The 115343-nt window shown below is 37.4% G+C and carries 98 protein-coding genes and 1 pseudogene (2 of these 99 running past the window's edge); 19 read left to right on the top strand and 80 right to left on the bottom strand.

Features of this window, described 5'->3' with window-relative positions; all coding sequences use genetic code 11:
• The 5 genes from ptsG to parE form a co-directional block, all read right to left on the bottom strand.
• Positions 1 to 1297, bottom strand: partial view of a glucose-specific PTS transporter subunit IIBC gene (gene ptsG, locus P3U61_RS06870; protein ID WP_014613971.1) — the 5' portion only. Its footprint begins 743 nt before the window's first position; 1297 of the gene's 2040 nt are visible here — the first part of the coding sequence; it begins with the start codon at positions 1295 to 1297; its stop codon lies beyond the left edge, outside the window.
• A 110-nt stretch (positions 1298 to 1407) separates the two neighbouring features.
• Positions 1408 to 2259, bottom strand: coding sequence for a glucose PTS transporter transcription antiterminator GlcT (gene glcT / locus P3U61_RS06875; RefSeq protein WP_014613972.1), 852 nt, complete (start codon positions 2257 to 2259; stop codon positions 1408 to 1410).
• 195 nt (positions 2260 to 2454) lie between these two features.
• Complete coding sequence (locus tag P3U61_RS06880) at positions 2455 to 3918, bottom strand: glutamine transporter AlsT (RefSeq protein WP_014613973.1); 1464 nt, start codon at positions 3916 to 3918, stop codon at positions 2455 to 2457.
• Positions 3919 to 4020: 102 nt separating this feature from the next.
• On the bottom strand, positions 4021 to 6432 hold the full coding sequence (gene parC, locus P3U61_RS06885) for a DNA topoisomerase IV subunit A (RefSeq protein ID WP_063279036.1): 2412 nt from the start codon (positions 6430 to 6432) through the stop codon (positions 4021 to 4023).
• The gene (parE, locus tag P3U61_RS06890) at positions 6432 to 8429 is read right to left on the bottom strand and encodes a DNA topoisomerase IV subunit B (RefSeq protein WP_015729091.1); all 1998 of its coding nucleotides are present in this window, start codon (positions 8427 to 8429) and stop codon (positions 6432 to 6434) included. Before parE ends, parC begins: the two co-directional genes overlap by 1 nt.
• Before the next feature lie 290 nt (positions 8430 to 8719).
• Here parE and plsY point away from each other — a divergent pair, with 290 nt between their 5' ends.
• Both plsY and P3U61_RS06900 read left to right on the top strand, forming a co-directional pair.
• Entirely contained in the window at positions 8720 to 9301 is a 582-nt protein-coding gene (plsY, locus tag P3U61_RS06895) for a glycerol-3-phosphate 1-O-acyltransferase PlsY (protein ID WP_014613976.1), read from the top strand.
• Between the two features lie 82 nt (positions 9302 to 9383).
• Positions 9384 to 9689, top strand: a complete 306-nt coding sequence (locus tag P3U61_RS06900) for a HesB/YadR/YfhF family protein (RefSeq protein WP_015729090.1) — start codon at positions 9384 to 9386, stop codon at positions 9687 to 9689.
• Between the two features lie 128 nt (positions 9690 to 9817).
• On the opposite strand, the gene menI is transcribed toward P3U61_RS06900, so the two are convergent.
• From menI to P3U61_RS06915, 3 genes are all read right to left on the bottom strand, one after another.
• Positions 9818 to 10282: a 1,4-dihydroxy-2-naphthoyl-CoA hydrolase MenI gene (gene menI, locus P3U61_RS06905; protein WP_015729089.1), complete on the bottom strand. Its 465-nt coding sequence runs from the start codon at positions 10280 to 10282 to the stop codon at positions 9818 to 9820.
• A gap of 364 nt (positions 10283 to 10646) precedes the next feature.
• Positions 10647 to 13352, bottom strand: a complete 2706-nt coding sequence (gene acnA / locus P3U61_RS06910; protein ID WP_014613979.1) for an aconitate hydratase AcnA — start codon at positions 13350 to 13352, stop codon at positions 10647 to 10649.
• Positions 13353 to 13650: 298 nt separating this feature from the next.
• The gene (locus P3U61_RS06915; RefSeq protein ID WP_014613980.1) at positions 13651 to 15285 is read right to left on the bottom strand and encodes a BCCT family transporter; all 1635 of its coding nucleotides are present in this window, start codon (positions 15283 to 15285) and stop codon (positions 13651 to 13653) included.
• Positions 15286 to 15524: 239 nt separating this feature from the next.
• Between P3U61_RS06915 and mscL the strand changes: the two genes are divergently transcribed.
• Positions 15525 to 15884 (top strand): large conductance mechanosensitive channel protein MscL, encoded by a 360-nt coding sequence (gene mscL, locus P3U61_RS06920; protein ID WP_014613981.1) that lies wholly within the window; start codon positions 15525 to 15527, stop codon positions 15882 to 15884.
• Positions 15885 to 16112: 228 nt separating this feature from the next.
• Here mscL and sbcC read toward each other — a convergent pair whose 3' ends face one another.
• The 7 genes from sbcC to sosA all read right to left on the bottom strand — a co-directional run bounded on the left by sbcC (position 16113) and on the right by sosA (position 24354).
• A complete protein-coding gene (gene sbcC / locus P3U61_RS06925) occupies positions 16113 to 19145 on the bottom strand; it encodes an exonuclease subunit SbcC (RefSeq protein WP_099991923.1) in 3033 nt (1010 codons plus the stop codon).
• 2 nt (positions 19146 to 19147) lie between these two features.
• Positions 19148 to 20269 carry an exonuclease subunit SbcD gene (gene sbcD, locus P3U61_RS06930; protein ID WP_014613983.1) on the bottom strand — a complete coding sequence of 374 codons (1122 nt, stop codon included), beginning with the start codon at positions 20267 to 20269 and terminating at the stop codon, positions 19148 to 19150.
• 158 nt (positions 20270 to 20427) lie between these two features.
• Complete coding sequence (locus tag P3U61_RS06935) at positions 20428 to 20895, bottom strand: CcdC family protein (protein ID WP_014613985.1); 468 nt, start codon at positions 20893 to 20895, stop codon at positions 20428 to 20430.
• A 247-nt stretch (positions 20896 to 21142) separates the two neighbouring features.
• Positions 21143 to 21370: a YneF family protein gene (locus tag P3U61_RS06940; protein ID WP_014613986.1), complete on the bottom strand. Its 228-nt coding sequence runs from the start codon at positions 21368 to 21370 to the stop codon at positions 21143 to 21145.
• A 157-nt stretch (positions 21371 to 21527) separates the two neighbouring features.
• The gene (gene tkt, locus P3U61_RS06945) at positions 21528 to 23513 is read right to left on the bottom strand and encodes a transketolase (RefSeq protein ID WP_014613987.1); all 1986 of its coding nucleotides are present in this window, start codon (positions 23511 to 23513) and stop codon (positions 21528 to 21530) included.
• A 104-nt stretch (positions 23514 to 23617) separates the two neighbouring features.
• Positions 23618 to 23854 carry a DUF896 domain-containing protein gene (locus P3U61_RS06950; RefSeq protein WP_014613988.1) on the bottom strand — a complete coding sequence of 79 codons (237 nt, stop codon included), beginning with the start codon at positions 23852 to 23854 and terminating at the stop codon, positions 23618 to 23620.
• 266 nt (positions 23855 to 24120) lie between these two features.
• Complete coding sequence (gene sosA, locus P3U61_RS06955; RefSeq protein ID WP_014613989.1) at positions 24121 to 24354, bottom strand: DNA damage-induced cell division inhibitor SosA; 234 nt, start codon at positions 24352 to 24354, stop codon at positions 24121 to 24123.
• A 144-nt stretch (positions 24355 to 24498) separates the two neighbouring features.
• Between sosA and lexA the strand changes: the two genes are divergently transcribed.
• The gene (gene lexA, locus P3U61_RS06960; protein ID WP_014613990.1) at positions 24499 to 25122 is read left to right on the top strand and encodes a transcriptional repressor LexA; all 624 of its coding nucleotides are present in this window, start codon (positions 24499 to 24501) and stop codon (positions 25120 to 25122) included.
• A gap of 212 nt (positions 25123 to 25334) precedes the next feature.
• Here lexA and P3U61_RS06965 read toward each other — a convergent pair whose 3' ends face one another.
• From P3U61_RS06965 to rpsN, 3 genes are all read right to left on the bottom strand, one after another.
• On the bottom strand, positions 25335 to 26351 hold the full coding sequence (locus P3U61_RS06965; protein ID WP_180292611.1) for a CAP domain-containing protein: 1017 nt from the start codon (positions 26349 to 26351) through the stop codon (positions 25335 to 25337).
• Between the two features lie 5 nt (positions 26352 to 26356).
• The gene (gene guaC / locus P3U61_RS06970) at positions 26357 to 27334 is read right to left on the bottom strand and encodes a GMP reductase (protein ID WP_014613992.1); all 978 of its coding nucleotides are present in this window, start codon (positions 27332 to 27334) and stop codon (positions 26357 to 26359) included.
• An 80-nt stretch (positions 27335 to 27414) separates the two neighbouring features.
• Entirely contained in the window at positions 27415 to 27684 is a 270-nt protein-coding gene (gene rpsN / locus P3U61_RS06975) for a 30S ribosomal protein S14 (RefSeq protein ID WP_014613993.1), read from the bottom strand.
• A gap of 171 nt (positions 27685 to 27855) precedes the next feature.
• On the opposite strand from rpsN, the gene rpmG reads away from it, so the two are divergent.
• From rpmG to P3U61_RS06990, 3 genes are all read left to right on the top strand, one after another.
• Positions 27856 to 28005 (top strand): 50S ribosomal protein L33, encoded by a 150-nt coding sequence (gene rpmG / locus P3U61_RS06980; protein ID WP_014613994.1) that lies wholly within the window; start codon positions 27856 to 27858, stop codon positions 28003 to 28005.
• A 353-nt stretch (positions 28006 to 28358) separates the two neighbouring features.
• Entirely contained in the window at positions 28359 to 29810 is a 1452-nt protein-coding gene (locus P3U61_RS06985) for an amino acid permease (RefSeq protein WP_014613995.1), read from the top strand.
• A 172-nt stretch (positions 29811 to 29982) separates the two neighbouring features.
• Positions 29983 to 30297 carry a hypothetical protein gene (locus tag P3U61_RS06990; RefSeq protein WP_070407762.1) on the top strand — a complete coding sequence of 105 codons (315 nt, stop codon included), beginning with the start codon at positions 29983 to 29985 and terminating at the stop codon, positions 30295 to 30297.
• Between the two features lie 153 nt (positions 30298 to 30450).
• On the opposite strand, the gene P3U61_RS06995 is transcribed toward P3U61_RS06990, so the two are convergent.
• The 4 genes from P3U61_RS06995 to P3U61_RS07010 form a co-directional block, all read right to left on the bottom strand.
• On the bottom strand, positions 30451 to 31254 hold the full coding sequence (locus P3U61_RS06995; RefSeq protein WP_014613997.1) for a Cof-type HAD-IIB family hydrolase: 804 nt from the start codon (positions 31252 to 31254) through the stop codon (positions 30451 to 30453).
• A 186-nt stretch (positions 31255 to 31440) separates the two neighbouring features.
• Entirely contained in the window at positions 31441 to 32358 is a 918-nt protein-coding gene (gene thrB / locus P3U61_RS07000; protein WP_172635631.1) for a homoserine kinase, read from the bottom strand.
• A complete protein-coding gene (gene thrC, locus P3U61_RS07005) occupies positions 32358 to 33422 on the bottom strand; it encodes a threonine synthase (protein WP_014613999.1) in 1065 nt (354 codons plus the stop codon). The genes thrB and thrC overlap by 1 nt, the downstream gene beginning before the upstream one ends.
• 5 nt (positions 33423 to 33427) lie before the next feature.
• On the bottom strand, positions 33428 to 34711 hold the full coding sequence (locus P3U61_RS07010) for a homoserine dehydrogenase (protein ID WP_015729079.1): 1284 nt from the start codon (positions 34709 to 34711) through the stop codon (positions 33428 to 33430).
• A 191-nt stretch (positions 34712 to 34902) separates the two neighbouring features.
• Here P3U61_RS07010 and P3U61_RS07015 point away from each other — a divergent pair, with 191 nt between their 5' ends.
• Positions 34903 to 36255 (top strand): aspartate kinase, encoded by a 1353-nt coding sequence (locus tag P3U61_RS07015; protein ID WP_014614001.1) that lies wholly within the window; start codon positions 34903 to 34905, stop codon positions 36253 to 36255.
• 43 nt (positions 36256 to 36298) lie between these two features.
• Here the strand turns inward: P3U61_RS07015 and P3U61_RS07020 are convergent, their stop codons facing one another.
• The gene (locus tag P3U61_RS07020) at positions 36299 to 36886 is read right to left on the bottom strand and encodes a hypothetical protein (RefSeq protein WP_015729077.1); all 588 of its coding nucleotides are present in this window, start codon (positions 36884 to 36886) and stop codon (positions 36299 to 36301) included.
• Between the two features lie 514 nt (positions 36887 to 37400).
• Here P3U61_RS07020 and P3U61_RS07025 point away from each other — a divergent pair.
• Together P3U61_RS07025 and P3U61_RS07030 are read left to right on the top strand one after the other, a co-directional pair.
• On the top strand, positions 37401 to 37763 hold the full coding sequence (locus P3U61_RS07025; protein ID WP_014614004.1) for a transcriptional regulator, SarA/Rot family: 363 nt from the start codon (positions 37401 to 37403) through the stop codon (positions 37761 to 37763).
• 428 nt (positions 37764 to 38191) lie between these two features.
• Positions 38192 to 39061: a hypothetical protein gene (locus P3U61_RS07030; protein WP_014614005.1), complete on the top strand. Its 870-nt coding sequence runs from the start codon at positions 38192 to 38194 to the stop codon at positions 39059 to 39061.
• Positions 39062 to 39124: 63 nt separating this feature from the next.
• On the opposite strand, the gene nucI is transcribed toward P3U61_RS07030, so the two are convergent.
• Complete coding sequence (gene nucI / locus P3U61_RS07035) at positions 39125 to 39631, bottom strand: thermonuclease NucI (RefSeq protein ID WP_015729076.1); 507 nt, start codon at positions 39629 to 39631, stop codon at positions 39125 to 39127.
• Positions 39632 to 39770: 139 nt separating this feature from the next.
• Here nucI and P3U61_RS07040 point away from each other — a divergent pair, with 139 nt between their 5' ends.
• Positions 39771 to 39968: a hypothetical protein gene (locus P3U61_RS07040; protein ID WP_014614007.1), complete on the top strand. Its 198-nt coding sequence runs from the start codon at positions 39771 to 39773 to the stop codon at positions 39966 to 39968.
• Positions 39969 to 40626: 658 nt separating this feature from the next.
• Positions 40627 to 41268: a thermonuclease family protein gene (locus P3U61_RS07045; RefSeq protein ID WP_063284352.1), complete on the top strand. Its 642-nt coding sequence runs from the start codon at positions 40627 to 40629 to the stop codon at positions 41266 to 41268.
• Between the two features lie 291 nt (positions 41269 to 41559).
• Here P3U61_RS07045 and P3U61_RS07050 read toward each other — a convergent pair whose 3' ends face one another.
• From P3U61_RS07050 to P3U61_RS12365, 6 genes and pseudogenes are all read right to left on the bottom strand, one after another.
• Positions 41560 to 42300 carry an HAD family hydrolase gene (locus tag P3U61_RS07050; protein WP_015729074.1) on the bottom strand — a complete coding sequence of 247 codons (741 nt, stop codon included), beginning with the start codon at positions 42298 to 42300 and terminating at the stop codon, positions 41560 to 41562.
• Positions 42301 to 42378: 78 nt separating this feature from the next.
• A complete protein-coding gene (locus P3U61_RS07055) occupies positions 42379 to 42621 on the bottom strand; it encodes a hypothetical protein (protein ID WP_015729073.1) in 243 nt (80 codons plus the stop codon).
• 157 nt (positions 42622 to 42778) lie between these two features.
• Positions 42779 to 44071, bottom strand: coding sequence for an MFS transporter (locus tag P3U61_RS07060; RefSeq protein ID WP_015729072.1), 1293 nt, complete (start codon positions 44069 to 44071; stop codon positions 42779 to 42781).
• Between the two features lie 30 nt (positions 44072 to 44101).
• Positions 44102 to 44848: a glycerophosphodiester phosphodiesterase family protein gene (locus P3U61_RS07065; protein WP_015729071.1), complete on the bottom strand. Its 747-nt coding sequence runs from the start codon at positions 44846 to 44848 to the stop codon at positions 44102 to 44104.
• Between the two features lie 650 nt (positions 44849 to 45498).
• Positions 45499 to 45684, bottom strand: coding sequence for a hypothetical protein (locus P3U61_RS07070; protein WP_014614016.1), 186 nt, complete (start codon positions 45682 to 45684; stop codon positions 45499 to 45501).
• Between the two features lie 65 nt (positions 45685 to 45749).
• Positions 45750 to 46869, bottom strand: a pseudogene (locus P3U61_RS12365) (IS3 family transposase).
• A gap of 362 nt (positions 46870 to 47231) precedes the next feature.
• Here P3U61_RS12365 and P3U61_RS07080 point away from each other — a divergent pair.
• Entirely contained in the window at positions 47232 to 47540 is a 309-nt protein-coding gene (locus P3U61_RS07080) for a DUF4870 domain-containing protein (protein ID WP_037543121.1), read from the top strand.
• On the opposite strand, the gene P3U61_RS07085 is transcribed toward P3U61_RS07080, so the two are convergent.
• On the bottom strand, positions 47524 to 47703 hold the full coding sequence (locus P3U61_RS07085; RefSeq protein ID WP_014614017.1) for a DUF1381 domain-containing protein: 180 nt from the start codon (positions 47701 to 47703) through the stop codon (positions 47524 to 47526). The two genes, P3U61_RS07080 and P3U61_RS07085, sit on opposite strands and share 17 nt — an antisense overlap.
• Positions 47704 to 48343: 640 nt before the next feature.
• On the opposite strand from P3U61_RS07085, the gene P3U61_RS07090 reads away from it, so the two are divergent.
• Positions 48344 to 48970 (top strand): tyrosine-type recombinase/integrase, encoded by a 627-nt coding sequence (locus P3U61_RS07090; RefSeq protein WP_233536002.1) that lies wholly within the window; start codon positions 48344 to 48346, stop codon positions 48968 to 48970.
• A 180-nt stretch (positions 48971 to 49150) separates the two neighbouring features.
• Here P3U61_RS07090 and glnA read toward each other — a convergent pair whose 3' ends face one another.
• The 4 genes from glnA to hflX all read right to left on the bottom strand — a co-directional run bounded on the left by glnA (position 49151) and on the right by hflX (position 53556).
• On the bottom strand, positions 49151 to 50491 hold the full coding sequence (glnA, locus tag P3U61_RS07095; protein WP_014614019.1) for a type I glutamate--ammonia ligase: 1341 nt from the start codon (positions 50489 to 50491) through the stop codon (positions 49151 to 49153).
• Between the two features lie 23 nt (positions 50492 to 50514).
• Complete coding sequence (locus P3U61_RS07100) at positions 50515 to 50883, bottom strand: MerR family transcriptional regulator (RefSeq protein ID WP_014614020.1); 369 nt, start codon at positions 50881 to 50883, stop codon at positions 50515 to 50517.
• A 175-nt stretch (positions 50884 to 51058) separates the two neighbouring features.
• Positions 51059 to 52306, bottom strand: coding sequence for a methionine gamma-lyase family protein (locus tag P3U61_RS07105; protein ID WP_063284350.1), 1248 nt, complete (start codon positions 52304 to 52306; stop codon positions 51059 to 51061).
• A gap of 17 nt (positions 52307 to 52323) precedes the next feature.
• On the bottom strand, positions 52324 to 53556 hold the full coding sequence (hflX, locus tag P3U61_RS07110; RefSeq protein ID WP_063284349.1) for a GTPase HflX: 1233 nt from the start codon (positions 53554 to 53556) through the stop codon (positions 52324 to 52326).
• A gap of 105 nt (positions 53557 to 53661) precedes the next feature.
• On the opposite strand from hflX, the gene P3U61_RS07115 reads away from it, so the two are divergent.
• From P3U61_RS07115 to hfq, 4 genes are all read left to right on the top strand, one after another.
• Complete coding sequence (locus P3U61_RS07115) at positions 53662 to 54135, top strand: glutathione peroxidase (RefSeq protein WP_014614023.1); 474 nt, start codon at positions 53662 to 53664, stop codon at positions 54133 to 54135.
• A 758-nt stretch (positions 54136 to 54893) separates the two neighbouring features.
• Positions 54894 to 55847: an alpha/beta hydrolase gene (locus tag P3U61_RS07120; protein ID WP_063284348.1), complete on the top strand. Its 954-nt coding sequence runs from the start codon at positions 54894 to 54896 to the stop codon at positions 55845 to 55847.
• Entirely contained in the window at positions 55834 to 56790 is a 957-nt protein-coding gene (gene miaA, locus P3U61_RS07125) for a tRNA (adenosine(37)-N6)-dimethylallyltransferase MiaA (protein WP_014614027.1), read from the top strand. The genes P3U61_RS07120 and miaA overlap by 14 nt, the downstream gene beginning before the upstream one ends.
• Positions 56783 to 56989 carry an RNA chaperone Hfq gene (gene hfq / locus P3U61_RS07130; RefSeq protein ID WP_014614028.1) on the top strand — a complete coding sequence of 69 codons (207 nt, stop codon included), beginning with the start codon at positions 56783 to 56785 and terminating at the stop codon, positions 56987 to 56989. Before miaA ends, hfq begins: the two co-directional genes overlap by 8 nt.
• Positions 56990 to 57281: 292 nt before the next feature.
• On the opposite strand, the gene P3U61_RS07135 is transcribed toward hfq, so the two are convergent.
• The 16 genes from P3U61_RS07135 to P3U61_RS07210 all read right to left on the bottom strand — a co-directional run bounded on the left by P3U61_RS07135 (position 57282) and on the right by P3U61_RS07210 (position 78337).
• Entirely contained in the window at positions 57282 to 58952 is a 1671-nt protein-coding gene (locus tag P3U61_RS07135; protein ID WP_015729065.1) for a glycerol-3-phosphate dehydrogenase/oxidase, read from the bottom strand.
• Between the two features lie 126 nt (positions 58953 to 59078).
• Complete coding sequence (glpK, locus tag P3U61_RS07140; RefSeq protein WP_014614030.1) at positions 59079 to 60581, bottom strand: glycerol kinase GlpK; 1503 nt, start codon at positions 60579 to 60581, stop codon at positions 59079 to 59081.
• Positions 60582 to 60876: 295 nt separating this feature from the next.
• Positions 60877 to 61692, bottom strand: a complete 816-nt coding sequence (locus P3U61_RS07145) for an MIP/aquaporin family protein (protein WP_014614031.1) — start codon at positions 61690 to 61692, stop codon at positions 60877 to 60879.
• A 238-nt stretch (positions 61693 to 61930) separates the two neighbouring features.
• On the bottom strand, positions 61931 to 62959 hold the full coding sequence (locus P3U61_RS07150) for a S66 family peptidase (RefSeq protein ID WP_063284346.1): 1029 nt from the start codon (positions 62957 to 62959) through the stop codon (positions 61931 to 61933).
• Positions 62960 to 62986: 27 nt separating this feature from the next.
• Complete coding sequence (locus P3U61_RS07155) at positions 62987 to 63520, bottom strand: glycerol-3-phosphate responsive antiterminator (RefSeq protein ID WP_063279110.1); 534 nt, start codon at positions 63518 to 63520, stop codon at positions 62987 to 62989.
• An 11-nt stretch (positions 63521 to 63531) separates the two neighbouring features.
• On the bottom strand, positions 63532 to 65472 hold the full coding sequence (gene mutL / locus P3U61_RS07160; RefSeq protein ID WP_100040094.1) for a DNA mismatch repair endonuclease MutL: 1941 nt from the start codon (positions 65470 to 65472) through the stop codon (positions 63532 to 63534).
• Between the two features lie 14 nt (positions 65473 to 65486).
• Positions 65487 to 68084: a DNA mismatch repair protein MutS gene (gene mutS, locus P3U61_RS07165; RefSeq protein WP_014614035.1), complete on the bottom strand. Its 2598-nt coding sequence runs from the start codon at positions 68082 to 68084 to the stop codon at positions 65487 to 65489.
• 655 nt (positions 68085 to 68739) lie between these two features.
• Positions 68740 to 69249: an energy coupling factor transporter S component ThiW gene (gene thiW / locus P3U61_RS07170; protein WP_014614036.1), complete on the bottom strand. Its 510-nt coding sequence runs from the start codon at positions 69247 to 69249 to the stop codon at positions 68740 to 68742.
• Positions 69250 to 69303: 54 nt separating this feature from the next.
• Entirely contained in the window at positions 69304 to 69681 is a 378-nt protein-coding gene (locus tag P3U61_RS07175; protein WP_014614037.1) for a YlbF family regulator, read from the bottom strand.
• Entirely contained in the window at positions 69682 to 71232 is a 1551-nt protein-coding gene (miaB, locus tag P3U61_RS07180) for a tRNA (N6-isopentenyl adenosine(37)-C2)-methylthiotransferase MiaB (protein ID WP_014614038.1), read from the bottom strand.
• Positions 71233 to 71335: 103 nt separating this feature from the next.
• Positions 71336 to 71635 (bottom strand): thiamine-binding protein, encoded by a 300-nt coding sequence (locus tag P3U61_RS07185; RefSeq protein ID WP_014614039.1) that lies wholly within the window; start codon positions 71633 to 71635, stop codon positions 71336 to 71338.
• 258 nt (positions 71636 to 71893) lie between these two features.
• Positions 71894 to 72760 carry a 2-oxoacid:ferredoxin oxidoreductase subunit beta gene (locus P3U61_RS07190; RefSeq protein WP_014614040.1) on the bottom strand — a complete coding sequence of 289 codons (867 nt, stop codon included), beginning with the start codon at positions 72758 to 72760 and terminating at the stop codon, positions 71894 to 71896.
• Positions 72761 to 74521, bottom strand: coding sequence for a 2-oxoacid:acceptor oxidoreductase subunit alpha (locus P3U61_RS07195; RefSeq protein WP_014614041.1), 1761 nt, complete (start codon positions 74519 to 74521; stop codon positions 72761 to 72763).
• Positions 74522 to 74673: 152 nt separating this feature from the next.
• Positions 74674 to 75468, bottom strand: a complete 795-nt coding sequence (locus P3U61_RS07200; RefSeq protein WP_101457676.1) for a TIGR00282 family metallophosphoesterase — start codon at positions 75466 to 75468, stop codon at positions 74674 to 74676.
• Positions 75469 to 75798: 330 nt separating this feature from the next.
• Positions 75799 to 77973 (bottom strand): heavy metal translocating P-type ATPase, encoded by a 2175-nt coding sequence (locus P3U61_RS07205; protein ID WP_101457677.1) that lies wholly within the window; start codon positions 77971 to 77973, stop codon positions 75799 to 75801.
• Positions 77957 to 78337 (bottom strand): ArsR/SmtB family transcription factor, encoded by a 381-nt coding sequence (locus tag P3U61_RS07210; RefSeq protein WP_014614045.1) that lies wholly within the window; start codon positions 78335 to 78337, stop codon positions 77957 to 77959. Before P3U61_RS07210 ends, P3U61_RS07205 begins: the two co-directional genes overlap by 17 nt.
• A gap of 197 nt (positions 78338 to 78534) precedes the next feature.
• On the opposite strand from P3U61_RS07210, the gene P3U61_RS07215 reads away from it, so the two are divergent.
• A complete protein-coding gene (locus tag P3U61_RS07215) occupies positions 78535 to 78753 on the top strand; it encodes a hypothetical protein (protein ID WP_014614046.1) in 219 nt (72 codons plus the stop codon).
• Between the two features lie 122 nt (positions 78754 to 78875).
• Here the strand turns inward: P3U61_RS07215 and rny are convergent, their stop codons facing one another.
• From rny to P3U61_RS07360, 29 genes are all read right to left on the bottom strand, one after another.
• Positions 78876 to 80435 (bottom strand): ribonuclease Y, encoded by a 1560-nt coding sequence (rny, locus tag P3U61_RS07220; RefSeq protein ID WP_014614047.1) that lies wholly within the window; start codon positions 80433 to 80435, stop codon positions 78876 to 78878.
• A gap of 226 nt (positions 80436 to 80661) precedes the next feature.
• Positions 80662 to 81705, bottom strand: coding sequence for a recombinase RecA (gene recA / locus P3U61_RS07225; RefSeq protein ID WP_014614049.1), 1044 nt, complete (start codon positions 81703 to 81705; stop codon positions 80662 to 80664).
• A 138-nt stretch (positions 81706 to 81843) separates the two neighbouring features.
• Complete coding sequence (locus P3U61_RS07230; protein WP_015729058.1) at positions 81844 to 83019, bottom strand: CinA family nicotinamide mononucleotide deamidase-related protein; 1176 nt, start codon at positions 83017 to 83019, stop codon at positions 81844 to 81846.
• 220 nt (positions 83020 to 83239) lie between these two features.
• Positions 83240 to 83824: a CDP-diacylglycerol--glycerol-3-phosphate 3-phosphatidyltransferase gene (gene pgsA, locus P3U61_RS07235; RefSeq protein WP_014614051.1), complete on the bottom strand. Its 585-nt coding sequence runs from the start codon at positions 83822 to 83824 to the stop codon at positions 83240 to 83242.
• Positions 83825 to 83865: 41 nt separating this feature from the next.
• Complete coding sequence (locus P3U61_RS07240; protein WP_014614052.1) at positions 83866 to 84261, bottom strand: helix-turn-helix domain-containing protein; 396 nt, start codon at positions 84259 to 84261, stop codon at positions 83866 to 83868.
• Positions 84262 to 84279: 18 nt separating this feature from the next.
• A complete protein-coding gene (locus P3U61_RS07245) occupies positions 84280 to 85125 on the bottom strand; it encodes a DUF3388 domain-containing protein (protein ID WP_014614053.1) in 846 nt (281 codons plus the stop codon).
• A gap of 56 nt (positions 85126 to 85181) precedes the next feature.
• Complete coding sequence (gene ymfI / locus P3U61_RS07250) at positions 85182 to 85886, bottom strand: elongation factor P 5-aminopentanone reductase (RefSeq protein WP_037543163.1); 705 nt, start codon at positions 85884 to 85886, stop codon at positions 85182 to 85184.
• A complete protein-coding gene (gene yfmH, locus P3U61_RS07255; RefSeq protein WP_063284344.1) occupies positions 85883 to 87172 on the bottom strand; it encodes an EF-P 5-aminopentanol modification-associated protein YfmH in 1290 nt (429 codons plus the stop codon). Before yfmH ends, ymfI begins: the two co-directional genes overlap by 4 nt.
• Positions 87165 to 88439: an EF-P 5-aminopentanol modification-associated protein YfmF gene (gene yfmF, locus P3U61_RS07260; protein WP_037543167.1), complete on the bottom strand. Its 1275-nt coding sequence runs from the start codon at positions 88437 to 88439 to the stop codon at positions 87165 to 87167. The genes yfmH and yfmF overlap by 8 nt, the downstream gene beginning before the upstream one ends.
• A 33-nt stretch (positions 88440 to 88472) precedes the next feature.
• Positions 88473 to 89189, bottom strand: a complete 717-nt coding sequence (locus tag P3U61_RS07265) for a GntR family transcriptional regulator (RefSeq protein ID WP_014614057.1) — start codon at positions 89187 to 89189, stop codon at positions 88473 to 88475.
• 5 nt (positions 89190 to 89194) lie between these two features.
• A complete protein-coding gene (locus P3U61_RS07270; protein ID WP_063284343.1) occupies positions 89195 to 91558 on the bottom strand; it encodes a DNA translocase FtsK in 2364 nt (787 codons plus the stop codon).
• A gap of 138 nt (positions 91559 to 91696) precedes the next feature.
• Positions 91697 to 93370, bottom strand: coding sequence for a ribonuclease J2 (rnjB, locus tag P3U61_RS07275; RefSeq protein WP_014614059.1), 1674 nt, complete (start codon positions 93368 to 93370; stop codon positions 91697 to 91699).
• A gap of 510 nt (positions 93371 to 93880) precedes the next feature.
• Positions 93881 to 95974, bottom strand: coding sequence for a polyribonucleotide nucleotidyltransferase (gene pnp / locus P3U61_RS07280; RefSeq protein ID WP_015729052.1), 2094 nt, complete (start codon positions 95972 to 95974; stop codon positions 93881 to 93883).
• Positions 95975 to 96132: 158 nt separating this feature from the next.
• The gene (rpsO, locus tag P3U61_RS07285; protein WP_014614062.1) at positions 96133 to 96402 is read right to left on the bottom strand and encodes a 30S ribosomal protein S15; all 270 of its coding nucleotides are present in this window, start codon (positions 96400 to 96402) and stop codon (positions 96133 to 96135) included.
• Positions 96403 to 96502: 100 nt separating this feature from the next.
• Positions 96503 to 97474, bottom strand: coding sequence for a bifunctional riboflavin kinase/FAD synthetase (locus P3U61_RS07290; protein ID WP_014614063.1), 972 nt, complete (start codon positions 97472 to 97474; stop codon positions 96503 to 96505).
• A gap of 14 nt (positions 97475 to 97488) precedes the next feature.
• A complete protein-coding gene (gene truB, locus P3U61_RS07295) occupies positions 97489 to 98406 on the bottom strand; it encodes a tRNA pseudouridine(55) synthase TruB (RefSeq protein ID WP_014614064.1) in 918 nt (305 codons plus the stop codon).
• Positions 98407 to 98490: 84 nt separating this feature from the next.
• A complete protein-coding gene (gene rbfA, locus P3U61_RS07300; protein WP_014614065.1) occupies positions 98491 to 98835 on the bottom strand; it encodes a 30S ribosome-binding factor RbfA in 345 nt (114 codons plus the stop codon).
• Between the two features lie 744 nt (positions 98836 to 99579).
• On the bottom strand, positions 99580 to 99819 hold the full coding sequence (locus tag P3U61_RS07305; protein ID WP_014614066.1) for a hypothetical protein: 240 nt from the start codon (positions 99817 to 99819) through the stop codon (positions 99580 to 99582).
• A 214-nt stretch (positions 99820 to 100033) separates the two neighbouring features.
• Complete coding sequence (gene infB / locus P3U61_RS07310) at positions 100034 to 102172, bottom strand: translation initiation factor IF-2 (protein WP_015729051.1); 2139 nt, start codon at positions 102170 to 102172, stop codon at positions 100034 to 100036.
• 16 nt (positions 102173 to 102188) lie between these two features.
• The gene (locus tag P3U61_RS07315; protein ID WP_099987064.1) at positions 102189 to 102494 is read right to left on the bottom strand and encodes a L7Ae/L30e/S12e/Gadd45 family ribosomal protein; all 306 of its coding nucleotides are present in this window, start codon (positions 102492 to 102494) and stop codon (positions 102189 to 102191) included.
• Positions 102491 to 102778 carry an RNase P modulator RnpM gene (gene rnpM, locus P3U61_RS07320; RefSeq protein WP_014614069.1) on the bottom strand — a complete coding sequence of 96 codons (288 nt, stop codon included), beginning with the start codon at positions 102776 to 102778 and terminating at the stop codon, positions 102491 to 102493. Before rnpM ends, P3U61_RS07315 begins: the two co-directional genes overlap by 4 nt.
• Before the next feature lie 11 nt (positions 102779 to 102789).
• Positions 102790 to 103968: a transcription termination factor NusA gene (nusA, locus tag P3U61_RS07325; protein ID WP_015729050.1), complete on the bottom strand. Its 1179-nt coding sequence runs from the start codon at positions 103966 to 103968 to the stop codon at positions 102790 to 102792.
• A gap of 20 nt (positions 103969 to 103988) precedes the next feature.
• The gene (rimP, locus tag P3U61_RS07330; RefSeq protein ID WP_014614071.1) at positions 103989 to 104456 is read right to left on the bottom strand and encodes a ribosome maturation factor RimP; all 468 of its coding nucleotides are present in this window, start codon (positions 104454 to 104456) and stop codon (positions 103989 to 103991) included.
• Between the two features lie 124 nt (positions 104457 to 104580).
• Positions 104581 to 108837, bottom strand: coding sequence for a PolC-type DNA polymerase III (locus tag P3U61_RS07335; RefSeq protein WP_410254254.1), 4257 nt, complete (start codon positions 108835 to 108837; stop codon positions 104581 to 104583).
• A gap of 967 nt (positions 108838 to 109804) precedes the next feature.
• Positions 109805 to 111508, bottom strand: a complete 1704-nt coding sequence (locus tag P3U61_RS07340) for a proline--tRNA ligase (protein WP_063284341.1) — start codon at positions 111506 to 111508, stop codon at positions 109805 to 109807.
• A 24-nt stretch (positions 111509 to 111532) separates the two neighbouring features.
• Complete coding sequence (gene rseP / locus P3U61_RS07345; RefSeq protein WP_015729046.1) at positions 111533 to 112813, bottom strand: RIP metalloprotease RseP; 1281 nt, start codon at positions 112811 to 112813, stop codon at positions 111533 to 111535.
• A 6-nt stretch (positions 112814 to 112819) separates the two neighbouring features.
• A complete protein-coding gene (locus P3U61_RS07350) occupies positions 112820 to 113950 on the bottom strand; it encodes a 1-deoxy-D-xylulose-5-phosphate reductoisomerase (protein WP_014614076.1) in 1131 nt (376 codons plus the stop codon).
• A 16-nt stretch (positions 113951 to 113966) separates the two neighbouring features.
• Positions 113967 to 114749 (bottom strand): phosphatidate cytidylyltransferase, encoded by a 783-nt coding sequence (locus P3U61_RS07355; RefSeq protein WP_014614077.1) that lies wholly within the window; start codon positions 114747 to 114749, stop codon positions 113967 to 113969.
• 14 nt (positions 114750 to 114763) lie between these two features.
• Positions 114764 to 115343, bottom strand: partial view of an undecaprenyl pyrophosphate synthase gene (locus P3U61_RS07360; RefSeq protein ID WP_063278811.1) — the 3' portion only. Its footprint extends 182 nt past the window's final position; the window shows 580 of its 762 coding nt (coding positions 183–762); its start codon lies off the right edge, out of view; the stop codon is at positions 114764 to 114766.

Below are 115343 nucleotides of genomic sequence, written 5' to 3' on the forward strand. Positions count from 1 at the left end.
GTAATACAGCATAAGGCAATTCGCTTGCAGTCGTTTTCGTCGTTTCAGTTTGTTTATCCTCACGTCCTGGCGTTTTGTAATTCATCTTCGTAATTAAGAAGCGGAAGATTGAATAGTAAATAACACCATACACAAGTCCGACTGGAATCACGAGCCACCAATGCGTTTTATTTGGCAAGATACCGAGTAATACAAAGTCGATAAAGCCACCAGAGAATGTGTAACCTAAATGTAAATCAAGCAAGTATAAAATTAAGAAACTTAAACCGTCTAATATAGCATGAATAAAGAATAATAATGGTGCTACAAATAAAAATGAAAACTCTAATGGTTCTGTAATACCTGTTAAGAATGATGTTAATGCTGCTGAACCCATCAAACCGGCAACTACTTTTTTGTTTTCAGGTTTTGCAGTATGATAAATCGCTAATGCTGCAGCTGGTAAACCGAACATCATTACTGGGAATTCACCTTGCATGAATTTACCTGCTGTTAAGTTTGTACCTTCACGAATTTGTTCGATAAAGATACGTTGGTCACCACGAATAATTTCACCCGCCATATTTGTATATGAACCAAATTCAAACCAGAATGGCGCATGGAAAATATGGTGTAAACCGAATGGAATTAATAAACGCTTAATAAAACCAAATAAAAAGACTGCTAAACCCGTGTTGGAATCTAATAACCCTTCACTGAATGCGTTTAAACCATTTTGAATCACTGGCCAAACGAGTGCCATTGGGAATGCAAGTAAAAATGATGTTGTCGCCATCACAATTGGTACAAATCGTTTTCCTGCAAAGAAGCCAAGATATGACGGTAACGAAATGTTATAAAACTTGTTGTAACACCATGCCGCGAGAGCACCGATAATGATACCCCCGAACACCCCTGTTTGTAATGTCGGAATACCTAAGACGCTCGCATAACCTTTCGCAGCGTCACCCACGTTGTCAGGAGTAACCCCTAAAAATTCACCCATCGTTTTGTTCAAAATGATAAAACCAACGAAAGCTGCAATGGCTGCAACCCCGTCACCGCCTGCTAAACCAATCGCAACACCCATAGCAAAAATAATTGGCAAGTTTTCAAAAATGATACTACCGGCTGCTGCCATCATTTCTGCGACGTTTTGTACCCCATCAGCTTGAATGAATGGTAAATACGATTGCAGTTGTTCCCCTTGTAATGCTGCACCGAATGCGAGTAACAAACCGGCAGCTGGTAAAATAGCAACAGGTAACATTAATGCTTTACCGATACGTTGCAATTGTCCAAATAGTTTTTTCCTCACTGTAAGCCCTCCTATTTTGTTGACACAACACAAAAAATGCATGAGTAAAAAGCTGCGAGCGTTTTGCCCACAATTTTCAACTCATGCCTAATCTCACTTAGTAACACGTTTTATGATTGATTTTGAGATGCCAGTGACAGTTGCTGAATGTGCATCGTTAAATATGCGACTTCGGCTTCGTCCACTCGTACATCAATTTGTGATTGTATCATTTTAACTATTTTAACAGCTACATTATAGCATAACGGATATTGTGCCTTCAATAGGTTTTCAAAACTCAGTTCAATTGTCGTACGTTCGCCTTTTTTCAACCGTTGTAACAGAAAATGAATATGTCTCACAAACCGTTGATACTGAATGGATGCAACTGGAATTTGTATTTTCATATCATTTTCAATCATTCGAATCGCATTGTTAATCAACTTCGGTACATATTGCATTTCACTCAAATCAATATCATCTGTTTGAGAGGCAATATGCAGCGCAATAAAACCAACTTCATCTTCTGGAAAGTCTGTGTTCAATTGCAAGTTAATACGCGCCACTACTTTTTTCGCGATTTTATACGCTTCTGGATAACTGTATTTCGTCTCACTTAAAAATGGATTTTTAATTAACTGTCCCTTTTCCAAGCGTTTCAATGCAAAAATTAAGTGATCGGTTAAGGAGACGATAAATGATTCTTCATGATGCAGTTCAAAATGCGTCATTATAATTTGTACAGAATCAATGACCGCACGTAAGACACGTTCATCGGTATGTGCCACTAACATCTTGTAATGGTCTTGTTCATTTTTATTTTCTAGTTTAAACACTTTTTCAATCGTATCAAGATCATTGATTTTCATCCCTGGCTTTTTGTTAAATCCAAGACCTTTACCAATGATAACGACTTCTGATTGTTGATATTCGCAAATGAGCACGTTATTGTTGAGGACTTTTTTTATCGTATATTGATTCACTTTTATGTCACCTCTTCAAAGTACAATTCAAATCATATAACGAAATGACTATAATTGAAAGCACTAATTTTCGAAGTTGAAATTTGTACGACACTTTTTATTTATTAATATATAGTATTGTTCGCTTCATCATAGTAGAAAACGTCTATAAAATAAAAGGGCTACAGGCAAAATGCTGCCCCAGCCCTCTACAAATTAATCTTCTTTTTTATTTTTATGGATGGCGTTACCCCAAGATTCGATACCAAATAAATTGATTTCTAAATTTTCTGGTCTGAAAATCGGACGCTTGCCTTCTTTACGTTGACGTTGATAGTCTCGCATGACTGCAAAAGCAATATTGGACAGGCCGATAATGGCGATAATGTTAACGATAGCCATTAATCCCATAAATACGTCAGCAGTATTCCAAACTGTTTCAGTCTTTACAACAGCGCCTACGAATACGAGAATAACGACAAAACAACGGAAAATAAATAGCACAACCTTATTAGTAGATAAAAATTCAATATTAGATTGTCCATAGTAATAGTTACCTATAACGGATGAGAATGCAAATAATGCAACAGCTATAGATAAGAATACGCCACCTGCACTACCTAAGTGTTCGTTTAACGCAGATTGTGTTACGGCAACACCTTGTGCTTCACCTTCACCAAATTTCAAGCCTGAATATAATAAAATCATAATCGCTGTCGCTGTACAAACTAAAATCGTATCAAAGAAGACACCTAATGATTGAATTAAACCTTGCTTGACAGGGTGTGATACTGCGGCAGTTGCAGCTGCGTTCGGTGCAGAACCCATCCCTGCTTCATTTGAGAAAAGACCACGTTTCACACCTTGTAGTACAGCGAAACCAACTGCACCACCTGTCGCCTGGTCAATACCGAAAGCACTTTTAATGATTGTAGAAATCATCGGGAAAATTTGATCGATGTTCATCACTAAAATGACTAACACGATTAAAATATAAATAATCGCCATCACTGGTACAATCACTGATGATAATGTTGCAATACTTCGCACACCACCGAAAATAACAATCGCTGTAATAACTGCTAAAATGATCCCTGTCACCAACGGACTAATGTGATATTGCGTATTTAATGACTCAGCAATCGTGTTTGATTGTACTGTGTTAAATACAAACGCGAATGTCACAGTGATCAATATCGCAAATAAAACACCTAACCAACGTTGATTCAGCCCTTTTGTGATGTAGTATGCAGGACCACCGCGGAAGCCCCCTTCTTTATCAGGTACTTTATAAACTTGTGCTAACGTTGCTTCGATAAAGGCACTCGCTGCACCAATGATTGCAATAATCCACATCCAAAATACCGCACCAGGACCGCCAAGTACAATCGCAGTTGCCACACCTGCAATATTCCCTGTACCTACACGTGAGCCGGCACTAATAGCGAAAGCTTGGAATGACGAAATCCCCTTCTTACCACTTTCAAGAGTTTCGGATTTATCGGTTAATGCACGAAACATCTCAGGAAGCCATCGAATTTGGACGAATTTTGAACTAATCGAGAAAAACAAGCCTACTGTCAACAGTAACCCGATTAAGTATTGTGACCAAATCAAGTCGTTTCCTATTTGAATAAATGCTTTAAACCAATCCGGAATTAAACTATCAAAATCTCTCACTCGAACCCCTCTTTACTCTTCAGTTTAAATGTCAGTGTCATTTTAAAATAACTAGTCTCATTTTATCATCATTGTGCAAAAGTGACTATCTATTTTTTAATACTAGTCCACATATAGGTCTTCAATTTCACCGAATGTACTCGTATCAACCACAAAACTACCATTTGTGTACTGTTCTGACAAGTGAATGTCTTTAATCAATCCTGTTGTCTCATCTTGTTGAGATACAAGTCGATATTGTGACTGCTCAGGGCGACATACTCGTGCTGCAACGACGCGGTGTGGTTGCTTTTTCAACTCTTTTAATAACGTAATACCACGTTGTGCACGTTTCGCTTGTTGTAACACTTTAAAACCAATGCGCTTCAATGCACCGCGTTGTGTCGCAATTAAAATCGTGTCTTCTGTTTGAATGTGATCAGCTAGGACGACATGATCTTCGTCTTTTAGGTTAATTGCTTTAATCCCTGTTGCACGTAATCCAGTATCTGGCAGTTCAGACATCGGATAAGTCAGTGACATGCCTCGGTGTGTTAACAATGTAATGAGTTGCGACGACGCATCTGCTGGCACAAGCATCACTGAAATGAGCGCATCGCTTTCTTTCACTTTCATCGCTACGAGCGGCTTTGTTGTCCGTGTTGACTTAAAGCCAGACAATAAACTTTTCTTAATCATACCTTGACGTGTCGCTGTAATGATTGCGCGCTCATCATTGAATTCAGACACAGTGTAACAATCTACCACACGTTCATCTTCTTCAATGGGCACGATTTGAGATACATGTTGACCCAAATCTTTCCATTTCACGTCAGGCAATTTATGCACAGGTATGAGCAAGTAACGTCCTTTATTCGTAAAGACCATCGCGTAATCTTGTGTATTGGTTTCAATGATTTTCAACACTCCATCACGCTCTTTTAAGCCAATTTCTTCTTTACCACTCGCATTGAAACTTCTTAGCGATGTCCGTTTAATATACCCTTCTTGTGTCAGACTTAACATGACTGTTTCACTTGGAACAATCACTTCTTTATCGATTTTAATTTCAGAAATTTTCTCTTCAATGACCGAAAGGCGTGGTTGTTTAAATTGCTTTTTGATTTCAGATAACTCTTCTTTAATCACATCGAGTAACGCATCGTGATTTTCTAAAATATGTTTCAATGCCGCAATTTTTTGTTTGAGTGCATCATACTCTTCTTGCAGTGCCACAATGTCGGTATTCGTTAAACGATAAAGTTGTAACATCACAATGGCTTCTGCTTGCGCTTCTGTAAAGTCATACGTTTTAACTAAATTCTCTTTCGCATCACGCTTATTTTTTGAATTTCGAATTAATGCGATGACTTCATCTAGAATAGAAAGAGCCTTCATTAGCCCTTCAACAATATGCATGCGCTCTTCTGTATGTTTTAAATCAAAGCTTGTACGACGTGTAACAACCTCAATTTGGTGGTTGAGATAACTACTAATAATCGGCTTGATTCCCATTAATTTCGGGCGTCCTTCCGTAATCGCAACCATGTTGAAGTTGTACGCCACTTGTAGATCAGTATTTTTGTATAAGAAGTTTAAAATTGATGTCGCATTAACATCTTTTTTCAATTCAACAGCGACACGTAAACCACTTCGATCCGTTTCATCACGCACTTCGACAATCCCTTCCACCTTTTTGTCCGCACGTAACTCATCAATCTTTTTCACGAGACTACTTTTATTCACTTCGTATGGAATTTCTGTCACGATAATTTGACTACGGCCATTACGCAACGTTTCAATGTCAGCTTTAGCACGTACAACGACTTTCCCTTTACCTGTTTCATAAGCTTTTTTAATGCCATCGATGCCTTGAACAATACCACCTGTCGGAAAATCAGGCCCCTTAATATATTTCATGAGCTGTTTCACTGTCAGATCAGGATTGTCGATATATTTCAACGTCGCCGTAATGACTTCCGCTAAGTTGTGCGGTGGAATATCCGTCGCGTAACCCGCTGAAATCCCTGTCGAACCATTCACCAATAAATTTGGAAAGCGTGCCGGTAAGACCATAGGCTCCATTTCGGTATCATCATAGTTCGGCACAAAATCGACAGTATCTTTATTAATATCACGTAAAATTTGTTCAGATAACTGACTTAATTTCGCTTCAGTGTAACGCATCGCAGCAGGAGGGTCATTATCGATACTCCCGTTATTTCCGTGCATTTCAACGAGCACGTGACGTAATTTCCAGTCTTGACTCAAACGGACCATTGCATCATACACAGAACTATCCCCGTGCGGATGCAACTGACCAATCACGTCCCCGACTGTTTTGGCACTTTTACGAAAATGTTTATCATACGTATTGCCATTCGAATACATCGAATACAGAATACGACGCTGCACCGGTTTCAATCCATCGCGCACATCAGGCAAAGCACGCTCTTGAATGATGTATTTACTGTAGCGACCAAAACGATCACCAATAACGTCAACTAAAGGTAAATTTTGGATGATTTCAGCCATTATGCGTCCTCCTCTGCAATATCGTCATCTGATAAAATTTGAATTTCTTCATTTTCTAAAATACTTAGATCTTCTTGCATACCGAATTGAACATGGCGCTCAATCCATTCACGTCTCGGTGCTACTTTATCACCCATCAATGTTGAGACACGTTGCGACGAGCGAACTTCATCGTCTATTTGCACACGAATCAGTGTACGTGTTTCAGGATTCATCGTTGTTTCCCATAACTGATCTGGGTTCATTTCACCTAAACCTTTGTAACGTTGAAGCACGAAACCTTTACCCATTTCACGTTGTAACTTTTCTAATTCTTCATCTGTCCAAGCGTATGCAATCTTTTTATTTTTGCCTTTCCCTTTTTCTAACTTATAAAGGGGTGGTAAGGCGATGTAAACACGTCCTGCCATCACAAGTGGTCTCATATATTTGAAGAAGAATGTCAATAACAATACTTGAATGTGCGCACCGTCTGTATCCGCATCGGTCATAATAATAATGCGGTTGTAGTTGCTGTCTTTTAAGTTAAAATCATTCCCCACGCCTGCACCAATCGTATGAATAATCGTATTAATTTCTTCATTTTTAAAAATATCTTCTAAACGTGCTTTTTCAGTGTTAATGACTTTACCGCGCAATGGTAAAATCGCTTGGAATTTACGGTCACGGCCTAACTTAGCAGATCCCCCCGCTGAGTCACCTTCAACTAAGTACAGTTCATTTTTTTCAGTATTTTTACTTTGTGCCGGCGTTAATTTACCCGATAATAACGTGTCTTTACGTTTATTCTTTTTACCAGAACGTGCATCTTCTCTCGCTTTGCGTGCTGCTTCACGTGCTTGTTGTGCTTTGATTGCTTTTTTAACGAGTGATTTAGACAATTGCCCCTTTTCCTCTAAATAAAACGGCAATTTCTCAGCCACAATCGCATCAACTGCACTTCTTGCTTCTGGCGTGCCAAGTTTAGACTTCGTTTGACCTTCGAATTGTAATAAATGTTCAGGAATTCGTACTGAAATAATAGCAGTTAAACCTTCACGAATATCATTACCTTCTAAATTTTTATCTTTCGCTTTCAAATCGCCAATTCGACGAGCATATTCGTTAAATACACGTGTCATCGCAGTTTTAAAACCAACTTCATGCGTCCCACCATCTTTTGTACGCACATTGTTAACGAAGCTCATAATACTTTCAGAGTACTGGTCGTTATATTGGAATGACACATCGACCTCAATTTCATTCGCTGTACCTTGGAACAAAGCAACATCATGCAGCACTTCTTTACCTTCATTGACATAGCTCACAAAAGCTTTAATGCCTTCTTCGTAATGATACACTTCGCTACGTTCTTTTCCTACACGACGATCTTCTAATGTGATTTTTAAATTTTGCAATAAAAATGCAGACTCTTGAAGACGCTCACTTAAAGTTTCAAAATTAAAGCTTGTAGCAGATTTGAAAATTTCAGCATCTGGCTTAAATGTAACAGTTGTACCCGTTTTTTTCGTCTTTCCTTTTTTAATCAATTTCGTCTGAGGTACGCCACCGTGAGCGAACTGCTGTTCAAAAATTTCGCCGTCACGATGAATTTCTACAGACAGTGATTCACTTAAAGCATTAACTACCGATGCCCCTACACCATGCAGACCACCTGACGTTTTGTAGCCGCCTTGACCGAATTTGCCACCTGCGTGCAATACCGTAAAAATCACTTCAACAGTCGGCTTACCTGAACGGTGTGTCCCTGTTGGCATGCCGCGACCGTTATCCGCCACAGTGATGCTTTCGTCTTCATTGATTGTTACGTTAATTTCGTTCCCGTAACCATTTAAAATTTCATCTACAGAGTTATCCACGACTTCATATACTAAATGGTGCAAACCGCGCTTATCTGTAGAACCTATGTACATGCCTGGTCTTTTACGTACGGCTTCAAGTCCTTCTAAAACTTGAATCGCATCATCAGAGTAATTATTAACCTTTTTTGCAGACACTCAATTCCCCTCCTACAAACATACGTTCGTTTATCAAACTATACAATAGCTATTCTTATATAAATCAAGGTAAAATGCAAGCCTAATCTAAATAGCAGTAAAAATTAATATTATTTTTATGTGTATCGACTATTGATTACAAACTGTTATCTATGTAAAATCATAATGAATCAATGGTACACTTTTAAATTCATTAATAGCATAAAGCAATTCAATAAAATATAAAAATACCTCATCTTCTCTTAAATTATGTTAAAATAGGAGTAGGTACTAAAAGGATGTGAAGAATCATGGTGTTAATCCTACTATTCATCGTTAGCTATTTAATTGGTTCCATACCAAGTGGCTATTTAATTGGTAAGATTTTCTTCAAAAAAGATATTAGAAAATATGGTAGTGGTAATATGGGAGCCACAAATAGTTTTCGTGTACTTGGGAAGCCAGCTGGTTTTGCAGTCACATTTTTTGATATATTCAAAGGCTTTATCGTTGTATTTTTACCTGTACTTTTCAACGTAGAAATACACGGTTTACTCGTGGGAATTTTTGCAATTCTAGGACACGTTTATCCGATTTACTTAAAATTCCGTGGTGGAAAAGCTGTTGCAACAAGTGCTGGCGTGATGCTTGCTGTCAATCCGATTTTGTTACTTATTCTTGCAGCTATCTTTTTCGCTATTTTGAAATTAACAAAATACGTTTCTTTATCAAGTATTATTGCAGCTATTTGTTGTGTTATTGGCTCTTTCTTTGTGAGTGATTACATTATGCTAATCACAAGCTTTGTAGTGGCGATATTATTGATTTATCGACATATGAGCAATATTAAACGCATTATTAAAGGTACAGAACCGAAAATTAAATGGATGTAATCATAAAGTTTTAAATTTCATTGAAAACCCCTTACAATAAGGTTGAATTACATTAACCTTAATATTGAAAGGGGTTTTTTACGTGAAAATTGAACTTACAGATGACGCTGTTGAATGGTTCAAAGACGAATTAGAATTACCTGAAGAAGGAAAAGTATTACAATTCTATGTGCGTTATGGCGGCGAATTCCAACTCAAACAAGGCTTTAGCCCCGCTTTTAATGTAGAATTTGAAAGTGATATTGATGAAATTGGTTTTGAAGAAACATTTAATGACATTCGTATTGTGATTGCGGAAAAAGACGTTTGGTACTATGAAGATCACAAGCTTTCCATCGACATTAACGACGATGAAGTTATCTACACAGCTGAATCCATCGAAGCATAATTATGTGACGTCAAATGTAAAAAGGTGTCGACCAGGAATCTTTTTTTATTTATAGAGATTTCTAGCCGACACTTTTTTATATTTTTATTCATACACTATTAAACACTGTATTCAGCACACCTATTTTATTAGTCTATGTCCGAGCTTTTCACTTCTAAATCTTCACCAGCTTGATTACGTTGGTCCACATCATGATATACTGTATACCAACTCGGAAATGCTTTATCTAAACGAACAGGTTTTCCCGCATCTTTTGTAATGATTACATTATCTGTATATCCCGTTGTAACCAGCTCACCTTTTGCATTATAGATTTCATATTGATAACGAGAACGTAAGCGCGAAAATCGAGAAACCCACGTTTTAATTATCACTTTTTCAGGGTATGTCACACTTTTTTTATATTGAATGTTGAGTTCAGTTACTGGTGACACAACGCCTGCTTGTTCCATTTCTGCATAGTCTAGACCCAGCTTGCGTATGTAATCTGTACGTGCCACCTCAAACCAAGTCGCATAATTTCCGTGATAAATCACACCCATTTGATCCGTTTCTTGGTATCTTGCTTCAATTTCCGTTAATGCATAAATCATTCTTTTACCTTCTTTCTATATAAGAGAAACATGCTGCATTTGAAAAGTCATAATCGATTCAAATCAGCGCTGTCTCACAATTTGAAACTTTAACTTCATTCATCTCTATGACATTATCGCATATTTTGATCAATTTGATACAGTGTGGACCTCTTAACGTTGAGTTTTTAAAAATCGTTTAGAATATTTAAGTTGACATAATATGATTATAATAAAGTGATTCGCCTTACATGTTCAATTGGTCGATGACTCGCATTTTCTCATCACACAGCACCATGACGATACGTTACTAAAATTCATAATAAAAAGGGATAAGCGCCAATGATGACCTTATCCCCTATCATTAAAAGCCTCAATTATGCCATTACGCTGAAGCTAACTTCTTACGTAATACAAGTTGTAGAATACCACCATGACGATAGTAATCAATCTCAACATTTGAATCGAAACGTGCAGTTACATCGAATTCAACTGTTGTACCGTCTTCTTTCGTCGCTGTCACTTTAACTGTTTGACCTGGTTGCACATTTTCATCGAGATCAACCGCGATTGTTTCTGTTCCATCTAATCCTAATGTATCCGCAGATTCGCCTTCTTTAAATTGTAAAGGTAATACACCCATCATTACTAAGTTTGAACGGTGAATACGTTCGTAACTTTGTGCAATTACTGTTTTCACGCCTAAAAGATTTGTACCTTTAGCTGCCCAGTCACGAGAAGATCCCATCCCATAGTCGTTACCTGCTAATACAACTAAACCAGTACCGTCTTCTTTATATTTCATTGCAGCATCGAAAATAGGCATGACCTCACCAGTTGGCCAGTAAGTTGTATAACCACCTTCTGTACCAGGCGCAAGTTGGTTTTTAATACGGATATTCGCAAATGTACCACGTACCATCACTTCATGGTTACCACGACGTGAACCATAAGAGTTGAAATCACGTGGCGATACACCATTCGCTGTTAAATATTGACCTGCTGGCGTATCTTTACCAATCGCACCCGCTGGAGAAATATGGTCCGTTGTCACTGAGTCACCAAATTTACCCATCACACGCAAGTTAGATAAAGGTTGGATTGCGCTAGGTTCTTTTGATAAACCTTGGAAGAATGTAGGATTTTGAATGTATGTTGATTGTGGATCAAAGTCATACAATGGTTGATCAGTTGTATCGATTTGGTTCCATAATTCGTTGTTGTCATACACGCTCTTATATTCTTCTTTAAAGAGTTCGGGTGTTACAACGCTTTCCACTGCATCTGCAACTTCTTGAATTGATGGCCAAATATCTTTTAAGAACACATCATTGCCTTGTTGATCTTGACCTAATGCTTCGCTATGAAGATCGATATCTACAGTACCTGCCAATGCATACGCAACAACAAGTGGTGGTGACGCAAGATAGTTTGCTTTCACTAATGGATGGATACGACCTTCGAAGTTACGGTTACCTGATAATACAGAAGTCACAAGTAAATCTTCGTCAGCAATCGCTTTTTCAATTTCTTCTAATAATGGACCTGAGTTACCGATACAAGTTGTACAGCCATAACCAACTAAGTTAAAGCCTAATTGATCTAAGTAACTTTGTAAGCCTGAATCACGTAAATAACCTGTTACGACTTTTGAACCAGGTGCTAAAGAGGTCTTCACATAAGATGGTACCTCTAAACCTTTTTCAACTGCTTTTTTCGCTAGCAAACCTGCACCTAACATCACGTATGGGTTCGATGTATTCGTACAAGATGTAATCGCAGCAATCGCAATATCACCTGTCGTCATTTCAGTTGTTGAGCCGTCTTTAAAGTTCACTGTCGCTGTTTTGTCGAATTCTGCCTTATCTAAACCATGACCTTGGTTACCTGCTGGTGCAGTGACAGATTTTTCGAATTCTTTTTTCATGTCGCTTAAGAAAATTAAATCTTGAGGGCGTTTAGGACCCGATAAAGACGCTTCAACAGTTGATAAGTCTAAATCTACCACATCTGTATAGTTCGGTTCTTCATTGACATCAAAGAACAAGTGATTTTGTTTTAAATATGTCTCTACTGTTTCAATGTGCTCGTCAGAACGTCCTGTTAAACGTAAATATTTTAAAGTTTCATCGTCAACTGGGAAGAAACCACAAGTTGCACCATATTCAGGCGCCATATTTGCGATTGTCGCACGGTCAGCAAGTGGCAATTTGTCTACACCAGGACCGAAGAATTCAACGAACTTACCAACAACGCCTTTTTTACGTAATAATTCAGTTACACGTAAGGCTAAGTCTGTTGCATTCGCACCTTGAGGTAATTCGTTCGTCAAACGTACACCAATTACTTCTGGAATTGGGAAATATGAAGGTTGACCGAGCATACCGGCTTCAGCTTCGATACCACCAACACCCCAACCGAGAACACCTAAACCATTGATCATCGTTGTATGAGAGTCAGTACCTACTAATGTATCAGGGAATGCAACTTGCTCACCATTTTCTTCACGTACGTGGACAACATTCGCTAAATACTCTAAGTTAACTTGGTGAACGATACCTGTTGCTGGCGGTACAGCATTATAGTTATCAAACGCTTTTGTCGCCCAGTTTAAAAATTGGTAACGCTCATAGTTACGTTCAAATTCTAATTTCATGTTGCGCTCTAACGATTCAGGATTCGCATAGCTATCTACTTGTACAGAGTGGTCGATAACTAAGTCTACTGGTACTTCTGGATTGATTTTAGTTAAGTCCCCACCTACATCGTCCATCGCTTTACGTAATGAAGCCAAGTCCACGACAGCTGGCACGCCAGTAAAGTCTTGCAAAATAACACGTGACGGCTTAAATGGCACTTCACCCTTTTCATTTTCTTTACCGAAAGATGATAGTGCTTTAATGTGTTCATCTGTAATAACAAAACCATCCTCTTGACGTAATACAGATTCAAGTAACACACGAATTGAGTATGGTAAACGACTAATTTGTGTATAACCTTGTTCTTCTAAAGTGTTTAAATCGTAATAAGTTAAGCTCTTACCATTCAATTGGAATGACTTTTTTGCTTGTGCTTTTAAATTTGAAGCCATTGAATATCCCCCCTGATATTTTTATATACCGTTTATTTAATTGTATAATTAACGCTTTATGAAAACAACTAAATGGAGAGCAAAAGTAACCATTTGGAGTTTTGACTTTCTAATCAGTTATTATAAGCAAAAGTTATGATAATAATATAGCGTTATAAGTATATGTTATTAATTGAGAATGATTTTCAATAACATTTTTGATTGGGGGAGACATATCCGTATAAGATATTGACACTATATGAGCGATAACGTAAAAAACGGCTGATGATATGTAATCACCAACCGTAAAATTTCATATTTATTTTTCTTGTTCACGTAAGCCTTTACGTTTTGAAATCAATTCGTCTTCATAATCTTGTTGTGAATTTGCGACGTATTCTTTCAAACGATGCTTATTCGGTGTTAAAGTAAGGCCTAAGAATTTACGCTCTTTATTGGCATCTTTATAGAAACTAATCATCATCAGAATCACAATAAAGGAAAACGGTAACGCACTAATAATCGCAGCACTTTGCAAGGCGTTTAAACCTGCTTCTCCGTCACCGCCACCTGAAAGTAACAAGACAAACGCGATTAATGATTGTGCGATCCCCCAAGTCACTTTAATGAATGCACTTGGATTAAGCGAACCATTCGTAGTTTGCATACCTAATACGAATGTCGCCGAATCTGCTGATGTAATAAAGAATGACGCAATAAGTAATAATGCGATTATTGATAAAACAATGCCGAGCGGGATATGGTTGAATACACCAAACAATTGTGTTTCTGCTGACATATCAAAAATCTCTTTATGTTTCTTAGCCGTCTCAATTCCTAATACACCAAATACACTAAACCAAATAAAGCTCACGATAACAGGTACAAGTAATACGCCCGAAATAAATTCTCGAATCGAACGTCCTTTTGATACACGTGCGATGAAAACACCAACGAATGGGCTCCAACTTAACCACCAACCCCAATAATAAAGCGTCCAGTCAGACATCCATTCACGCTTTTGTGGGTTCGTAGCTGCTGCATCAAAACTGTTGAATAAGAATGAATTTAATAGACTACCTGTTGAACTTGTAAACATATTTAAAATTAACACTGTCGGTCCAACAATTAGTCCCGTAATTAATAACAATGTACCAAGTCCAATGTTTAAATTACTTAAATATTGAATCCCTTTACTTAATCCTGACCATGCACTCATAATAAATAAGATAGTTACAACAACAATAATGATAGATTGCGTCACAATTGTATTAGGTAAACCAAATAAGTAATTTAAACCACCTGAGATTTGTAATGCCCCCATACCAAGTGAAACCGCAACACCTATCACTGTTGCAAACACTGCCAACACGTCGATAATTGTTCCGATAAGGCCATCGACATGATCTCCCAAAATTGGGCGCAACGTTTTAGAGAGTAATCCCGGTTCTCCTTTTCTAAATTGTGCATATGCTAACGCTAACGCAACTACGCCATAAACTGCCCATGCATGAAAACCCCAATGAAAGAATGTCGATCGTAATGATTCGGTAAATGCTTCCGTAGATTGTGGATCTGCATTAGGAGGAGACGCAAAGTGAGAAATAGGTTCAGCTGCCCCGTAGAAGACTAAACCAATCCCCATACCTGCACTAAACAACATCGCAAACCAAGAAACTGTATTAAATTCCGGCTTGTCGTTTGGACGTCCCAACTTTAACTTTCCGATTGGGCTAAAAATTAGAAAGATACAGAAGAATACGATAATCGTAGTTAAAATAAGATAATACCAACCCAGTTTATCTGTAATCCAAAGTTTAATCGTATTCGTAAATTCACCAAATTGTGTTGGGATGAATACACCAATCAGTACAATCGCAAAAACGATAATCGCACTAACTAAGAATACAGGAGAAAACTTCTTACCATTTGGTTCTGGAGTTGAAGAATTCATAAAATAACATACTCCCTTTCCTCATATTAAATTTTAAGTATCACACACTAATAATCAAAAAAACTCAATAATTAAATTAAAAGTGCAATCGACATATATACCATAACAAAACATTATCATATAATCAATGTACTAAGAAATGTATGGATTTTTAAGAAAATTTTGTATTGCAATAATTGTGCTTTCGTGTATAATCGTTTTTGTTATTCAAAAATTTTGTAATTAGAGGTGAATTGGACATGCTGCAAGAATTTAAAAACTTTGCGTTAAAAGGTAACGTGCTTGACTTAGCAATCGCCGTTGTCATGGGGGCCGCCTTTAATAAAATCGTTACATCGTTAGTTGAAAACATCATCATGCCATTAATCGGTTTATTATTTGGCGAAGTTGACTTTGCGAAAAACTGGTCAATGTATGGTATTAAATATGGTATTTTCATTCAATCTATCATCGACTTCATTATTATTGCATTTGCATTATTCATTTTTGTTAAAATCGCAAATACGGTTGTAAAACCAAAAGAAGAAGAAGTTGTCGTAGAAGAAAATATTGTATTATTAACTGAAATTCGTGATTTATTACGTAAAGACAGTAAATAATCGGTAATATAGTGAGGCTGTGAAATTCAATTTTCTCAGCTTCTTTTTTATATATCCTATGCCACGAATATTATCAAAGAAAACTGTCACCAACACCTTTGAATAGAAAAGCATTGGTGGCAGTTTCACGTGCGTACGGAGGAATATATGTCATCAGCTTATTCATCACCGTTTTCTCGATTTCGATACAGGATCAAACCGGTTACATCTCAAAAACATGCATCATGATTATTCATTGCTTCTTAAATGCGTTGTACTTTGGTAGTTTTTAGATACAACTTCTAAAATAATCGGAATGCGATTTTTTAGTTCTGAAACGTGCGAAATGATACCGACTAATCGACCACTCGATTGCAATTGAATTAAAGTATCGAGGGCTGTTTCTAACGTTTCTTGATCAAGTGTCCCAAATCCTTCATCTATAAACATCGCATCTAACGCAATGCCACCTTGTTCACTTTGAACGACTTCACTTAATCCTAACGCCAATGCAAGTGAGGCTTGGAACGTTTCACCACCGGACAATGATGTAATGTGACGCGCTTGGTTAGAATAGTAATCAAACACCTCAATCTCAAGACCACTAAACCCTCTTCCTTTTTTCTCATTTCTCACTAATTCATAACGCTGTCCGGTCATACTGAGGAGGCGTTGATTCGCTTTCAACAAAATCTGTTCTAAATAATGCATTAAAACGTAATTTTCTAACGTTAGGTTATGTGCATTTTTGCCACTCAAAATTTCAGCAAGTTGAAATAATTCAATTTGTTCGTTGAGAGTATTTTTTAAATAAGTCACTTCATCATTAATTTTTTGTGCTGTTTTTTGATTTTGTGTCGCTTGAAATGCATATTCATTAAAACGTCTTTGTACATCTTCAAAATCTGCACGTTGTTGTTGTTGTTTTACTTTTAAATCATCTAAATCTTCAACGGTAATTGCGGACAGTTGCTGAGACACATCTTGCATTTTAAGTTCTACTATTTGTTTTTCATGATGATACGTTTTCACTTCTTGTTCATATGCTTCTTTATAAACACTGTCTTGTAAAATATCAAGTAATGTTTCACGATTCTGAATGTTTAATGCTTCCAATGCTTCATCAATGTCGGCATTTAAAGTTTGCACTTGTTTTGAACGTTCAATGATTTGATGTACACACAATTGTATCTCATATTGTTGCTCTTTTATCTTTGTTGTAAGTTGATCACGTCGTTCGGTTAATGTTGCTTTTTCTTGATAAAACTGATCGACAGCTGATTTCAATTGGGTAAAGGCTGATTGGAATGTCTCAATATCGTCGTATGCCGTTTCAGCAACAAATCTGTCCATACGCTCTTGAATGTATTCTTGTTCGTTCTTTAACAATTGTATTTGCTGTTGATTTTCGTCTATCACTTGATGAATACGACCAACTTCTTCTTGAATGGTTGCAATGCGTGAATTTTCTTTATCGATGGCCTCTAGCTTTTGTTTTATGTCGTGTTGTTCCGTTTCTGCCTTCTTGAGGTTTTCTTCATTAAAATCAACTTCACCGATTTCAGCAAGTTGTGCTTTGGTGTGCGCAATATTTGCATCACATTTAATCTTTTGTTCTTTAAGCTTTTCAAGTGTTTGCTCAATAATACGATTTTCTTGTTGAATCTTTTTAATTTGTTCTATGTCAGCATCCGCTTCAACATGATGCACCGTTTGACCACATACTGGACATGGATCATTTTGACTTAATGTCGCGCGCAATGTCATAACAGCTTGTTCATGGTTCAACAACTGTTGTTCATTTTCTGAGATGACTTGAATATTCGCCTGCTTTTGAGCAATCTCCCCATCGATTCGCTTTAAATCCTCAGTGTATTGTTGAAGCTGTTGTTGTTGTCGCGCTTGAAGTGTTGCATGATTTTGTGCGATGCGTAATGTCGCAACTTTTTCTACTAACACTGCCTGTTCAGTTTGTAATTGTGATTTTTTTTCATAATCAGGTTGGCGTTCTAAATCGTCCTTGTCAATCGCTTCAAGTGTTTGCATTGCTTCTTCATTATCCTGCATTAACTTTTGTATCGTTTGCTCAATGTTTGTCATACGTGTATATTTTTCCTTCAATTGCTTACACTCTTGATAAAAATGATGTGTGCGCTCAAGATACTGTGCTTTTTGGTTCATCTCATCTTCTTGTAATAAATGCGTTTCAAGCGTTTGTTGCTGTTCAATTTGTTCTGTTTCTAAATTTTCGTTTTCATTCTGCAGTTGTTCATACTCATTTTGTTGTCGTTTTAATGCCACTTCTAATTCTTGAAGATTTTGATACATTTTCAGCGCCATTTTACTTTCATTCATTAACTTTAATTGCTGTTCAAGTTGCTGAATGTGCAGTTGGCGTACTTCAAATTGCTCAAGTTTCATCTTCAATTGTATCTGTTGTTCAGATAATTGTTGGCGTAAAATTTGACGTTCTACTGCTTCATTCACACTTTTTAATTCTTTTTCAACCTTTGATTTTTCTTCTTGCACTTTTGAAACTTGTTGTTCTGCAATCGTTTCAAATTGAGGTAATGCAGCCATCATCAAATCATATTGTTCACTTTTGAGTCCTTTTTCCACTACTAAATCAGGATGGTCTAGTGTATACAATTCATCCCAAGCACTTTGTATTTTGGTATAGATTTGATCGATTTCATTTTTCATGCTTTTCGTTTTATCAGTGAGTCGATTTTTCAACATATCATATAATTGCGTATTAAAAAGCGTCCTTAAAATAGTTTGCTTATCTGAACTATTTGAGACTAAAAACTCTTTAAACTCCCCTTGAGGCAATACGAACAACTGTCTAAACTGATCTTGTTTGAGTTTTAGAAGTTCTAAAATGAAGCGTTCCCCTGCTTGAATTGTACTCTCTATAAGTTCAAAGCGCCCTGCCTTATGACGATACACTTCAAGCTTCGGTTTCGTTTCATTTTTATTACCTGGTTTTAAAAACGATGCTTCACGAACGACTTTATATAATCTACCAGAAATTTCAAATTCAAACGTGACGGTTAAAGGTTTGGTAGCGGCTGCAAAATGACTTCTTAAATGTTTCACTTCTCTTTTTTCTGTCGATGCACGACCATACAATGCATACACAATCCCATCAAAAATCATCGTTTTACCTGAACCTGTCTTACCACTAATCAGAAACAGTTGATTAGATTGAATACGGGAAAAATCAATCGTTTCATCTAAAAATGGGCCGAAATTTTGAAGGTGCAACTTTAATGGTTTCATGATTATTCCTCCTCATTCATCGTTTCTAACAACTGGATGACATTACTTTTTTGCGTCTCTGAAAGCGTATCGGTCGTCATTTCAGAGTAAAATTGACCCACGATATCTAATGGGGATAACTTTTTAACATCTGCCAATACTTTAGACTGATAAGATGACGGTTGTGTTTGTTGCGTTAACGACAGTGTATTCGGATAAATTTGTTTCAACTTTTGCATAGGGTCTTTGACGTGCGTTAATTGTTCAACATTAAAATGAAAATAATTGTCATCACTTTTACGCTTAAAACGACCATTCATAATATCATCAAAACTTGCTTCAACAACTTCTAATTCACGGGCTGGCTTTAATGGGATAAAACTTTGGCGTATCGCTTGATCGGCTTCAATATGAAATAAGCGCACTCCCTTAACTTGTTGCACTTCGGAAAATGAATATTGCAACAGTGAACCACTATACACAACGTTTTGATACTGACTCGCAAAAGGATGATGAATATGTCCAAGCATGACCGCATCAAAATCTACCAAAAATTGTGGCGATACTGCTTCAATAGTACCTATCGTAATATCACGTTCCGAATCACTTTTTGGCGCACCTGTAAGCGTAAAATGCCCCACTAAAATGTTCGTCATTGCAGGATTTAACTGTGGTCTTACTTGATCGACTAATTTTTTCACAGCCTCTTCGTAATTTTCTACAGACACTTCTAAATACTCACGTGCTTCAGATAAAGTAAAAAATGGTAGCGTATAAATGGCCACATTCCCCAAAATCACTGGTTCAAAAAATTGCTCAATTTCCGTAGTAATATAAAGCTGATTATGTCGAAACCAAGAGGCACCATAGCGCAAACGTTCTTTACCATCGTGATTGCCATTAATCATCACAACCGGGATTTGTATCTCTAAATTGATTTTTGCAATCGTTTCTTCCATCAGTTGAATCACATATTTACTCGGATAAGCCGTATCATAAATGTCTCCTGCAATAATGAGTGCATCCGGTTGTTCACGTTCAAGCACTTCAATCAATTGTTTTAATACGTATTGCTGATCTTCCAAAAACGAATGACCGTTTAAAACTTTGCCTAAATGCCAATCGGCCGTATGTATTAATTTCAATTCCATCACCTCAGAACAAATGTTCGATTTCATTTTATAGCATGCTATGGCTCATTTCAAGTGATTGCCGACGCTATTTATTAACATTTTGCACTTGCTTTCAACTATAGAAAAAAGACCTCGCAGCACGCTCACTGCAAAGGTCAATAACATACTCATTATGCGACAATTTGGTCTTTGATTTTTTTATATCGATAAAGCATTGCAAGTCGCCAAGGTACAAGCATACTAAACGCGAGCAAGAAGAACATCCCCGCTAATTCCCCAGGGTCTACAGAATTACCTAAGAAGACTTTCAGCACTGTACGAAACAGTAATAACGTGACCAGCACAAATGGGAATGCTTTAGATTTTTTTAAATAAATTTGGCTACCTTTGACTTCAAAATGCGAGGTCATAATGAGTACACTTGAAAAAACAACCCCTAACACGACGGATTCAATGATTTCAAAACCAGTTAATCTAAAATAAGGGACGACATACATCAGTGCACCCGTAGCCATAAAGAAAGGAGGCAAAATAATTTTCTTTGTATTTACTGGATATTTTTGCGCCTTCATTCTAATGACAATGACACCTGCACCCATTACAAACGCAATGAGTATGGATAGAACTAAATATGTCAACGCTGCTCCTCCTAACATCATCCAAAGATACCAATAAGTATATCATATGACAAGTCAAATGAGTAATGGTCTATACTTGTCGTTTTGAATGGAAAATGGATATATTCAATAGTTTTCCATATTAAAAAGTATCGTTGAACTGTTGAAACCAAAAACTTGTTGTCTCGCTTGCCTTCAAAAAAATAGCAAGGATGCGCGATTTTTTAATTCCAGCACAAATCCTTGCTATCGTTAACGTTAAAGAACATTACATTTTTTTATCCATGTTTTTGTTCATCATTGTCATCATTTGATTAATTTTCTTTTGAGATGGTTTTTGTCCCATCTGCATCATCATCATGCGTAACATTTCTTCATTGATTGGTGGGTTTTTCTTTAAATAATCCATCATATATTTACGTGCTAAGAAAAAGCCCCCAACTAATCCACCGATAAGTGCAATAACAATTAATAAAATTGCTAACCATGTAGCCATAGTTTCACCCACTTTCTTTATCCTTTTGCATTTTACTAAAATTATGTATGCTTTTCAAGATATGGAAGACAAATTTATACCAAATCTAAAAAGAAAAGCCGAGCTCAAAATCGACTGATCGAGCTCGACGCTATATTTGACACTATTTTAGAGGAAATTATAATTTTTCAATTTCTGCTAAAACATTATCTTTAGTGAAGCCGTATTTCTCAACAACTAAGTCGCCAGGCGCACTTGCACCGTAACGGTCGATACCTACAACAACACCGTTCATACCAACGTATTTATGCCAACCTAATGAAGCTGCCATTTCAACAGCTGCACGTTTTTCAACATGTGGTAATAAAATTTCATCTTGGTATGCTTTTGATTGATTTTCAAATGCGTTCCAGTTTGGCATTGAAATGACACGTACACCTTTACCTTGTTCTTCAAGTGCTTTAGCAACGTCTACTGTTAAGCTCACTTCTGAACCAGATGCTAATAAAACGTATTCTGGAGATTTTTCAGTTTCGAATACAACGTAAGCACCTTTTCTTACGCCTTCTTCAACTGTAGATTCTTCCACATCTAATACAGGTAAACCTTGACGAGTTAATACTAATGCAGTTGGTGTGCCGTTTGATTCAACAGCGACTTTCCATGCAACACGTGTTTCGTTACCATCAGCTGGACGAATAACGTTTAAGTTAGGGATCGCTCTTAAACCAGCCAATTGTTCGATTGGTTCGTGAGTCGGACCATCTTCGCCTACAGCAATTGAGTCATGTGTGAATACGAATGTTGAACGTAAGCCCATAATGGCTGCTAAACGTAATGCTGGTTTTAAATAGTCACTGAATACGAAGAATGTCGCACCATATGGGTGTAAACCGCCGTGTGCAGCCATACCGTTAACAGCTGCTGCCATTGCGAATTCACGTACACCGAACCATACGTTTTTACCAACGCCATTTTCAGCAGAGAAGTCAGTTTCGTTTTTAACATTTGATTTATTTGATGAAGCTAAGTCAGCTGAACCACCGAATAATGTTGGTACGGCTTTACTTAACGCTTGAATCACATCACCAGAGTCTGCACGAGAAGCCCCTTTGTGACCAAGTTCAAATTTAGGAAGTTCATTTTCATAGCCTTCAGGTAATTTACCTGCCATAGCATCTTCAAACTCTTTGTATAATTCAGGGTATTTCTCAGCGTATTGTTCCACTTTTTCTTTCCATGCTTTTTCATTTTCATCCGCACGTTGAATCATTGTTGAATTGAAAATGTCATAAACTTCATCTTCAACATGAAAATGTTTAGATGGATCAAGGTTATAGCTTTCGAATGTTAAGTTACGTTCTTCTTCACCAAGTGGCGCACCGTGTGACGCGTTACTATTAGATTTGTTAGGTGAACCGTAACCAATGATTGTTTTCACTTCAATGATTGTTGGACCAGCTTGACCTTTAGCTTCTTCAATCGCTTTATCAATCGCTTCAATGTCGTTACCGTCTTTTACAAGAATGTGGTTCCAACCATAAGCTTCAAAACGTTTTTTAATATCTTCAGAGAATGCTTTTGAAGCTTCCCCGTCTAGAGAAATATCGTTTGAATCATAAAGTGTAATCAATTTGTCTAATTTCAAATGACCTGCAAGTGAAGCTGCTTCATGTGAAATACCTTCCATTAAGTCACCGTCAGATGCCAATACATAAGTGTAGTGATCAACAACGTCGATATCTTTGTTGAATTTAGCAGCTAAATGTTTTTCAGCCATTGCCATACCAACTGACATCGCAAAACCTTGTCCAAGTGGTCCAGTCGTAATTTCTACACCTTGTGTGTGGTGATATTCTGGGTGTCCAGGTGTTTTAGAATCCCATTGTCTAAATTGTTTTAACTCATCAAGTTCGAGTGAACCAGACACATGTAATAAACTATAAAGCAATGCTGATCCGTGACCTGCTGATAAAATAAAGCGGTCTCTGTTGAAATATTCATGTGACTTTGGATTAAAGTTTAAATGGCGTGTCCATAAAGTATATGCCATTGGTGCTGCCCCCATTGGTAAACCAGGATGACCTGAATTCGCTTTCTCAATAGCATCAATACTTAATCCACGTATTGTATTTATAGCTAAGCTATCATTTCGTTGACTCATTTGAAAATCCTTCCTTTCTGATTCCATATCATAATTACATTATAACCGAAACACTGTCTGAAACCTAATAAATGGCACCGCGTTATCCATTATGTTCAAAAATACTAACTACGTAATTGATTTTGCTTTTGAACTTCTTTTAATTTCTCAGGCGTTACGTCATTGCCATCTGGATCTATCACTTTTGTGTTTTCTATTTGGCTTTTAAAACTGCTTCTAAATACTTCTAAATACTCACTTCTTAATTGAGATTGTTCTTTTGCTTCCGTTTCAGTAAGGCCTTCACTTTTTTTCTTATTTGCGAGTTCATTAATTCGATTTAACTTTTCTTTACTAAGCATATGAGCTCCCCTCCGTGATTTTCTTTACAAAAATATAACAGAAAAATGTTATAAAACCAAATGCTTGAACTCAGCATAAAAGTAAGCGCTGTCATTGTTTGAGCGTTATTCCAAGCTAACACTTTTTCTCGTATAGTAATTCCATCTACTAAAAAGACCATTTCGTGTTTTTTAATGAATTTACATGTATTAAAGAAGAAACTAGAAAAAGACCATAGAGAAAATCACCTGAACCTTTTTTTCACTACGGTCTTTGTATGGCTTATTTAATGACTCAACGTCACAGCTACAACGGACTGTTCGTTTGTATGGTTACGCTGCTGTTCGTATTTTTGTTGTTGTTCTGTTGGTGTCGTTTTAAGTTGATGATCTGTCATTTCGTACGTTTGTTCTGTTTTACTTGCATCAGTGGCGAGTAAAAAGAAGGATAAAAATAAGATTAAAGAAATGATAAACACTGATAAGAACAAGTAAACCTCTGAACTTTTAATGTGAAGCATCTTCGTCACTCCTCGAACATTTGTTTGCATTAATAATCTAACAGAACGAACGTTCTATGTCAACACTAAAACGAACAAACGTTTGTTAATGTTCGCGTGGTATGTTATAATATCAACAAATAGTACTGAGAAGGAGTGTGGAAAATGAGAGAATTAACTAAAAGACAAAATGAAATATTTGAATTTATTAAACATGTCGTGCAATCAAAAGGGTATCCACCAAGTGTTCGTGAAATTGGTGAGGCTGTGGGGTTAGCTTCAAGTTCGACTGTACATGGGCATTTGTCAAGGTTAGAAGAAAAGGGCTATATTCGACGAGACCCAACAAAACCGCGCGCTATAGAGATTGTGAATGAATTGATGGGCGAACCTGTGAATATGGAAGAAACAATCTATGTCCCTGTCATCGGTAAAGTTACAGCAGGGACACCTATTTCTGCTATTGAAAATGTTGAAGAGTATTATCCGTTGCCTGAACATTTTACATCGACACATAACGGCCAGATTTTTATACTTAACGTTATGGGAGATAGTATGATTGAAGCTGGTATTTTAGACGGAGATAAAGTTATTGTAAGAAGTCAATCGATTGCTGAAAATGGTGACATCATTGTTGCAATGACTGAGGAAGATGAAGCTACTGTAAAACGTTTCTACAAAGAAAAAAATCGTTATCGTTTACAACCAGAAAATAGTAGTTTAGAACCTATTTATCTAGAACAAGTTACAGTATTAGGTAAAGTCATTGGCTTATTTAGAGAAATGTAATCTTGCGTAAACCACTCCTTCAAAAAATGGACCTTACAACTTATATGTAAGGTCCGCGCTTGCTAATTTTTATTCAGAATTTTTTTCACTTGTATTAAAATATCATCTTGTGATTGCTTTTTATTCAAAGTATTTTGCTTTGAATGATTCTGCTTTGATGTCATTTAAATCACTTCCACGATTGCTATTCCCCAAAATTACCATTCAAAACATTAGCCTATATAGTTTTCAGTCCAATACGGCTGGTGTTTCTCATTAAAGTCTACACCAATACCGATTGTTTTGACATGTTCATTCAAAATATTTTTACGATGCCCACTTGAATTCATTAATCCATGGTGCGCAAAAATTGCACTCGTTTGACCATATGCCAAGTTTTCTGCCGCTGTCTGATATTGATGGCCGTCTTTTTCAATACGCTCAAATGGTGATTCCCCTTTAAGATTTGTATGGTCAAAATATTGATTTTCAGCCATGTCCGTACTATGCTTACGCGCAGTGCTAGCTAATTTGTTCGAATAGCTAAGGGGTTGCAATCCTTTTTGAACTCTCTCAGCATTTAATAAATAATAATCTTCTTTCTCAAAACTTTCTTGTAAATATTTTGATGGGGCTGCATATTGACTGTTCAATCTATTTTCCATTTGATGACTGATTTGCATTAATCCTGTTAATTGATTATTTTCATGTTGATCATAAAATGCAGTCGTATAAATCCCGTCTTTATCAAATATATCGTATTCATCGTTATCATTTTCATAAATGGTGCGACCTTTTTGAATCCCTTTAATCGGTTGACCCAGTTCTTTACGTACCGCTTTTTTAGCTGTTCCGTATTTCACACCACTTTTCGATGTAATCATATTTTGATTTGTATACAGACCGTGCACCTTGTTATCAATATAGCTGACCATCACGAAGTTACTAAAATCTTGATGATAAACTTGCCATTTTGTTCCGTATTCATTACCAATTTCTGACTCAGGTGGACCGAGTTTTTGTTCGACTTCATTACGACTCATGTTCATCTGAATATTTCTAAGTGCAAAATTTTGTGATTTAGGCTTTTTAAGTGTTGTTTCGTTCGTTTTACCTTCTACAAGTTGATCGATTTGTTGGGTAAATGGTGTCGCAATTTTAGAAAATGTCTCATTCGGCTGAAGTGGTATGAGTAATAAAAGTATGATACCTACAACGGTGATTGAGAGAAATTTTTTGATAACGAACAGCTCCTTTAGTCACGGTCTCCGTTAAAGATAGAATTGCGTACGATGACATAATCTACTTTTCTTAAGGCATCTACATCTTTGCCACCTGCATAAGAAATCGAGCTTTGCAAATCTTCCTGCATCTCTACAAGAGTATCTTGAAGTGAGCCTTTATGTTCGACAAACATCTTTTTGCCTTCAACATTTTTACGTTCACCTTTTTGATATTCTGACGCACTGCCAAAGTACTCTTTATATTTTTTACCTTCTATTTCCACTGTCTCACCCGGTGATTCCTCATGAGCCGCAAAGAGAGAACCAATCATGACCATTGATGCACCAAAGCGCACTGATTTTGCAATGTCGCCATGTGTACGGATACCACCGTCTGCAATAATAGGTTTACGGGCAGCTTTACTACAATGATTGACTGCAGCTAATTGCCATCCACCTGTCCCAAATCCAGTTTTGATTTTTGTAATACAAACACGCCCAGGACCAATACCGACTTTCGTTGCATCAGCACCCGCGTTTTCAAGTTCTCTCACGCCTTCTGGTGTACCGACATTACCTGCAATCACAAACGCTTTAGGTAAATGTTCCTTAATATATTGAATCATGCCAATCACTTGATCTGAATGCCCATGTGCAATATCAATTGTAATATATTCTGGTGTAAGATTCTCAGCTTTCAAGGCATCAATAAATTCAAATTCTCCAGGTTTAACACCTACAGAAATTGAAGCATATAACCCTTTACTTTGCATCTTTTTGACAAAAGGTAAACGCGCTGCTTCATCAAATCGGTGCATAATATAGAAGTAATCATTTTGCGCAAACCATTCTGCCAAAGATTCATTCATCACTGTTTGCATATTAGCTGGCACAACTGGCAATTTAAAACGTTTCGGGCCAAATTGTACAGATGTATCGATTTCTGAACGACTTTTTACAATACTTTTATTCGGGATGAGTTGGATATCTTCATAGTCAAAAATTTTCATAAAAAAAGCCCCTTTATCTTTTTATTCCTTTGATAATATACTACCTTTAAGGAACAAAGTAAAATAAAGAGGGGGTCGCTTTACCAACTTGATTTTTTAACGCCAGGAATTTGACCTTTATGAGCATGTTCTCTAAATGCAATACGAGACATTTCAAATTTACGTAGCACACCACGAGGACGACCTGTCACTTTACATCTGCGTGTTAAACGTGTTGGTGAAGAATCTCTTGGTAATTTTCTTAACGCTTCATAGTCGCCTTTTGCTTTTAATTCTCTACGTAATTCAGCATATTTTGCGACTAATGCTTCTCTTTTTTGCTCTTTTACAATTTTCGACTTTTTAGCCATATATATGAACACTCCTTACAAATCGTAATAATTACGTTTTACATATTAGCACATGCCTCTTCTTCTTGGCAAGACTTTAATTGATGAAAATAAAAAAGAGTTGGCAAAATGCTTGGCTCGTGCTAAAATAATAAATCGTAATAGTTTCAATTTGAAAAGGAGGGACTAGTCATGCGCGTAAATGTAACTTTAGCATGTACTGAATGTGGTGACCGTAACTACATCACAACTAAAAACAAACGAACTAATCCTGAGCGTATTGAAATGATGAAGTATTGCCCAAGATTAAACAAACACACTTTACACAGAGAAACAAAATAATCATAGTGAATAATCACTGTCATTGATTGTGCAACGCTTATTACACAAGTACATCAATGCGTTAGCGAGCGCGTCACCTTGCTTATAATTAAAATACGACATAAGTCAAATGATTTCAAACATCATTTGACTTTTTTATTTACCTTTTCATTATACAACTATTCTACATATTAGTCGCAAAACTGCTTACACCCTTTGTATCATGATGAATTTCTCCACCGTATTTTCTATTTTTCATACTCAATTTTAATCCCCTCGATATTTTATCGCTTTAAAGTCGCAAATTTTTATTGAAACTCATCCCCTTAACAAGTAAAATATATAGAAAGCTAATTGTTGAGGAGAAGATATGTATGGAAGAAAAAAATTTAAGCAGAGGCCTCCAATCAAGACATATTACAATGATTGCCATTGGAGGCGCGATTGGTACAGGGCTCTTTGTCGCAACTGGTGGGGTGATAGCTCAAGCTGGTCCAGGTGGCGCGATACTTGCTTATTTAGTCATCGGGGTGATGTTATACTTTTTAATGTCATCAATAGGAGAAATGGCAACTTTTTACCCTGTGTCTGGAGCATTTAGTAGTTATGCCAATCGTTTTGTAGACCCATCTTTAGGTTTTACGATGGGTTGGTTATACTGGACAATTTGGTCTCTTGTCACAAGTGTAGATATTATCGTTGCATCGAGTGTCATTAACTATTGGGATGCATTTCATTTCTTCTCACCGCTTGTATGGAGTTTAATCTTTTTAGCCTTATTATTTTTAGTGAATATCTTTACCGTTAAAGCGTTTGGTGAAGCTGAATTTTGGCTATCTTTAATTAAAGTTGTCACGATTATTATTTTCATCGTCCTAGGCATTTTAATGATTTTCGGTATTTTAGGAGGGCATTATTACGGTTTTAAACACTTTACAACGGGTGAAGCACCATTTGTTGGGGGCATTTCAGGATTCTTAAGCGTCTTATTAATCGCAGGCTTTTCCGTTGGTGGAACTGAGGTCGTTGCAGTTACAGCGGGTGAATCAGATAATCCGAAAACGTCCATGCCACGTGCGATCAAACAAGTTTTTTGGCGCATTTTATTATTCTATGTGTTGTCTATCGCGGTGATTTCTGCCATTTTAGCTTATACAGATCCAACATTACTCAATCAAAGTGGTTCAATCGCTCAAAGTCCATTTACGATTGTTTTTGATAGAGTCGGTATTGCTTTTGCAGCTTCTGTTATAAACGCGGTGATTTTAACATCATTACTTTCAGCTGCAAATTCAGGTGTTTTTACCACAAGTCGTATGTTGTTCTCATTAAGTCAAGACGGACAAGCACCAAAGTTTTTAGGTCACATTCATTCACGTTCACAACTGCCATTACGCGCTTTATACACAACATTTATTTTCATTGCAGCCGTTACGATTTATGCAAACTTTAATCCAAAAAGTGTCATGGGCTTGCTCAATATTATTGGTGCCCTCGTTACATTTGTTTGGGCCTCAAGTATTATTGCTCAAATCAGATTACGACGTGCTATTAAAAAGCAAAATAAAGATATCAATCAATTGTTACCTTATCAGGCGTCATTTTACCCTGTTGGACCTATTATCGTTATCGCAACGTTGTTATTCTTAATTCTCGGTAGTTCAGCTGAAGCATTTGTTCATTTTGATTTAGCGAAATTAGCACAAAACTTTTTACCTATTTTCATTTTACTACTCGTCTATATCGTTCATAAGTTGATTCACAAGACACGCATCATTCCACTTGAAGAGATTGATTTAAGCGAACATGAATCTTATCGCGAATAAACTCAAATAAAGGAGCCTTCCGTGCAGGGCTCTTTTTTTCGTCTATTTTACTTCCATTACAATAACATCGTGTTTGAAAAGATGAATTTCATTAAAAACTTGACTATTCCATTTCCTACATATTGCGATTTCATGTATAATTAAATTAATAAATTGTAAAGGTGGGCACGTGATGATAGGACAAACAAACCTTTTCGATGATGTTTTAAAAACTGAAGAACGCTTTGTCATTGTGGTACAAGTTTTAGAAGAGAAAAACGGAAAGTTGTTGAAACGGACGTTAAGAGAGTATAGTAGTTTAACGCACGAACAAATGGAAAGTTTATTCCAACATTTAAAAGAGTTGTATTCGGAGACCGATTTTGAAGGGTCTCAATCGGCGTTTGCCATCACTGTGTACACAAATTTAGATTATGCTGCAGATCAAGTGTATGCGCATATTAAACGTCATCGTGGCAAACATGAGTGGACGCATACCGCAAAATAGTGAATCTTTGAAGTGCTCTGTTGAGGAGTGCTTCTTTTTTACTGGCCAACATATTTATATGACCATTTCATCTCACACGACTTTAGAACAAACAAAAAGCAAGGTCGAAATCGCTCATTATTCAACGATCTTCTCTTGCTTTCATTGGATAGTTTATGACAATATTTGATCTAATGCGTACGGAATACCATCTTCATCATGGCTTTTTGTGACCATATCCGCATATGATTTCACTTCATCTGACGCATTATTCATCGCAACAGCTTTTCCGACAACTTTAAACATTTCAATATCATTTGCACTGTCACCGAATGCCACCATTTGATTCACATCTAAATCTAAACGTTCAGCTAATTTTTTAATCGCTTCTCCTTTAGATACACCTTTACTCATAAATTCAAGGAAAAACGGCTTACTCGTTGTCATATCGACCTCATTATCAAATTCGCCATCCATTTTTTTAATCAATTCTGCAATATGCTCTTCATAATCGACACCCATCACTTTAGGCACAGCATCTTGAATATAGTCTTTAATATCGTCCACTTTCTTCATAGGCAATCCTGTCAACTCTGATTCGATATTCATATATTCATGCTCGCCTTCATAAATAATTGTATCATCATGATAAGTTAATACGAAAAGTTCATGTTCACGGCAAAAGTCTACAATTTTATCGAATTCTGCTTTTTCAATGACTTTTTTCGAAACAACTTCTTCATTAGAGAGTTCAATTGTTTGTGCCCCATTGTAACTCATAATATAACTTCCAAATTCATCCATCTTTAATGACTTTGCAGTTGGTAACATCCCCGCTGTTGGACGACCTGAGGCAAGTGCGATTTTTACGCCATTTTTTTGAAGTAATAATAAATATGCTTTTGTTTTATCAGAGACACGGTTTTCGGACGTCATTAACGTGTCATCCATGTCCATAACGACTAAATCTGGTTTCATCTCCAAAACTCCTTTCAATTTGATTTTATCTTACACTAAACTGCAGTAAATTCAAAATGATAGAAGCCTAAATCAAAGCATGCACATCAAGCTTTTGACGCGCTTCTGTCTTAATCTTAATGTCACTCAAAAAAGAAAGACTAGGAAACAATGAAATGCTCCCAATCTTTCGCACAATATGAATACTTAAAAATGATGTGTTACTTTCGATACGACACCTGATGTATTTACAGTGGCAAGTTCAGAATGACAATCTTCAACATATTTGCGCAAAGCACGCACGAGTGGCCCACTGTTTTCTTTTTTAATCATTGTTAAAATTGTTGGACCCGCACCGGAAATCACAGTCGCATATGCACCATGTTCGTGGGCAATGCGTTTTACCGCTTCAAAATCACGTATTAAATGTTGACGATATGGCTCGTGCAATCCATCTTGTTCCATCATTTGTCCAGCGAGTTCATAATGATGTTGAATGAAAGCACTAATCATCGTGTTACTAATGGCACTATATTTAACTGCATCTTGATGTGTAATACTGTCAGGTAGAACTTTGCGTGCTTCCACCGTTTCAAGTTCGTACTCAGGTATGGAAATAATAAAGTCAACCGCTGGCACATCGATATGCGCAATACTTGTCACTTTTGTTTCAGCGTTATGATAGCCCACGACTAAACCACCATAAATCGTTGGCGCAACATTATCGGGATGCCCTTCAATTTGTGTTGCCAATTGCAATAATTCGTACTGCGATAGCTCAATATCTCCAAAGTAATTAGCGATAAATAGTGCCCCTACTAACGCTGAAGCAGATGAACCTAAGCCGCGCGCTAATGGAATATCACTGTACATATTAATTTCAAGCATGGGCAAAGTCACGTCATATTGAGCAGCGACTTGTTGTGCAATCTTATAAATGTAATGTGTTTCGTCTTCAGGCAAGCCAACGAGATGTGGGCCATTGTGAATAAAACGCCATTGATCTTCTTCAATGATATGGGCGTCAATACGTAAAAATTTATTCAGCGCCATACCAATGGAATCAAACCCACAGCCTAAGTTCGCTGTAGAAGCTGGAATCTCTAAATGTAGTTGTTTTTTTATCATTTTAACGCGTCCTTAATGTATTGAACGATACTTTCTTTATGATTTGGTAATGCTTGAATAGGATTTTCTAATAAACCAATCGCCGTATCCGGATCTTTCAAACCATTTCCAGTTAAAACTGCAACCACTTTTTTACCTTGAGGCAATTTTCCTTGGCGATGTAATTTAATAAGTCCGGCTATCGATGCGTTACTTGCAGGTTCGCTAAAAATACCCTCTTTAGAAGTCATCAGTTGATACGCTTCTAAAATTTCTTCATCTGTGACTGCTTCAATTAAACCGTCAGATTCTTCAATCGCTTGAACTGCTTGCTTCCAACTTGCAGGATTACCGATACGAATCGCTGTAGCTATTGTTTCAGGGTTCTTAACGACTTGATTGTTAACGATAGGTGCAGCACCAGCCGCTTGGAATCCAAACATATGTGGTAAGCCTGTTTGATATTTTTCTTCGTACGTTTTAAAACCTTTCCAATATGCAGTAATATTTCCGGCGTTACCTACTGGAATAGCTAAAATATCTGGTGCTTGGTCATCTAACTGCTCAACAATTTCAAAAGCACTCGTTTTTTGACCTTCAATACGATACGGGTTGACTGAGTTGACTAATTCGATTTCTCCATCTTCAGCAACTTCTTTAACGATTTCTAACGCTTCGTCAAAGTTTCCTTCAATAGAGACGATTTCAGCACCATACATAACAGCTTGCGATAACTTTCCTAAAGCAATCTTACCTTCAGGAATAACGACAATCGCTTTTAAACCTGCACGCGCCGCATATGCCGCAGCAGAAGCTGATGTATTCCCTGTCGAGGCACAGATCACCATTTTCTTGCCTTGCTCTTTCGCTTTTGTGACTGCCATGACCATGCCTCGATCTTTGAATGAACCAGTTGGATTAGCGCCTTCATATTTAACATAAAGTTCAATGCCTAACATCTCTGACATCGTGTCACAATAAATGAGTGGCGTATGCCCTTCATTTAACGTCACTGTTGGTGTGTTTTCATCTACTGGTAGAAATGCTTTGTATTCTTCAACAAGACCTTTCCATAATTTCATACGTATCAAACTCCTTCAACTGGATAAATTTTTTCAACTTGATAATCGGCTTCTTGTTCAACATAAGATGTCGGATCAGTGTCAATTCCAACAACAATCCCTGCAAATGTTGTCGGTGAGAGTTCAATCACTTGAAGCGATTTATGGAATGGTAAGTGACTTTTTAAAGTTGATTCCACTTGTTTAAGTGACGTTTCAGGTGTATTCACTACAAAATAATAACTTTCCTTTTCTTTTAATGTCACTGTCTCACCGTCGTCCATCATTTCTTTCGTTGCCTCCGTTTTTAATTCAAAATGAGGTGGTAATGTATGCAAGTTCGATTCGAATTGTAATGCAACATTGAGTAAGTCACTCACAACTGCTGAACCTGTAGCTAAACTTCCAGCGCCCTTACCGTAAAACATTGTCTCACCGACTGCATCACCAATGACATAAATCGCGTTGTACTCATTCTCGACAGCAGCGAGTTGGTGTGCATGTGCAATAAGCGTTGGACGAACGGACGCATCAATTTTGCCTTGCGCATATGAGCCTTTACCAATGAGTTTAATTTTGTACCCTAATATTTTGGCTGTATCGATATCTTGCGGTGTCACGCCACTGATGCCTTCTGTTTTAACCTCATTTAACGTAATGACCTGATTAAATGATAAATACGATGTAATAACAACTTTTCGTGCTGCGTCAATACCTTCCACGTCATCAGTTGGGTCCGCCTCAGCGAAACCTAAATCTTGCGCTTGTTGTAATGCTGTTTCATAAGGTGCGCCGTCCTCTGTCATCTTTGTCAAAATAAAATTGGAAGTACCATTAAAGATTCCCATAAATTTACTAATGTTATTTGCATTTAAACCGTTGTTAATGGCATTGACAATCGGGATACCCCCTGCAACACTAGCTTCATATTTGAGCGCGACACCGTTTGCTTCAGCTAAATCTTCTAAGACACGTAGGTGCACCGCTAATAAGTCTTTATTGGCAGTAATCACGTGTTTCTTTTGACTTAATGCTGCTTTTAACCAGTCCACAGTCGGCTCAATACCACCCATCACCTCGATGATAATATCCAAATCGTCATCATTTAAAATGTCATTCACATCTTCCGTCAAATGATAACGTGAAATATTTAGCGGTCGCTTTTTGGATTTATCTCGAACCAAAATATGCTTAATCTGAATATCTTTTTGAATCGTTTCTTTAATCTGCTGATGGTTCTCTTCAATAATCTTAACGACTCCTGAACCGACAGTCCCTAATCCTAATAATGCAACATTAAGTTGTTTCATTTATTTTCCCTCCGAATCAAATCTGATGAAATTACTCATGTTCTATTGAAATATATGTAAATATGGTTTAGTATAAATTCATTCACAAAGTTTGTAAAGTTCTAAAAATTTAGAAAAGACAGTTCTATTTTACCATTAGTATTGGTTAATTTGAATAGGTATCTCATATTATAGAAAGGTTGTCTAAAGTTATGAAAGTATCAAAATTTGGAGGCAGTTCAGTCGCATCAGCTGAACAAATTAAAAAAGTTTTAAATATCGTAAACAGCGATTCTGAAAGACGTATTATTATCGTATCCGCACCTGGTAAACGCTACAGTGATGATGTCAAGACAACCGATCTACTCATTAGGTTGTATGAAAAAGTGATTAACCAACTCGATTATACACATAAAAAACAAGAGATCCTTAATCGCTTCAAAGATATTATTGATGAATTACCATTAGAAACAGATATTCTCACTGAGATTGATCGTACACTCGAATCACACATTGCAACTTTAAAAGATACACCTGAACGCTTGCTCGATGCGTTAAAATCATCAGGTGAAAACTTTAATGCACAAATCATTGCTGCATACAATAACGAACAAGGGGTCCCGACGATATACTTATCACCACAAGATGCCGGCATCATTGTAACGGATGATCCAGGCAACGCACAAATTTTAGAATCGAGTTACGATAAAATTAAAGAAATTAGAAATACAGACAAAAAAATTATTATTCCCGGCTTTTTTGGCTATTCAGAAACGGAGCATATCGTGACATTCCCGCGAGGTGGCTCTGATATTACAGGTGCAATTGTCGCAAGGGGTGTTAAAGCGGATTTATATGAAAACTTTACGGATGTATCAGGTATTTTCCGCGCCAATCCATCAGTTATTAAACATCCTGAAGTCATTCACAAAATTACTTATCGCGAAATGCGTGAATTGTCTTACGCTGGCTTTGGCGTATTTCATGACGAGGCATTACAACCGCTATATCGCTATCGTATCCCTGTCGTCATTAAAAATACGAATCGCCCAAGTGATAAAGGGACATATATTGTGCACGACCGTGAAATCAACCATGACAAAGTCGTGTCAGGTATTAGTTGTGACAAAGGCTTTACAAGTATTAACATTAAAAAGTATTTGATGAATAGACAAGTCGGTTTTACAGTTAAAGTTTTGGAAATATTGGCAAAGTATAACATTTCATTTGACCATATGCCATCTGGAATTGATAATATCAGTATTATTATGCGCTCGAATCAGCTTGCTGGCAAAGAACAAAAAGTTTTAGAGGAAATTCGCCATTATTGTCAAATTGACGAATTGAATGTTGAACATGACTTAGCAATATTAATGATCGTCGGTGAAGGTATGAGTTCTACAGTCGGCACTGCCAATAAAATTACCGACGCTTTAGCACAAGCCAATATTAACTTAAAAATGATGAACCAAGGTTCTTCCGAAATTTCGATGATGTTCGGGATTTCAACAAAAGATGCTGAAGCAGCTGTAAAAGCGTGTTATGAACATTGTTACAAACGTTAAAAATTAAAAGAGTACTTAGCGTAGAATGATTATCACATTCACGTTAAGTACTTCTTTCTGAAATGACGCGTTTTAATAAATCTTCCCCGACTGCTATTTTCAATGTTACAAATTGAAAGTAACTCATTTTATCAATTAAATGACGATAAAACGGTACTTTTTTATCATTAAAAGGTTCATGTAGTAAATACATGAGCACAATTTCAGGCTTAATATAGTCGACTTTCCATTTGAGCGAATGATAGTAAATATACTTTTCAGGAATTCTGACATTATGATTGAGTCGAAATAGCCAATGCTCATTATCTACATCATAAATAATAATGTTCATTAACAAATCATTATGATCATAAACTTCTAAAGAGGACATTTGATGGAGTTGCACATCATCATATGGCAGCTGCTCTCCCTTTTTATTTATCACTTTAATCGTAAAAGCCATTGGAATCACACGTAAAATTTTCAATAGCTCATTTCGCTTGACACAAATTTCAACTTTGTTATCAAAGTGAAGTTGATCCGTTAAAAATAAATGCGTTGCCATCTCACCATGAAATTTAAACGCATGCGGCTCATTATCAATTAACGTATGTACTAAATATTCCATTCGTTCTCTTTTTGATGTATTCATGTTATTTCACCCCCTGGGAAAACGCTTACAATTGCGTTTAATTATACTAGATTAATTGTGTTTTATCAATGAATTAACAACATTTAACTCAAATGAATTCAACTTAAAATATAATACCACTTCATTTTAATAAACACACTCATATATAATGATTAAAAAACCGAATTTGACAACATCTTTATTACCTAATATGACAAAAAGGTTTTTAGTTTCGACAAATTTAATAACAAAAATCATTAATATTCACACTTTTGCGTTGAATTATATCTAATTTCATTGTAAGCTATTAAAAATATCACCCCTACATTCGAATTATAACTATTTTACTTTAAAAATAATTGAATTTCTATTTAATAACAGTTAAAATTTTACATGTGTGGATGTGATATTTTATGCACTTTTAAATGCCATATGCTGTTTTTTTGAATTACTTTAAGAATATTCTTTTAAAAGTATAATTTTTTTAATATAATATAACTTAGGGTAATAGGAAAGTTGATAAAGGAGTGAAATTATGAACAACCATTTTGATATGGAGACAGAAGCTATCTTCTTTTACGAATCAAATAGAAAGAAAATTATCAGTGAACTTAAGAAACAACATGGCCTAAAACTGAATGACATTTTGTTTTTATATCACCTTAAAACGACAAATAGTCGTCGTATTTCATTACACAAAGTCAAACAATCAATTGATTTTAGTTTAATGGAGATACATAAATCGTTAACGGCCTTAACAGAAAAAAATATCATTGGTAAAGAACGTTCTACAGAAGATGAACGAAAAGTCTTCATTACAATTGATGATGCACAAGCAGAAAATATGCAACAACTACTTGATAACTTCAATCAAATTCAAAAAGACATTTTACAATAATTGGCTAACCTTGAATTGGTAAACTCCAAATTACAGATATCATTCCGGTGATATCTGTAATTTTATAAGACAGGGTTTGAATTGGTATCCGTAGTATATCACGATATAACCACTGCAATTTTAACGCAATAATCACCTTGTACTATTTAAACAAACGAATCAGTTGCGCCTGTAATTGAAAAGCTTGATTTCAGACTAACTCGAACCTCCACCTTAGACTAAGATGACACACCTTTAGCAATGACTTTCCAATGGCTTGAGCCTCTTTGCATGTTCTACGCTACAACGAGCCCCCTATCAAAATGCACAAAATTAGACATTAATGAATAATTAACATATGATTAAGATTAACTATACCCTTTCATCTGTTGACCCCATATGCGATTAGCGTGATTCGCGTTTTAAACTCTAGGAAGGAGGATACATAGATGTCATTGTTATTATGGTTTTTAATTTGTGTACTTTTTATTTTAGTTTTATTAGCGCTCCTACGTCTAAAGTTTTATCAACATCAACTCGATGTAGAAGCTTATACAAAGATGCAACTACTCAATAAAATTTCCATCTTAAAACAGGAAAGATATCAATCTAAGGAGAAACGGGCGATTACAACGACGTATCATCTTAATTTGAGAAATACACGACAACTGTTGAATCACTTGCTAGAAGATTTCAAAAGTGATGAAAAAATTAAGGATTTCCGCATTATTACAACAAGTCAAATTGCACCAAAAAATCCACTATTTCCATTTATCTCAGAATTTGATTTTATTGTGATTACGAATGTCGGCATGATTTTAATGAACATCAAGTCATTGAAATCCAAAACATTTTATCATTTTGATAGTCGCATACCTACAACAGATGAACAAGATTTGAATCGCATTGTCGGTCACTATATTGCACATCAATATCACAATCAATTTCAGTCTGACTTAAAAACATCGTACACGTTTAATGAAATTATTTCTGAAAACAAAATCACCTATGAATTTCATGAATATGATCCGTATCAAATTGCTGAAAGAGCAACACAAAACATCCAAGAAGCTGTTGAATCATTCGTACAAGTGCCTGTATCGACAATCGGTGTGATATATTGTGTTGACCAACGTGGCGAACGTATTGATGGTGACGCACAGCCATATAGCCGCATTTATACGAGTGAAAGTGAAACAGACATTCAATATGCGATTCAAGCGCTCATTGATACGTCTCATACACAACTCGAAAGTCATACAATGCAACAATTAGTATCATCGTTCGAAAACCATCATGAATCGTCAAAACATCAATAAGGTTATTCATAAATAAAAAGACACTTTGAGACTGTATATTAGCCTCAAAGTGTCTTTAATGTTTTAGCGTTCCCAAATGTTCAGCTGTTTCTTTTGTGCTTCCTTTTGGGCTTGTTCAATCAATATACGATATTTATCATTCGGTGGATAAAATTTGGCTCTAGCTAAACCTTCTTTTGCTAATTTTACATTAAACATTTCGTCTCCTAACCAAACATAAGCCAATGTACGTCCGTATTTATCTTTTGGTTCACGATCATATTCCAATCTAACACGTTGATTCGTTAAATGTTTCTTTGTAAAATTTGATGCAGCTTTTCCGTATGGTTGCACTGGCGTATTCGGTTTAACTGTTTCTGGTGTATCCACACCAATTAAGCGTACACGTTCATCTTGCCCATCTTTATCGATAATAATGGTATCTCCATCGATTACGCGTTTAACGAGATATGATTCGCCTCTCACATCCGTTGAAGACTTTTTAAAAGGGCCATCTCCATTGATATATTGAAAGATTAAAACGACAATGGCAATGACGAGGATTAAAACGCCTGTTGTAATTTTTTTCATAGCGACTCCTTTTTATGTATGATTAACACCATCATATCATATGTAATCCTAACTATAAGCGTCAATTTTACACACATATGACACTGTTCTTTTCAGTGAAAAATGTTATAATCAAAACGATTAGGAGTGAACCAAAAAAATGAAGACTTTTAGTGAAAATCGTCTGTCTCTAATCATCGTGATTGTTGCAGTGATAATCGGTTATGCTTTGCAATATGTATTCAACTTACCTCTCATTGCAGGCGCATTTATCGGCGTATTACTCGGTGTTTTAGGTGGGTTCATTACGCAACTCATTAAATCCAAGAGAGAACGGCGTAATTCCAAAAACTCATAATAATATCACGTGATAAGACTAACAACTGAGATTAATAAAAAGGGGAGTCGCAAAAATAAGCAACTCCCCTTTTTAATTCAAATCAATCATTTAACGAATCCTACTGCCTAGTGCACTATTTCGTTAATATATACACCGCAAAAATTAATGCTGCCACTCCAATGCCATAGTTCAATACTGTTCTGAGACGTATTTTAGTAATTTCGTTCATAATCATAGCTCCCTTTTATCATTTACTGACGTCTTACTTATTTTTCTTTCGTGAATATGCGACCAATGAAATAATAATACTCCAAAAAACAATGCCTTTAATACATTCTTTGATTGACGTTTTTTTAATGTCTATTTTCACATTCAATGGTCCTTTTTTACATTCAAAAACCATACTACACCTCCCATAAATTGATGGTTAAATATAATATAGCACCTCTAAATTTAAAACTCTATTCAAATTTCATTGAATATCTTATTGTGTATAGATACCTCCTACCTTGTATACAAAATATTTTTTTATTACAAATTTTTGTCATTTTAAAAAATAGGCTTGATATAAACTGCATACATATTTTATACTTATCATATTAAATTGGGGATTTATTAATTAAGATTTAGTGGGTTTTAGCGGAATAAAATGGACATTTTAAGGAGGCTAAAATGCATGAATAAAGAAACAAAGTGGTATCAAAATTGGAAGAGTGGTCTCACACTTTTATTTATTTTAACGGTTGTTGCGTTTGCGGCGACATGTTTCACGAACCTAGAAAACGCTCTAGCAGCTACGGGAAAATCTACCGTCACATCATCTAAAGCAACACAACCAGGTACAACACAAAAATTTCCTGTAGAACTTGTCAAAGCTGTCGACGGTGACACAGCAAAATTAAAATATCAAGGAAAGACTGAGACATTTCGCTTTTTATTAATTGATACGCCGGAAACTAAACATCCACGTCTCGGCAAGCAACCATTCGGACAAGAAGCTTCAGACAGAACGGCAAAACTACTTAAAAACGCAAATAAAATAGAGGTAGAATTTGATGTAGGTCGAAAACAAGACAAATATCACCGTTATTTAGCTTATATTTATGTTGATGGTAAAATGGTCAATAACATTTTAGTCAAGGAAGGCCTTGCTAAAGTAGACTATGTTTACCCACCGAATACGAGATATTTAAGTCAATTAGAGAAATCACAGAAAGCAGCAAAAAAAGCAAAATTAGGTATATGGAGCTTGAATTCTGCATTTGAAGATGAAATCAGCGAAAATGACACAGCAAATATTGGAAGTCTGGCGTCATAAGTAGTAACAGAAAAAAATAACAGAAGCAGTACGATATGACATTAAGATTTTCCAATAGGTGTATTCATTTATCATATTACATCTATTAATCACCTTGACTGTCATAAAAATCAACTTGTATATAATGTGAATTCGTTTTTCATAAGGGTGATGAGGTTGGAACATCAATTTGTTCCAGCCTGTTTTTCACTCATAGCCAATTCTTTAACGTCAATGCCCTCTGTTTCCTTCCCTCCCATTTTCCATTATTCTCCATACTATCACGACCTAACATTGTATGAATCAAATGTTCTAAAAATGACAATCCGCTTCCATCATTGATATGAGCTTTTCCAATAATTGTTCAATCTCACCAGTAAAAATTTGAATTTGGTGATTATCTAAATGTCGATCTTCAGTTTGTGAGGGATTGAACCAAATCACAGACATGCCTACATTTATGCTACCTTTAACATCATTAGTCCATGAATCCCCTACCATTAATGTTTCTTCAGGGCGAATATTCAACTCATCAGTCACCTTTAAAAACGCTTGTGCATCCGGTTTTTCAACACCCATTACTTCAGAAATAAAAATATTGTCATTAAAAATCGTATTCAGCTGCAAGTTTTCAATCTTTGTCCTTTGTTCAGTTAATTTTCCATTCGTTAAAATCGCAATTTCAACATGTGCCTTTAAATCGTTCAACAGCGCATTCATTTTTTCATTCACCGTTATTTTAGACAATAATAAACTTAAAAATCGCTCAAAATACGCTTGTGCCTCTTCATACGTCACGTCGATTTCATAACGCTTTAATGTTTCAATTAATCGCAGTTGCCTTAATTCGTCTAAACTGATCAGCCCAGAATCATGTTGCTTCCAAAAATGTTGATCATATTTTTGATAAAGTGGAAGAAATTCATCATAATCCATGCCTTTAAACTGTTCATATGATTCAAAAGTTGCTTTATTTGCCTCTTGCCATAATGCATCAAACGCATATAACGTATTATCTAAATCAAAAATAATGAGCTTAGGTTGTGTGAACATGGTTCTACTCCTCGATTTTTTCGTATTTGATAGTTCATGATAGACATAAAATTCAGAAAATAGCAAATAGTACTTTTCTTAATACCATGCAACAACTTCTGATTCAGGAAAGTGATTTTCTTTAATATGCTCTCTCACTCTTGTAAGTGCATGCTCAAGGTACCATATATTTTCATCTGGATCTGCTTTTTTCGCTTTAAAACATTTTAAGTCAGAAAGTCGTACTGTGATATGTCCTGGCGCTGCTTCAAAACGATTTTCTGGATAAAAATGATAGGTGACACTGTCCTCACTTTTACTGATGAATATTAATGTTAACAATCAAATCACTCTCTTTCACCATTTCCTACTGTGCATCCACACCGAATTTGAATAGTTCAAAATATAATGTGATTATATCTCAATTTTAGTATAAACACACTTTCCTTCAAAAAAACGAGTCAGAATAACTCCAACTCGTTGTGTAATATAATTTCTCTTATTCAGTAACTTGACGGCTTGATTTGCGATTTAACATGAGCAAAATCAGTGTACAAACACTACCTAAAAACGCGACGATAATACCTATTTCAAAAATAATTCTGTATGCTTCAACGACGTTATCTTGATGGGCATCGAGCAATTTACCATTCATTGTATACACCCAGAAGATCGGCGCATAAGCAGCGAACGAACCGACACTCATCGCAGAACCAGCATATTTTTTAGGAATATCGAATTCAGCAATTGGCGCAAGGATTACACTTTTCGCCAAGAATGTTGTAACTGAAAATGCGATTAACAATGCCATGCTGACAAATAGACTACCTTTAATAAATACAACACCTAGTAATATGATAGATGATAACAACAATGCTGCGAAAATCATTTTAGATGATGATTTGAACACATAGTCAGAAATAATCCCTGCTGACACACCCATTAGCACACCCATTAAACCTGTGTTGAAAATTCCAAATAGTGCCGTTTGTGTTGTTGATAAATCAAAAGTTTTCTGTAAATATGGGACACTGTAAATCAAAATGATATACCCCCAGTAAATAGACATCGCACTGATTGATGCTAGCCATACTTTTGGTTTCAATAACACATAAAATAACCCTTTTAATGCCTCTAACGATTTATTTCCAGTAATTTCAGTTTTTTCTTCTTCATCCATTGCAGCAATCCCGTTTTTAGGGACATATTTGATAATGAGTAAAATCAGTGGAATGATAAGCAAGTTATATGCCAACATACCACCTTTGAATACAACAATACCACTGACTAATGACATAATTCCGACGATGAGCAAGTTCATGAGCATCTCTTCTGCACGGCGAACGGATTCTAATAGACCAAATCCCATACCACGCTTACTTTGATCCGTAAAAAAGATGACACCATTGAGTACAGCTGGCCAGAAAAATGAGTCAACAATCCCCCAAATAATCGCGATAATTTTCAGCACTTGGAATGTCGGGCTGAAGAAAATAATGACAGAAATTGTAATAAAACGAATCAATAAACCAACAATTAAGATCGATTTGATGGAGAAACGGTTATTAATCCAACCTCCTGGAATATAAAAGAAGATGGAGATACCAATTAATCCAAAAATTGCACCTAACTCCGCATTACTCACATTCAAAACTTCTAACAATAAATTGTAGAATGTCCCTTTAAAAGCTTCAAAACTAGAATAGATTAATTGTCCTGCCGTCACAACTGATAAAAATCCAATCAGTGTTTTACGGTCTTTAAAATTGAGTTTATCAAGTATTTTTTGCATACTGATGTTCCTTTCATTAAGTTGTTAATTCTATGCTTTTTGTAAATGTATTAAATCGTCTGCACAGTCCGTAAAAATGCCATCTACGCCCCAATTGAACAGTATATTCGCACGATCTTTATCATTAACTGTCCACACATTTAAAGTGTAACCAGATGATTTAATATCTTGTACGACATCACGCGTTAAATTGATATCCTCCAAATGAACGATGGAAGAACCACAAAAATCAACAATGGTACGCCAATCTGGATAAAAAGCACAGCGTTCAAATAACACCGCCCTCGTATACTGTGGCACATGTTGTTCTGCTAGTTTAAGTAACGCAAAGTTGAAACTTGAGATAAGTACTTCGATGTTCGAATCCAATTGTTTAATCTGTTCTTTAAACAATTGAATCATGCGCTCACTAAGATACGACCCATTTGGGCCTGTAACCCCTTTAAGTTCAATGTTCAAATTCAGTTGATAGCGATTCGCAAAGTCAATAAGCTGTTCAAACGTCAACACACGCTCTTCTTTGAACTCAGGACCGAACCATTCTCCAGATGAAGCGTGTTCAATTTTTTCATATAACGTTTCACTTACTTCTCCTGTCGTGTCCGTTGTGCGATCTAAATCGTCATCGTGAAAAATGATTAACTGCTCATCTTTCGTAATCGCTACATCCAACTCGAGCCATTTCACGCCTTCTACTTTTCGAGCCAAATCAAATGCTGTCACTGTATTTTCTGGTGCCTTACTCGACAAACCTCTGTGTGCAAAAATTATTGTCATATGGATGCCCTGACTACTCAAATCTTTAATTTCTGTCTGTATGAACAACGACTTTTTATAAAATCACATTTAACATGCACCTCATGCAACTCTATTGAGGGTACGCTTTGATTTACACAGTCTATGAAGTTAAAGTTACTATTTAAGTAGTTTTCCTTTCTTAGTTTTTATATCAAAGTTTATGTTTTTGATTGTACTAACGAAAACACAACATCGCGCTTTCTTCATATTGCTTGTATTTTATCTTTTCGACTATTTCGACTAAATTGTAGAAATGAGAAATGACGACTTGTTGTAATGACAAAACGTATACACATTGTCATTTATTTTTCTCAAATAGCGAAACAACCATTTATCCATATCAATCAGCATGCATACAACATGATGATACCGCATATGTAAAGGTTTCCATTAGACATTTTCAATATTATAATGCGTTAATATAATTATGACAATAGTTTGTCAAAAATTTTAACGTATGATCATCATTTTATTAAGTAGAGTTAGAAGTTTATTGTTTTTTGAACATAGTAAAAAACACTCGCTAACTTTTACTGATAAAAAATCATGAGTATTCATTCAAAAGCTGATTTAATTGTTGATTAATGTCCGTGCATTAAACTTACATTAATGGCAATTTGAATCACACATCAATTAGACTTGTATGCTGGTTTATCTTTCCCATTCATACCACTTGTACGATTTATCCCCATTTTTACATATTGATCGTGACCAATATACTTGTAGCCTAAATGTTTTAAATGTAAAATACACGCTACTTTTATGATTTGTGGTAACAGTAAAATTAATACAATTAAACGTATTTTGAGTATCATCACGCATTCCCCTATTCATATTTCAATACAAGTAGTTGCCATTGATAAAAAATTCTAGATCTATGTCAAGAATACGGACCCAGAAAAAAGAGAATTCTACTGCGCTTCGCTTGCTTGCCTAGCTCAGAATGTACTCGTTTAGAATTATAAAAAGTAAGGAGATACTCCACAATGCTAAACATTGCTTCTTCCCTGGTTTTATAGTTCTGATGATATATCAATTCCTTTTTGATAATACTATGAAATGATTCTATACATGCCTGTCGTAGCAGTTTCCTTTACGACTCATACTGTTCTGAATCCCTTTTTCACGTAGTAAATTTTGATATTCTATTGAGGCATATTGACTTCCTTGGTCTGAGTGCTGGATTAACCCCTCTCTAGGTTCTTGAATTGTATACGCTTTGTTTAAAGCTGATATCACAAGTGCATTAGTCATACGAGGTGCCATCGCCCAACCAATGATTCTACCGGAAAATAAGTCCATGACTGTGGCTAAATAGAGCCATCCTTCTTTCGTGTAGACATACGTAATGTCAGCGACCCATACGCTGTCAGGTTGCGATACTTTAAACTGTTGGTTCAATAAATTGGGGGATACAGGAAGATGATGCTTTGAATGGGTCGTTGCCTTGTATTTCTTTTTTGTGATAGACCTTATACCGAGTGCCTTCATCAATCTACTGACAGTTCTTTGGGTGACAGTATCGCCATGACGTCTCAGTAATTGTGTGATTTTCGGGCTTCCGTATCGCTTTTGACTTTTAATATAGATTTGATAAATATGCTTCTTCAAACCTTCACGCTTCACTACGCGCACACTGGGCTTACGATTTTTCCAATCATAATAACCACTTCTCGAAACACCTAGAACTTGGCACATCTTTACGACACGGAATTCATGTCGGTGTTCATAGATAAACTTGTATATTATTTCTGGTCTTTGGCAAAGATGTGCATCGCCTTTTTTAATATTTTATTCTCTTCTTCTAAATCTCTTAATCGCTTTTCTAAATCCGTTTCTGCTTGCTTCTTTGACGTCCGTTTACCGCTACCGACAAAACCATTTTCACCGTCTTTACGGTATATGCTCAGCCATCTTGTTAACGTTTGAATAGGAATATCTAGAACTCTAGAAACTTCTGAGGCACGTCTCCCTGATTCTACTCATTGAATTACTTCCATTTTAAAGCTATGATCGTATTTTCTTCTTGCATCACTGACACGCCTATCAATTGATTTCTTTTATTATACATTAAATTCTTATCAATTTACCGTGTCCGTTTCTTAGTCTAGCATCACTTTTTCGTTAGCACCGACTACTCTCAATTCTCAATTTCATCGTTGCAAATATCTTTTCTTAGTTTCAAACTTTCTATCTCTAATCGATTAGCCGTGTAAAACTCGAGCAATTCAATCATTTAATCACATTTCTTTCGCCTTACAGTTTTGTAATTTCAATCTTACAATTTTGTAAGATATTGATTTTTCATTAGCACTCTTCAGTCATTCATGATAGATTTGCAGTATAGATAGGAGGGGTTGAAATGAATAAATCATCAAATAAAATTCTTTCTTCTTTTTGTTATTTTAGTGTCTTTTTTGCACCATTTATTTTCCCAATTGTAGTTTGGGCTCTATCTAACGGAGATACATCGAGGAACGCTAAAAGAGCTTTGCTTTATCATATATTGCCGATGATTTCTCTTGGACTATCTACTGTGCTTTTCAGCATATATAATAATAATCATTCAAGTGTGATGTTTATATTAGCTATTATTTTTATTATAGCTGTGCCATTCTATATGCTTAAAAATTTATATTTAGGAATCAAGGTACTCATTTCCGAAAAATAAAAAGTCTTGATGACTTTTTATTTTTCTCCTCATACTTCTTAATCGCTTTCCCTTTATTATTCACCTCCACAGCAGTATTCGTTTGATTGTCACGTACTTTCGTTGCTTCTGTAAAAGTTTGTCCTGAACTCTCTATGATTCTAATAATTAAATACTGTATCATTTTAGTCTTCCTCCAAAACATCAATTAATAGATTGAACATCATCTCATAAATTGTATAAAAATCATTGTTTTTGTGTTTTATTAAATAGACACCAAGTTTAGCAATTTCTGTCGAGCTCTCGTTATAAATTTCTATTTGATAATCACAATCTATAACTAATTTGGAAAAACGTGCTTTGTTATTAGCCCATTTTATTATCTCTTCACCATTTCAGCGTCAACTTAAAGAATGAATTCAAATTCTTCTTGTCTAACTTTAGCTTTTCTTATATTCATTTATTCAACACCTCTTTCACTTTTTGTAATGTATCTTTATTACACGTATCCTTTACCTGTGTCTGCTGTTTCACCTTGTCTTTTGTGATTCCTTTCGATTTTCTTTTAGTACACTGTAATTAGTCGTTCAAAATAATTCTGATGTTATCGAAATTGAAAATTCATTAAACAAAGGCATACAAGAGAATAAAAATTATCACCTTGATGAAGGGTTAGATTATTATTTAAAATTTGGCGCATTGATAAGTTAATTGAAAGTACGATAGAAAATGAAAAGTTTCCCAAAATGTGAGTACTGTAATTTTACGGGGATATCCCTATCAAAAAAACGCATTCATTTCTAAAACGAGCGTTACAAAGAGCTGTGTATGATCGCTTAATTCACTTTAATCCGTGTGACGGCATTGAACTCAAACACAAAGATTTAAGTGAGCCACAAAAAGCGCAATATTTGCCTAAAGAACAAATCAAACCGTTTTTAGAAATGGTTAAGAAAAGAGACATACACCAATACTATATGTTTAGAACAATGATTGAAACTGCAATACGAGTTGATGAAGCTAATGCGCTGCAATGGTCTGATTACAATAGTAAAGATAAAACGTTATCCATTACCAAGTCTTATGACCAAAAACACGACCGATGGAATACAACGAAAAACAAAGAACATAGAACGATTTATATTACTAATGATTTAGCGAAAGAATTAACTAAACTGAAATATCTTCAAAATGCGAATCGAATCGTTAACGAAGATGTTTATAATACAACTCATGACTTTATATTCTGTAATGCATTTGGTGACCCGCTTCCACGAAGTACAACACACAATACCATGATGCATGTGACCGGCAAATTATTAGGAAAAGAAAACAAGTTGAGCATTCACAAGTTAAGACATACGCATGCGACGCTGTTGTTAGAAAGTGATGTCCCAATGAAAGTTATTCAAGAACGGCTCGGACATAAAACGATGGCAGTCACCGAGTAAGTGTATAGTCATGTTACTGAAAAAATGAATCATAAGGCAAAAGAGAACTTTGAAAAATTCATTTATGACAACAACCTTTTCGGATAAGTCTGTACCCACTTTGCACCCAATTCACATAAAAAACAGAAACTGGTGCAAATGAAAAACCCTCAAAGCCTATAGCCTCGAGGGTTCTACGTATTAATACTGCTTCATATACTGCTCTACTTCCCATTCACTTACTTGCGTTCTATAGTAGTCCCATTCGATAGATTTTGAGTTGATGAACTGGTTATAGATGTGTTCACCTAGTGCGTCTTTTACGATTGGATTTTCACGCATTGCTTTTAATGCTGTGTAAAGTGTTGATGGTAAGTCTTCAATACCTACTGCTTCACGTTCTTCACGATTCATTTCATAGATGTTTTGGTTAACTGGTTCTGGTACTTCTAATTTGTTTTTAATACCGTCAAGACCTGCTTGTAAGATTGTTGCTAATGCCATGTATGGGTTTGCTGCTGGGTCTACTGAACGGATTTCTACACGTGTAGATAAGCCACGAGAGCTTGGTACACGTACTAATGGTGAACGGTTTTTACCACTCCAAGCGATATAACTTGGTGCTTCATAACCTGGTACTAAACGTTTGTATGAGTTAACAAGTGGGTTACATACTGCTGTGTAACCACGCGCATGTTTCATAATGCCTGCGATGAAGTGGCATGCATCTTCTGTTAATTGCATGTCGCCTTTTTCATCATAGAAGGCATTTTCTTTCCCTTTGAATAATGAAACGTTGAAATGCATCCCGCTTCCGTTCACACCGAATAATGGTTTTGGCATAAATGTTGCGTGTAAGTTATGTTTACGCGCAATTGTTTTTACGACTAATTTGAAAGTCTGAATGTTGTCACATGCTGTAATCGCGTCTGCATATTTAAAGTCAATCTCGTGTTGACCTGGTGCTACTTCGTGGTGAGAAGCTTCGATGTCAAAGCCCATATCTTCTAATTCTAACACGATGTCACGACGACAGTTTTCACCTAAATCTGTTGGAGCTAAGTCGAAATAACCACCGTGATCGTTTAATTCCATTGTTGGTTCGCCTTTTTCATCTAACTTAAATAAGAAAAATTCTGGTTCAGGTCCTAAGTTGAAATCTGTATAACCTAATGATTCCATTTCTTTTAATACACGCTTCAAGTTACTACGAGGGTCACCTGAAAATGGTTGATGATCTGTTGTATAAACGTCACAAATTAAGCGTGCGACTTTCCCTTGTCCAGCTGTCCATGGGAAAATCACCCAAGTGTCAAGGTCTGGATATAAGTACATGTCTGATTCTTCAATACGTACGAAACCTTCAATTGAAGAACCGTCAAACATCATTTCGTTGTCTAAAACTTTTTCTAATTGGCTTACTGGTACTTCCACGTTTTTAATTGTTCCTAAAATATCAGTGAATTGTAAACGTAAATAGCGTACATTTTCTTCTTTGGCAAAGCGTCTAATATCATCTTTAGTAAAGTGTTGTTTTGGCATTGAAAAATGTCCTCCAGTATCAGTTATTTAAAAAAGCGCGATAAATCTCCACGATTCAATGGTATCGAATCACGTTGCGGTTTTTGCGTCGTATCTACGAGTATTTGCTTTCTTAACCGCTCTTCTTCATCATTAAGCGTTTTTTGGCTATCCTCTAACATGATTTCTTTGATGGCTTTCATATTAAACCCTTTTTCTAATAAATGCTTGATTGAAAGTAACGTTTCTAAATCATTCAAAGAAAAAAGCCGTTTGTTCCCCTCTGTGCGCGAAGGTATTACAAGTTCATGTGTTTCATAATAACGAATTTGTCGCGCGGACAGTTCCGTTAAACGACTGACAACACTCATCGGAAATACAGGCATGTTGCGGCGAATTGTATCGTTATCCATCTCCTACATCTCCTTGACTTTTTGAACTTGATATAACCATAGCATACCCGAATGGACATTTCAAAAATGTGTCAGAAAACCTGACATGAGTGTTTCAAAGCCCGAAATCACAACATTTCTGACAATTCAGACCTCGATTTTGATGTGTCAATTCTAGCAAAAGTGTAAAATATACCTATTTTAATTTGATGAGACCGACTTTAATTAATTTTTCAACGGCACGCGTAACGGCAATTTTTACATGTTCGTATGTTAAGCCACCTTGTACGTATGCTTCATATGGCGGGCGAATCGGTCCATCAGCAGATAATTCAATTGAAGAACCTTGTATGAAAGTCCCCGCTGCCATAATGACATCATCTTCGTAACCCGGCATATAGCTTGGTTCTGGACTAAAGTGGGCATTAATAGGTGATGCGTGTTGAATGCTTTGGCAAAATTGAATCATTTGTTCTTTTGTATCAAATGAAACGGTTTGAATTAAATCTGTTCGCTTCACATCATAGCGTGGGGATGTACGCATATTCAATCGTTCCAACAATAAACTTGTAAATAATGCCCCTTTTAAACTTTGACTCACGACATGCGGACTTAAGAAAAAGCCTTGGTACATCTCTTGCAATGCATACAGTGAGGCACCTGCTTCTTTACCGATACCCGGAGCAGTTAAACGATAACCACAACGTTCGACTAGATCGCGACGCCCGACGATATAACCCCCTATTTTTGCTAGACCGCCGCCAGGATTTTTAATGAGTGACCCAGCCATTAAATCTGCGCCGACTTCAATCGGTTCTTTCGTCTCGACAAATTCACCGTAACAGTTATCTACAAATACAATCATTTCAGGATATTGCGCTTTGATCTGTCGAATGGCATCACCGATTTCATCAACATTAATCGACGGACGCTGATCGTACCCTTTTGAACGTTGAATCGCGATCACTTTCGTAGTGTCATCAATAGTCTCTAAAACCCGTTCCACATCAATATGACCTGCTTTTAATGAGACCTCCTGATAGTGAATGCCATATTCTTTTAAGCTTTCAACACCGTTACCATTGATACCAATCACTTCTAATAACGTATCGTAAGGACTTCCTGTAATGTACATCAAACTGTCACCTGGTTTAAGCGTACTTTGTAAAGCCACAGTAATCGCATGTGTCCCTGAAATGAGCTGTGGACGTACGAGGGCATCTTCAGCTTTAAACGTCTCAGTATACACCGCTTCTAAATGGTCACGTCCATAATCGTCATAGCCATATCCTGTAGACCCAACAAAATCGGCTTCCGTTATTTTGACTTTATGAAAAGCATCTAAGACACGCGCTTGATTTTCAAATGCACGTGTTTCGATATCTTTAAAATAAGGGGCTAAAGTTGTTTCGACTTCTTCAATAAGTTTGGTTAATTGTGTCATGATTCCGCTTCTTTCTATTATTTTTGATAACCTTCAATGTGATATTGATCTGTTGCTTCATCGTAATCTAATTTTGTGACTAACGTATGTTGTTTAAGATGATACAATTGGTCCGCTGCTGAGCTTGGCAATTGTGCTGTATAAAAGTCAAATTGTTTTTGAATCGCTTGAAAGAGTAAGTTTTTCACTTTTTCAATATCTTCTTCATTTTTTGATGAGACAAATACAGATGGATACTGTGTGACAGGCGTGGTTGTACCTGTAAATAAGTCTTTTTTATTAAAGATGACGACTTGAGGGATATCTTGCATATCAAGCTCTTGTACGATTTCATTCACTGTATCGTATTGAATTTTATATTCTGCATGACTCGCATCAACGACATGAATGAGCAAATCTGCTTGTCGCGCTTCTTCTAATGTCGACTTAAATGCTTCAATCAACGTCGTCGGCAGCTTTTGAATAAAACCGACTGTATCTGAAATGACCACCTCAAATCCATCATTAATTTTAAGTTGACGTGATTTGGGGTCGAGTGTCGCAAAGAGTAAATCTTGTTCGTACGTGTCAGCTGCTGTTAACGTATTAAACCATGATGATTTTCCTGCGTTTGTGTAGCCGATGAGCGCGACTTGAAACACTCGATTTTGTTCGCGCTGGTTACGATAACGCTCTCGATGGGCTTCCACTTCTGCTAATTTACGCTTAATTTCATTCATCCGTGTTCGAATATGACGACGATCTGTTTCGAGTTTCGTTTCACCTGGACCACGCGTCCCGATGCCCCCACCGAGACGGGATAAGCTTTTACCATGCCCTGTTAAGCGTGGTAACAAATAGTCTAGTTGGGCATATTCGACTTGGAGCTTCCCTTCTTTACTTTTCGCTCTTAACGCAAAAATTTCAAGAATAAGTTGTGTTCGATCAATGATTTTCACACCGAGTCGCGCATTTAAATTTTTTGACTGTGCTGTTGTCAATTCATCATTTGCTACGATCACATCAATATCATGAAATTCAATGAAATCTTGAATCTCTGCTAACTTACCACTACCGACATAATATTTATGGTCCACTTGATTTTTCTGCTGTATCCATTGCCCTTGAACATCTAAATTACACGTATAAGCTAACGCATTCAATTCATTCATCGTACTTTCAAAATCATAATGCGACTGATACAAATCAACACCGATCAGTACCGCCGTTTCTTTTATTTTTTCAGTAGAGTGAAGTTCCGTTTTCCGCATATTATCACCGTTTTCTATTTGACATATCTTCACGTATTCTATCATAGTGTGTGAATTAAGACTATACGTGCTAATTGTGCTATATTAGATTTAGAGGTGAAGACGATGCATTTATATGATATAGAAGTCCCAAAAATTGATGGTTCTACATACCCACTCTCACAATATAAAGGTGATGTCCTACTCATTGTGAATACAGCAAGCGAATGTGGATTGACACCACAATTTGAAGGATTACAAAAACTTTATGATACTTATCGTGACAAAGGATTTACAATTTTAGGTTTTCCAAGTAATCAGTTCGGTAAGCAAGAACCTGGTAGTGGTAAAGAAGCAGCGACGAATTGCCAATTGAACTATGGCGTGACATTTCCGATGCATGAAAAAATCGAAGTGAACGGCGACAATGCTCATCCACTTTATAACTATCTTAAATCGCAAAAGTCTGGCATCTTCGGCGACAAAATTAAATGGAATTTTACTAAGTTTTTAGTCGATCGTGACGGTCAAGTCGTTAAACGCTTTTCACCACAAAAAACACCAGAACATTTAAAGCAAGATATCGAGCATTTATTATAGACAGAAGAAAACATCACGCTTTCATGTTATGTACGTTGAAAGCAGTGATGTTTTTTAATGTTTGATACATGTATCTGTACTAAAAACTTTCTCAATATCGGAAAATTGATATACCGAACGTTGATTATTGATTATTATTTCGCTTTCAAGTTGTTACCAAAAGGGATGTTGTTGACTAATTTTCACAAGTTTAAATGGATCCACTTGAATTAAAACATCGATTATCCTATTGATGCGGTCAGTTTTCAATACTTCACATAGTTCTCCTTCGTCTGTAATCATTCTTTTGCGATATGCTTCCTATTGTGCATAAACATTTGGCACAATAAGACTATACAGCCACGCTTGTATTTCATTTTGTTTGAATCAATCTCTAGCAAATTTTCGATCATGTTGCAATTTGAATCCTATCGTAAAATATAACCCCTTTTGAAGATGAATGTTAGTAACCGGACATTCAATGACACTCGCTCTATGTAAAATATGTCGTGCTAATGTTTGCCTCACCATCGCCCCTTTAGTTTTTATTATTGGTGCCCTACTCTCTTATTGTCAATGGTTAATATAAAAATTTGTACCCATTTACAACTGCATGATATTGGCTACTGAACTCTCCATTTCTTATGATACTTTCATTATATTGTATATTATCATTTCGTTCATGAAGTAATATATAGAGCAAGTGTGTTTTAATGTGTTTCAAACTGATAGATGTGGTAAAGTTGAAGTAAGTGATTTGAACTAGAGAGGTGAAAAAAATGGTAAAATCAGAAGCTATGAAAATTGCAGTGACTGATGGGACGATGATTGAAGCGAAAGTGGATCGGACTGATTATGAAGCAGTTGGTATCGTACATATTTTTCACGGTATGGCTGAACATATGGATCGCTACGTGACATTAGTTGATAAGTTAAATCAACAAGGCTACCATGTCATTCGTCACAATCATCGAGGGCATGGCTATGATGTCGATGGTATTCGTGGTCATTTTGATTCAATGACACAAGTCGTTCAAGATGCTTTTGAAATTCAAAGTACGTTGAAAGCCCAATTCAATCCTCATCTACCTCTAATTTTAATTGGTCATTCGATGGGCTCTATCATTGCACGACAATTTGTACAAACATATCCGCAAGCCGCACAAGGCCTTATTTTAAGTGGTACAGGCTATTTTCCAACGTGGTATTATATCACCAACTTACCTTTACTGAAAATCATTACACTCGTCTGTGGTAAGAAGCGTCGAATGAACTGGCTCAATCAGATGACGACTGGACGCTTTAATAAAAATTTCAAACCGACACGTACGACAAGTGATTGGCTCAGTTCTGATAAGTCAGAAGTCGATCATTTCATTCAAGATCCACACACTGGTTTTCTTGTTTCTAATCAACTTATTTTTAGTGTACTCCAAACGATGATGCGGACGTCACGTGTGAAAAATATTGCGGATATGAATCTCGAATTACCAATTTTACTCATTTCTGGCAAAGATGATCCGTTTGGCGCAAATGGGAAAGGCATTCGTCGTTTCGGCAAAATTTTAAAAAGAGGCGGTATCCATCATATTACGGTACAACTTTACAAAAATAAAAGACATGAAGTTTTATTTGAAAAAGATAAAGAAACTGTATGGCGACATATGTTAGACTGGATGAGTCGAAAAATTATTAAAAAGCAAAAAGTAGGTGAACGGGGTGTCACAAAATAAACCCTTTATCGTTGCCATTGTAGGTCCAACCGCCAGTGGCAAAACGGAACTCGGTGTCGCACTCGCTAAAGCTATCGATGGTGAAGTGATTAGCGGGGACTCAATGCAAGTTTATCAAGGCATGGATATCGGAACGGCCAAAGTAACTCCGGATGAAATGGACGGTATCCCCCACCATCTCATTGATATTTTAAAACCAGATGAAACGTATTCAGCATATGATTTTCAACAACAAGCACAACAGTTAATCACGGACATTACAACGCGTGGTAAAGTACCGATCATTGTAGGTGGTACAGGGTTGTATATTCAGTCCGTAATTTACGATTATCAGTTTGATGGTGAAACGATTTCTCCTGAAACTGAACAGCGTGTTGCTGAACAAATGGCAAAATTGAAATCATACACAAATGAAGCCATACATGACTATCTAGGCACTTTTGATCCAATTTCACAGCGAGAAATCCATCCGAATAACCGTAAAAGAGTGGAACGTGCCATTTCATATTACTTAAGTACAAAAAAAGTTTTAAGTAATCGCAAGAAAAGTACCCAATTGACTGAAAATTATGATACATTATTAGTAGGGATAAAAATGTCGCGTGACACCTTATATTCCAGAATAAATAGTCGCGTAGACATGATGTTGTCTCATGGTTTATTGGATGAAGTGCAAGAACTTATTGAATTAGGTTATGAATCGTGTCAAAGTATGCAAGCGATCGGTTATAAAGAAATAATACCGGTGATTAAAAATGAAATGCCATTAGATGAAGCAATCACCTTATTGAAACAGCATTCTCGTAATTACGCAAAAAGACAAATGACTTGGTTTACAAATAAACTTAATGTTCATTGGTTAGATAGAGAGAAGATGTCACTTACTTCAATGTTATCTGAGCTTAAACCCCTAATAAATAAAAGGAGAAATGAACATGATTGAGAAACGTAACATTCAAGATGAGTACCTAGAAAAATTTAAAAATGAGGGTAAAGAACTGACGGTATTTTTAACGAATGGTTTCCAATTACGCGGTACAATTGTTGATTTTGACCAATATGTAATTGATATACTCTCTCAGGGGCGTCATCATTTAATTTACAAACATGCGATTAGTACGTTTTTAGAAGGTACTAACTAAAACATGTTAATCGAAGTGGAGCAGGCTTGACTCACGATGTGTAATTGATGTGAGGGCATCATTTTACATATTTTGATGCATCAAGCACAAATTAGGAAGAGATGTACAAGTCTGTTCCACTTCAACTTTTCATTCATTTCTTCGCTCGCATAAGAAAGTCATTACTATCTTAAGAGTATTCAATATAGAACAACGGTTGATGTTTATCATATCGACCGTTTTCTTTTGTTTTTACAGAAAAAGCGCCTAAGATGATCATCCCACCTCAGACGCTTTTTTATTTGATTTTCAATTATTTTTCAGCTGGTTGATGTTGACCGTGTCTTGCTTCTTGAATTGCTTCTTCTAATTCTTGTTTATACACAGCTTTAACGTTAGCATCGTAACCAAGTAAGTCAGCCAATACATCAACAACAGTGTCTTTATGGCGAAGTACTGTATCGATATCGAAGTATAATGCGCCGATACGACGTACTAAAAAGTCAGTTGGTTTAACAACTAATTCGTTTTGTACACCATAGACTAGTTCAACATAAAGTTCTAATGGTAAACCTGTGTTTTGATGTTGTGCTGCTTGTGCAATTGCGAATAAGTCATCTACGTTTGAACCATATTTCGTAGCAAGACGACGTGCTAAATCTGTATCTAAGTTCATCGCTTTTGCTGCTGCCACTTTATCTTCAATAAATTGTTCGAAGTTTGCGCTACCACCTACATCACCACCAGAAATTGGGATATGTTTCGTGTCAACTTCTTTAAATTTTAATTTATATTCTTGTTTAAGACGTTTTTCAACTAAATCTACAATTTCAAGCGCCATGTGACGGTAACCTGTTAACTTACCACCTGCAATTGTAAGTAAGCCTGATTTACCTTCCCAGATTTCGTCTTTACGTGAAATTTCTGAAGGGTCTTTACCTTCTTCAAAAATAAGTGGTCGTACACCAGCCCATGTTGATTCGATATCTGCATCTGTAATATGAACTGTTGGGAACATGTAGTTAATCGCATCCACTAAATAATCACGGTCTTCTTGGTTAACAAGTGGTTTTGATTTGTCGTTGTTGTAGAATGTGTCAGTTGTTCCGACATATGCTTTACCTTCACGTGGAATCGCAAAAATCATACGACCGTCTTTTTCTGTATCAAAGTACACTGCTTGACGTAATGGGAATTTAGATTGATCGATAACAACATGAACCCCTTTAGTTAAACGTAATTGTTTGTTGTTTTTAGAGTAGTCTGCACTGCGCACTTCGTCTACCCAAGGGCCTGTAGCGTTAACAACTTTTTTACCTTTAATTTCGAATGTTTCGTTACCAAGTCGATCCACGACAGCAACACCATTTACTTTTTCTTTATTGTCATATAAGAAGTTTGTCACTTTCGCGTAGTTCATAATGTCAGCGCCTTGTTCTGCCGCTTTTTTCATTACTTCAATTGTTAAACGTGCATCGTCAGTACGGTATTCTACATAGTAACCGCCACCTTTTAAGCCGTCTTGTTTTACAAGTGGTTCTTTAGCAGAAGTTTCTTTTTTGCTTAACATTTTTTTACGTTCAGATTTTTTAACACCAGCTAAACGGTCATACATTGCTAAACCAATAGAAGTTGAGAACTTACCGAAAGTACCACCTTTATGCATTGGCAATAACATCCATTCAGGTGTCGTTACGTGTGGTCCATTTTCATATACAATCGCACGTTCTTTACCTGTTTCAGCTACTACGCCGACTTGCAATTGTTTTAAATAACGAAGTCCACCATGTACTAATTTTGTTGAACGGGAACTTGTCCCTTGTGCAAAGTCTTGCATTTCCACTAATGCAACTTTCATACCTCTAGCAGTTGCGTCTAAAGCGATTCCTGCACCTGTAATGCCGCCCCCGACAACGATCAGGTCATACGCTTCATTTTGCATACGTTTTTTAACCGTATCTCTTTTCAAAGTTGATAATCTCATATACTTTCGCCTCCTAATTTCATAAAAAAGAGAGACTCCGCCTACATACTTTCATCAAGTTGTACGAACAAAGTCTCTCACTATCTCGCGTGAAGTTATTAACTTAACTCAAGTATATCACACGACTTATTCTTCGTCTAATTTAAAAACTTGCGTTGCTTCTACTGCTTTTTTCCAACCTTTGTATAGACGGTTGCTTTCTTTTTGATCCATTTCTGGTTCGAATGATTTTTCTAATTTCCAACGTCTTTGAATTTCAGATTTATCCTTCCAGAAGCCTGTCGCAATACCTGCCAAATAAGCTGCGCCAAGTGCTGTCGTTTCATTGATTTCTGGACGCTCAACTTCAATGTTTAATAAGTCTGATTGGAACTGCATTAAGAAATTGTTTTTCACTGCGCCACCGTCAACACGTAAACTATTCACTTCGATGCCTGAGTCTTGTGCCATCGCTTCGATAACGTCACGTGTTTGATAACATAATGATTCTAATGTTGCACGGATAAAGTGTTCTTTTTCAGTACCACGTGTTAAACCGAAAATAGCGCCACGTGCGTCAGAATCCCAATATGGTGTACCTAAACCAACAAATGCTGGCACGACATATACACCTTCCGTTGAATCAACACGTATTGCATAGTCTTCAGATTGTGGTGCTGAGTTAATCATACGGAGACCATCTCTTAACCATTGAATAGCAGAACCTGACACGAAAATTGAACCTTCAAGCGCATAGTTCACTTTACCATCGATACCGTAAGCAATCGTTGTTAATAAACCGTTACCAGATTTAACCGCTTCTTCACCTGTGTTCATTAACATAAAGCCACCTGTACCATAAGTGTTTTTCACGTCACCACGTTCAAAACATGCTTGGCCGAATAATGCGGCTTGTTGGTCACCAGCAATACCTGCAATCGGTACGTTTTGACCGAAGAAGTGATAATCAATCGTTTCACAATAAACTTCACTTGATGGTTTCACTTCAGGTAACATCGCTTTAGGAACATCTAACAATTCAAGTAATTCGTCATCCCATTTTAATTCATGGATGTTGTACATTAACGTACGACTCGCATTAGAATAGTCTGTTACATGCGCACGACCACCTGATAACTTCCAAACAAGCCAAGTATCGATTGTACCGAATAAGATTTCGCCTTTTGCAGCTTTTTCACGGGCACCGTCAACTTTGTCAAGAATCCATTTAACTTTTGTACCTGAGAAGTATGGATCAAGTAGTAAACCTGTTTTATCTCTAAATGTTTGTTCATGACCTTCCTGTTTTAAAGCGTCACAAATCGATTGTGTTTGACGAGATTGCCATACGATTGCGTTATAAATCGGACGACCTGTTTCTTTATCCCAAACTACCGTTGTTTCACGTTGGTTCGTAATACCGATCCCTTTAACTTCATTTGCAGATACATTATTTTCAGTCAATACAGACGCCATGACTGATAAAACTGATGACCAAATTTCATTCGCATCATGTTCTACCCACCCTGATTTTGGGAAATGTTGTTTAAATTCACGTTGTGCAACACCAACGATTTCCCCTTCCTCATTAAATAGAATCGCTCTTGAGCTTGTTGTACCTTGGTCAATAGATAAGATGTAATTTCCCATAATATTGTCTCCTCTCAACTCTTCATCTCTATGTCATTATTAACTTGTTATATGTCATTCATGATGTGTTTTTCAGTAAAAGTTCTTTATATATTTAGCCGTTATCAGTCCTTCTTTAAACATTCGGCTCTGTGTCAATTGATCACATCATCGTATGCTTCATTTTAACATCTCATAAGGCACACGGTTGTTTCTCAATTCCACAAGAATGACCAGGTCTCCATCAATAATCGAAAAGCGATAGAAACCTCGTCATTCCAATTCTTTCTAAATCTTTTTGAAATGTTGCATTGCGTTAAATTTTAGCAATTTCGTCTTTAGGTGCTTTTTTATTCATAGCGACACCTAATAACAATGTTAGAACTAAAGCAATCAATGTTACGATTGTCCATACATCAAAAATACCTTTAAATGCCAGGCGATAAAGAACAGCACCTAACATACCACCTACCATTGGTCCAAGAATAGGTACAATCGCATAACCCCAACCGCTACCGCCTTTACCAGTGATTGGCAAGATGGCATGTGCAATACGAGGACCTAAGTCACGTGCAGGGTTAATCGCATAACCCGTTGTACCACCTAAACTTAGACCAATCGCAACAATCAACGCACCTACAATAAGTGGGTTTAAACCGTCAGTAAATTTATTGGCACCAATGTATAATAAGCCAGAAGTTAATACCGCTGTACCGATAATTTCAGAAATAAAGTTTGCTGTGTAGTTTTTTAAAGCTGGTCCTGTAGCGAAAACACCTAATTTTGTCGCTTTATCTTCAGTTGCGCGCCAATGTGGTAAATACATTAACCAAGTGAGCATCCCGCCGAACACACCCCCGATTAATTGTGCAATGATATATCCTGGTACTTGTGCCCATGCAAAGTCACCGTTCATGGCTAACGCTAATGTTACAGCAGGGTTTAAGTGCGCGCCAGAAATTTGCCCAACAGCATACACGCCTAAAGTTACACCAAGCCCCCATCCAACAGTGATGACAATCCAATCTGCACCGTTACCATTTGTTTTTTTCAAAGCGACGTTTGCAACAACACCGCCACCCATGAGTAAGAGCAATGCTGTTCCGATAAATTCGGCTAAATAGACGTTCATTCTTTTTTCCTCCCTTTAAATAGAAAGAGACTCCAATCCGCATGAAAAAACATTCAAACGCGAGCAGAAGTCTCCTAGTCTCTAGCTAAATATCAACTTGAGATAATATTACAATGACGTGAAAGCGTTGTCAACACTCTAGAGCCTATTAACAAATTTATTAATATTTTTTATACTGTGACAATGTACTTTCGCAATTATTTTTAGTTTTGATTTAAATGTGACAACGATTGAAGGTTTAATTCACTACCGCAGCTTCGTCAATACTTAACGATAACGTATCTGCTGATAATGTGGCTTGAACGCCATAAGGTAATGTACATTTTGGTTCGTTATGTCCAAAACTTGCATTACCTATAATAGGCAGTGTTTCTTGATGAAACTCTTTCATAATGAGACGGAGTTTGTCATGATACGCCTCTTGATGTACACCATTTTGAGGGCGTCCCAACACAATTCCAGAGACAACATCATAAATACCCATTAAGCCGAATGCACGTAATGTTTCCTCAAAACTCATAGGGTCCACTTGCACTTCTGACGTTTCCAAAAATAAAATCTTCCCTTTGAACTGTTCGAGCTCCGGAAAATAGGGTGTGCCTCTCAGTTTATCTAACGACTCGAAACATCCACCGATGAGCTGGCCTTGCACTGTACCATGACCGCTAATGTGGATATAATCACCATTAGGCATCTTTTCACGTGCAATATGACGCTTGTCTTCCTCCCAACGCAATCCGAACACGCGCACCTCATCAGAAGTCGGAATATTGCCAATCGGTTGTGTGTCGCCTATCGCCGAAAATAGATGATCTACTGTATATGCATCCAATTCAACATTTTCTGCAAAATCAGTGAGTAATGCCGGTCCATAAAAAGAGGTAATCCCCAGTTTGTACATGTGTAAATGAAGAGGTGTAATGTCGGAATAACCGATGAAAATTTTGGGATGTTGACGTATCACTTCATCGTCTAAAAACGGAATAATGCGCACCGACTCATAACCACCAATTGTACATAAAATCGCTTGTACTTCAGAATCAACAAATGCCGCTGTAAGTATTTCGGCCCGTTCTTTCGGATGTTCAAAATTCCACGCGATGCCATTCAAACTATTATCCATCACTTTGACATGATAACCGAGTGTTTGAATATTCTCAATCCCTTGTTCCGTCCGCCAACGAACTTGAGGTTCACCAGCCAATCCTGACGAAGGAGAAACAATCGCAATCGTATCCCCTTTTTTTAATTTCTGCGGTTTTATCATCACAATTCCCCCTCGTTTTTATAACATTTACCATAATGATTTATCGCTTGTCGTAATGTAAGCAGCGCCACTACTGACAGCATGTTCAACTTCTTCTGGCGTGTTAATTAAGCCGCCTGCAATAACGGGTGTCCCTGTTTTTTGGTGAATCTCTTGAATCACTTTATCTGCAATACCCGGCAACACTTCGACATAGTCCGGTTCAATCCGCTGAATCAGTTCGATACTGCGCTCTAATGCGTGACTATCAATAATAAACACACGAAAAATTGTTACAACACCTAATGCTTTTGCCTTTTTAATCACTTTTGTTTTTGTCGACACAATACCACGTGGACGATAAGTTTGGATAATATATTCACAAGCATATTCGTCATGACTCATACCTTTAATTAAATCGATATGCATAAACGGTTTTAACTCATATTGGCTAATTAATTTCATGATGCCATTGAGATGTCCGATATGCGTATCGAGTAGGACACACGTTTCATAATCTGTTTTCAATAACTTTTCTAAATCTTTTGTTGATCGTATGGCTGGTAAAATATGTGGCTTCATGATGCCCTCCTTTATTGAATCCGTTTAAATAACCGCTCTAATTCATAATTTGAAAAATTGATAATGACCGGTCTGCCATGTGGGCAAGTGAACGGATCTTGCATTTCGCCTAATTGATCGATTAAGTCTGCCATTTCGTTTGGTTTAAGGTAGTGATTAGCTTTAATAGATCTTTTACAACTCATCATAATCGCTGCTTCCTCTCTAAACTTCGCAATGTCGACCTTTTTATGACGAATGACATACTCGATCATGTCTTTAATCATCTCTTCGACGTTTTCTTGTGGGAACCATACAGGATAACTGTCTACAATGTAATCATGACCGCCGAATGGTTCTAAAAAGATGCCTGCTTCTCGTAACGGGTCAAGGTGTTGCTCAATAATCAGTTGCTCATCTTTCGTAAAGTTAAACGTTAATGGAATGAGCAAACTTTGGTTTTCATTGTTGACTTCACCAATTTTATCTCGATAATATTCATATTTAATCCGCTCTTGTGCTGCATGTTGGTCAATCAAATACATCCCTTCATCGTTTTGTGCAATAATATAGGTGCCATGAACTTGACCTACCACTTCCATGTAGGGCACACGTCGCTTTGGTTTGTCGGATGGTTGTGGATGATTTTGTTGTATTTCAGAAACGGTTGCTCCGTCTGAACTGTCGTCAGTCGAGTTCACTTCATTTATAGGTGATGGCGCCTCCACCATATCATTTAACAATGCACGTTGACGTTCAGCGTAATCATCGTTTGTTTCTGATGTTGTTGGTGTTTTAGCCGTGTCTGACGGTTCTGTTACATCTGTGTATGGTGCGGGTTCTTCGTCAATCGTCATTTCTTTGTTTGAATGCGATGTCTGTGTTTGTGCTGCTTGTATTTGATCAAACGCCATTTTTTGTTGTTCAAATTGTTCTAGCACTTTTTTCGGCTCATATTTTGATTTTAAATCATTTTTCGGAATGAGCAATTGGTCTTTAAACGCTTCACGAATTTTCGCTACAATTAAATCAAACAACTGATCTTCTTTCGACAACCGTACTTCTAATTTCGTCGGATGCACATTCACATCAACTAAAACCGGGTCCATTTCAATATTTAAATAGACTATTGGATAACGGCCAATCATCATTAATGTGTGATAGCCTTCTTGTACCGCTTTGTTTAACAAAAAGTTTTTAATATAGCGCCCATTAATGAACAATGAAATGTAATGACGGTTACTTCTTGAATGTTCCGGTTTTGCGACATATCCTGTTAAATGATAGTCACTCGTATCTCCTTCAATGCGGATTAAATCACGCGCGACTTTCATGCCGTAGATTTCAGCCATCACTTCATTTGTGCGTCCTGAACCATTCGTCTGTAAAATCTTCTTCCCATCATTCGATAAGGCAATGCGAATGTCTGGATGACTCATGGCCATACGGTTGACAATATCTGTAATTTTGCCTAGTTCCGTATATAAACTTTTAATATATTTTAAGCGTGCTGGCGTATTATAAAATAGTGCATCTACACGAATGTCAGTCCCTTTTCGCGCTTTGGCAGGCTTTTCAGAAATGATTTCGCCCTCTTCAGCATACACTTCATAACCGGCCACACCATCCGTGGATGTTTGTAGCGTCACCTTAGCGACAGAAGCAATACTCGCCAGTGCCTCACCACGAAAACCTAAAGTACGAATATGGAACAGGTCATCATCTTCTACTAATTTACTCGTCGCATGTCGATGAAATACAAGACCTAGATCATCTTGTAAAATACCCGAGCCGTTATCGACCACACGAATGGAGGCAATTCCTGATTCTATCACTTCAATATTAATTTCAGTCGCACCCGCATCTATACTATTTTCTAACAGCTCTTTCACGACAGAACTTGGACGTTCGACCACTTCACCGGCTGCAATTTTATTTGCTAATGAAGTGTGTAACGTTTTAATTTTACCCATAAGCTCTTCACCTTCTATTGTAATCTATTTTGGAGTTCGCTTAATTTCACTAATGCTTCAATCGGTGTCATTTGAGAAAGATTCAGTTGCTTAATTTCGAACTCAATTTCACTTACTTCAGCTTCAGACATAAATAAATCAAACGTCGGCTGTTCAAATTGTGGCGGCTCTTCAGCAACTGTCGATGCTTTTACACTTGTCGGGCTGACCGACTTTTGGTCCACGGTCGATGTATACGTCACTTGTGCTTTTTCATGCGCTTCAAACGTATCCAAAATCACTTGTGCACGTGCAATGACTTGTTCTGGTAAATCTGCGAGTTGTGCAACTTGAATGCCGTAACTATTCGCAACTGCACCGTCTTTCACTTTATGCAAGAAAATGAGTTCACCTTGATATTCATCCGCCGCCACGTGTACATTTTTCAAGCTTGGCAAATGTTGTTCAAGCTCTGTCAATTCATGATAATGCGTTGAAAATAACGTCTTTGCTTGTGACGTTTCTGCAACATATTCAATCATCGCTTGTGCGAGTGCTAAGCCGTCATATGTTGAAGTGCCACGTCCAATTTCATCAAAAATGATTAAACTGTCAGCCGTCGCATATTTTAATGCTTTTTGTGCTTCTAACATTTCGACCATAAACGTACTTTTACCAGATACTAAATCATCGGCCGCACCAATACGTGTAAAAATTTGATCGAAAATCGGTAACGTTGCGGATTGACAAGGAACAAAAGCGCCCATCTGTGCCATAATACTAATAATCGCCACTTGACGCATATACGTTGATTTACCTGACATATTCGGTCCAGTAATTAAATAAATGAACTGCTCTGTATTTAATAGACAATCATTCGGCACATAATCATTATAGTCCATCACACGTTCAACAACCGGATGACGAGAGTCGACTAACTTTAACGTTTTATCTTCACTAAATTGTGGTCGCACGTAATTATACTGTTGCGCAATTTCTGCAAAACTTTGTAAACAGTCAATTTCTGAAATGATTTTTGCTTGTTGTTGCAAACGTTCAATATACGTTTTTACCTGTTCACGTAACGCCACGAACAATTGATACTCGAGTTCAATCGCTTTGTCTTGCGCACCCAGAATAATTGCTTCTTTTTCTTTCAATTCATCCGTAATGAAACGCTCTGCATTGGATAATGTTTGTTTTCGCTCATAACCAAATGCACTCGGATCAAATTGTGATAAATTGGCACGTGTAATTTCGATATAATAACCGAATACTTTATTAAAACTAATTTTTAAAGATTTAATGCCTGTGCGTTCACGTTCTTGTGCTTGTAATTCTGCCAACCACTGTTTACCATTTTTCGAAGCATCCAAATATTGATCGAGTTCTTCATTAAATCCTGCTTTAAACAAACCGCCTTCTTTCACTGAAAGCGGTGGTTCATCGACAAGACTGTCCGACAACACTTGCAGTAAGTCATCCAACGGTTCTAAAGCATTAAAATGAGCAATAGCTTCATGTTCAATTGATTGCAATAACGCTTTAATCGCTGGAATTTGTGCAATTGAATGTTTGAGTTGCACTAAATCTTTCGCATTGACATTTCCAAAACTGACACGACCGACAAGTCTTTCAATGTCGTATACTTCCGTTAAATAGTCACGTAACGTGTCACGCTCAATGAAATAATGTAAAAATTGATCGACAGCATCATGTCGTTTCGCAATTTCAGCTTGTTGAATAAGTGGACGATCAACCCACTGTTTCAACCTTCTTGCGCCCATAGGTGTTTTCGTCTTGTCCATTAACCAAAGTAACGTCCCTTTTTTCGACTTCAAACGAATACTTTCTGTTAACTCAAGATTACGTTTCGCATAGTAATCCATTTTCATATAATCGAGTGCCTTGTATTCAACAGCCGCTTCAATATGAGACATATCTCTTTTTTGCGTATCATAAATATAATCTAACACAATTTGTATCGCTTGATGCATTAAAGGATGTGACAAACTGTTCACAGAATAATTTTGATCTGAGACTTGTTCAACGACAGTAATCGTTTCTGTAATCATATTCAGTTGACGTTGTAGCGTTTCTGATAATGGTTCAGTCACGACAATTTCATTTGGGCGAATTGTCGTAATTTCATTAATAAGCGTACTTTCATCTTCAAAATGCGTCACCTTTAATTCTCCGGTGGACACATCACAATAACTTAGCGCATAACCATCCGCCTTCACAAAACTTAAAATATAGTTGTTTTGTGTATCATCCACGCCACCTTTTTCCATCACTGTACCTGGCGTAATGATACGAACGACTTCACGTTTCACCATCCCTTTCACTTGGCGCGGATCTTCCATTTGTTCACAAATCGCAACTTTATACCCATTCTGAATTAACGTTTCAATATAACTATCTGCAGAATGATAAGGCACACCCGCCATTGGAATCGGATTATCTTTTTTAGCGTCGCGTTTCGTCAATGTAATTTCAAGCACACGAGACGCCGTAATCGCATCGTCATAAAACATCTCATAAAAATCACCAAGTCTAAAAAACAGTAAAGCATCTTGATGTTGTGCTTTAATACTCAAGTATTGCTTCATCATTGGCGTGACATTTGACATATATTTCTCACATTCCTTTATTTGAGTTTATGTAATACTTTGCTACAAAAGCAGCCCTCTATGTATGAATATTAATAATGATCATAAAAAACTTGCATTTCATCAAAAAAACAATTGATAGATCTCCGTTCTAGACCATTGAATCACTTTTAAGTAATCTAGCAGTGCTCATTTTCGTACCATTCAAAATCCGCTCAGACTTTAACTAAGTATTTGATTGCAAGAACCATACACGACTTCTGAGGGCCTAGTGTTTAAATCATATTATTGTCTCTTCATTTTTTGAGCGGTAGTTGTTTAACGCCGTAGCTGCCTGACTGCTCAATGCCTATGCTTTTGAGCAGTCGAGTCAGCCTAGCGAGGGGAGTATGACGAAATCTTTGTTGCACGTCAGATTTCTATACTGCTCCCGAAAATTTAATTTAGCGTCCTTCGAATGTAAACATCAATCAAGCCAAATTGAATTGACGCACAGCCCTTAGGAACGCGAGGCACGATTCTGCAAACTGAAATAATGCAAGCTTAAAACCAACAAGCAAATTAAGCATAAAAGGCTGAGAGTATAAACGCGTTGTTTAAGCCCCCAGCCCCTCATCTTTCATGTGTTCTACTTCTAAGTCAATCCTACCCACACACTGCTTTCATCGTTCAATTGTTATTTTCGATACTTTCGATTTAAATCTAAATGCTTTAATACGCCTCGTCGTTTCAACAAAATGAGCAACGCGTAACTTATGGATGCGCCGATCATGCTTGAAACGATAAACGCTGCCATTAAAGGCTTAATTAAAAAGTGATCGACATTTAAAATCCAAGCGAGTGGAATACAAACTAAACTGCCAATAATTCCTGTGCCAATCACTTCACCAATAGCAGCGACAAACAGGTGTCGGTTCACATAGTAAAATAAACTTCCGAGTAAGACCCCAATCATGCTTCCTGGAAAGGCAAATGGTGTACCCGTACCAAACATTACGCGTATGCACGACGATAAAAATGCCTGCGCGAGTCCATACCATGGTCCAAGAATGACGACGCTGAGTACATTCACGAAATGTTGTACAGGTGCTGCTTTAATCGCCCCTAATGGTATGACAATCACTGTGCTTAATACAACATTGACTGCAATAAAGAGAGCGGTCAGTGTTAGTTTACGTGTGTTCAAACTTATCACTCTCCGACAGAGCTGAGGGCAATTTATCCACTCTATCCACTTATATCATTCGTGCGTTTGATCGTCCTCAGCCTCGATATTTTCTTGTTGAATTCTAGCTGATAAAGTCCCAATCACAACATGTAACAGTTCGTTCGCTTCATGTTGTGCCTTTTTAAATTCATTCACAATTGGGATTCCATCGATTTTGGTTTGTATTTCTTCAATTTTTTCTTCAGAGCGCGCAAAAGCGACAGGCTTATCGTAATTTTGTAGATTAACGGATTGCTTTTGATTTTGCTTTAACTCTGCCATATATTGCGCAATTTGCTCATTTTGATGAATTTGTGTTTCAATCCGTTGGTAATGTTGTATCGTTTCTAATGATTGAATGGATGCACTTAACTTTTGAGCCGATTCCAAAATCATTTCACGTGAATACATCTATACCGTCACCATCGTTGTTTCACTCACACCTACAAATTCACCATTTAATGAATATTGTTTCGCTTCAACAATTTTGACATCTACAATTTTACCGATAACAGATTTTGGCGCACGGAAGTTGACTAATTTGTTCTTTTCAGTGTACCCCGCTAAAACTGCTTCATCTTTCTTACTTGCACCTTCACATAATACGCGAACTGTTTCACCTTCATACGCTTTTAATGCACGTGAAGAATATTCACCGACAAGACGGTTTAAACGCTGCAAACGCTCTTTCTTTACATCAGTCGGTACATTGTCTTTCATTTTAGCAGCAGGTGTACCGTCACGTTGTGAATAAAGATACGTATAAGCATGTTCAAAGCCGACTGCTTCATATAAAGATAACGTTTCTTCAAATTGTGCTTCTGTTTCATTCGGGTAACCTACAATGATGTCTGTTGTTAAAGCAACATCTGGCATTGCTGCTTTAATACGTGCTACGAGATCAAGATAGCTTTCACGCGTGTATTTACGCCCCATAATTTTCAACACTTGGTCATTACCTGATTGCACCGGCAAGTGAATATGCGGCACAATATTACCACCTTCAGCAATGACTTCAATCATACGGTCTGTAAAGTCCCATGGATGGCTTGTTGTAAAGCGAACACGCGGAATATCAATTTTTGAAATGTCCGCCAATAAATCGCCTAAACCATACTCAAGATCTTCGATGTCTTTCCCGTATGCATTCACGTTTTGGCCAAGTAATGTAATTTCTTGATAGCCTTGACGTGCTAGATCACGCACTTCTTCAATAATATCTTCTGGGCGACGACTACGCTCTTTACCACGTGTAAACGGCACAATACAATATGTACAAAATTTGTCGCAACCGTACATAATATTCACCCATGCTTTAATACGGCCTTGACGCACTTTAGGTAAGTTCTCAATGACATCGCCTTCTTTAGACCATACTTCTACCACCATTGCTTTAGATAAATAAGCTTCTTCTAAAATTTGTGGTAAGCGGTGAATATTATGCGTACCAAAAATCATATCGACATTTTGGTATGATTTTAAAATTTTATTCACAACAGATTCTTCTTGTGACATACATCCACAAACACCAATTAAGCAATCTGGGCGCTCTTGCTTAATATGCTTTAAGTTCCCAATCTCACCAAACACTTTATTTTCCGCATTTTCACGAATAGCACACGTGTTTAATAAAATAACGTCGGCCGTATTCACATCTTCTGTCGGTGTATAACCTAAAGCTGTCAAAATCCCTGCCATGACTTCTGTATCATGCGCATTCATTTGACAACCATATGTTTTAATTAAAAATGTCCGACCTTTCCCCATACCGCGAAATTTCTCATCAATTTGGAAATCACGGTTATATTGCACAGTTTCTTTGCCACGTTTTTTCGCGTCTTTAAGACTTGGTGGTTGATAAACGTGTTCAAAATTAAAATATTTACTATAATCTTTTTCTTCTTTACTGTCACGTTGCGCTAAGACATCAATCGTTCCAGCTTTTCTTTGTTCTTCATTCACATGCAAAACCCTTTCTGCCCATATATCATTAGTTCATTATATTAAAAATCTAGGGAAAGTGCAAAATGATATCTTGTAAATTCAATTGAAGTTGTGCAATTGATTAAGCCATTTCGTCATACTTGCCCGTTAACGTTTCGATACTAATACCTTCAGTCACATGATAAAACTTCACTTGGCTAATAATGCTTGGTGATTCGAGTTCAACCATACGCTCGTTCATTTTTTGAATTAAGATTAATAAACTACTCATTTCGCCTTCAATCGTTGTTTCTAATGGTCCGACGCGATAATTTAAGCCTGATTCATCTATCACTTTGATCGCTTCATCCACAAAAGGGATCACATCTTCTCCATGAGGTGTTTGTGGGATAATTTGAATGCTCATTAACGTATCTATCATATGAAAACCTCCTTAATACATTTTATTATGACTTTGATTACATCACGTTGCAAAAATAAAGGTCTTTCAGTTGGTAGGTTTGCATTTGCCATTGATTTGACTTCTATTTTTAAGCTACGAAAAGACTATAATTTTCTTAACTTTCATTTAATGGTTGAAAGTGATGCAAAAAAATAAGACTAGGCACATGTGCGACCCTAGCCTTATTATTAGTACGATATTTAGTGTGCGTGAATACGCTTAAATATATGAAACTTTTTATATAAATTGCTTTGTAAATGACTCAAACTGCTCTTCTGTTAAATTCAAGTCTTGATGTGCTAATGGGGTTTCTGCTAAGCCATCAATTTGTGACTCATATGAAGGTGTTGTCGTATCTTGGTAGACAATCCCTTTCACTAATGAATCATGCTCAATCACAGTTTGTAGTGCAGCTTGTTTATTGCTGACATCATAATTTTCAATATCATCAATAGCAGTTAAATTCTCTTTGAACCAGTCATACGTATTGATTTTATTGTATGTGACACATGGTGAAAAAACGTTGACAAATGAAAAACCATCGTGATTAATCGCATCTTCAATGATCTTCGTTAACGCTTTAATATCACTAGAGAAACCTTGCGCAACAAATGTCGCTCCTGAAGATAATGCCAACTCTAACGGTGCCACGTTTTGTTCGATGTTACCTTTAGGCGTTGTTTTAGTTACAAATCCTGGTGCTGATGAAGGTGATGTTTGTCCTTTAGTCAGGCCGTAAATTTGGTTGTCCATCACGATGTAAGTGATATTCATATTTCGGCGTAATGCATGAATTGTATGCCCCATACCGATAGCGTAACCATCACCGTCACCACCAGAAGCAATAACAGTAAGATCACGATTGGCCATTTTCACACCTTGAGCAAGTGGTAATGCACGACCATGAATGGAATGGACTCCGTATGAGTTCACATAACCTGAAAGACGTCCTGAACAACCAATCCCTGTAATGAGTGCTACTTCATCTGGTTCTAATCCAACGTTTGCAGCTGCTTTTTGGATAGCCGCTTGTACTGAGAAGTCACCACAGCCTGGACACCAATTGGGTTTCACATTATTTCTAAAATCTTTAAACGTAGCCAATTACACTCTCTCCTTTAATGCATTCAAAATTTCTAAACCTTTATCCTCAATTTCGTGTGGTAAAAATGGTGTACCATCATATTTGGTTTGTTTGATGAGTTTGTCACCTAAGTTCACGTTCATTTTAATAATATTTGCCAGTTGACCTTGATAGTTATGTTCAACAACAACGACTTTTTTCGCTTTATCCACAGCATCTTGAATGACTTCTGTTGGGAATGGATGTAATTGTCGAATTTGTAAATGGTTAATGTGGTAGCCTTGTTGTTCTAAACGTAAAGTCCCTTCTTGGATTGCACCTTTTGTTGAAATAAATCCAAGGTATAAAATATCCGCATCATCATGTGTTGTTGTACCTTCTACCGGTTTTGGAATGACTAATTTTTCTGTCTTGCGCATACGTTTATCCATTTGATTTTGACGATTTTCTGCTGCTTCACTCGGCTTACCTTCTTCGTTATGCTCGACGCCTGTCACGTGGTGAATGCCACCCTTAACACCCGGAATTGGACGTGGTGATACGCCAGATTCTGTAACGGCATAACGTTTGAAGTAGTCTTTGTCGTCCTCATCTCTTTCAATGTCTTCCGTAATCGTTGCACCTCGACGAATTTCAATTTTTGAATGATCGAGTGCTTTCACAGTTTGCTTACCTAATGACAGTTGTAAGTCACTTAATAAGATGACTGGACATTGATATTCTTCAGCTAAGTTAAATGCCTCTACAGTTAGGTAAAATGCGTCTTCTGCATCTGTTGGCGCAAGCACAATTTTCGGAATATCACCATGTGTACCGTAAATCATTTGCATTAAGTCAGACTGTTCTTGTTTTGTCGGTAAACCTGTCGATGGGCCACCACGTTGCGTATTAATGACTACAAATGGTGTTTCAGTCATCCCTGATAAACCTATTGCTTCCATCATTAATGATAAACCTGGACCCGCTGATGCTGTAAAGGCACGTACACCGCCGTAGTTTGCACCAATCGCCATCGTTGCAGCTGCAATTTCATCTTCTGTTTGAATGACTGAACCGCCTACTTTAGGTAAATTGTCGATCATATACTCCATGACTTCTGAAGCTGGTGTGATAGGATACGCTGCCATAAATCTTGAGCCCGCTGAAATGGCACCTAAACCAATCGCATCATTCCCGATCATATAAAGGTGAGGTACGCCGCTACTTTCTTCTAATTCAAAGTCTCCGTTCACTTCACCCATTTGTTCTTGCATTAAACGATAGCCTTCATTTAATGCTTGAATATTTAAGTCGACTACTTTTTCACCTTTTTTCTCGAACATATTCGTAATTAACGATTCAAAAGTATCCGTATTTAAGTGCATTAATGCCGCAGTTGCACCAATCGCTACCATGTTTTTCATTAAAGTCGTCCCTAATTCTTTAGCCACTTCTGTAAATGGTAGGACGATAAGTTGCGCCTTACTATCTTCTGGCTTCTCTGGTTTTGCTTTACTATCTGCCAAAATGACGCTATCTTCACGCATTTCGTGATGGTTCAACACAATTGTTTCTTGGTCGAACGCTACCAGAATATCTAAATCATCACTAATGGCATGCACAGGTGTTGTCGAAACACGGATTTTATTATTAGTATGACCACCTTTAATACGGCTTGAGAAATGACGATAACCGTATAAATAATAGCCTTTGCGGTTCATAGCAGTAGCGAAAATTTCACCCGTTGATTCGATACCTTCGCCTTGCTGACCTCCCACTTTCCATGATAATTGAGATTTCATAGATTTAGCCTCCTACACGTTTGAATTCACTCAATATTTTATCAAAACAACCCACCATTTGCTTTACAAAATAGTGGGTTTGAAAAAAATTCATACTAATGGCGGATAGGGATATATCACAATTCAGCCACTTTTTGAACGTATTTATATGATTACGCTTCAAATGGATGATCTTCATTAATTAAAATGCGATCAATTTTCTTCGCTGTGCCATCTTCTTTTAAATCAATAATGACACCTGACAATACGCTTCGTCCTTCATCCGGCACAACATGGCGTTGCGGTAAACTCGTAATAAAACGCTTAATGACTTCATCGCGGTTAATGCCTAATATACCGTCATAATACCCCGTCATCCCGACATCTGTAATATATGCCGTTCCTTGTGGCAAAATGCGATTATCTGACGTTTGTATATGGGTATGCGTACCTACAATTGCACTCACACGCCCATCTAAATACCACGCCATCGCATTTTTTTCTGAAGTCGTTTCAGCATGAAAATCGACAAAAATATAATCCGCTTCTTTTTCAGCTTCTGCAATCAGTTGATCTGCCTTTTTAAATGGATCGTCAATCATTGGCATAAAACTACGCCCTTGCAGGTTGATGACTGCCAATTTTTTAGCGTTAAGTTGAAGGATACGCATCCCAACGCCTGGTGCTTCATCTGGGAAATTGGCTGGACGCACAAGACGTGTCGCCTCATGAATAAAATCATAAATTTCACGTTGTCCATACGTGTGATTGCCCATCGTCATAAAATCGACACCTTCACGTAACAACTGCTTATATATTTTTTCAGTTAACCCTTTGCCGTGTGCTGCGTTTTCAGCATTCACAATCGTTAACGTAGGACGATAATGTTGTTTGAGTTTCGGTAACAGCTCTGAAATCGTTTGGCGACCGACCTTCCCAACAATATCACCTATAAATAAAATCCTCATATTTTTCGTCCTCTCTAATCCCCTTAATCGCTATTCTTTATCGTTTTTTAAATAGCAACCTTATCACTGGGGAGATGCAAAAACATTATAAAAGAGACGTCTCATCAACATTTTTGTCATGACACGTCCCTTGTTCATCGTCATGTTTGAACTGCTTGACATCACGATTTTACATGTATGTTGATACGTTTTATTGTACCGTTCTCACCATCGATGTCAATGTATGCGCGTAAAATTGTCGTCGCCAGTTGACGCGAACCTTTTTATCATACTTCATCAAGGCAGCGCTAACTCCATTTTGAAGATTTTTAGTCATTACGGCTATATCATTTACTCTGTCGTCACCTCAGTATTATCTGCTTTAACATACAGGAGACGAATTGCATTTAAAGCGACAATCAATGTTGCACCCATATCAGAAAATACCGCAATCCACAACGTTAACCAACCTGGAATCACAAGTAACAACGCTAATAATTTAATCGCAATTGCAAACGTAATATTTGCCTTAATCATACGCATTGTTTTTTGACTCAAACGATATGTAAAAGGTAACTTCGACATATCGTCACTGAGGAGTGCAATGTCCGCAGTTTCAAGTGCGGTATCTGTACTCGCACCCCCCATCGCAATACCCACTGATGCGCTCGCCAGTGCTGGTGCGTCATTCACCCCGTCACCGACCATCGCAACTGTCCCATATTGCTGTTTAAGCTGTTCAATTTCATTTAATTTATCAACAGGCATCAAATCTGCTTTAACATCTGACATGTGAAGTGTTTGCGCAATTGTTCGTGCTGTTTTCTCATTGTCTCCTGTCAACATAACGGTATGTTGAATGCCAAGCTCATGAAGCGTCTGTATCGCTTTTTGAGACTGTTCACGCACTTCATCTCGCACTGCAATTAATAGACGTAACACATCGTCCACTGACACGAGAATGACTGTATTTCCTTGCTCTTGTAATTGTTGAATTTGCGTTTTCATCGTCGATTGCGCCATTTTAAACATTTGCGGTTGTCCAATGATGAATTGACGCCCTTCAACGTTTGCCCTCACCCCTTGTCCTGTTTGTGAATGAAAATCTGTCACATCATATGAATCAAAATGGTGATGCTTTGTTTCAGCATAACGAACAATTGCCCGTGCTAGCGGATGATCCAAACGACTTTCGATAGCTGCAATTTGACCAATCAGCTCGGTGTCATCACGCATCTCTGTTAATGGCAGAACAGTGGTCACTTCAGGGTGCCCCTTCGTCAGTGTCCCTGTTTTATCAAAAGCTAACGCACGAACACGACTGATTTGTTCTAGGTGGATGCCCCCTTTAATGAGCACACCATTTTTTGCTGCATTACCAATACTTGATACGATAGAAATTGGAGTTGCAATGACTAACGCACAAGGGCAGCCGACAACAAGCACGGCCAAACCTTGATAAACCCATGTTAAAAACGATTGATGTAACACTACTGGTGGCACTATCGCAACGAGTAACGCGATAACCATAATGGCGGGGGTATAATAACGCGCAAACTTTTCAATAAATGCTTGTGCTGGTGTTTGATTTAATTGTGCTTCTTCAACGAGTTGAATCATTTTCGCTAATGTCGTATGTGCTGCTGTTTTCGTGACACGCACTTCAAGGATGCCATCTTCATTCAATGTCCCAGCAAAAACTTCTGCACCTCCCACTTTTTCAACCGGCATCGACTCACCAGTAATCGCGGCCTGATTCACTGCAGCACGGCCCTCAACGACAACACCGTCTAACGCAATTTTTTGTCCCGGTTTAATATATAACTTTTCACCGATTACAATGTCATCCACAGGTACCTTTACATGTTGACCGTCCCTTAAAACTGTCGCTTCATCTGGCGCGATATCCATTAAAGATTGCATCGACTGACGTGCTTTATCCATAGAAAACGTTTCAAGTGCCTCACTCATCGCAAATAAAATGACGACCGCTGCAACTTCTCCCCATTGACCAATGATTGCACCACCGATAACCGCAATCGTCATCAATGTATGCATATCAAATTCAACATGCACTAAATTTTTAACACCACGGATGAGTAGCGCGCTTCCACTTAATAATATCGAACAAGCGAATAGTAAAATTGTCATCAAATGGTTTTCGCCGCTCATCAAATGTGAAATGTAACCAAGTAGCATGAACAACGTCGCTACACATATAGATTGATGCGCTTTATAAAACTGTTTGACCTTATCAAACCAAGAGGTCGGTTGCGCCATTGTGCTTCGGTCAGCGTTCGCACTAATCTTTTTCCGCTCATCTAATGTCAATTTTAAATTTTCAAATGCGCCCGCCCCTTCTAATTCTTCTACAGTTGGGTCGCCCGTTACATAAATTTTCGAAGCACCAAAATTGACTTGTGCCTCTTCAACTGACGCAAGACCCCGGACATTTCTTTCAAATTTCCCAGCACAATTGGCGCATGATAAACCTTCTATTCTGTAAGTTTTACGACTTTGAATCATCATCATCCACTTCTTTCTTATGTTCAATAGATATCATCATCAATTGTCGAATATGTTCATCATACAAACGATAAAATGCACGTTTGCCTGATTTGCGAAAAGTCACAATGCCGTTTTTATAAAGAGATCTCAGGTGGTGAGACGCATTAGCAACGGTTACATTTAAAATTTCCGCAATATCACAAACACACAATTCATTATGATGACAAAGCACGAGGACAATTTTAGAGCGGTTAATGTCGGCAATACTCTTAAACATTTGACTCACCTGTTCAATATTCGAAGCGGCAATCTCCTCTTTTGACTGTTGTACAGCTTCAACGTCAATACTAAAAGTATCACAAGTTGCAATTTTTTGAGTCATAACATCTTCATATCCTTCTTATATATTATTTTTACATTTAAATTATAACTTCTTTTCACAGAACATTCAAGCATTCGTTTGAATGAAAAATATGATTAATTGATAACGAAGAGGGTAATGCACTTTTAGGAAGACTTATGGTTCGATTCAATCATAAGTGAGGTATAAGACAAAAACGAGGAGATGTTTTATCATTTATGTCAATTCATATTGATCCAGAAAAATTTGCAGAACTTGTAGTGAGCGCAAATCCGTCTAAAAAGTTAAAACCTGAAGAAATCGCAAAAGAAAGTATTGATTTGTATATTCACGCCTATCGTATGGCAGAACGCTACACGAATATTTCTTCAAATTGCTATGATACCGCAAGTGCATTGGAAGCGTTGAAAGAGACAGAATTAAATCTTTATAGATAAGACATCATATGATTTTGAAATGAGCCTTTAATGCGAACAACAAGCAATACTTAACGCACAGAAAAAAGCAAGTTTCTTTATACCCTTTAATAAAGAAACTTGCTTTTCGTTTTCATACGCAATTATTTCGCATATTCAATTGCTCTCGTCTCACGAACGACTGTCACTTTGATATGACCCGGATATTGCAATTCACCTTCAATTTGATTTTTAATATCTCGCGCTAAACGGTGAGATTTTAAATCATCAATCGTATCAGGTTCTACAATAACACGAATTTCTCGACCTGCTTGAATCGCAAAGGCCTTTTCAACACCTTCATAATTCTCAGAGATTTCTTCTAAACGCTCTAAACGCTTGATGTAATTCTCTAATGTTTCTTTTCTTGCCCCTGGTCTTGCAGCAGATAATGCATCAGCTGCAGCAACTAAAATTGAAATGATAGAAGTTGGCTCCACATCACCATGATGAGAGTGTATCGCATTAATCACTGTTTCAGGCTCGCCATATTTTTTAGCTAACTCCACACCAATTTCTACGTGACTGCCTTCCACTTCATGGTCAATGGCCTTACCAATATCATGTAATAAACCTGCACGTTTCGCTAATGTCACATCTTCATTCAGTTCTGCAGCGAGCATACCTGACAAATGTGCAACTTCAATAGAATGTTTCAAAACATTTTGACCGTAACTTGTACGGTAATGCATACGACCTAATATTTTAATTAAATCTGGATGCATATTATGAACATTTAATTCGAATGTTGCATGTTCACCAGCGTCACGAATAATTTCGTCTACTTCACGTCTTGATTTTTCAACCATATCTTCTATGCGTCCAGGATGAATACGCCCATCTGATACTAGATTAATTAATGCTGTTTTCGCAATTTCTCGACGTATCGGGTCAAAACCTGATAAAATAACTGCTTCTGGCGTATCATCAATAATCAAATCAATACCTGTAAGCGTTTCTAATGTACGAATGTTTCGACCTTCACGACCAATAATTCGCCCTTTCATTTCATCATTAGGCAAGTTTACTACTGAAACTGTTGATTCAGAAGTATGATCTGCAGCAAAACGTTGCACTACTGTAGCGAGCAACTCTTTAGCATTTTGGTTTACTTTTTCTTTTGCTTCATTTTCTTTTTCTTTAACAAGTACTGCAATATCTTGTGACAACTCATCTTCTACACGCGATAATTGTTCTTTACGTGCTTCTTCTTGTGTGAGACCGGAGATGCGTTCTAGTTCTTGTTCGTGCTTCATTATTATCGATTGAACACTACTCTCTTTTGCATCTACTTGTTGTTGTCTTTCTTCAAGTTTAGATTCTTTTTGCTCTAAAATCTCATCCTTCTTATCAAGTAGATCAGATTTTCGCTCCAAGTTTTCCTCTTTTTGAAGAAGTCGGGATTCTTGCCTTTGAAGCTCAGTACGTCGTTCTCTAAGTTCGTTTTCAACACGTTCTCGGAGAATTTGGTTTTCTTCTTTCGCTTCGATTAACTTCTCTTTTTTAAGGTTTTCTGCTTCTTTGTTTGCTTGTTCAAGAATATCTTTCGCAGTTTGCTTCGCTTGCAACTGCTTTTGGTAAATCAAGTTTTGGGCGATAAAATACCCTACAACAACTCCTAGAATGATACCCAGCAAAATAAGTAAGAGGCTTAATAAATTCACACAAACACCTCCTTTTTCTAGGATTTCGTTCTGTATGTTAATAAATCTATATGATTATATGGATAAAAATAAGAATCATACAAGTTCAATTGTACGTTTTGAACAACGAAAAATCAAGGTTTCTGTCGTGATTACAAATAAAAAGCGATGAACACAGAATGAATGAATCCTGCCAACATCGCTTTTTTATTGGACACAGTACTTTTCAAATGAATTTTAGACATTGTTATTCATCAAAAAGCGTTTGTGTTTCTTCTTGTTCAGATTCTTCTACATCACCATCATAAATGCCGAGTTTTTCACGTAATTTACGGTCAATTTCATCTTCAAGTTTAGGGTTTTCAAGTAGAAATTGTTTTACATTCTCTTTACCTTGACCCATACGCTCACCGTTATATGAATACCAAGCACCTGATTTATCAACGATGTCGTATTGTACACCTAAATCAATCAATTCTCCTTCGCGTGAAATCCCTTTACCATACATGATATCCACTTCTGCGACTTTGAATGGTGGTGCGACTTTATTTTTAACCACTTTAATTTTAGTACGGTTACCTACAATATCTTGACCTTGTTTCAATTGTTCAGCACGACGCACTTCTAAACGAACTGAGCTGTAGAATTTCAGAGCTCGGCCCCCTGGTGTCGTTTCAGGGTTACCGAACATAACGCCTACTTTTTCACGAATTTGGTTAATAAAGATAGCTGTTGTTTTTGATTTTGAAATGGCTGCAGAAAGTTTACGCAATGCTTGAGACATTAAACGCGCTTGTAAACCAACATGCGTATCACCCATTTCACCTTCAATTTCAGCTTTAGGAGTCAATGCCGCAACTGAGTCAACAATGATAATATCCACTGCGCCACTTCTGACAAACGCCTCTGCAATTTCAAGACCTTGTTCCCCGTGGTCTGGTTGTGAAAGGTATAAGTTATCAATATCTACACCTAATGCTTCAGCGTAAACTGGATCGAGTGCGTGTTCGGCATCAATAAATGCGGCAACACCGCCATTTTTTTGTACTTCAGCAATGGCATGTAAAGCAACCGTTGTTTTACCAGAACTTTCGGGGCCATAAACTTCGATGATACGACCTTTAGGATAGCCGCCAACCCCTAATGCATGGTCTAGCGTTACCGAACCACTTGAAACACTTGAAACACGGCGATCTTTATTCTCGCCCAGTTTCATTACGGCACCTTTACCAAATGATTTTTCCATGTTTTTAATTACTGTATCTAGCGCTTTTTGACGTTCATTATCCAATTTAGGACCCCCTACTTGATCGAAATTTCCTTTTAATTTAACTCTACTATACATGGTATTAAATCAAATTACAAGTGTTTTGCGAATGTTTGTTCGTTATTTTTGGACTGCATTTTCTCCAAAATAGAACGCATGTACTTATATTTGATCAATTAATGACTGGTTTTCAGGAAATTTTAACCAATTTAACCACGTAATTAAAATATAATTTTGACTTCTGTCACGTTGCAGATGCCTCATTTGCGTCATTTTAATAGTTTTAACTTGAAATGAATCGCCAGCTAATAATCCAATATAAACTGTGTTATCTTGTGACAGTATGCTGATGGCCTGTTCGCTGTCATAAAGTGCTTGCACAAACAACGCCGCTGAATAGAGCTGATCTTCAATTGCAACAGATGCATCTAAAAATTGCGGGTGATGTAGCATATACCCTTTCAATAAATGTTGTGAATCTTCTTGCTTTAAACGGGCATGTAATAACCCATCTGTCACTTGGTCATATACCGTAAACGTTTGATGTTGTAATTGTAAAACCGCACGCTCAGGCGTCATGTCATCCGAGCCATAGTAATACAATCCGATACGTTTTAATATTTCTTGTTTTATCGGTGCAATTAACTGCTTTGTTACTTCCTTACTCTCACCACTTGCTGTAAGACGAATTGTCACTTCATGCGTTCCTGCTAATGGCGCAATCGTCGGGTTGGACTGTGCATCAATCAAGTCCATCAGTTCCGTTTCAACTTGTGATTCGCCAATACCGCAAAAACGTAAAACTTCTGATTCAATCGTTTGACCACCTTGAGAGAAGTGTGGGATCAATTCATTTTCGACCATTGGCTGAAGTTCTTTAGGTGGTCCAGGCAACATCACGATATGTTGATTGTCATGCCGGACGTAAATACCTGGCGCCATGCCGACTTGATTTGCTAAAACTTCTGCACCTTCAATGACTAAAGCCTGTTGTTTATTGTTCGGTGTCATAACTTTACCATGTTGTTTGAAGTAATCTTCTATATAATCCATTGCTTCTTGATTCATGACAAGGTCTTTGTTCAACACTTCTGCTACTGTTTGTTTCGTTAAATCATCTTTCGTCGGACCAAGTCCCCCTGTAAATATGAGCACATCATATTGTTGTAAAGCACGTCTTGTCACATTTTCAAGACGTTGCGCATTATCTCCAACTACAATATGTTCTAACACATGATGTCCCGCTTCATTAAATTTTTGCGATACGAATTGCGCATTCGTATTCACAATTTGGCCTAGCAGCAGTTCTGATCCCACTGCGATAATACATACTTTCATATTTTCGTCCCCCATCTCTCGTTCGTGTGGATTGTCGTATTCATTACATTTCATTTTATCTTACATCACTATTTTATAAAAAAGAAAAACGCTAAAAAGAATAAAAAAATGACTAGGAAACTGACCCTAGCCATTCATGTTTGTTATTAATCAATGAAATATTGTTACAAAAAATGATGGTTGCTTCATTGTCATCATCATTTTTAAATAGGTGCATTGCTTATTTTTTATCTTGTAAAAATACGTCGCGGCCTTTGTAAAAATACTCAATACCAGAAAGTACTGTGAAAAAGACACCGATGTATAATAACACCTGTCCTAAGCTGAAACCAATCCACTGGCTGAAAGGTTCTCCTAATAAAATTAAAATCAATGCAACCATCGTCACTGCCGTTTTAATCTTGCCTAATTGACCCGCAGCACTGACAAAACCTTGTTCAATTTGCAATAAACGTAATCCTGTCACTGCAAATTCACGGGCAATAATAATGACTGCAACGACTGAATTCGTTAAACCAAGTTCGACGAGAACAATCAGTGCAGCAGAAACGAGTAGTTTGTCTGCAAGTGGGTCTAAAAATTTCCCCATATTCGTAACAATTTGCCATTTACGTGCTAAATAACCATCTAAAAAGTCACTTAACGACGCCAAAATAAAGATGATTCCACTAATTAAAAATTCAATACGAATCGGCTGTCCTCCCAAAAATGTCACTTGCCCCATCCCAAAATCTACAAGTGCAAATAACATAAAAATAGGGATTAAAATAACACGAAAGACGGTAATCTGATTCGGTATATTCATGTTTGCTCCTCTTTTCACTCAATCTATATCTGATACGCTTATTATAACATAAGGGTCATGAGCACCCAAAGTACCGCTGTAACAGCTGTCAATAAACCGATTAAAATCGCCACTTTTTTAGGTTGTTGATCTGTTTGTGTAAAAGTTAGCACCTCTTTTTGCTGGGCGATTTGTTCTAATATCACGTGGGCTTGATGTTGGACTGCAGGGAGTTCTTCATGATGTTTTTCCATGAGTATACGTCCATCGATATTGACAGATTGTGCATATTTTTGAATAAACCCACGAATGTGGTTCGGATGTTTGAACTGATCAAAACGATTTTGTTCGATATCCACGAGGGTCTCTCGTTGAATTTGCGTTCTTTTTTCTAGTTCAGTTAACGTCATACCTAAACGTTCTCTTTTGCTTTGTAATACTTCTCCAATGGTCCGCATCTGTTATTCCCTCCATCGTTACAATGAACCGAATCCATCACCAAAACCGTCACCAAAGCCACCAAAAGTATCACCAAAATCTAAATTATTTTTACTTCTGACTGTTTTCTTTTTCATTTCTTCATATTCAATTTCTTGGTTTTCTTCGGCACGCAATTCGATAATATAATCAAAATCATCCATAATATAGTCACTCGCTTCAACAAATAAATCCGGATGTTCCACTACTTTGACAGATGGTAAGGTCATGACTTCTTTCACGAGTTCCTGATGTTTCGGATTCGTTTCTCTTGCTGTCACAGCACCATCGATAATGTACACATGATCTTTATCGTATTCACCTTTAATTAAAGAACTTCGCACCGTTTGTTTAATAAGTGTCGAACTGATAAACAACCATTTTTTATGCGCTGAAACACTGCCCGCAACGATAGATTCTGTTTTACCGACACGTGGCATGCCTCGAATACCGATCAATTTGTGTCCTTCTTCTTTAAATAACTCTGCCATAAAGTCAACGAGTAACCCTAAATCATCTCTTTCAAAACGGAATATTTTTTTGTCATGTTCGTCTTGTTTTACATATCGTCCGTGTCTTACTGCAAGTCTATCTTTCAATTCAGGCTCGCGTAACACTCTTAACGAAATGTCATCAATTTCTTTTAACAATGTCTCAAAACGTTTAATCTTTTCTTCGCTATCTGATTTAATAATAAAGGCACGAATGGACTGATCGATACCGTTAATCGTTCCGATATTTATGCCCATCATCCCTAATAAACTCGAAACGTCACCTAATAACCCTGCACGATTCACATTAATTTGATATTCTAAGTACCATTCGCGTTTTTCTCGTGTAATCATTAAAATCCCCCTTAATGTCAACAGTGGCTTTTATCTTTAATCCCCATTATATCAAACTAGCAATACCAACCACCATTGATACGTTGAACTGTACCGGTTACACTTTGCGATAATGGCGATAATAAAAAGCGCGTGGCGTGTGCAATTTCATTTGGGTCAACCCAACGATTTTGAGGCACTTCCTCTAACAATGCTGTACGTGCTGCATGATCGAGACCATCCGTCATTGAACCCGCGACGACACCAGGGGCAATCGCATTGACGGTCACTGATGTACGAGCTAATTCTTTGGCCAACGATTTTACAAAACCAATTTGTGCCGCTTTCATACTAGAATAAATCGTTTCAAAGCTAGCCCCCGTTTCACCCCAAATAGACGAAATCGCTACAATTCTGCCGTGTGGACTTTGAATGAGTTGGCTAACAAAATATTGTGTCATTTTAATGAAATGAAAAACATGGACTTGATACGCTTCATGAATATCGGTATCTGTCATATCTTGTAGCATGCCAAATAAACTATGACCACTCGCATAAATGAGTGCATCTAAATTGCGCACAAAACCTAATTTTTCCTCGAGATTTACAGGTTGAGACAAATCCAGTTGCACAAATTGCACAGGTTGCCCTTGAAATTCATCCATCAAAGTTGCTAACGGAGTGTGATGATATGTCACAATCACTTCATAACCATTTGAAAGAAGATCATGCGTTATTGCACGACCTATTGTTCCAGAACCACCGATGACGATTGCTTTCATGGCTTTTTAATCTCCAAACGACTATCGACAAGTGCATTCATATCGATACGACGGCGAACGGTTTCATTCATCGTATCTAACGTAATACTATCGATCACATTCAATAATTCAAATAAACTCACACCATCAAAATAAAACTTCGTGGATTGATTCGCGATATATTCTGGTGCATTTAAGCTCGAGATATATTCACCAATAAATTGACGTTTTAACAAATCGAACGCGTGTTGGTCATCTAAGGTACCGATTCGTGCACGTAATTCGTCTAATAGTAACGTTTTTAACTGTTCAGGTTCTGTCGTTGCCGATGTGATTAATGAAAAACTGTATGTCGGCTCAATGACTGTTTGATAGCTGAACGTATCATCAATTAAATCTTGGCTCAATAACGACTGATAAAAATTCGTTTCTTCACCATAGATCATCTCAAAGAAAAATGACATTTCGATATCTTCTTTGACACCTTGACGGCGAGACAAATCATAGACTGGATGTTTCAAGCCGAGCATGATTCTTGGCGATTGAAGGGCCATCGATTCAACGACTTGGTGCTCAATCACTTCGATAGGTTCATTGAGTGGATCACGTTCAATCTCTGGTTGTGCCACGATTCCGCGTGCATCTTCATGTGTACGAACTAAATTTTCAATATGCTCAGGATCAACATCACCAACAACAAATAGCACCATATTAGAAGGGTGGTAAAACGTTTCATAGCATAAATATAAATCGTCTTTCGTAATTTCATAAATGCTCTCAACTGACCCTGCAATATCGACACGTACGGGATGATCTTGATACATCGCACGTAACGTATTAAACATCAAACGGTATCCCGGCTGCTCTTGATACATTTTAATTTCTTCTGCAATAATGCCTTTTTCTTTTTCTACTGATGCTTCTGAAAAATAAGGTGACTCTACCATTTTTAATAAACGTAAAATGTTGTCGTCAATATGGTTTGTTGCGCTAAATAAATAACTCGTACGGTCGAAGCTTGTAAATGCGTTCACTTGCGCATCATGTTCGGCAAATTCTGTAAATAAGTCGCCTTCTTCCTTTTCAAACAACTTGTGCTCTAAGAAATGAGCAACACCATCTGGGACTGAAACGAATTCATCTGCACCATGTGGTTTAAAACGATGGTCTAATGAACCAAACTGCGTTGTATATGTCACAAACGTTTTTTGAAAATCCTTCTTTGGAATAATGAACATGTTCAAGCCGTTCGCCAAAGTAGAATGATAGACCGTTTCATCAATTTGTTGATAGTATGTTTTATTCATCTGTATCATCCTCCTTTGTCAAAATATAAATCGTATCAAGATGCGCATTTTGACAGAGACGTTGAATGTCTTCATGTTTAACGGCTTGTATACGTGCTTCATATTGGTCATCCGTTTCTGGAACTTCGAGCAACAATTGATTATGCATCATTTCAATCATATTTTTCGGACGGTCTTTCGATTCCTTACGTCCCGATAAAATGATTTTCTTCGCTAATGCCATTTTGTCCTCTGTAAAGTCCCCTGTTTTAAAACGGTTAAATGCCTCAATAATCGTTTCTTTGGCTAATTGGTAATCTTTGGCTGAAACGCCGCTCATGACGAATAGGAAACCATTTTTGCCATCAATTTGTGAATGAATTGAGTAAGCAAGACTCTTTTGTTCTCGGACTTCATTGAATAACACTGATGAAGGGTCTCCACCAAACATCATATTGAACACAAGAAATGCATAAAAATCTTTTTCACCATATTGGGTAGGAAAACGAAAACCCATGTTTAATTTTGCCTGATCTACACTGTCTTGTTCAATCACTTCATTAACAGGTGCATCATGCTGAATATGTTGACCGAATTGTGTCGCTTGATATGTAAAAGGTTGAATATTAAATTCTGATTGTATATGTTGAATTGTAGCTTCTTCCTCAACATTGCCTACCACGTATACTGAACAGTAGTCATCATTTAACATCGAACGATATGTATCATATAAGTCTGTCGCTGTAATGCTATCAATTTCATCTAGGTCGCCTGCTGCCATATAACGGTAAGGATGCTCACCAAACATATGCTTAAGTAAACGTAAATACGCAATTTGTGATTTATTATCTTCAATCGCTGTCAGTTTTTTCTTCAATAAACTTTTCTCTTGTGCAACAAACGTTTCATCAAAGGCACCATTTTTAACAAGTGGATTCAGAATGACCTCTTTTAATAATGCGATCCCTTTGTCAAACAATGATTCATCATCTAACAAATAACGTTCATTTACAATTTCAAGTGTAACAGTAATGACGTGGCGGTCTTTGTACTTCGACACGTAACTATTGACATAAGCACCATACAATTCAGAGAGATATTGATTGAATACTTTATCTGTTGGAAATTGTTGTGTGGCACGGACGAGTAATTTACTTAACAAAGAACGTTGAGTCATCGTTTTTTTATCTAATGGGGCCATGAATTTAAATGTCATCGTCGTCGTTTTAAATTTGTTTGTTGATAAAACGGATATACGTTGATCCGGGTAATCTTGAAGTTGTTTCATGCAACTCCTCCTTTAACAATGGTTTTGATATAGTTATAGACGTTTTCGAATTGTTCGAAACTTCACTAGGCTACTTTTAAAATAATTTAAAGAATAGAGTATCGGCGTGCCATCTTCTGTGTAATGGACTTGTCTCAATAACATGAGCCCGTCTTGGGGGTCAGCTTCTAGTGCGTCTGAAATATAAGGTTCATAACTAATGGCTTCCATTTCAGTTTCAGCATAAGCAATCGTTTGATGACTCTCAGCTTCAATCGCTTTTAAAATGGACGTTTGTTGATTATGTGTCCCAAAATGAGCCAATACGTTTGTTGTCACCTTATCCAAACAATATACAACAGGCTGACTATTAGCTGTGCGTATACGTTCAATCACTGTAATCGGTGAATTCGGTTCTAATTGCATCACTTTACAGTCGTCGAGAGAAGCGATTTCTTCATCAAGACTTAAAAATACCGTTCCGCTTTCATAACCTTTATCAGAAATCATCCGGCCAATGCTCATCAATTCATCTAAAGGGTAGAAAAACGGTTGCGGAATTTTAACACGTGCCCCCTCTTCAAAATTTTGTGTAATAATTTGTTCGGTCACAAGCTCATGAATGGCTACTTGTACATTATCCGTTGTGACATCGAGTTGACGTGCAATGGCCAATAAACCTGGTAACGATTCGCCAGGTTTAATGTTTTCTGCCTCTATTTCTTTAAGAATCCATTCTTTTACAATATTCACATCAGGATTTACAGACATATGCGTTACACCTCTCCACCATTTAAATCAACTAAAATCTGTCTCGGTTTACTACCTTTTTGCGGGCCAATCACTTGATTACGTTCTAAATCATCCATAATTCTTGATGCACGATTATAACCAATTCTAAACTGGCGTTGAAGCAGTGACGTACTCGCCTTTTGTTGTTCAAGTACGAATAAATAAGCTTCTTTGTAAAGCGGATCATCACTTTCGCTTGCTGTACTACCTTCTGTTACCGCATCTGGTTCCATCTCTTTTACATAGTTCGCTTTTTGTTGTGCCACGACGTAATCAACGATCGTTTGTACTTCTTGGTCACTTAAAAAGGCACCTTGGACACGTGTTCTCGTCGAACCGCCATTTTTAATAAAGAGCATGTCCCCTTTACCTAACAGTTTCTCAGCACCACCACTATCAATGATTGTACGAGAGTCTGTTTGCGAACTCACCGCAAATGCGATACGAGATGGGATATTATTTTTAATCAAGCCGGTAATGACATCGACTGACGGACGTTGTGTTGCGATAATCAAATGAATCCCTGCAGCACGTGCCATTTGTGTAATACGTGTAATGGCAGTTTCAACATCTTTACCTGCTACCATCATTAAGTCAGCTAACTCATCGACAATGACGACAATATACGGTAATAACGCCTCTTTTTCTTCAAGCTCTTTATTTTTTCGCGTAATAAAGTCATTATACCCTTCGATATTTCGCGTACCAGAATGTTGGAATAAATCATAGCGTCTTTCCATTTCTGCCACAACTCTTTCAAGTGCTTGTGCAGCTTTATGTGGATTTGTGACAACTGGTGTTAATAAGTGCGGAATACCGTTGTACACATTTAATTCTACCATTTTAGGGTCAATCATCATGAGCTTGACTTCATGTGGCTTGGCATTCAACAAAATACTCGTAATGATACCGTTAATACAAACTGATTTACCACTCCCCGTCGAACCTGCGACTAATAAGTGCGGCATTTTATTCAGTTCTGCTGTAATCGGTTCACCTGAAATATCTCGACCTAATGCCACTTCTAATTTATTTTTAGCTGGGAATTTTTCATCCAATACTTCTTTTAACGTAACAATCGCTACTTTTTGATTAGGCACTTCAATCCCTACAGCCGATTTACCTGGAATAGGCGCTTCAATTCGAATATCTTTAGCGGCAAGTGCGAGTGCAATATCGTTATGTAAATTGACGATACGACTTACTTTAACACCTTGTGCCGGTTGAACTTCATATTGCGTCACTGCCGGTCCAATTTTAATTTGCGTCACTTTCGCATCGACACCAAAGTTTTTTAATGTCGTTTCGAGTAACTTTCCTTTACGTTGAACTTCAGTTTTAGAAGTCGTTTGTTGACGTTTCGGTTCTTTTAGTAGCGACAGTGGTGGGATTTCGTATTGTAGATTTTCTGCTGCACCCGCTTCAGTAATACTACCTTCTGAGCCGCTTCTCTCTACTTCACTGTGTGTTTCTGTCTCAGCTTTATGACGCTTTGGTATATCGGGTTGCGTCGGTGGTGTCATCTCATTTTGCACTGGCTGACTTGGTGCATCCACTTCTACAGAATGATGACCGAAAATAGGAATCGAAGGATAATCAGTCGGTTCCTCTTCTGGAATGTCGACTTCAGGAAAATCCGACACATCTTTCGGCTCTGCTGCACGTTGTTGTTCGCGCTCGAGTCGCTTCTGTTCTTTTTTTTCTTTTCTTGTCACACGTCGTTCAGATTGATGTGCCTTCACCTTTTCATATGACGAGGCTGTTGATTGTTTAAATTGTTCCAACCACACTTTTGCCACATCACGATGGCGCTTTTTCAGTAATAAAATGCCACTTGAAACGAGTAACACAAGTGTAAGTAAAACGACACCAGCAAGCGAAATGAGTGGCAACACCACATGCATCAAATAAAAACCGAATAACCCGCCGCCAAATTGCATATGCTCAGCCGCATCATAACTTTGGAACACATAAGATAACACAGGCTCACGTTTCGCTCTCATACCGCCAGTTGCCATGAAGTATAATTGCGCAACAAATAACAGCGCAATTTGTAAGACAATCGAACCAGTCAATCGACGCGTTTTAGGTAATTTACCGTTATATGCGATAAAACCAAGCGCTATTAAGAGTAAAAAGTATGTAAGATAACGTGTTAAACCAAATAAGTAATTAAAAAAGCTATCAATGGCAATTCCAACGAGTCCGAGTTGAAACACGCCTAACATGATGACAATCGCCATCACAATAACGAGTGTAAATCGCATAGGCGTATCATTTTGTTTCTTTTTCGAAGTACGCTTTCTATTGCGCGTCGTTTGGGATTTCCGTTTCTTGGTTTGCGCCATGCTTCGTCACCTTCTACTTTCTAAAAAATGATGTCATCAACCTGTATGATGAAAAAAGCGAATCTCCTCTTTAAAAATGGCGTGGCTTTCAAAGAGTAAGATTCGTTTTCTTGTTTGAACTTCACACTGATTTTAAAACTATATTTCTGAAATCACTGGAATAATCATTGGTCGTCTACGTGTACTTTCAAAGAGTAATTTACTCACTTGATCACGCATATTTTGTTTCATTTCAGACCATTCAATACGCTTTTCTTGTAAACCAGCTTCTACAATTTCACGGACTTTCTCCTCAGCTTCTTTCAATAACGCTTCACTTTCACGTACGTAAACAAAGCCTCTTGATTGAATTTCAGGACCCGCCGCAATTCTTCTGTTCTTTGGATCAAGCGTAACGACAGCGATAAAAATACCATCTTCTGCAAGTAAATGACGATCACGTAATACAATATTACCGACATCACCGACACCAATACCATCGATCAGCACATTCCCTGCATTCACTTTTTCATTCAAGCTCATATCTTCACCATCGTAATGAATAACGTCGCCTGCTTCAGCTAAGAAGATTTTTTCAGGATTTACACCTGCTTCACTCGCAAGTTTTGCATGCGCGATTTGCATCTTAAACTCACCTTGAATTGGAATGAAGTATTCAGGTTTCATCATATTGAGCATTAATTTCAACTCTTCCATACAACCGTGACTTGATGCATGAATTTTTTTGTTGTTTGGTATAATATGGGCACCCGCACGTACAAGTTCATTCAAAGTATTACCAATAATGACCTCCATATTGGCTGAAGCGGTAATCGCAAGAAATACAGAATCCCCTTTTTGGATGTTCATAATTTTATGTTTTTGACGTGCCATTTGGCTTAACGCTTCAACAGGTTCACCTTGCATCCCTGTCGCAATGATAATCACTTCATTTTTCGGATAATTTTCAACTTCGCTCATAGGAATTAATAGATCTTTTGGAATGTTGAAATAGCCCATCTTACGTGCAATACTAAATGAACTTTCTAATGAACGGCCTAAAAATGATACTTTTCTATTTAGTCTATTAGCGATATTTAACACTTGTTGAATGCGAATAAAGTTCGATGCATAACATGACACGATAAGACGTCCAGTCACCTTCGCAAACGCATCAAACATATGACTTTCAATGACGTTTTCAGGTGTGTTGTAGCCTGGTTTTTCAGCTTCAGTGGAATCACTTAATAATGCGAACACACCTTCCTCGCCTAATTCAGCCATTTTCTTCATGTCAGGTGCATAATGACCGTGTAAACTTTGGTCGAATTTAAACTCACCTGTATAAACGATGGCACCGTATGACGTATGAATACATACACCTAAACTATCCGGAATACTGTGCGTCGTATTAAAGAATGTAATATTCACACCTTTAAAACGCATGACAGATTCGTTATTGACCACATAATAACGGATTTTCTTATTAATTTGACGTGCTTTTAAGTTTTCTTTCACTAAACCAATCGTTAATTTAGAACCATAAACCGGCGCTTCAACTTGTTCTAAAATGTATGAAACTGCACCAATCGCATGTTCATGACCGTGTGTTAAGAAAATCCCTTTTAATTTATGTTTGTTTTCTAATACGTATTGGATGTCAGGAATAACGATATCAATCCCTAACATTTCATCTTCAGGGAACTTTAACCCTGCATCAAGCATAAACATTTCATCATCTACTTCGACGATATACATGTTTTTGGCGATTTCTCCTACGCCACCGAGGGGGATAATGCGTATGTCTTTATTTTTCTTCTTTACTAAATTCAAAATTTTACCTCCTAATAAATATAGCCCGTCCATTTTACATTCATATTTTATTATAGTGGATAATGGAAACTCTGTACACTATTAAAGTGTTTCTCGGACGACAGGTTGAGGATTTTGTATACACAATAAATGATTGATGTTGCTTTACAAATGATCCTCCTACATTAAAAAATATGTATCAACGTATTATATTTAGCCTTAAGCATTGGTAACTATTTCTAAACAATCCTCAATTCCGAGATGCATTTAAAAAAAGTAACATCATAATGACAAAGGCAATCAGGTTATACATCACCACAATCAGTTCAGAGTGGTGTAAAAAATCCAGCAAAATCCCACCGAGTAATAGTACAAGAATGATTATACCTGACAAAATGTTTATTTTCCTCAAATATACCGCACTCCTTAGAATTGTCTCTCACTATGCAAAAAAACAGAAGTCAATGCTCATATGTCACATCTACTTCTGTTTTTTAAGTTCATCTATTTAAATGTCATGCTTTGTTAATTTTAAAGCAACACTTTATGAGAAGCGTTCACACGACCTTGTTTGTCAATCTCAGTCACTTTCACTTTCAGTGTATCACCCATGTTCAATACATCTTCCACTTTGTTAATGCGTTCGTTCGAAATTTGTGAAATATGAACTAATGCATCTTTACCTGGGAACAGTTCCACAAACGCACCGAATTTTTCAATGCGCTTTACTTTCGCATCATACACTTGACCGACTTCTGCTTCACGAACGATACTTTCAATCCATGCACGTGCTTGATTGATCATGTCTTGCTCAGTTGAACCGATGAAAACTGTACCATCTTGTTCGATATCAAGTTTAACACCCGTCGCATCAATAATTTCGTTGATTTGTTTACCACCTGGTCCGATGACATCACGGATTTTTTCAGGTTTAATTTGCATGATTTCTACTTTAGGCGCATAAGCACTTAATTCTTTTCTTGGTTGGTCAATCGTTTGCATCATATGCTCTAAAATGGCTAAACGACCTTTACGCGCTTGTTCTAACGCTTCTTCAATGACCTCTTTCGTTAAGCCGTCGATTTTAATGTCCATTTGAATCGCAGTAATCCCTTCAGTCGTACCTGCAACTTTGAAGTCCATATCACCCAGTGCGTCTTCCATACCTTGAATATCCGTTAAAATCGTGTAGCTTTCTTCGCGCGTAACAAGACCCATCGCAATCCCTGCAACTGGTGCTTTAATCGGCACACCCGCGTCCATTAACGCTAAAGTTGAACCACAGATAGACGCTTGTGATGAAGAACCGTTAGACTCTAACACTTCACTTACGATACGCACTGTATAAGGGAACGTCTTCTCATCTGGAATAATATATCTTAATGCACGTTCACCTAACGCACCATGACCAATTTCACGACGCCCTGGTGCACGTACTGGACCTGTCTCACCTACCGAGAAGTTCGGGAAGTTGTAGTGGTGCATAAAACGTTTGTGCTCTTCTTCACCTAAACCATCGATAATTTGATATTCAGAAATAGAGCCTAACGTTAACACTGACAATGCTTGTGTTTGTCCACGTGTAAATAATCCTGAACCATGTGCACGTGGTAATAAGCCCACTTCTGATGATAATGGACGGATTTCGTCAGGTTTACGACCGTCTGGACGAATTTTTTCATCTGCAATTAAACGGCGTACTTCATCTTTAATTAAAGTATTAATAATTGTGCCAACTTCTTTTAATAATGCTTCATTTTCAGGATCTTCTTCGTTTTCAAAGTTCGCTAAAATACGTTCTTTAATTGCATCAAGATTCGCGTCACGCTCTTGTTTGTCGAACGTTTGAATCGCACCATTTAAATTCTCATCTTTTGTCATTTGCGTCACTGAATCGATGAGCGTTTGATTTTTCTCTTCAGGAATAAATTCACGTTTTTCAGGTTGTAAATGCGCAATAATTTCTTCTTGGAATGCACATAAACGTTTGATTTCTTCATGGCCAAATAAAATTGCTTCTAACATTTCTGCTTCAGTAATTTCACTCGCACCCGCTTCAACCATGTTCACCGCGTCTTTATGACCGGCTACTTCTAGATCAAGACGTGACTTTTCGCGTTGTTCTAAATTCGGGTTAATGACATATTCGCCATCAACATAGCCTACATTCACACCCGCAATTGGGCCTTGGAATGGAATATCTGATACACTTAACGCCATTGACGATCCGATCATCGCTGCCATTTCAGGTGAACAGTTAGGATCCGCACTCAATACAGTATTAATGATTTGGACATCATGACGATAGCCATCTGGGAATAATGGACGGATAGGACGGTCGATTAAACGTGCAGTCAATGTCGCTTCGTCACCTGGACGTCCTTCACGCTTTTTGAAGCCACCTGGAATTTTACCCGCGGCATACATTTTTTCCTCATAATTGACAGTTAATGGGAAAAAGTCGCCATCGCGTGGTTCTTTTGATGCTGTCGCTGTAGACAAAACAACTGTGTCCCCGTAGCGTACGAGTACAGCACCATTCGCTTGTTTTGCGAGTTGTCCTGTTTCTATTGTTAACGGCTGGTTTGCCCATTCCGTCTTAAAAACCTTCTTTTCTTGAGACATTATAAATCTCCTCTCCTACCTCTTTAAACATTTCGTAGCCTTTTACATTTCAATTATATCTTACATAAACATCTTTTAATAGTTAAAAAAGGAGCCGGATACGATAAATGTCCCAGCTCCTTCCTGTAATGCCACTAGCACGTGCGCAATGATTAAAATTAACGACGGATACCTAATGACTTGATTAATTCACGGTAACGTTGGATGTCTTTGTCACGTAAGTAGTTTAATAAGTGACGACGACGTCCTACCATTTTTAATAAACCACGACGTGAATGGTGGTCTTTTTTGTGAATACGTAAGTGATCGTTTAATGCAGTGATTTCTGCAGTTAACACAGCGATTTGAACTTCTGGTGAACCAGTGTCTGTTTCGTGTGTACGGTATTCTTTGATTAATTCGTTTTTACGTTCTTGTGAAATTGCCATTTGTCAATTTCCTCCTTTAAATTTTTCGTGCCTTTATCTGAGTCAGGCGTCGGAGTTTCAACCTACCAAGATAAAGGTCGTGTGCTAATCTTTATTAGACTTATACATTATATGATACATCGTCACCAAAATCAACCGCTAATAAATGTTTGGCACGTGCTTTGTCATCGTTCATTTGCGCAACGAGTGGGTCAATCCCATCGAATTTCAACTCTGGTCGGATGTAGTGGTGCCAATAAATCGTAACACGTTCGCCATAAATGTTTTCCGTAAAATCAAAAATATTCACTTCAATGACAGCTTGAGGTAAATCATCGTGGAACGTCGGCTTCACACCAATGTTAGCAACACCACGGTAAATTTGATCACTTGAACCAATCGTCATACTGACCGCATAAACACCGAGCGTTGGCCAAACATAGTCATCACTTGGTTCAATATTCGCTGTTGGGAAACCAATCGTACGGCCGCGCTTTTCACCTTGCACGACGGTTCCTTTCATTCGATAACGGTAACCTAATTGCTCATTCGCCTTCGCAAGATGACCCGTTTTCAATGCTTCACGAATCGCTGTCGTTGAAATTTTTTCACGGTTCAAATCTTGCTTACCAATTGTAATACTTTCAAATTGCGCTTGATATTCTTGAAGCATCGCCATATTCCCTTTACCATACTTACCAAATGTAAAATCAAATCCAGCAATAATAACACGAGCATGATTTTTCACTAAATAGTCTTGAACAAATTCATCAGGTGTCACTTCCGCAAATCGTGAAGAAAAATTCACAACAAGACAATAATCAATATTTTGTTCGCCTAATAATTCAATTTTATCATCTAACGGCGTAATATAAGTCGTGCGTTTTTGTTTAGGATTTAAAACGACTGACGGATGTGGATCAAAAGTCATGACCGCTTTCTTCAGATCCTTTTCCTTTGCCACACGATCTAATTCATCAAATAATGCTTGATGCCCTCTGTGTAGCCCATCGAAAAAGCCAAGCGCCATTGCTACATCCTCTTGAATATATTGTTCAGCTTGAATAGGATGTGTAATCTCAATAACTTCCATAACCAAGTCTCCTTTTAATTAAATACCTTTTTCGGTTTAATTTCATCTTGTCGTGATGGATGCACTTCATAAATTGCTAATACATCATCATTGTCACTATCAACCATGACAAGTTGCTGCTCAAATGGCACATTAAAATAACCTTTAGCAAACTTTTGTCCATTCTTTATCTTCATTTTATCACTTTCATTTTGAACATGGAAAGATGGAAGTCCTTTCAAGCCGTATGCAAGTGGTAATAATTGATTTTGGAGTGTGTCGTCATGATGCGACTGTTCAATCAATGCTAAAGTGAGTGCTTGGTCTAAACTGAAGCCACCACTCATCGTCCGTGTCAACAATGACATATGCGCTGGTACATGGAGTGCTCGACCAATATCCGTTGCGAGTGTTCGAATATATGTCCCTTTGCCACAAGTCACTTCTATTGAAAAACGTACGATGTCATTTTCAAAAATTAAGTCCGAAATCCGTGCAATATGCGAAATATGAATTTGACGTTTAGGGCGCTCTACCGTTTCACCATTGCGTGCGTATTCATACAATTTTTTGCCATTTACTTTCACAGACGAATACATTGGTGGAATTTGTGTCGTCCACCCTTTAAATGAGTGTAACACTGCATCAACTTGATTGGCATCGAATTGGTCAACCGTAACGATTTCACGTGCCAAGACGTCACCCGTTTGATCCTCTGTCGTCGTTGAAAAACCTAATGTCACTTCAGCGCGATACGTTTTTCCCATTTCCATCACATAATCGCTCACTTTTGTCGCTTGACCGATACAAATAGGAAGGACGCCATCTACTTCAGGATCTAATGTCCCGGTATGGCCGACTTTTTTCGTCTTTAAAATTTTGCGCAATTTAAAAACGACATCGTGACTTGTCAACCCTCGTTCTTTATAGACCGGTAAAATACCATGATACATCCACCAACACTCCTTTTCATAAAATAAGCTAGACTACGTGGACTCCACAATTGCAGATCATCTCACGCACTCTAGCGCACATTGTTAGTCATTATGATTTAAATCTTGAATCAATCGTTCAATACGGTTGCCATATTCAATCGATTCATCATATTCAAATTGCAAATCAGGGACAATTCTAAGTCGCATACGCTGACCAATTTCTGATTTAATGAATCCTTTTGCCTTTTCAAGACCTTTGAATGTATTTTCGCGTTCTTTATCACTACCAAGTACTGTTAAATAAACCTTTGCTAATGATAAATCGTTTGTTGGCTGTACATCTGTAATCGTTAGAAAACCGACTCTTGGATCTTTTAATTTGTTATTAATAATATCCATTAATTCTTTTTTCATTTGTTCGCCAACACGTTCTGCACGCATATTCATAAAAAGTGCCTCCTTTCGATAAAATATCGTAGCGTTATCCTCAATAAATCATTATAAAGGAGAGTAGGAAGAGGCGTCAATGAAACAGAGTAGAAAAGATGATTGGTTTTCATTTATTTTCAAAAGACGTGGTTGAAATTATTTTTGATTGTTGTCAATTGTAATTCTACCTGCGTGGTGCTTGTATTTATGTCAAGCACATGCTATGATTAAAAAAAGAAAAAACTCCTAACCGTCTTTATGAGAGTAGATTAGGAGCTAAAAACATAGCAACATATAAGTGAGTTCGAGCTCAACATATGTTTTACTATTACAGCCTATTATTAGGGTACCCTCGTTAATTGCGGTAACGGGGGTTGTTTTTTTGTCTTTTTATGATGATATCTTACCAAAAAATAGACAATGATACTTAAACAGATAGATATATCTAAGTGTATAATTATCGTCACCATATGTATCACCCCCTACTATTACAAATTTAGCAAGCTGTAGGTGAAAACATATGACTCATAGGCTCCTATGTTTTTATAGATGTATTATACGCGCATTGCATTTATTTTGAAAGTATATTGAGGGCCACAGTGTAATTTTATAAATACAATAACCATTAAAAGACTCGGATCACTTAATATCCAAGTCTCGAATCTTTGTCAGTTTTGCAACGTACTATCAAAACAGATGTATTTCTACACCTTCTAACTCATTCTACATATGTAAAGTCATTACCGGATCCTGACGCTTTATTTACTTATCCTCTTTCTTTGAACTCCCTACATCAAACACAGTGACAACAAGGGCAAATAAAAATGCAATCATGAGCCAATTGTCATAAATGCGATTCTCAAAGAAATGCGTTACAGTAATCTTATCTACAACATTGAATATGCGCGGATTCGGTGGCACGTAACCGATCCAGTACATTAATAATATGCCAGCCACACCGATGATAAAAGTGATGAAAAAATCTTTTAATAACTTTTCCATCAACGTCCTCCTTTGTTTGTCTTTATTATACAAAAGTTTAAAATTTAAAGGAATAAAGTTTTAGTTTTTTGCTACTTTTAAAAGGTGCATATAAACGCTAAAGTAACAACAATAAGCAAGTGAATGAAAAACAATTTAAAATTCATGCGCCATTTTTTACATAACAAAACCTCCTTCAACCCATCATAGACTCAAGGAGGTTTCATTCAGTTCATTATCTTTCTACTTCTACCATGACAAATGCTTCAATAATATCGCCTTCTTTAATATCATTGAATTTCGCTACTGTGATACCACATTCGTAACCTTGTGCAACTTCTTTCACATCGTCTTTGAAACGTTTCAATGTATCTAATTCGCCTTCAAATAATACGACACCATCACGGATAACACGGACACCTGCGTCACGTGTGATTTTACCTTCAGTGACATAACTACCGGCGATTGTACCGACTTTCGATACTTTGAATGTTTGACGTACTTCTGCTTGACCGATGACTTTTTCTTCAAATTCAGGATCAAGCATGCCTTTCATTGCGGATTCGATTTCTTCAATCACGTTATAAATGACACGGTGTAAACGCATATCGACATTTTCAGCGTCTGCTGCACGTTTTGCCCCTGCATCTGGACGGACGTTAAAGCCGATAATGATACCGTTTGAGGCATGTGCTAATGTCACGTCAGATTCGTTGATGGCACCTGTTGCTGTATGAATAATACGCACGTTTACGCCTTCAACATCAATCTTCATTAATGACGCAGCTAATGCTTCCACTGAACCTTGTACGTCACCTTTGATGATGACATTCAAGTCTTTCATTTCACCTTGCTTCATTTGTTCGAATAAGTTATCCAATGTTACGTTTTTGCTTTCTTGACGTTGTTGGATAATATTTTCTTGTTCACGTGCCTCACCAATACGACGTGCTTTTTTCTCGTCTTTGAATACGACGAAGCGGTCACCTGCTTGAGGTACGTCGCTTAAACCAGTGATTTCAACTGGTGTTGATGGACCTGCAGTTTTAATACGTTTACCGAGGTCATTCACCATCGCACGGACTTTACCATGTGTGTTACCGACTACAAGTGCATCGCCGACGTTTAATGTACCATTTTGGACAAGTAATGAAGCGGCAGGACCGCGTGATTTGTCTAACTCAGCTTCGATAACTGTACCGACTGCTGCTTTATTCGGGTTCGCTTTTAATTCTTGTACTTCAGAAACTAAGATAAGCATTTCAAGTAAATCGTCAATACCTTCACCACTTAACGCTGATAGTGGTACGAAAATCGTATCGCCACCCCAGTCTTCAGGGATGAGGTTGTATTCCGCTAGTTCTTGCATCACACGGTCAGGGTTCGCTGTTGGCTTATCAATTTTGTTGACTGCAACGATAATTGGCACATCTGCTTCTTTCGCATGGTTGATCGCTTCAATTGTTTGAGGCATCACACCATCATCAGCAGCGACAACTAAAATGGTAATGTCTGTCACTTGAGCACCACGCGCACGCATTGTTGTAAAAGCGGCGTGTCCTGGCGTATCTAAGAACGTGATTTTTTTGCCATTGTTCGTAATTTGGTAAGCACCGATATGTTGTGTGATACCGCCTGCTTCTCCTTCAGTAACACGTGTATTACGAATTGAGTCAAGCAATGTCGTTTTACCATGGTCAACGTGTCCCATGATAGTCACAACTGCTGGACGTACGATCGCGTCTTCATCTTCTTCAACGTCTTCAAAATAAATTGACAAGTCGTTATCATCAATGACCACTTCTTCTTCAAGTTCCACACCGTAATCAGATGCAACTAATTCAAGTGCTTCAATATCTAAAGATTGGTTGATGTTCGCCATAATGCCAAGCAAGAATAACTTTTTAATAATTTCTGATGAATCTACGCCGAGTTTGTCTGATAATTCACCCACTGTAATACCTTCAGTGTAAGTGATTTTTGATGGCAGTTCTTTAGGTTCACTTGGTTGTTGTGGTGCATTTTTCTTGTTTTGCTTTTTGTTTTTATTGCCTTTGTTGTTTTTCTTGTTTTGTTTAGGGCCGTTATTTTTACCCTTTTGTTGCTGATTGTTGCCTTGTTTTTGGTTGTTACCTTGTTTTTGGTTGTTACCTTGTTTTTGGTTTTTGTGATTTGATTGAGTATTTTTTTGCTCTTTTTGTTGTTTCGGAGCTTGGTTTTTTTTGAATACTTTATCCAACGCTTTCACTTGGTCATCTTCTAAAGTTTGCATGTGGTTGGACACTTCGATTCCCGTTTTCTTTAACTCATCAATTACATCTTTACTTTTAATATTTAAATCTTTGGCATACTCATAAATTCTTTGTTTACTCATTAAACCACTCCTAACATTATTCATCTATCATTGACATCAACTTTTTTGCAAACCCTTGATCAGTAATACCGACATTGACACGTGCACCTTTACCTAATGCATCTCCTAAATCGTTACGGTTACTAACAATGCGATAAGGTGTTTGATAACTGTTACATTTATTGATGATATTATTTTTCGTACTCTCAGACGCGTCACTTGCGATGAGCACAAGTTTTAAACGACGCTTTTTCACTTCAGTAAGGATGACAGATTCGCCTGTCTTCACTTTTCCCGCACGCATCGCCAAACCTAAAAAGTTTAAAAATTGTTGTCCATTCATTTTGTCGGAATCTCTTCTCTATAGATCAGACGTATAATTTCTTTGTAAACAGGTTCAAGTGATTCTTCTGACGCTTTAAAATAATCCTCTAATTTGTGCGCCTGTTGTGCCCTTTCAATTAAAGCGATGTCTTTTGAAACGTAAGCCCCGCGTCCCGGCATCTTTCCTGTTACGTCAGCTGAAATTTCGCCTTCTTTATTTTTGACAACACGAATCATCTCTTTTTTAGGTTTCATCTCATTAGATAAAATACATTTTCGCATAGGAATTTTTTTCTTTTTCATAAAAATCCCTCCTAATTCTCTTTACTTTCATCCTCTAAGCTTGCATTGTCTTCAATGTGTTCATCCGTCGTTGCTTCTAAATCCAGCTCTTCAGCTGTCATCGCTACAGGTTCAGTTTCAACAGTTGTTGCTTCTTTTTCACCGATACCTAACGCTTTTGCATCTGTTTCTGATTTAATATCGATTTTCCAACCTGTTAATTTTGCAGCAAGACGTGCGTTTTGACCACGTTTGCCGATTGCTAATGACAGTTGATAATCTGGAACGATTACAGTCGTCGATTGATTTTCTTCGTCTACAATCACATCAATCACTTGTGACGGGCTCAATGCATTACGTACGAATACTTTCGGATCTTCACTCCATTGGACGATATCGATTTTTTCGCCACCTAATTCAGCCACAACCGCTTCTACACGTGCACCTTTCGCACCCACACATGCGCCAACTGCATCAATATCTGGATTTTCTGAGTACACACTAATTTTCGAACGGTCTCCCGCTTCACGCGCAACAGATTTCACTTCCACAGTACCTTCAAAAATTTCAGGCACTTCTTGTTCAAAAAGGCGTTTTAATAAACCTGGATGGCTACGTGATACAAAAATTTGAGGCCCTTTTGTCGTTTGTTCCACTTTATTCACATACACTTTGATGCGTTCATTCGGAAGATACGTTTCATTCGGGCTACGTTCTGCTTCAGATAATACTGCTTCTGTACGTCCTAAATTCACATAAACATAACGATGGTCCACACGGTCGATCACACCTGTCATAATGTCATCTTCTTTATCGATGAACTCTTCGTATAAAATTTCACGTTCTGCATCACGTAAACGTTGCATGACAGCTTGTTTAGCTGCTTGTGCACCGACACGACCAAAGTCTTTCGGTGTCACATCTTCTTCATAAATATCCCCAATTTCGTACGCTGGGTTCTTTACTAATGCTGTCGATAAATCAATTTCTTCACGGTGATCAAACACTTCTTCGACAACCTCTTTACGAGAAATCACTCGGAATGTCCCGCTGTCTAAATTTAATTCAACACGGACATTACGTGCGCTGTCGTAGTTTTTCTTATATGCCGTAATTAAAGCTGCTTCAATTGCATCAACTAAAACTTCTCTAGGAATTTTTTTCTCTTTTTCTAAATATTCCGTTGCTAATAATAATTCGTTACTTTCCACTCATTTTCCTCCTTACGTCTTTAAAGCATAACTGCGTGACGTGCTTTAGCGATTTTATCACGTGGAATCGTGATGGTTTTCGTCTTTGCTTTGACTTTCACTTCCATAGTAATGGCATCTTCAGTGACTGATTTCAAATGACCTAACCATTCTTTGTCACCTTCAATCGGTGCATATAACGATACAAAGATCGGTTGTTCAATCGCATTTTGAAAGCCTTTTTCATTTTTAATTGGACGTTCTGCACCTGGTGATGACACGTCTAAATAATACGCTTGTGGAATCGGATCTTGTTCATCCATCACTTCACTAATGCGTTCTGATGCGAGTGTACAATCATTCAAATCGACGCCACCCGGTTTATCAATGGCGATACGCAAATAATGATCGCGACCTTCTTTAGCAAACTCAACGTCTACTAATTCAAAGTTCAATTCGTCAAGGACAGGTTGTATTATGGTTTCAACTTGCTCTGTAACTTTACTCATACGAGCCCCCTTATGACTGACAAACAAATAGAAAAGAGCGGGTAACACCCACTCTTCCCACTTGAGTCTAATTTTATAAGCAACATCATTATACCATAGATTGCATCTTCCGACAAATTTATCTCTACATATCAAAGATAGACAACTGTGCTTTGTCAGGCATATTCGGTAATGAGCCTAAACTATCGAGGTATTCAATGATTTTTTGTGACACACCAGCTTTTTTGTTCAAATCTTCTTTCGATAAGAACGGTCCTTCTTCACGCGCTTCAACAATACGTTTCGCTACGTTTTCACCAAGACCCGGCACAGCAACGAATGGCGGAATTAATGTATCACCTTCAATAATGAACTCATATGCCTGACTTTTCTCTAAGTTGACAGGTTGCATCCGGTAACCACGATGCGCCATTTCATTCATAATTTCTAGCACGGTCAATACATCTTTTTCTTTTTTACCTAAATCCATGTAACGTGCATACATATCTTTTACAGTTTGACGAATACTGTCTTTGTCTTTCACCATCGTAATTAAATCAAAGTCTGACGCACGGACAGTAAAGTAACTTGCATAATAATAAAGTGGATGATGCACTTTGAAATAAGCGATACGTACAGCCATTAGCACATAAGCTGCTGCGTGCGCTTTCGGGAACATGTATTTAATTTTCTTACATGAATCCATATACCAATCTGGCACGTTATTTTCTTTCATCACTTGTTCAAATTCCTCTGTTAAGCCTTTACCTTTACGTACTGCTTCCATAATTTTAAAGGCGAGTGACGGTTCTAAACCAGCGTACATTAAGTACACCATAATATCGTCACGACAACCGATACAGCTCGATAACGTACAAGTTCCACTACGAATCAGTTCTTGTGCATTACCCAACCATACATCGGTACCATGTGACAGTCCTGAAATTTGTACAAGCTCTGAAAATGTCGTCGGTTTCGTGTCTTCTAACATTTGACGTACGAAACCTGTCCCAAATTCTGGCACACCGAACGTTCCGGTTTTCGCTAAAATTTCCTCTTCTGTTACACCAAGCGCTTCTGGAGAACTGAAAATCCGCATCGTTTGTTGATCGTCAACAGGAATCGTTTTTGGATCGATACCTGACAAGTCTTGCAACATCCGAATCATCGTTGGATCATCGTGCCCGAGAATATCAAGTTTCAGAACGTTATCATGAATCGAATGGAAGTCAAAGTGCGTCGTCATCCAACTTGAACTTTGATCGTCTGCTGGATATTGAATCGGTGTAAAGTCAAAAATGTCCATATAATCTGGAACGACGATAATCCCACCTGGGTGCTGACCAGTTGTACGTTTAACACCTGTGCAACCTTTCACGAGACGATCCACTTCAGCACCACGTTTATGAATGCCTTGATCATTTAAATACCCTTTCACGAAACCAAATGCCGTTTTTTCAGCGACAGTACCAATTGTTCCGGCACGATAAACATATTCTTCACCGAACAAGACTTTTGTATAGTTATGTGCTTTCGGTTGATATTCACCACTAAAGTTCAGGTCGATATCGGGGACTTTATCCCCTTTAAAGCCTAAGAACGTTTCGAACGGAATATCTTGTCCTTCTTTGATCATCTCTGTGCCACATTCACACGTTTTATCAGGTAAGTCAAAGCCTGAACCGACTGAACCATCATCGAAAAACTCACTCTTTTTACAACTTGGACAAATGTAATGCGGTGGCAGTGGGTTCACTTCTGTAATTTCCGTCATTGTCGCAACAAAGCTTGACCCGACCGAACCACGAGAACCTACTAAATAGCCATCTTCTAATGACTTTTTAACGAGTCTTTGCGAAATTAAATAAATAACCGCAAATCCGTTACCGATAATACTTTCTAGCTCTTTCTCTAGACGGTCAATCACAATCTGTGGTAATTCTTCACCGTACAACTGTTTCGCATGACGATAACTCATTTCACGAATTTCTTCATTTGCGCCTTCCATATTGGGCGTATACAGTTTATCTTTAATTGGAACGACCTTTTCAATTCGCTCTGCCAACGCACGCGTATTTTCAACGACGATTTGGTGCGCACGTTCTTCACCTAAGAAATGAAAAGCATCTAACATTTCATCCGTCGTTCTAAAATGTGCTTCTGGTAACGTCGAACGGTTCAACGGGTTACCAGGTTGAGCGGCAATTAAAATACGACGTGCAATCGCATCATGTTCATGTAAATAGTGGGCATTGCCTGTCGCAATTACTGGAATTTGATTCGTTTCTCCCACTTTTAAAATACGTTCATAAATTTCGACAAGCGTTTCATTATCACGAATCAAGTCACGATCTAGTAAATCTTGGTACAAAGCAGGCGGTTGCACTTCAATATAATCATAATATTTCGCAATCCGTTCAACTTCAGATTGATCTCGCTGCATGACGGCAGTAAATACTTCACCTTCATCGCATGCGGTACCGACTAACAAGCCTTCACGATGTTCATCTAGTAATGACCGTGGAATACGTGGTGTACGGTAATAATATTGCACGAGAGACGCACTGACAATTTTAAACAAGTTTTTAAGACCGGTTTGATTTTGCACAATTAATGTGACGTGTTGCGGGCGTGCACGTTTATAAGCATCTTCATTCGATAATTTTTTGTTGATATCTTGGTGGTTGTGCACATCTAACGCTTTTAATTGCGCCAACATCTTCACGAAAATATAAGCTGTTGCTTCCGTATCATAAATCGCACGGTGATGTTGTGTGAGCTCCACTCCATATTTTTTAGCTAAAAAGTTCAAGCCGTGTTTGCCATAACTTGTGTTAATCGTACGTGACAACTCAAGTGTATCAATAACCGCATTTGTCGAAGGACCAAACCCGAGACGTTCATAACCGGTATCGATAAAGCCCATATCGAACGATGCATTATGTGCAACGAAAATCGCATCGCCTACCCATGCTTTAAATTCAGTAAGCACTTCTTCAATTTCAGGCGCATCTTTTAACATATCATCTGTAATATGCGTCAAGTTTTTAATCGTTTCAGTTAACTTTTCATGCGGATTACTAAATCGTTCGAACTTATCAATAATTTCACCATTTTTCACTTTCACGGCGGCCAACTCGATGATTTTATCGTACTGATTGGATAATCCGGTAGTCTCGACGTCAAATACAACATATGTCGCATCTTGGAGCATAATATCCGACGGTTTATACGCAATCGGCACACCATCATCAACGAGCATGCCTTCCATTCCATAAATCATTTTAATACCATGCTTTTCAGCTGCAGCATATGCATCAGGATAAGCTTGTACGACGTTATGATCCGTCACTGCAATCGCATCATGTCCCCATTGTGCAGCTTGTGCGACATAATCACCAATATGCGTCACACCATCCATTTGACTCATTGATGTATGCAAATGGAATTCTACACGCTTTTCCGCAGCTTTATCCATTTTTGGTGTGCGTTTAATCGCTTCAATGTCAGACATCATCATCACGAGGTCGCGAATGAACATATCTTCTTCAATACGACCTTGTGCACGCACCCATTGACCTTCTTTTAATGATTTGAAATGGTCTAAGTCGTTTTTGTTTTTACGTGTAAACATTTTAAGTACGAGTGAATCCGTATAGTCTGTCACCTTTAATTCAACGATGTGACGGCCACTTTTCAACTCTTTTAAATTAATGTCAAAAATGACACCTTCAATTGCCACCTTAAACTCTTCTTCAATAATCGATTCAATCGGTCGAACATTTTCAACTTGAATCGGCTTACCAATTTGACAACGTTCGACGGCCACTTCATCATCTTGTTGTGCACGTTGTTCTTTCATTTTTTCAATTTTAGCAGTTGCTTCGCGTGCACTTAGTTCATCTTCCTCTTGAATATGAGCTTCTAATGATGCTAAATCTTCGTCGTGACCACTTTCATCTGTTTCAAATACAACTTTTTGAATATTAAAACCACATCGTTGCATCGCGCGCACTAAGCTGCCGTTGCACACTTTATTGAAATGGTTCCCCTCAATATCATTTTGGACGAGAATTTTAACAACATCACCTGAGACAATCATACGTTTTTGTTTTAGTTGCCCTTTCACTTTAGGCGACAATTGTGTTTGTTCTATACAATCACCTAAATATTTCAGTAAATATTCATCTTGTTGTGACACATCATTGACCGTAATTTTCCAATCTACATCTGCAATATGTTGGAAGCTTTCTTTCATCGCATGCGTAAAGACTGCATAATCTTCATATTTTAACAATCGTGGCAACCGAATATGAAACGTCCATTTTCGTGATTTTGGGGATACATCTACACGTGTCAATTGGCCTTGATCAATGAAGTCTTGATCAAAATGGTCTAACATATTCACTTGTTTAAGAAGAATCTTAAATTTTTCTTGATTCTGTAATGTCAATTTTCTAACCACCTTATTTGAATTGCCGTGTATGCGTTGGATTCATTAATGTTGAACAATTTTCATGAATACGATCGGTTCATTTTTAGATTTGCTGTTCTTTTAATTGCTAAACTTATCTATTTTGATATGATTGCTATATTGATTACAATTGCCGCCATGGATTCGCTTTCCCAGGGGCTGAAACCTCCAACTAACCAACGCTTAATTGAACTATTACATTGTTGAAGCGTTGGTGGATTTTCCGGTTCAGCTGATCCCTCGGGAGTCTCATCCATTTTAGCAATTTGATACCAAGGACCACTAATCAATGAAATCAAAAAGTTGGAATTAAGCTCAATTGAGTATCAAAAATTTGGTTTCCATTAATAATAATTTGATTGTGCATTTTAATTTTACACATGTACATGAAAACAATAGAAAAGGCTGGACAAACTGAATGTCCCAGCCTCTAAAATCAATTTAAGCCTTACACTGCACTAGGGCTATTCGCGTTATCAACAATGCATCACTTCACCCTATCCACTTTTGAATTTCAATAACACTTTCTATGTTTGTAAGAACTGTCCAAGACGTTAACTTTGCTATTCCTCAAATGATATCAGTTAAAATTGTGAAATACATTGACAACCATGATATTTCAAATTTTATTGAAACAGCAAACGATGATGATTCACCTGGACTGATTGTATTGTGAATCTGGGCGAGACTCCTGAGGCATAGAGCCGAAACTGAAAATCCACCAACGCTTCAAGAATATAATAATTCATACAAGCGTTGGTTAGTGGAAGTGAGGCGCCTAGGAATGCGAGCCCAAGTGAACAACCAATAAAAACAAAATATCAAATGTTCATCCATCATACTTCACATTGTTCAACGATTAATCGTATTATAACAAATTCAGTCATGATAGCTACTAAATTTGTTCGTATAATTTTTCAAGGTGTGTCACTAAATCGTTCACATGCACATCTTCACTGTCGCCAGTATCACGACGCTTCACTTCTACGATACCTTCTGATGCATTTTTACCGACAACGACACGAACTGGAATACCTATTAAGTCTGCATCGTTAAATTTCACACCTGCACGCTCATTTCGGTCATCATACAATACATCATAAGTACCTAATAATTGATCATACAATCGATCTGCACATGCACGTTGTTCGTCTTTTTTAGGATTCACTGAAATTAAATGGACATCAAATGGCGTCACTGATTTCGGCCAAATAATACCGTTATCATCATGGTGTTGTTCAATAATCGCACTCAATGTTCTTGAGACACCAATGCCATAACAACCCATCGTTAAGTTTTGTTCACGCCCTTGTTGATTTAACACCGTCGCTTTCATCGCTTCAGAATATTTTTCACCGAGTACGAACACTTGACCCACTTCGATACCTTCCGCAAATTGCGCTGGGCCAGAACCATCTGCCAATGGCTCGCCTTCAAGAATGAAACGGAAATCGCCATAACCTTCAATTTGGAAATCACGCTCAACATTTGCATTCACGTAATGGTAACCATCTTCATTTGCACCAATCGCTAAGTTGCGTAATGATTGCACGAATTGGTCTGCATATACTTTGACATCTCGATCTGTCACAGGGCCTAATGAACCTGGTGATGCACCTAATAAATTACGAATTTCATCATCCGTTGCCATAGCGACATCATCTGTTTTAAAGTAATCCTTAATTTTAACGTCATTCACTTCATGATGACCACGAACGAGTAATAAAATAAACGCGCCATTCACTTTAAAGACCATCGTCTTAATGATATTTTCTAACGGTTGGCCTAAAAAGTCTGCAAGCTCTTGCGCCGTTTTAACATTAGGTGTCTCTACTTTTTCTAACGGTTGTAATGCCTCAGCAGTGTTTACCGTTTCATAATATGTCACTTCAGCTTTTTCAATGTTCGCAGCATAATCACTGTTATTGCTATATACAATCGTATCTTCACCAATGGCACTTAATGCATGGAATTCATGTGTATGATTTCCACCAATCGCACCTGAATCTGCTACAACTGGGCGCACATTTAAGCCAACGCGTTTGAAAATTGTGCTGTATGCGTTGTACATATTTTGATACGTTTCCATGAGTGATTCTTTATCAGTGTGAAAAGAATACGCATCTTTCATAATGAATTCACGACCACGTAATAAACCGAAACGTGGACGCTTTTCATCACGGAATTTTGTTTGAATTTGGAACAACGTTAATGGAAGCTGTTTGTATGAACGTAATTCGTCGCGTACGAGTGATGTTACGACTTCTTCATGTGTTGGCCCTAATGCAAATTCACGTTGGTTGCGATCACGTAAACGCATCAATTCCATACCGTAAGCATCCCAACGTCCTGATTCCTTCCATAGTTCAGATTGTTGCAATACCGGCATCACAACTTCTACTGCGTCAATACGTTCCATTTCTTGACGGATAATATCTGAAATTTTATGGATGACACGTGTTGCTACTGGCAAATAACTGTATACCCCCGCAGCATTTTGTTTAATTAACCCTGCTTTTAATAACAATTGATGGCTTATTGCCTCAGCTTCAGCAGGTACTTCTCTCAATGTTGGAATAAAAACTTTTGATTGCTTCATCCTAGATTGTTCCTCCTTGTCCTATCATAAGAAATAACGTTGTATATCATTCCAAGTGACGAGCACCATAATGATTAATACAAAAACCGCACCTGCTGCAATAATAACTGTTTCTGCTTTTTTATTGGCAGGTTTTCTAAATATCGCTTCGTAAATCACGAATAAAATACGCCCACCATCCAGTGCAGGAATTGGTAATAAATTCATAATTCCCAAGTTCACACTTAATACGGCCGTCCAACTGATTAAGTTAATAATTCCCGTTTTAACTACCGTATCGACATTTTTGTAAATACCGACTGGACCATTTAACATATCAAAACTAAAGTCACCTGTAAAAATACTCGCAATCATACTGGCTACAGCAACGAAAATAATTTTACCGTATTCTATCGTCTGTTGGATACCGAATAGAAGCGGTTCAAACAGCGAACGCTCTCTTTCAGGCATAAAACCCAGCTGATAATCTGTTTGTTTAGTTGTTTTTGTCGTTTGAATTTCTACTTTTTTCGGTGAGAATTCTTTTTCAATCGTTTTACCGTCACGTTCAATGACGATGGTTGTCGGCTTGCCTTCTGTTGCTTCAAGTTGCTTTTTCACATCATTAAAACGATGGATCTCATGATTACCGATTTTTTTAATTTCATCACCTTTTTGCAAGCCAATTTGTTGCGCTGGTGATTTTTCTCCAACTTGCGCAATTTTAGGCACAGGGACACCTTCATAATACGCCAAACCGATAATTAACACAAAAGCTAAAATAAAGTTGAATAATGGACCAGCAAAAAGTGTTAAAAACTTTTGATACGGCTTTTTATGCGTAAACTGACGATGTCGTGGTGCAATTTGGATCAAACTCCCATTTTGTACGAAGAATGCTTTTTCAGCAATGTTAAAACGATGACGTGCATCATCATCAGCCGTTATACCTTCAATAAATAAGTCCTCAGTTAAATCGACTTGTTTCACTTCTAGCGCTTCGATCTGTTGAAATTTATGTTGATCATCTAAAATGATGTGCGTCACTTCATTCGCGTCATTTGTTTTGATTCTCACATGCATACCAGGTTGAACAGGTTGCTCTTCCATCCCGTCTCCCGCCATACGCACGTAGCCACCTACCGGCAACAAACGAATAGTATAAAGTGTTTCATCTTTTCGAAAACTAAAAATCTTTGGACCCATACCAATCGCAAACTCAGGACACATAATGCCCGCACGTTTCGCGAAATACATATGACCAAATTCATGTACAAATACGAGTACACCAAAGACAATAATAAATGCAATAAGGGTTATGAGCACAGTTTCTTACACCTCATATTCTTTTGTTTTATAGTAATAATCTAATTCTAAAATTTGTTCCAGAGTTGGATTTTGAATGACCTCATGTGCGGCCATTTCACGTTCGATTATTTTTTCAATATCTAAAAAGGCAATTTCTCGGTTTAAAAACTTAGCCACTGCTACTTCATTAACAGCATTTAATACGACCGGCATCGTACCACCGATACGCAGTGCATCATACGCATATTGTAAACAGCGATAACGATCAAAGTCCATAGGTTTAAAATTCAATTGCGCTACTTCTGCAAGGTTTAATGATGGCGCTTGATGCTCTATACGTTCAGGGTATGTGAAAGCGTACTGAATCGGCATGCGCATATCTGGCGTACCTAATTGTGCCATCACACTCGTATCAACAAATTCGACCATTGAATGAATGATACTTTCTTTATGCAAAATGGTTTGAATTTGATCAATATCTAAGTCAAACAGCCATTTCGCTTCAATCACTTCGAAGCCTTTATTCATCATCGTTGCAGAATCAATCGTAATTTTATGACCCATAGACCAGTTCGGGTGATTTAAGGCATCTTCCACCGTAACTGAAGCCAATTGATCACGTGTCAAGTCACGGAATGAACCACCACTTGCCGTAATGACCACGTTTTTCACTTTGCGCATCTCTTCGCCATTTAAACATTGAAAAATCGCAGCATGTTCTGAGTCTACTGGTAAAATATTGACCCCATGTTGACGCGCATGTGCCATCACTAATTCACCTGCAACGACTAACGTTTCTTTGTTGGCTAATGCGATATCTTTCCCTACTTCAATTGCTTTCATCGTCGGTTCAAGCCCTACGCTACCTAGCAATGAATTTAACACTAAATCATTTTTATTGTAAGTCGCAACTTCAATTAACCCTTCACGACCACTGACAATATGACTGTGATAAGGTTTTAATTGTGCAACTGCGCTTTCTTCCTGTACAGCAACAATCTCAGGATTAAATTTTTGTATCACTTCAATTGCAAAATCAATGTTTTTTCCTACAGTGAATGCGATTAAATTAAAGTTTTCAGGATGACGTTCAATGACATCAATAGCCTGTTGACCAATAGAGCCTGACGCACCTAAAATAGCGATATTTTTCATCATTTCTCACTTCTCTTTACATTTGAATTAAGAAAATATTCATTAAAGGTAATACGAACATAAAGCTGTCAAAGCGGTCTAAAATCCCACCATGTCCTGGTAGTAAACGTCCTGAATCTTTGACACCAAAATGACGTTTGAACCCTGATTCTACTAAATCGCCCAATTGTCCGAACATACTCAATACGACGGTGATGAGTAAGAGTCCTACCATTGGATAATCAAAATCAACGAAAAACATAAATGCCAGTGGCACAATTAAACTACAAATTAACCCACCGATAAATCCTTCAATCGTTTTGTTCGGGCTAATCGTTGGCCATAATTTACGTTTTCCTAAAAGGCGTCCAAATATGTATGCCCCAGTATCTGTCAACCATACAATCAGTAATCCGAATAAGATAAATTCTAACCCTGCTTCTCGCGTTACATAAAAATACATAAAACCAATACCTACGTATGCGACAGACATCAAACAAAAGGCAGAGTCCATAAAGCTAAATCTATTTTTTGACATCACTGTATAACTTAAAATAATAAAACTCATCGCAATCAGTGATTTTTGTTGCAAAACGATAACCCACTCCCCAAAATCTTGCGGGAGCATCATAATGACTAATGCCAATGCACTCAAAAGACCAGGTATTGACAATAATTGGATTCTATTCATGTTTAAAAGTTCTTTTAACGCAATTAATGCAAGTAAAAATGTAAAATACATCCATGTTGATCCACCAATGAGCAAAATAGGTAAAAAAACAATGAGTGCCACTATCGTTGTGATTGTTCTAACCTTCATCCCACTACTCCTATCTACAATCCTCCAAATCTTCTTTGTCGTGATTGATATGTTTTAATACATGCTTTTAACTCTTCCTCATCAAAATCTGGCCACATTTTAGAATTAAAAATAAATTCACTGTACGACAATTGCCAAATCAGGAAATTACTAACGCGTTGTTCCCCAGACGTACGAATCAATAATTCTGGATCAGGATAATCACGAGTCATGAGATACTTTTGAAAATGTTGTTCTGTTAACGCATCGATATCTTGATCAGACGCATGACGCATCTCTTTCATCAATGTTTGAATACCATAAACAATCTCCGCACGACCACCGTAATTAATCGCAAATATTAAAGTCAATCCCGTATTGTCAGCTGTTTTAATTTTCGCTTCTTCAATCGCCTGAATCGTTTTTTCTGGCAATTCATCAATAAAGCCAACCGTTTCGACTCTCACATTTTTCTCAATCAATTCTGGCAAAAACGTATTTAAAAAATTAACAGGTAAGCCCATGATGTAGTTGACTTCTTCATCCGGTCGCGACCAATTCTCCGTTGAAAAAGCATAAAGGGTCAAATACTTAACCCCTAAATCACTTGCCGCA

Source organism: Staphylococcus pseudintermedius, from assembly GCF_034042775.1.
Classification (GTDB): domain Bacteria; phylum Bacillota; class Bacilli; order Staphylococcales; family Staphylococcaceae; genus Staphylococcus; species Staphylococcus pseudintermedius.

Bases quoted from the DNA above. Each gene is read 5' to 3' on its own strand.
- parC (WP_063279036.1), bottom strand. From the start codon at position 6,432: ATGGCTGAAATCATCCAAAATTTACCTTTAGTTGACGTTATTGGTGAT.
- plsY (WP_014613976.1), top strand. From the start codon at position 8,720: ATGGTGTTAATCCTACTATTCATCGTTAGCTATTTAATTGGTTCCATA.
- menI (WP_015729089.1), bottom strand. From the start codon at position 10,282: ATGATTTATGCATTAACGGAAATTGAAGCAAGATACCAAGAAACGGAT.
- acnA (WP_014613979.1), bottom strand. From the start codon at position 13,352: ATGGCTTCAAATTTAAAAGCACAAGCAAAAAAGTCATTCCAATTGAAT.
- P3U61_RS06915 (WP_014613980.1), bottom strand. From the start codon at position 15,285: ATGAATTCTTCAACTCCAGAACCAAATGGTAAGAAGTTTTCTCCTGTA.
- mscL (WP_014613981.1), top strand. From the start codon at position 15,525: ATGCTGCAAGAATTTAAAAACTTTGCGTTAAAAGGTAACGTGCTTGAC.
- sbcC (WP_099991923.1), bottom strand. From the start codon at position 19,145: ATGAAACCATTAAAGTTGCACCTTCAAAATTTCGGCCCATTTTTAGAT.
- P3U61_RS06940 (WP_014613986.1), bottom strand. From the start codon at position 21,370: ATGGCTACATGGTTAGCAATTTTATTAATTGTTATTGCACTTATCGGT.
- tkt (WP_014613987.1), bottom strand. From the start codon at position 23,513: ATGAGTCAACGAAATGATAGCTTAGCTATAAATACAATACGTGGATTA.
- P3U61_RS06950 (WP_014613988.1), bottom strand. From the start codon at position 23,854: ATGCTTAGTAAAGAAAAGTTAAATCGAATTAATGAACTCGCAAATAAG.
- sosA (WP_014613989.1), bottom strand. From the start codon at position 24,354: ATGCTTCACATTAAAAGTTCAGAGGTTTACTTGTTCTTATCAGTGTTT.
- lexA (WP_014613990.1), top strand. From the start codon at position 24,499: ATGAGAGAATTAACTAAAAGACAAAATGAAATATTTGAATTTATTAAA.
- guaC (WP_014613992.1), bottom strand. From the start codon at position 27,334: ATGAAAATTTTTGACTATGAAGATATCCAACTCATCCCGAATAAAAGT.
- rpsN (WP_014613993.1), bottom strand. From the start codon at position 27,684: ATGGCTAAAAAGTCGAAAATTGTAAAAGAGCAAAAAAGAGAAGCATTA.
- rpmG (WP_014613994.1), top strand. From the start codon at position 27,856: ATGCGCGTAAATGTAACTTTAGCATGTACTGAATGTGGTGACCGTAAC.
- P3U61_RS06985 (WP_014613995.1), top strand. From the start codon at position 28,359: ATGGAAGAAAAAAATTTAAGCAGAGGCCTCCAATCAAGACATATTACA.
- P3U61_RS06990 (WP_070407762.1), top strand. From the start codon at position 29,983: ATGATAGGACAAACAAACCTTTTCGATGATGTTTTAAAAACTGAAGAA.
- P3U61_RS06995 (WP_014613997.1), bottom strand. From the start codon at position 31,254: ATGAAACCAGATTTAGTCGTTATGGACATGGATGACACGTTAATGACG.
- thrC (WP_014613999.1), bottom strand. From the start codon at position 33,422: ATGAAATTATGGAAAGGTCTTGTTGAAGAATACAAAGCATTTCTACCA.
- P3U61_RS07010 (WP_015729079.1), bottom strand. From the start codon at position 34,711: ATGAAACAACTTAATGTTGCATTATTAGGATTAGGGACTGTCGGTTCA.
- P3U61_RS07015 (WP_014614001.1), top strand. From the start codon at position 34,903: ATGAAAGTATCAAAATTTGGAGGCAGTTCAGTCGCATCAGCTGAACAA.
- P3U61_RS07020 (WP_015729077.1), bottom strand. From the start codon at position 36,886: ATGAATACATCAAAAAGAGAACGAATGGAATATTTAGTACATACGTTA.
- P3U61_RS07025 (WP_014614004.1), top strand. From the start codon at position 37,401: ATGAACAACCATTTTGATATGGAGACAGAAGCTATCTTCTTTTACGAA.
- P3U61_RS07030 (WP_014614005.1), top strand. From the start codon at position 38,192: ATGTCATTGTTATTATGGTTTTTAATTTGTGTACTTTTTATTTTAGTT.
- nucI (WP_015729076.1), bottom strand. From the start codon at position 39,631: ATGAAAAAAATTACAACAGGCGTTTTAATCCTCGTCATTGCCATTGTC.
- P3U61_RS07040 (WP_014614007.1), top strand. From the start codon at position 39,771: ATGAAGACTTTTAGTGAAAATCGTCTGTCTCTAATCATCGTGATTGTT.
- P3U61_RS07045 (WP_063284352.1), top strand. From the start codon at position 40,627: ATGAATAAAGAAACAAAGTGGTATCAAAATTGGAAGAGTGGTCTCACA.
- P3U61_RS07050 (WP_015729074.1), bottom strand. From the start codon at position 42,300: ATGTTCACACAACCTAAGCTCATTATTTTTGATTTAGATAATACGTTA.
- P3U61_RS07060 (WP_015729072.1), bottom strand. From the start codon at position 44,071: ATGCAAAAAATACTTGATAAACTCAATTTTAAAGACCGTAAAACACTG.
- P3U61_RS07065 (WP_015729071.1), bottom strand. From the start codon at position 44,848: ATGACAATAATTTTTGCACACAGAGGTTTGTCGAGTAAGGCACCAGAA.
- P3U61_RS07070 (WP_014614016.1), bottom strand. From the start codon at position 45,684: ATGATACTCAAAATACGTTTAATTGTATTAATTTTACTGTTACCACAA.
- P3U61_RS07080 (WP_037543121.1), top strand. From the start codon at position 47,232: ATGAATAAATCATCAAATAAAATTCTTTCTTCTTTTTGTTATTTTAGT.
- P3U61_RS07085 (WP_014614017.1), bottom strand. From the start codon at position 47,703: ATGATACAGTATTTAATTATTAGAATCATAGAGAGTTCAGGACAAACT.
- glnA (WP_014614019.1), bottom strand. From the start codon at position 50,491: ATGCCAAAACAACACTTTACTAAAGATGATATTAGACGCTTTGCCAAA.
- P3U61_RS07100 (WP_014614020.1), bottom strand. From the start codon at position 50,883: ATGGATAACGATACAATTCGCCGCAACATGCCTGTATTTCCGATGAGT.
- P3U61_RS07105 (WP_063284350.1), bottom strand. From the start codon at position 52,306: ATGACACAATTAACCAAACTTATTGAAGAAGTCGAAACAACTTTAGCC.
- hflX (WP_063284349.1), bottom strand. From the start codon at position 53,556: ATGCGGAAAACGGAACTTCACTCTACTGAAAAAATAAAAGAAACGGCG.
- P3U61_RS07115 (WP_014614023.1), top strand. From the start codon at position 53,662: ATGCATTTATATGATATAGAAGTCCCAAAAATTGATGGTTCTACATAC.
- P3U61_RS07120 (WP_063284348.1), top strand. From the start codon at position 54,894: ATGGTAAAATCAGAAGCTATGAAAATTGCAGTGACTGATGGGACGATG.
- hfq (WP_014614028.1), top strand. From the start codon at position 56,783: ATGATTGAGAAACGTAACATTCAAGATGAGTACCTAGAAAAATTTAAA.
- P3U61_RS07135 (WP_015729065.1), bottom strand. From the start codon at position 58,952: ATGAGATTATCAACTTTGAAAAGAGATACGGTTAAAAAACGTATGCAA.
- glpK (WP_014614030.1), bottom strand. From the start codon at position 60,581: ATGGGAAATTACATCTTATCTATTGACCAAGGTACAACAAGCTCAAGA.
- P3U61_RS07145 (WP_014614031.1), bottom strand. From the start codon at position 61,692: ATGAACGTCTATTTAGCCGAATTTATCGGAACAGCATTGCTCTTACTC.
- P3U61_RS07150 (WP_063284346.1), bottom strand. From the start codon at position 62,959: ATGATAAAACCGCAGAAATTAAAAAAAGGGGATACGATTGCGATTGTT.
- P3U61_RS07155 (WP_063279110.1), bottom strand. From the start codon at position 63,520: ATGAAGCCACATATTTTACCAGCCATACGATCAACAAAAGATTTAGAA.
- mutL (WP_100040094.1), bottom strand. From the start codon at position 65,472: ATGGGTAAAATTAAAACGTTACACACTTCATTAGCAAATAAAATTGCA.
- mutS (WP_014614035.1), bottom strand. From the start codon at position 68,084: ATGTCAAATGTCACGCCAATGATGAAGCAATACTTGAGTATTAAAGCA.
- P3U61_RS07175 (WP_014614037.1), bottom strand. From the start codon at position 69,681: ATGTATTCACGTGAAATGATTTTGGAATCGGCTCAAAAGTTAAGTGCA.
- P3U61_RS07185 (WP_014614039.1), bottom strand. From the start codon at position 71,635: ATGATAGATACGTTAATGAGCATTCAAATTATCCCACAAACACCTCAT.
- P3U61_RS07195 (WP_014614041.1), bottom strand. From the start codon at position 74,521: ATGAAATCTCAATTATCATGGAAAGTGGGAGGTCAGCAAGGCGAAGGT.
- P3U61_RS07200 (WP_101457676.1), bottom strand. From the start codon at position 75,468: ATGAGGATTTTATTTATAGGTGATATTGTTGGGAAGGTCGGTCGCCAA.
- P3U61_RS07205 (WP_101457677.1), bottom strand. From the start codon at position 77,973: ATGATTCAAAGTCGTAAAACTTACAGAATAGAAGGTTTATCATGCGCC.
- P3U61_RS07210 (WP_014614045.1), bottom strand. From the start codon at position 78,337: ATGACTCAAAAAATTGCAACTTGTGATACTTTTAGTATTGACGTTGAA.
- P3U61_RS07215 (WP_014614046.1), top strand. From the start codon at position 78,535: ATGTCAATTCATATTGATCCAGAAAAATTTGCAGAACTTGTAGTGAGC.
- P3U61_RS07230 (WP_015729058.1), bottom strand. From the start codon at position 83,019: ATGAAAGTATGTATTATCGCAGTGGGATCAGAACTGCTGCTAGGCCAA.
- pgsA (WP_014614051.1), bottom strand. From the start codon at position 83,824: ATGAATATACCGAATCAGATTACCGTCTTTCGTGTTATTTTAATCCCT.
- P3U61_RS07240 (WP_014614052.1), bottom strand. From the start codon at position 84,261: ATGCGGACCATTGGAGAAGTATTACAAAGCAAAAGAGAACGTTTAGGT.
- P3U61_RS07245 (WP_014614053.1), bottom strand. From the start codon at position 85,125: ATGATTACACGAGAAAAACGCGAATGGTACTTAGAATATCAAATTAAT.
- ymfI (WP_037543163.1), bottom strand. From the start codon at position 85,886: ATGAAAGCAATCGTCATCGGTGGTTCTGGAACAATAGGTCGTGCAATA.
- yfmH (WP_063284344.1), bottom strand. From the start codon at position 87,172: ATGAATAAAACATACTATCAACAAATTGATGAAACGGTCTATCATTCT.
- yfmF (WP_037543167.1), bottom strand. From the start codon at position 88,439: ATGAAACAACTTCAAGATTACCCGGATCAACGTATATCCGTTTTATCA.
- P3U61_RS07265 (WP_014614057.1), bottom strand. From the start codon at position 89,189: ATGTCTGTAAATCCTGATGTGAATATTGTAAAAGAATGGATTCTTAAA.
- P3U61_RS07270 (WP_063284343.1), bottom strand. From the start codon at position 91,558: ATGGCGCAAACCAAGAAACGGAAATCCCAAACGACGCGCAATAGAAAG.
- pnp (WP_015729052.1), bottom strand. From the start codon at position 95,974: ATGTCTCAAGAAAAGAAGGTTTTTAAGACGGAATGGGCAAACCAGCCG.
- rpsO (WP_014614062.1), bottom strand. From the start codon at position 96,402: ATGGCAATTTCACAAGAACGTAAAAACGAATTAATCAAAGAATACCGT.
- P3U61_RS07290 (WP_014614063.1), bottom strand. From the start codon at position 97,474: ATGGAAGTTATTGAGATTACACATCCTATTCAAGCTGAACAATATATT.
- truB (WP_014614064.1), bottom strand. From the start codon at position 98,406: ATGTATCATGGTATTTTACCGGTCTATAAAGAACGAGGGTTGACAAGT.
- rbfA (WP_014614065.1), bottom strand. From the start codon at position 98,835: ATGAATATGCGTGCAGAACGTGTTGGCGAACAAATGAAAAAAGAATTA.
- P3U61_RS07305 (WP_014614066.1), bottom strand. From the start codon at position 99,819: ATGGAAAAGTTATTAAAAGATTTTTTCATCACTTTTATCATCGGTGTG.
- infB (WP_015729051.1), bottom strand. From the start codon at position 102,172: ATGAGTAAACAAAGAATTTATGAGTATGCCAAAGATTTAAATATTAAA.
- P3U61_RS07315 (WP_099987064.1), bottom strand. From the start codon at position 102,494: ATGAATGGACAACAATTTTTAAACTTTTTAGGTTTGGCGATGCGTGCG.
- rnpM (WP_014614069.1), bottom strand. From the start codon at position 102,778: ATGAAAAAGAAAAAAATTCCTATGCGAAAATGTATTTTATCTAATGAG.
- rimP (WP_014614071.1), bottom strand. From the start codon at position 104,456: ATGAGTAAAGTTACAGAGCAAGTTGAAACCATAATACAACCTGTCCTT.
- P3U61_RS07335 (WP_410254254.1), bottom strand. From the start codon at position 108,837: ATGTTAGACCATTTTGATCAAGACTTCATTGATCAAGGCCAATTGACA.
- P3U61_RS07340 (WP_063284341.1), bottom strand. From the start codon at position 111,508: ATGAAGCAATCAAAAGTTTTTATTCCAACATTGAGAGAAGTACCTGCT.
- P3U61_RS07350 (WP_014614076.1), bottom strand. From the start codon at position 113,950: ATGAAAAATATCGCTATTTTAGGTGCGTCAGGCTCTATTGGTCAACAG.
- P3U61_RS07355 (WP_014614077.1), bottom strand. From the start codon at position 114,749: ATGAAGGTTAGAACAATCACAACGATAGTGGCACTCATTGTTTTTTTA.